This is a genomic window from Aureispira sp. CCB-QB1, assembly GCF_000724545.1.
Classification (GTDB): domain Bacteria; phylum Bacteroidota; class Bacteroidia; order Chitinophagales; family Saprospiraceae; genus Aureispira.
Window position 1 is genome coordinate 1 of record NZ_JHBV01000037.1, and the last position, 80,797, is coordinate 80,797.

General features: G+C 35.6%; 57 protein-coding genes, 2 pseudogenes and 1 riboswitch. Of the genes and pseudogenes, 47 read left to right on the forward strand and 12 right to left on the reverse strand.

Annotated elements, in window-relative coordinates:
- The first annotated feature begins 102 nt into the window (after window positions 1–102).
- Both CG11_RS18885 and CG11_RS18890 read left to right on the forward strand, forming a co-directional pair.
- A complete protein-coding gene (locus CG11_RS18885; RefSeq protein WP_197043886.1) occupies window positions 103–1,140 on the forward strand; it encodes an RHS repeat-associated core domain-containing protein in 1,038 nt (345 codons plus the stop codon).
- A gap of 2 nt (window positions 1,141–1,142) precedes the next feature.
- Window positions 1,143–1,493: a hypothetical protein gene (locus CG11_RS18890; RefSeq protein ID WP_052598402.1), complete on the forward strand. Its 351-nt coding sequence runs from the start codon at window positions 1,143–1,145 to the stop codon at window positions 1,491–1,493.
- A gap of 611 nt (window positions 1,494–2,104) precedes the next feature.
- Here CG11_RS18890 and CG11_RS18895 read toward each other — a convergent pair.
- Window positions 2,105–2,434 (reverse strand): helix-turn-helix domain-containing protein, encoded by a 330-nt coding sequence (locus CG11_RS18895; protein ID WP_052598403.1) that lies wholly within the window; start codon window positions 2,432–2,434, stop codon window positions 2,105–2,107.
- Between the two features lie 190 nt (window positions 2,435–2,624).
- Between CG11_RS18895 and CG11_RS29755 the strand changes: the two genes are divergently transcribed.
- From CG11_RS29755 to CG11_RS18920, 6 genes and pseudogenes are all read left to right on the forward strand, one after another.
- On the forward strand, window positions 2,625–5,201 hold the full coding sequence (locus CG11_RS29755) for a CHC2 zinc finger domain-containing protein (protein WP_052598404.1): 2,577 nt from the start codon (window positions 2,625–2,627) through the stop codon (window positions 5,199–5,201).
- Window positions 5,202–5,306: 105 nt separating this feature from the next.
- Window positions 5,307–6,197: a tyrosine-type recombinase/integrase gene (locus tag CG11_RS18905; protein ID WP_052598405.1), complete on the forward strand. Its 891-nt coding sequence runs from the start codon at window positions 5,307–5,309 to the stop codon at window positions 6,195–6,197.
- Window positions 6,194–7,039 carry a tyrosine-type recombinase/integrase gene (locus tag CG11_RS18910; RefSeq protein ID WP_052598406.1) on the forward strand — a complete coding sequence of 282 codons (846 nt, stop codon included), beginning with the start codon at window positions 6,194–6,196 and terminating at the stop codon, window positions 7,037–7,039. Before CG11_RS18905 ends, CG11_RS18910 begins: the two co-directional genes overlap by 4 nt.
- A gap of 625 nt (window positions 7,040–7,664) precedes the next feature.
- Window positions 7,665–7,784 (forward strand): annotated as a pseudogene (locus CG11_RS31065) (hypothetical protein); the annotation flags it as partial.
- A gap of 153 nt (window positions 7,785–7,937) precedes the next feature.
- Entirely contained in the window at window positions 7,938–8,537 is a 600-nt protein-coding gene (locus CG11_RS30835) for a hypothetical protein (protein ID WP_052598407.1), read from the forward strand.
- A gap of 1 nt (window position 8,538) precedes the next feature.
- Complete coding sequence (locus tag CG11_RS18920; RefSeq protein ID WP_052598408.1) at window positions 8,539–8,898, forward strand: hypothetical protein; 360 nt, start codon at window positions 8,539–8,541, stop codon at window positions 8,896–8,898.
- A 496-nt stretch (window positions 8,899–9,394) separates the two neighbouring features.
- Here the strand turns inward: CG11_RS18920 and CG11_RS18925 are convergent, their stop codons facing one another.
- Window positions 9,395–9,724, reverse strand: a complete 330-nt coding sequence (locus CG11_RS18925; RefSeq protein WP_052598403.1) for a helix-turn-helix domain-containing protein — start codon at window positions 9,722–9,724, stop codon at window positions 9,395–9,397.
- A gap of 190 nt (window positions 9,725–9,914) precedes the next feature.
- Here CG11_RS18925 and CG11_RS29765 point away from each other — a divergent pair, with 190 nt between their 5' ends.
- The 7 genes and pseudogenes from CG11_RS29765 (at window position 9,915) to CG11_RS18955 (ending at window position 17,848) form a co-directional block, all read left to right on the forward strand.
- On the forward strand, window positions 9,915–12,491 hold the full coding sequence (locus CG11_RS29765) for a CHC2 zinc finger domain-containing protein (RefSeq protein ID WP_052598404.1): 2,577 nt from the start codon (window positions 9,915–9,917) through the stop codon (window positions 12,489–12,491).
- Between the two features lie 105 nt (window positions 12,492–12,596).
- Entirely contained in the window at window positions 12,597–13,487 is an 891-nt protein-coding gene (locus CG11_RS18935) for a tyrosine-type recombinase/integrase (protein ID WP_052598405.1), read from the forward strand.
- On the forward strand, window positions 13,484–14,329 hold the full coding sequence (locus CG11_RS18940; RefSeq protein ID WP_052598406.1) for a tyrosine-type recombinase/integrase: 846 nt from the start codon (window positions 13,484–13,486) through the stop codon (window positions 14,327–14,329). Before CG11_RS18935 ends, CG11_RS18940 begins: the two co-directional genes overlap by 4 nt.
- Before the next feature lie 625 nt (window positions 14,330–14,954).
- A pseudogene (locus CG11_RS31070) lies at window positions 14,955–15,077 on the forward strand (RHS repeat-associated core domain-containing protein); the annotation flags it as partial.
- A gap of 114 nt (window positions 15,078–15,191) precedes the next feature.
- The gene (locus CG11_RS18945; RefSeq protein ID WP_052598409.1) at window positions 15,192–15,917 is read left to right on the forward strand and encodes a hypothetical protein; all 726 of its coding nucleotides are present in this window, start codon (window positions 15,192–15,194) and stop codon (window positions 15,915–15,917) included.
- Complete coding sequence (locus CG11_RS18950) at window positions 15,914–16,630, forward strand: toxin-antitoxin system YwqK family antitoxin (protein ID WP_052598410.1); 717 nt, start codon at window positions 15,914–15,916, stop codon at window positions 16,628–16,630. Before CG11_RS18945 ends, CG11_RS18950 begins: the two co-directional genes overlap by 4 nt.
- 264 nt (window positions 16,631–16,894) lie before the next feature.
- Window positions 16,895–17,848: a hypothetical protein gene (locus tag CG11_RS18955; protein WP_052598411.1), complete on the forward strand. Its 954-nt coding sequence runs from the start codon at window positions 16,895–16,897 to the stop codon at window positions 17,846–17,848.
- A 285-nt stretch (window positions 17,849–18,133) separates the two neighbouring features.
- Here the strand turns inward: CG11_RS18955 and CG11_RS31075 are convergent, their stop codons facing one another.
- On the reverse strand, window positions 18,134–18,328 hold the full coding sequence (locus CG11_RS31075; protein WP_052598412.1) for a cysteine-rich CWC family protein: 195 nt from the start codon (window positions 18,326–18,328) through the stop codon (window positions 18,134–18,136).
- Between the two features lie 119 nt (window positions 18,329–18,447).
- Window positions 18,448–20,073 (reverse strand): leucine-rich repeat domain-containing protein, encoded by a 1,626-nt coding sequence (locus CG11_RS18965; protein ID WP_052598413.1) that lies wholly within the window; start codon window positions 20,071–20,073, stop codon window positions 18,448–18,450.
- 648 nt (window positions 20,074–20,721) lie between these two features.
- On the opposite strand from CG11_RS18965, the gene tsaB reads away from it, so the two are divergent.
- The 12 genes from tsaB (at window position 20,722) to CG11_RS19025 (ending at window position 37,702) form a co-directional block, all read left to right on the forward strand.
- The gene (gene tsaB, locus CG11_RS18970; protein ID WP_052598414.1) at window positions 20,722–21,420 is read left to right on the forward strand and encodes a tRNA (adenosine(37)-N6)-threonylcarbamoyltransferase complex dimerization subunit type 1 TsaB; all 699 of its coding nucleotides are present in this window, start codon (window positions 20,722–20,724) and stop codon (window positions 21,418–21,420) included.
- A 2-nt stretch (window positions 21,421–21,422) separates the two neighbouring features.
- Window positions 21,423–22,523 (forward strand): LptF/LptG family permease, encoded by a 1,101-nt coding sequence (locus CG11_RS18975; RefSeq protein ID WP_231512816.1) that lies wholly within the window; start codon window positions 21,423–21,425, stop codon window positions 22,521–22,523.
- 184 nt (window positions 22,524–22,707) lie between these two features.
- A complete protein-coding gene (locus tag CG11_RS18980) occupies window positions 22,708–23,610 on the forward strand; it encodes an NAD(P)/FAD-dependent oxidoreductase (RefSeq protein ID WP_052598416.1) in 903 nt (300 codons plus the stop codon).
- A gap of 229 nt (window positions 23,611–23,839) precedes the next feature.
- The gene (gene typA / locus CG11_RS18985; RefSeq protein ID WP_052598417.1) at window positions 23,840–25,648 is read left to right on the forward strand and encodes a translational GTPase TypA; all 1,809 of its coding nucleotides are present in this window, start codon (window positions 23,840–23,842) and stop codon (window positions 25,646–25,648) included.
- A gap of 238 nt (window positions 25,649–25,886) precedes the next feature.
- Window positions 25,887–26,282, forward strand: coding sequence for a 30S ribosomal protein S6 (gene rpsF, locus CG11_RS18990; protein ID WP_052598418.1), 396 nt, complete (start codon window positions 25,887–25,889; stop codon window positions 26,280–26,282).
- Window positions 26,283–26,381: 99 nt separating this feature from the next.
- On the forward strand, window positions 26,382–26,651 hold the full coding sequence (gene rpsR / locus CG11_RS18995) for a 30S ribosomal protein S18 (RefSeq protein ID WP_368667162.1): 270 nt from the start codon (window positions 26,382–26,384) through the stop codon (window positions 26,649–26,651).
- 58 nt (window positions 26,652–26,709) lie between these two features.
- On the forward strand, window positions 26,710–27,171 hold the full coding sequence (gene rplI, locus CG11_RS19000) for a 50S ribosomal protein L9 (RefSeq protein ID WP_052598420.1): 462 nt from the start codon (window positions 26,710–26,712) through the stop codon (window positions 27,169–27,171).
- Window positions 27,172–27,985: 814 nt separating this feature from the next.
- Window positions 27,986–31,105, forward strand: a complete 3,120-nt coding sequence (locus CG11_RS19005; protein ID WP_052598421.1) for a tetratricopeptide repeat protein — start codon at window positions 27,986–27,988, stop codon at window positions 31,103–31,105.
- Window positions 31,106–31,240: 135 nt separating this feature from the next.
- Entirely contained in the window at window positions 31,241–32,956 is a 1,716-nt protein-coding gene (locus CG11_RS19010; protein WP_052598422.1) for a hypothetical protein, read from the forward strand.
- 147 nt (window positions 32,957–33,103) lie between these two features.
- Entirely contained in the window at window positions 33,104–33,736 is a 633-nt protein-coding gene (locus CG11_RS19015) for a hypothetical protein (protein WP_052598423.1), read from the forward strand.
- 291 nt (window positions 33,737–34,027) lie between these two features.
- Window positions 34,028–36,499 (forward strand): metallophosphoesterase, encoded by a 2,472-nt coding sequence (locus CG11_RS19020; protein WP_052598424.1) that lies wholly within the window; start codon window positions 34,028–34,030, stop codon window positions 36,497–36,499.
- Between the two features lie 324 nt (window positions 36,500–36,823).
- Window positions 36,824–37,702, forward strand: coding sequence for a hypothetical protein (locus CG11_RS19025; RefSeq protein WP_052598425.1), 879 nt, complete (start codon window positions 36,824–36,826; stop codon window positions 37,700–37,702).
- 137 nt (window positions 37,703–37,839) lie between these two features.
- Here CG11_RS19025 and trxA read toward each other — a convergent pair whose 3' ends face one another.
- From trxA to CG11_RS19040, 3 genes are all read right to left on the reverse strand, one after another.
- On the reverse strand, window positions 37,840–38,157 hold the full coding sequence (gene trxA / locus CG11_RS19030) for a thioredoxin (protein ID WP_052598426.1): 318 nt from the start codon (window positions 38,155–38,157) through the stop codon (window positions 37,840–37,842).
- A gap of 175 nt (window positions 38,158–38,332) precedes the next feature.
- Entirely contained in the window at window positions 38,333–38,881 is a 549-nt protein-coding gene (locus CG11_RS19035; protein WP_052598427.1) for a carboxymuconolactone decarboxylase family protein, read from the reverse strand.
- A 262-nt stretch (window positions 38,882–39,143) separates the two neighbouring features.
- The gene (locus CG11_RS19040) at window positions 39,144–39,992 is read right to left on the reverse strand and encodes an AraC family transcriptional regulator (RefSeq protein ID WP_052598428.1); all 849 of its coding nucleotides are present in this window, start codon (window positions 39,990–39,992) and stop codon (window positions 39,144–39,146) included.
- 315 nt (window positions 39,993–40,307) lie between these two features.
- Here CG11_RS19040 and CG11_RS19045 point away from each other — a divergent pair, with 315 nt between their 5' ends.
- The gene (locus CG11_RS19045; protein ID WP_052598429.1) at window positions 40,308–41,747 is read left to right on the forward strand and encodes a sugar transferase; all 1,440 of its coding nucleotides are present in this window, start codon (window positions 40,308–40,310) and stop codon (window positions 41,745–41,747) included.
- A 153-nt stretch (window positions 41,748–41,900) separates the two neighbouring features.
- Window positions 41,901–43,205: a polyamine aminopropyltransferase gene (gene speE, locus CG11_RS19050; RefSeq protein ID WP_052598430.1), complete on the forward strand. Its 1,305-nt coding sequence runs from the start codon at window positions 41,901–41,903 to the stop codon at window positions 43,203–43,205.
- 100 nt (window positions 43,206–43,305) lie between these two features.
- Here the strand turns inward: speE and yidC are convergent, their stop codons facing one another.
- A complete protein-coding gene (gene yidC / locus CG11_RS19055) occupies window positions 43,306–45,270 on the reverse strand; it encodes a membrane protein insertase YidC (protein ID WP_052598431.1) in 1,965 nt (654 codons plus the stop codon).
- Between the two features lie 274 nt (window positions 45,271–45,544).
- Here yidC and CG11_RS19060 point away from each other — a divergent pair, with 274 nt between their 5' ends.
- Both CG11_RS19060 and CG11_RS30855 read left to right on the forward strand, forming a co-directional pair.
- Window positions 45,545–46,732 carry a HAMP domain-containing sensor histidine kinase gene (locus tag CG11_RS19060; protein ID WP_052598432.1) on the forward strand — a complete coding sequence of 396 codons (1,188 nt, stop codon included), beginning with the start codon at window positions 45,545–45,547 and terminating at the stop codon, window positions 46,730–46,732.
- 377 nt (window positions 46,733–47,109) lie between these two features.
- The gene (locus CG11_RS30855) at window positions 47,110–49,608 is read left to right on the forward strand and encodes a TonB-dependent siderophore receptor (protein ID WP_052598433.1); all 2,499 of its coding nucleotides are present in this window, start codon (window positions 47,110–47,112) and stop codon (window positions 49,606–49,608) included.
- Window positions 49,609–49,722: 114 nt separating this feature from the next.
- Here the strand turns inward: CG11_RS30855 and CG11_RS19070 are convergent, their stop codons facing one another.
- A complete protein-coding gene (locus CG11_RS19070; protein WP_052598434.1) occupies window positions 49,723–50,250 on the reverse strand; it encodes a hypothetical protein in 528 nt (175 codons plus the stop codon).
- 431 nt (window positions 50,251–50,681) lie between these two features.
- Here CG11_RS19070 and CG11_RS19075 point away from each other — a divergent pair, with 431 nt between their 5' ends.
- The 8 genes from CG11_RS19075 (at window position 50,682) to fdhD (ending at window position 60,403) form a co-directional block, all read left to right on the forward strand.
- Window positions 50,682–50,993 carry a hypothetical protein gene (locus CG11_RS19075; RefSeq protein ID WP_052598435.1) on the forward strand — a complete coding sequence of 104 codons (312 nt, stop codon included), beginning with the start codon at window positions 50,682–50,684 and terminating at the stop codon, window positions 50,991–50,993.
- A gap of 5 nt (window positions 50,994–50,998) precedes the next feature.
- A complete protein-coding gene (locus CG11_RS19080) occupies window positions 50,999–51,493 on the forward strand; it encodes a hypothetical protein (protein ID WP_156039833.1) in 495 nt (164 codons plus the stop codon).
- Window positions 51,494–51,693: 200 nt separating this feature from the next.
- Window positions 51,694–53,286 (forward strand): zinc-dependent metalloprotease, encoded by a 1,593-nt coding sequence (locus tag CG11_RS19085; RefSeq protein ID WP_052598437.1) that lies wholly within the window; start codon window positions 51,694–51,696, stop codon window positions 53,284–53,286.
- Between the two features lie 419 nt (window positions 53,287–53,705).
- On the forward strand, window positions 53,706–55,265 hold the full coding sequence (locus tag CG11_RS19090; RefSeq protein WP_052598438.1) for a T9SS type A sorting domain-containing protein: 1,560 nt from the start codon (window positions 53,706–53,708) through the stop codon (window positions 55,263–55,265).
- Between the two features lie 583 nt (window positions 55,266–55,848).
- Complete coding sequence (locus CG11_RS19095; RefSeq protein WP_052598439.1) at window positions 55,849–56,313, forward strand: hypothetical protein; 465 nt, start codon at window positions 55,849–55,851, stop codon at window positions 56,311–56,313.
- A gap of 85 nt (window positions 56,314–56,398) precedes the next feature.
- Window positions 56,399–56,593: riboswitch (cobalamin riboswitch) on the forward strand.
- Window positions 56,594–56,719: 126 nt separating this feature from the next.
- Window positions 56,720–58,033, forward strand: coding sequence for a T9SS type A sorting domain-containing protein (locus tag CG11_RS19100; RefSeq protein ID WP_052598440.1), 1,314 nt, complete (start codon window positions 56,720–56,722; stop codon window positions 58,031–58,033).
- A gap of 269 nt (window positions 58,034–58,302) precedes the next feature.
- Window positions 58,303–59,544: a T9SS type A sorting domain-containing protein gene (locus tag CG11_RS19105; protein ID WP_052598441.1), complete on the forward strand. Its 1,242-nt coding sequence runs from the start codon at window positions 58,303–58,305 to the stop codon at window positions 59,542–59,544.
- A gap of 58 nt (window positions 59,545–59,602) precedes the next feature.
- The gene (fdhD, locus tag CG11_RS19110; protein WP_052598442.1) at window positions 59,603–60,403 is read left to right on the forward strand and encodes a formate dehydrogenase accessory sulfurtransferase FdhD; all 801 of its coding nucleotides are present in this window, start codon (window positions 59,603–59,605) and stop codon (window positions 60,401–60,403) included.
- Between the two features lie 156 nt (window positions 60,404–60,559).
- Here fdhD and CG11_RS19115 read toward each other — a convergent pair whose 3' ends face one another.
- Together CG11_RS19115 and CG11_RS19120 are read right to left on the reverse strand one after the other, a co-directional pair.
- Window positions 60,560–63,379, reverse strand: a complete 2,820-nt coding sequence (locus CG11_RS19115; RefSeq protein WP_052598443.1) for a T9SS type A sorting domain-containing protein — start codon at window positions 63,377–63,379, stop codon at window positions 60,560–60,562.
- A 617-nt stretch (window positions 63,380–63,996) separates the two neighbouring features.
- The gene (locus CG11_RS19120; RefSeq protein ID WP_052598444.1) at window positions 63,997–66,294 is read right to left on the reverse strand and encodes an FdhF/YdeP family oxidoreductase; all 2,298 of its coding nucleotides are present in this window, start codon (window positions 66,292–66,294) and stop codon (window positions 63,997–63,999) included.
- Between the two features lie 539 nt (window positions 66,295–66,833).
- Here CG11_RS19120 and CG11_RS19125 point away from each other — a divergent pair.
- The 3 genes from CG11_RS19125 (at window position 66,834) to CG11_RS19135 (ending at window position 70,786) form a co-directional block, all read left to right on the forward strand.
- Window positions 66,834–68,519, forward strand: a complete 1,686-nt coding sequence (locus CG11_RS19125; protein WP_052598445.1) for a formate--tetrahydrofolate ligase — start codon at window positions 66,834–66,836, stop codon at window positions 68,517–68,519.
- A 347-nt stretch (window positions 68,520–68,866) separates the two neighbouring features.
- Complete coding sequence (locus CG11_RS19130) at window positions 68,867–69,880, forward strand: DNA cytosine methyltransferase (RefSeq protein WP_052598446.1); 1,014 nt, start codon at window positions 68,867–68,869, stop codon at window positions 69,878–69,880.
- A 57-nt stretch (window positions 69,881–69,937) separates the two neighbouring features.
- Window positions 69,938–70,786, forward strand: a complete 849-nt coding sequence (locus CG11_RS19135) for an NgoPII family restriction endonuclease (protein ID WP_072011007.1) — start codon at window positions 69,938–69,940, stop codon at window positions 70,784–70,786.
- A 10-nt stretch (window positions 70,787–70,796) separates the two neighbouring features.
- Here CG11_RS19135 and CG11_RS19140 read toward each other — a convergent pair whose 3' ends face one another.
- Window positions 70,797–71,516, reverse strand: coding sequence for a tetratricopeptide repeat protein (locus CG11_RS19140; RefSeq protein WP_052598447.1), 720 nt, complete (start codon window positions 71,514–71,516; stop codon window positions 70,797–70,799).
- A gap of 596 nt (window positions 71,517–72,112) precedes the next feature.
- On the opposite strand from CG11_RS19140, the gene folP reads away from it, so the two are divergent.
- The 5 genes from folP to uvrC all read left to right on the forward strand — a co-directional run bounded on the left by folP (window position 72,113) and on the right by uvrC (window position 80,710).
- Complete coding sequence (folP, locus tag CG11_RS19145) at window positions 72,113–72,943, forward strand: dihydropteroate synthase (protein WP_052598448.1); 831 nt, start codon at window positions 72,113–72,115, stop codon at window positions 72,941–72,943.
- A gap of 71 nt (window positions 72,944–73,014) precedes the next feature.
- Window positions 73,015–73,623, forward strand: coding sequence for a tRNA-(ms[2]io[6]A)-hydroxylase (locus CG11_RS19150; protein ID WP_052598449.1), 609 nt, complete (start codon window positions 73,015–73,017; stop codon window positions 73,621–73,623).
- Window positions 73,624–73,859: 236 nt separating this feature from the next.
- The gene (locus CG11_RS19155) at window positions 73,860–76,883 is read left to right on the forward strand and encodes a hypothetical protein (protein ID WP_052598450.1); all 3,024 of its coding nucleotides are present in this window, start codon (window positions 73,860–73,862) and stop codon (window positions 76,881–76,883) included.
- A 325-nt stretch (window positions 76,884–77,208) separates the two neighbouring features.
- A complete protein-coding gene (locus CG11_RS19160; protein WP_052598451.1) occupies window positions 77,209–77,952 on the forward strand; it encodes a hypothetical protein in 744 nt (247 codons plus the stop codon).
- 904 nt (window positions 77,953–78,856) lie between these two features.
- Complete coding sequence (gene uvrC / locus CG11_RS19165) at window positions 78,857–80,710, forward strand: excinuclease ABC subunit UvrC (protein WP_052598452.1); 1,854 nt, start codon at window positions 78,857–78,859, stop codon at window positions 80,708–80,710.
- Window positions 80,711–80,797 lie beyond the last annotated feature (87 nt).

Consider the following 80,797-nt stretch of genomic DNA (forward strand, 5'->3'; position numbering starts at 1 on the left):
AGTCCTATATTTAAAGAAGTTATACAGCAGATCACAAGGATTTGTAAAAGGTTGAAAAAATAGTATGTAGAGGCGTACGATCTCACAGACCACTTGGGGAATGTGACGACGCAAGTGAGTGATAGAAAAGCGGGTACACTACTAACCAATGACATTAAAGCCAATGTGCTCAGTTATCAGCAATATTATCCCTTTGGTTGGGAAATGCCTGGGAGAAAGTACAACTCGGGCAATTATCGTTTTGGATTTAATGGGATGGAGAAAGATAAGGAAATCTCTAACGGAAATTATACCACTCACTTTAGAGCTTTAGATACAAGGATAGGACGTTGGTGGTCGGTTGACCCTGTTACGCATGCACATCTTTCGCCTTACAACTCTATGGATGATAATCCTATACTTGGAGTTGATCCTGTTGGAGGGAATACAGAATCTACGCATATTGATAAATTGGGAAATGTTATACACGAATATGATGATGGTGATAATGGTGTGTATGTTCACGAAAACGGTACAACAAGGGCTGATATTGATTTACAAAGAAATGGGGGACTTAATCCAGGAGGTGATGGGAATTACATAGGACAATTAGGTGGTTCACTTGATTTAGGTAAATATGGTATATATCAAAATAAATTAGTAGAAAGTGCCAATATAGCTTTGTCAGAAAATTTCTCTACCGAACAATGGATTACAAACGTTAAAGGTGATGGTATTTGGGATTTAAAGGCTAACTGTTCGACTATATGGGGTGTTGCTTGGGCATATGATGAAAACGATTGGAGTGGAACAGGCAAGAAAACGCAGTTTGTTACTCCAAAATTAACGTTCGAGGATGCATCAGATTTTGGTAATTATCATGCAGGATTTACAGGTTCTATGACAGGTATTCCTACTTCAATACAAACAATAGGAGCAGGGTTAATTGAGCAGTACAAAGATTTGAAAGCAGGAGAAATTATGCAAATGATTGACCAGTATACTCAAAATTGGAATTTCTACCTAGGAGAACCTCCTGCTTTTATGGATGAGGTAGATGATCATTATTGGAATACACAAGGTATGTCAGATGCGTTATTTCTTAAAGAAAAATTAAAATTGAGTTCTACTAATCCTCTTGGGGTTATAAAAAAAGAATAGATATGAAGTATAACTGGATGACGATTTTATTCGCTATGTTGTTTTCTTTTATTGCATGCAACTCAGAAGATATTACAGGATATAAACAATTAAGCAATATAAAGTTATCAGATAGCTTATTTGTTGAAAGATACTCTAAAAGTTATGGTGCTGTAGGAGGAGGAGTTACAAAGTATTTTTTAACCAATTATTCAGACTATCGGCTAATGATTGGGCAATGTGATGAAAAAGAATTTTATAAGATAAGTATTAAGGATAATCAAATTCTAATAATAAAACATTCACGAAGAAATAAAAAGAACGGAGTTACAAAAATAATAGGAACACAAACAATGGAATTACCCCCAAGCTAGTCCAAGTTTGTAGCAAAAGGGGCTAAGGTATTCCACCAAGAGAGTAGTGATCTAGTATTGCGCCAGTAGCTGAAAAAGCTACCAGTCACTAGCCGTTCTTTCTGTCACAGTCCTAGGCTTCACTATTCGGTGTCATGGCGGGTTCTCATGCTTATAGCCTCGGCGTAGCATCCTTGTCAGGTTCACTCCACCATATAGCCACTGGCTATATGCCCTTTGGGTACGTTCGTTCATGTTATAAGCACTACACCGCCCTAGTATGCGTCCCTTCGTGGAGCCGCCTAGCTGCGTAGATTTAGTTTTTATTTTCAAATGAAATATAAGGTATCTACTTGCATAAAATGCCCCTTCAGATTTTTTCTGAAGGGGCGTTCATGTATCAGCCTATCGCTCTACTTTGTAGGACTTTCCTAGTCTTTACTAGTCGCTCCATACGCTATCGGGAACGCCAGCCACAAGGGCGTTTTGTCCTCTCTTATACATTACGCTTGTCGCTGCATGGGGCAATATTTTTATTACGCTATGCTCCATAAAAATAAACCTCAATTATCATTGTACGCTGCCATCGCTGCAAAGCAGCCACGCATACAATAATAATTGAGGTCAGAAAATTAACTGTAAGCTTGACGAGCTTTAGCATCTCTTAAATATGTATTAATTATATTGAAAAGAATAGATTGAGTATCCTTGTCAAGAGTTTGAATCTCTTTCATTTTTTGCACAACTTCTTGGTTAAAATCTTCTTCGTCATTACCTCCCAGAACTTCAAGACTAACCTCTAAAGCATCTGCAATTTTTTTTGCTACGTCAAAAGATGGAATCGCATCGCCACGTTCATACTTGCCAATCATTACTTGAGAAACGTCTGTTTTTTTTGCAAGTTCAGATTGAGACCAACCTTTATCTTTACGCAAGTTCATTATTATTTTACCTATTTCCATAACTAAAGGATAGTTTTTGTAATTAAAATCATGGTTTTTTGTAAAAATACAGAATTATAAGAAATAAATAAAATATATAGTTCTTGTGTGTTTTAGAATAAAAAGATATATTTGTGTCTAATAGTTTTATTTTTTCAAAAGAAAATTTTTTTTAGACGTCTAAGGGAATTTGCAAACCCTACAAAGATTAATGACCATCGAACAAATCAAAGAAAGTCTAAGCATCCAAGATGTATTAGCACATTACGGCTATGCAATAAACAGAAATAAGCATATCAACTGCCCTTTTCATGAGGACAAAAATCCAAGTATGAAAGTCTATGAAGAGACGAACACAGTTTATTGCTTTAGTGGGAATTGCTCCACGCATGGGAAAAGCTTAGATGTAATTGAATTTATCATGAAGCATGAGAGTTGCACGAGACATCAAGCGATTATGAAATGCAAATCCTTATTAAATTACCAAAACCCAAATCAAAAGAAAATGAATCTAATCCCTCAGCTGTGGCAAGAGTTTACGAATTGTTTTACAAAGTCAAAGAAAGCCAAGAGCTACGCTCAAAGCAGAGGGATAGAAAATTTAGAGCTTGGCTATAATCAAGGCAGATGGCATAATAAAAAAGAGCGGACAGAGGATGAAATTAAAGCAGCTCAAAACATGGGTTATTTATTGCCATCCATGAGCAACAAGGGGCATAAGGTCTGGGCAAAAGAATGTTTAATCTTTGCCCTGCGAAATGCAAAAAATGAAGTCGTAAGCTTTTATGGTAGAAGCATTAATCAAAGCGGACACTTTTATATAAAAAACCGACAAGGCTTATATCCATCTTATCCAAAAGCAACGACTAAAAAACTAATCCTAACAGAAAGCATCATAGATGCAGCAAGTCTATTACAAATCGCTTCTATAGTAGAAAGTTACAGCGTTTTAGCCTTGTACGGCACAAATGGACTGACCGAAGAACATCGAGCAGCAATCTCAAATCTAAAGAACTTAGAAGAGATAATTATCATGCTCGATGGAGACGAAGCAGGCAGCCAAGCGAGTGAAAAACTAGCAAAATTTTTAATAGACCAGTTGGGACATTCCGCACGAAGCTGCGGAAATCCAAATCTTAGTATCAAAATAGCTCATCTTGCTAAAGATATGGACGTGAATGAGCTTTGGGCAAATCATCTAAGCGAAGGATTATTTTTAGAATTATTGAGCGAAGCCCAAGAACTAAAACCAAGCTCCAACACAGCACTAAAAATTATCAATGCAAATTATTACATCTATAAAACTCAAAAGCTAAACATTGAAGTTCTAGGTGGCATAAATATAGAGCAAATGGATAAGATGGCTTGTACATTAAGGCTAACAAGAATCCCCAAAAGAAATGCTTTAGACAAGCTTCGCCAAAACTTAAATTTATACCATAGCGGACAGGTCAAAAGCTTAATAAAACGAGTAGCCGAAGAGTTCGAGCTACCTATGCAAGAGCTTCGTTTAGTCTTTGCCAATCTGATAGAATCCCTAGAAGAAGTTCGTAGTCAAGAGCAAGATGCAGCTTTAGAAAATCAGCTTAGTAAACGAAGTTTAAGCAAAGAGCAGAAACAAAAAGCCCTGGCGTTTTTAGAAGATGAAAAGTTGATGGAAAGAACCTGGGAGGACTTGGGCAAAATCGGGATAGTTGGAGAGCGAATAAGTGCGATGATAATGTACTTGTGCTTTAGCTCTAGGAAATTAGAAAAGCCTTTGCATGTCATTAGCTTGGGCAGTAGTGGAAGTTTAAAAACGCATCTACAAGAATCCATAGCAGAGCTAATCCCAGAGCATGAAGTAATCAACATCACAAGTTTATCCGATAACGCTTTGTACTATTATCCCAAAGGCTCATTAGAACATAGCTTGTTTGTAGTTGAAGATATGGACGGCATGAGCGAAGATGCTCAATATGCAGTAAGAGAGCTAAAAAGTAAAGGTTACTTGAAAAAAGATGTCGTTCTAAAAGACGTAAAAGGGAAACCCAGAACGGTATCTGTTTTTGTGAAAGGTCCAATCTGCTTTGCAGGAAGCACCACAAAAGAAAAAGTTTACGAAGACAATGCAAACCGTTGTTTATTGCTTTATAGAAATGAGAGCAAAGCTCATAAAGAAGCTGTAATGAAACAACAACGCAAAGCATCTGCAGGACGAGTAAATGAGTTAGAACAAAGAGGAATCAAAGAGCTTTTTAAAGATGTTCAAATGATGCTCCAACCGATAAAAGTAGTGAATCCTTATGCTGAAAAATTAGTATTACCGAATCAAGTTTTTAAGCCATTAAGAACGAATGCACACTACTTGAAATTTATAGAAGTTATCACCTTTTACCATCAACATCAACGCACCATCAAGACAAGCCAATCAGGCACAAGATATATTGAAACAACGATAGAAGATATTGAATGGGCAAACAAGTTGATGAAAGATGTACTCTTATCAAAAAGTGATGAATTAAGTTGGGGAGTTCGTCAGTTCTTGGAGCGACTAAAAAGATGGTTGGAAAAGAATAAAGTTGAAAGCTTTAGAATGAAAGAAGTAAGAGAAGCTTTGCGTATAAACCCTGCAAATATGAAATATTATGTACAGCAATTATTACGCTATAATCAACTAAAAATCTTAGGTGGTAGCCGTTACAGAGGCTTTGAATATGAATTAGTTAAGCAAAATGATTATCAAGAGTTGAAAAGTCATATTGATAGTGTATTAGATACTGTTTTAGAGCAAATAAAGAGTAGATAATACTAGATAATAGGTAGATAATTGATAGAATTATCCACTCAAAGAGAAGAAAATCAATGAGTTACAAGAGTGGATAATGTAGATAGCCAAAAGTGCAAGATAGGGATGAAAAAATTAGAGTTAAAAACAAAGCAGTATGAGCAGTTGGAAAAGTCTTTTAAAAGTTGGTTAGAAGTACAAAATTATAGTGAAAGTACTTGTTACAATCTGCCCTTACGCATACGAGAATTTTTGCACTATCAAGAAGGGAAAAAGAAAGACTTAGCTGCTTGGCAAGGAAGTGATTTTGAAAGCTTTATGAGCTATTACAAAAATAGAAAGAATCAACGCAAGGCAGGAGCTTTGAGCACAGCACACATTAACAAAACAGCTCATGCCCTTTGCTTGTTGCAAAAGTATTTAGGAAAGCTCAATCAACTAGACTTTTACTACAAAATAGAACGCTTAAAGCGAGAAGAAAAGGAAATAAAAGTCTTTAGTCAAGAGCAAATAAAGCAGTTGTACGAAGCTTGTGACTCTGGAGCTTTTGGATATAGAAATAAAGTAATCTTGGGCTTGTGTTATGGCTGTGGACTAAGAAAAAGCGAAGCTGTAAACTTAGAACTTAGTGATTTATGGTACGACAAAGCTTTGCTTCAAGTAAGAAAATCAAAGACAAAAACGAGTAGATTAGTTCCCTTAACAGCCAAGCTAATCGAGGACTTTAAAGATTATCAAAGCTTAATAAGACCTTTGTTTTTGAAGCAAGAAAAATGCAGTAGTTTTTTATTAAGCAATCGAGGAACAGCGATAACAAGACAAGTCATTTATCTAAGCTTTACCAAGCTACTAGAAGAGGCAGAAATGCCCAAAACAGGACTACACACATTAAGACATAGCATTGCTTCACATCTAGCTCAATCAGGTATGTCAAGTGAGCAAATAGGACAATTTTTAGGGCATAAAACGCTAGACTCCACACAAATATATGTTCATTACAAAACTAAAGAATTATGATAAAAGAGTACTTGGAAACACGGCATAAAATGAAGACGGCAAGTTCTTATTATAGAGAGTGGAAGGACTTTGAATCTTATCTTTATCAAAAGAATTGTTCAATACAAAATGTGACTTATCCTTTAATCTTAAATTATGTAGAATCATTGCAAAAGCGAAGCTTAAAAGCCAAGAGCATCAATAGAAAGCTAATGATAATTGAGAAAATTTATAAGCATCTTTTGCCAAACAAGAACAATCCCATCAAAGGCTTGCGAGTAAAAACAGAAGGACGAAGTCCATTATCTGAACCCATAGCAATAGAAGATTTATCAAAACTCTTAAAGGACTTGCCAAGGGAAACAGCCTATCAAAAACGAAATGTTCTGATGTTAAGTCTTATCCATCATCAAGCCTTACGAGTTGGAGAAATCAAAGCGTTAAAACTGCAAGATATAGACTTAGAAAAAGCTCGAATCTACGTTCCAAAGAGCAATAGAAGCAAGAGCAGAAGCCTAGAATTAACAGCTTTGCAAGTCATCGAGCTACAAGATTATATAAAAACAACTCGTCCAGAGCTTTTGCAATACAAAACCAATCAACTTTTTATTACAGGAGGAAGCTCTAAGAGTTTACAAAATAGCTTTTTGAAATTAAAGAAGAAGCTGCAAAAACGCCTACCCAAATTAAAGAATCTAGAACATTGGCGAAGCAGCATCATAGTACATTGGTTAGAGCATAGTCCTTTGTTGGAAGTTCAACAGAAGTTAGGACATTGCTACGCCAGTAGTACAGAAAGATACAAAGTATATGCTGTAAAAAATCTACAAAAAGCCTTAAGCGTTCATCATCCATTAAGATGATTTTTTTAATATTTGACATGCTAGCCGATAGGCGACGTATGGCAAATATTAAAACTTATAGCCGACAAGGCTATAAAAAAAGAGCGTACAAAGTGGGCTTGTCCCCAGCGTACCGATAGCGTAAGGAGCGACCAGTGCAGTATAGGAAAGCTATGTTAAGAGCGATAGACTGCTATATGATACTTCATACAAATCTATGATCCCGTATGAAACGAAGTGTAACTAAGGGGCGTAGTGCAGCTAGGCGGCTCCTAGCGGGTACGCACACTAAGCTAGTGAAGTGCTTGTACTATATATATTATAGTATAAGGACGAGAACTAAGCATGATGAGGAACATGTAAGCCCAGAGCTATGACAGAATGAATGACAAATGAATGCTATATTATTATACTGGCGAAGCTCTGGAAGGCAACTCCTGACGAAGAATACCAATCTCCCCCGTTATGAAATAACGTTTGTATAACTTTTTTTTCAATAGAAAATTAAGTCTTCTGTTGAAAAAAGAAGTATCTTTAAAAAGTGGAAGAGGATGAGAAAAAAGCTGTTTGAAAAAGTTGAAGGAATTATTACCCCTTCGGATGGAACCAACCTGGGCGCTCGCTCAATGGGGATAAAAGTCGATTCACATTTAATGGAAAAGAATTTGACTCAGAGTGGAAAATACAAGATTTTGGAGGGAGACTATATGAGAATAGAATAGGTCGCTTTATTTCTAGAGATCCTAAGTTTAGGAAATTTCCTTGGGCTAGCCCTTATAATTTTGCAGCTAATAGTCCTGTAACGAATATAGACCTTGATGGTCATAGTCCTATAAAAGCTTTAATTACTATTGCAAAAGCAGCTAGAAAAGCTGCTAAAGCGAAGAAAAGGGGCAAGAAATTTAACGTAAAGGAATTTTTGACAGAAGAATTAGAAGGCATAGTAGACAATGTGCATACGATATTTATAGATCCTACTGCCTCTAATACAGAAATAGTTATGGCTGCAATTGAGTTAGCAACAGGGGCAGACATAGGGCCAGGTAAAAAATCTAAAAAGCAACTAAGATTAGAAGGAAAAGCTATCACTGATGCTGCTAAGTCAGATGGTTTTATCAATGATGTTGTAACTGAAAAAGCTTTGCGAGAAAGTGGTACATTTTGGGGATGGATTAAGGGCTTATTTAGCAAGAAAAAAAGAAAAAGAGCACCTAATGCTAAGAAACCTGGGGAGGGTTTGAATTTTGAACATAACAAAAAACATGGTAATGAGCAAAAAGGAAATAGAGGGAAAGCACCAACTAATCCCCAAAAATCTTTAGAAAATTCATATGAATTACCTGGTAATACAACAAGAAGAGTAGGAGTAGACAAGGAGACTGGTGAGTTTAATGTATTTGATGAACATACTAAAGGTAATTTCCACGGACATGTAAGAACATGGAAAGAATTGAGTCAAGATATGAAGAACACATTGATTAAAAATAAAGTAGCTAATAGAAAAGGTAAAATATTATAATATGAAATATGAAAATTTCACTAAAAGGTCTAAAAGTGAGATAGTTTCTTTATTATCTTCAAAAGATGATAATCAAATTATAGAAGGATTGATTAGTATTATAGATTTAAATGAGAATTGGAAATGGAAACAGGATCAAATATTAAGATTTATTCATCATCATAATTTTTGGATTGCTAAGAATGCAATAACTGGTTTGGGTGACTTGGCAAGAATTCATGGCACTCTAGAGAAATTAAAGGTAACGAATGAATTAACATTAATCAATAATCCTGAACTTAAGGGTATTATTGATGCAACAGTTGACGATTTTAATATTTTTTTAAGCAAAGGTGTTCCTCCTCAGAAGCCAACAGACTAGAATCACGCCAGTAGTTATAAAAAACTACCATTACGCTAGTCGCTATATTCTGTCACGCTTCTAGGATTGGCATGTTTGTCGTCACGGCGGTTCTCATGCTTATAGCCTCGGCACAGCCTATGTTACAAGCACTACACCGCCCTAGTGTGTGTACCTTGTAGGAGCTGTCAGGCTGCGTATTTTTGTTTTCATTTGAAAATAAAATTATTGTAAATACTTGCATAGAAAAGCCCCTTCAGAATAGTTCTGAGGGGGCTTTTTATGTAGCTATCTATCGTAGCTAAACGCTACTTTCCTATATAGCACCTTACACTCCATACGCTATCGGGAACGCCAGCCACAAGGGCGTTTTGTCCTCTCTTATACATTACGCTTGTCGCTGCATGGGGCAATATTTTTATTACGCTATGCTCCATAAAAATAAACCTCAATTATCATTGTACGCTGCCATCGCTGCAAAGCAGCCACGCATACAATAATAATTGAGGTCAGAAAATTAACTGTAAGCTTGACGAGCTTTAGCATCTCTTAAATATGTATTAATTATATTGAAAAGAATAGATTGAGTATCCTTGTCAAGAGTTTGAATCTCTTTCATTTTTTGCACAACTTCTTGGTTAAAATCTTCTTCGTCATTACCTCCCAGAACTTCAAGACTAACCTCTAAAGCATCTGCAATTTTTTTTGCTACGTCAAAAGATGGAATCGCATCGCCACGTTCATACTTGCCAATCATTACTTGAGAAACGTCTGTTTTTTTTGCAAGTTCAGATTGAGACCAACCTTTATCTTTACGCAAGTTCATTATTATTTTACCTATTTCCATAACTAAAGGATAGTTTTTGTAATTAAAATCATGGTTTTTTGTAAAAATACAGAATTATAAGAAATAAATAAAATATATAGTTCTTGTGTGTTTTAGAATAAAAAGATATATTTGTGTCTAATAGTTTTATTTTTTCAAAAGAAAATTTTTTTTAGACGTCTAAGGGAATTTGCAAACCCTACAAAGATTAATGACCATCGAACAAATCAAAGAAAGTCTAAGCATCCAAGATGTATTAGCACATTACGGCTATGCAATAAACAGAAATAAGCATATCAACTGCCCTTTTCATGAGGACAAAAATCCAAGTATGAAAGTCTATGAAGAGACGAACACAGTTTATTGCTTTAGTGGGAATTGCTCCACGCATGGGAAAAGCTTAGATGTAATTGAATTTATCATGAAGCATGAGAGTTGCACGAGACATCAAGCGATTATGAAATGCAAATCCTTATTAAATTACCAAAACCCAAATCAAAAGAAAATGAATCTAATCCCTCAGCTGTGGCAAGAGTTTACGAATTGTTTTACAAAGTCAAAGAAAGCCAAGAGCTACGCTCAAAGCAGAGGGATAGAAAATTTAGAGCTTGGCTATAATCAAGGCAGATGGCATAATAAAAAAGAGCGGACAGAGGATGAAATTAAAGCAGCTCAAAACATGGGTTATTTATTGCCATCCATGAGCAACAAGGGGCATAAGGTCTGGGCAAAAGAATGTTTAATCTTTGCCCTGCGAAATGCAAAAAATGAAGTCGTAAGCTTTTATGGTAGAAGCATTAATCAAAGCGGACACTTTTATATAAAAAACCGACAAGGCTTATATCCATCTTATCCAAAAGCAACGACTAAAAAACTAATCCTAACAGAAAGCATCATAGATGCAGCAAGTCTATTACAAATCGCTTCTATAGTAGAAAGTTACAGCGTTTTAGCCTTGTACGGCACAAATGGACTGACCGAAGAACATCGAGCAGCAATCTCAAATCTAAAGAACTTAGAAGAGATAATTATCATGCTCGATGGAGACGAAGCAGGCAGCCAAGCGAGTGAAAAACTAGCAAAATTTTTAATAGACCAGTTGGGACATTCCGCACGAAGCTGCGGAAATCCAAATCTTAGTATCAAAATAGCTCATCTTGCTAAAGATATGGACGTGAATGAGCTTTGGGCAAATCATCTAAGCGAAGGATTATTTTTAGAATTATTGAGCGAAGCCCAAGAACTAAAACCAAGCTCCAACACAGCACTAAAAATTATCAATGCAAATTATTACATCTATAAAACTCAAAAGCTAAACATTGAAGTTCTAGGTGGCATAAATATAGAGCAAATGGATAAGATGGCTTGTACATTAAGGCTAACAAGAATCCCCAAAAGAAATGCTTTAGACAAGCTTCGCCAAAACTTAAATTTATACCATAGCGGACAGGTCAAAAGCTTAATAAAACGAGTAGCCGAAGAGTTCGAGCTACCTATGCAAGAGCTTCGTTTAGTCTTTGCCAATCTGATAGAATCCCTAGAAGAAGTTCGTAGTCAAGAGCAAGATGCAGCTTTAGAAAATCAGCTTAGTAAACGAAGTTTAAGCAAAGAGCAGAAACAAAAAGCCCTGGCGTTTTTAGAAGATGAAAAGTTGATGGAAAGAACCTGGGAGGACTTGGGCAAAATCGGGATAGTTGGAGAGCGAATAAGTGCGATGATAATGTACTTGTGCTTTAGCTCTAGGAAATTAGAAAAGCCTTTGCATGTCATTAGCTTGGGCAGTAGTGGAAGTTTAAAAACGCATCTACAAGAATCCATAGCAGAGCTAATCCCAGAGCATGAAGTAATCAACATCACAAGTTTATCCGATAACGCTTTGTACTATTATCCCAAAGGCTCATTAGAACATAGCTTGTTTGTAGTTGAAGATATGGACGGCATGAGCGAAGATGCTCAATATGCAGTAAGAGAGCTAAAAAGTAAAGGTTACTTGAAAAAAGATGTCGTTCTAAAAGACGTAAAAGGGAAACCCAGAACGGTATCTGTTTTTGTGAAAGGTCCAATCTGCTTTGCAGGAAGCACCACAAAAGAAAAAGTTTACGAAGACAATGCAAACCGTTGTTTATTGCTTTATAGAAATGAGAGCAAAGCTCATAAAGAAGCTGTAATGAAACAACAACGCAAAGCATCTGCAGGACGAGTAAATGAGTTAGAACAAAGAGGAATCAAAGAGCTTTTTAAAGATGTTCAAATGATGCTCCAACCGATAAAAGTAGTGAATCCTTATGCTGAAAAATTAGTATTACCGAATCAAGTTTTTAAGCCATTAAGAACGAATGCACACTACTTGAAATTTATAGAAGTTATCACCTTTTACCATCAACATCAACGCACCATCAAGACAAGCCAATCAGGCACAAGATATATTGAAACAACGATAGAAGATATTGAATGGGCAAACAAGTTGATGAAAGATGTACTCTTATCAAAAAGTGATGAATTAAGTTGGGGAGTTCGTCAGTTCTTGGAGCGACTAAAAAGATGGTTGGAAAAGAATAAAGTTGAAAGCTTTAGAATGAAAGAAGTAAGAGAAGCTTTGCGTATAAACCCTGCAAATATGAAATATTATGTACAGCAATTATTACGCTATAATCAACTAAAAATCTTAGGTGGTAGCCGTTACAGAGGCTTTGAATATGAATTAGTTAAGCAAAATGATTATCAAGAGTTGAAAAGTCATATTGATAGTGTATTAGATACTGTTTTAGAGCAAATAAAGAGTAGATAATACTAGATAATAGGTAGATAATTGATAGAATTATCCACTCAAAGAGAAGAAAATCAATGAGTTACAAGAGTGGATAATGTAGATAGCCAAAAGTGCAAGATAGGGATGAAAAAATTAGAGTTAAAAACAAAGCAGTATGAGCAGTTGGAAAAGTCTTTTAAAAGTTGGTTAGAAGTACAAAATTATAGTGAAAGTACTTGTTACAATCTGCCCTTACGCATACGAGAATTTTTGCACTATCAAGAAGGGAAAAAGAAAGACTTAGCTGCTTGGCAAGGAAGTGATTTTGAAAGCTTTATGAGCTATTACAAAAATAGAAAGAATCAACGCAAGGCAGGAGCTTTGAGCACAGCACACATTAACAAAACAGCTCATGCCCTTTGCTTGTTGCAAAAGTATTTAGGAAAGCTCAATCAACTAGACTTTTACTACAAAATAGAACGCTTAAAGCGAGAAGAAAAGGAAATAAAAGTCTTTAGTCAAGAGCAAATAAAGCAGTTGTACGAAGCTTGTGACTCTGGAGCTTTTGGATATAGAAATAAAGTAATCTTGGGCTTGTGTTATGGCTGTGGACTAAGAAAAAGCGAAGCTGTAAACTTAGAACTTAGTGATTTATGGTACGACAAAGCTTTGCTTCAAGTAAGAAAATCAAAGACAAAAACGAGTAGATTAGTTCCCTTAACAGCCAAGCTAATCGAGGACTTTAAAGATTATCAAAGCTTAATAAGACCTTTGTTTTTGAAGCAAGAAAAATGCAGTAGTTTTTTATTAAGCAATCGAGGAACAGCGATAACAAGACAAGTCATTTATCTAAGCTTTACCAAGCTACTAGAAGAGGCAGAAATGCCCAAAACAGGACTACACACATTAAGACATAGCATTGCTTCACATCTAGCTCAATCAGGTATGTCAAGTGAGCAAATAGGACAATTTTTAGGGCATAAAACGCTAGACTCCACACAAATATATGTTCATTACAAAACTAAAGAATTATGATAAAAGAGTACTTGGAAACACGGCATAAAATGAAGACGGCAAGTTCTTATTATAGAGAGTGGAAGGACTTTGAATCTTATCTTTATCAAAAGAATTGTTCAATACAAAATGTGACTTATCCTTTAATCTTAAATTATGTAGAATCATTGCAAAAGCGAAGCTTAAAAGCCAAGAGCATCAATAGAAAGCTAATGATAATTGAGAAAATTTATAAGCATCTTTTGCCAAACAAGAACAATCCCATCAAAGGCTTGCGAGTAAAAACAGAAGGACGAAGTCCATTATCTGAACCCATAGCAATAGAAGATTTATCAAAACTCTTAAAGGACTTGCCAAGGGAAACAGCCTATCAAAAACGAAATGTTCTGATGTTAAGTCTTATCCATCATCAAGCCTTACGAGTTGGAGAAATCAAAGCGTTAAAACTGCAAGATATAGACTTAGAAAAAGCTCGAATCTACGTTCCAAAGAGCAATAGAAGCAAGAGCAGAAGCCTAGAATTAACAGCTTTGCAAGTCATCGAGCTACAAGATTATATAAAAACAACTCGTCCAGAGCTTTTGCAATACAAAACCAATCAACTTTTTATTACAGGAGGAAGCTCTAAGAGTTTACAAAATAGCTTTTTGAAATTAAAGAAGAAGCTGCAAAAACGCCTACCCAAATTAAAGAATCTAGAACATTGGCGAAGCAGCATCATAGTACATTGGTTAGAGCATAGTCCTTTGTTGGAAGTTCAACAGAAGTTAGGACATTGCTACGCCAGTAGTACAGAAAGATACAAAGTATATGCTGTAAAAAATCTACAAAAAGCCTTAAGCGTTCATCATCCATTAAGATGATTTTTTTAATATTTGACATGCTAGCCGATAGGCGACGTATGGCAAATATTAAAACTTATAGCCGACAAGGCTATAAAAAAAGAGCGTACAAAGTGGGCTTGTCCCCAGCGTACCGATAGCGTAAGGAGCGACCAGTGCAGTATAGGAAAGCTATGTTAAGAGCGATAGACTGCTATATGATACTTCATACAAATCTATGATCCCGTATGAAACGAAGTGTAACTAAGGGGCGTAGTGCAGCTAGGCGGCTCCTAGCGGGTACGCACACTAAGCTAGTGAAGTGCTTGTACTATATATATTATAGTATAAGGACGAGAACTAAGCATGATGAGGAACATGTAAGCCCAGAGCTATGACAGAATGAATGACAAATGAATGCTATATTATTATACTGGCGAAGCTCTGGAAGGCAACTCCTGACGAAGAATACCAATCTCCCCCGTTATGAAATAACGTTTGTATAACTTTTTTTTCAATAGAAAATTAAGTCTTCTGTTGAAAAAAGAAGTATCTTTAAAAAGTGGAAGAGGATGAGAAAAAAGCTGTTTGAAAAAGTTGAAGGAATTATTACCCCTTTGGTTGGAACCAACCTGGGCGCTCGCTCAATGCTGATAGAAGTCGATTTACGTTTTTTAATGGAAAAGAGTTTGACCCAGAATGGAATATTCAAGATTATGGGTTTAGACTCTATGATAACCGTTTAGGTAAATTTCTTTCCTTCGATCCTCTTTCAGATAAATACCCAGATTTAACACCATATCAATTTGCTAGTAATACACCGATTCAGTCTATTGACTTAGATGGTTTAGAACGATTTGATGTACAGTTTAACAGAGAAGATGGAGATGCTCATTTGTCATTGGTGGATGCTACAGGACCATTACGTTTCTTTATTCATGGTAATGGGTTATATATATCTGAAGATTCTAAACGAGGAATAGCTTTAAGAAAGGCATGGAATACCTTGTCAGATATACATGGAATAACTACAGCTAGAATTAATGGTTATGACATAATTGCCCAAAGTGTTCCTTCTAATACGGTAGCTAGAGATCCTCGGTCAATTTTCTATCCTTCCGATCCCAAAGTAAGAGATAATGTATTAAAACCTGTAGGAACACCCAATGGAGAATTTGGAGAAGGAATAATAGGACTAAAGATTAAAAGTATACCAGATGGATCTATGTTCAAACAATTGGATCCATTAAATCCTGATGAATTAGAAATAGAAGAACCAGAACCAGATTTATATATTATAGAAATAACTAGAGAACAATATATAGATGAAAACTTTACAATGGTTTTAACGCCTAAAGTTTTACATGGACCAACCCCCGCAGATAAGAGAAATTATAAGAAATCTATTAAAACTGCTAAAAACATGGCAAAAACTCCCAATCGGGTTATCAAAATAAATGGGACGCCAAAACAGCAAAAACAGTTTAGAAAAGACTTGATAAAAGCAGGCGTTGATCCTAAAAAAATTCGAAATGATTTACCTAGCAATAAAACAAATTCTTCTTTTGGTATACAAGTAGGTGAAGTAAAAACAAGAATTATAGAGACAACTAGAAAATTGAATAAATGAGAGTAATAATAGCTTATATTTTTATATTTGGTCTTGTAAACTTCCTATATGGTCAAAGTACACAAGAGAAAGTGAACGAGGTAAGTAGAATATTGCCAGATTCTACGATAATCAAGTTTGAATTTTATTATATAGAGGATTACTTATATAAGATATACATATACGAAAGTGATGTTCTAAAATCAGTAGGGTTTACGAAAGATAAAGATAAAATAGAGAACATTCATTATGTAGGCTTTTTTCAAAGTTTCCATAAAAATGGAAAAGTTCGTTTGGAAGGAGAATATAATTATAGTCATCTTCATGAAGGAGAGTGGAAAGAATATTATGAATCTGGTCAATTACTTTCCATCAAAGTTTGTAAGAATGGTTTATTGAGTGGTAAATATATTTGTTATTATGAATCAGGAGGACTAAAAGAGAAAGGTGAATTTGGCACAAAAGAATATAGGATAGACAATAAACTTCATATTATGGATTCTAAAATAGGTTTTTGGACTGCGTATCATCCAAATGGCACAAAGGAGTGTGAAGGCAATTACTGGTTTGGAGCTATTATAGAATTCACGAATGATGAATACAAAGAACAAGAACAGAAATATGGTGTCACTTTTTATCCTCAATATAGACAAGATATGAGGCATGGATATTGGAGCTATTGGAATGATAAAGGTTTATTGGAAAAAAAGAAGAGTACTACAAAGGTATTTTAATTCAGGAATTGAAAATAGAAGAACAAGGTAATTCCACCAAGAGAGTAGCGATCTAGTACTGCGCCAGTAGCAAAAGGCTACTGTTCTCTAGTCGTTCACTCTGTAACAGTAAAACCATATAGTGAGAATAAAAATACAGTATCATCTTTAGCTAGAAAGAGTAGTGTTAGTAATAAAAATTTTCAAGCACTAAACAGGAAAAATCTTACCAAAAAGGGAGACTTAATTATTGGTAAAAAAGTAAAAATACTTAAAAAGTAGATTATGCTTCAAATAAGAAATATTTTATCTCTATTCATTATTATATTTGGAAATATCAGCTCTATTTCTCAGATAAATACCTCTTTAGAAAGTTCCTTTTCAAAAAAAGGAGATTTTAGTATAAATTCAATAGGTATAAATAAAGATAATATATTAATTGCAAGCTTTTGCAATAAAAAAAAATCATTATATATTTTTTACGAAAATGGTAAGTTGAAAAATAATATATACTTAGGGTATAGTAATATTGATGAAATTGAATTTGTTCCAAAAACAAATCAAGTAATTCTTTTACAAGATGCAAAAAATAGAATAACAATAGTTGATTATGAAGATGAATCTATTCAATTAAAAAATATACTAATTAGAGATCAATGGTATTCAATGTATTCTGCTGGTTATCAGGATCTATATGAGGCAGACATGTATTATTTATTACCAAAATATATCAATAAGCATCAACTTGATATTCAAAGTTCAATATTAAGCGCTCAAAGTGATTGTTTGATTAATGCAAAAGATTTGAAAGATTCTATATACTGTGAAAGAGGGAATGATTTATATAAACTTAATTTTTGGGAAAACCAAGATGATTTTTATTTTTCTTCATTTCATGTTTTGTATAAAAAAGATAATACTTATACACCAGAACGAGGAGGAATAGATACTTTATGGTATATTGGAAATGATTTTTTCCCTGATTCAAAAGTTATTTACTTTGAACCTGATAAAGGTGATTTATTATACACTAAATATCAAGGATATAATCATGTATTATCATACAGGAATATAATTCAGAATAAGAAAGAGGATTTAAACTATTTAGAAAAAAATAATGAAAGAAAGATTGGGGGAAATTATTATTATAGATATATTTTAAATGGAAATATTCTTTGCCTTGCCTTTGTGAGGAAAGGAGAACTTTTCTTTAAAAAAATAAAGATAAAATTTGATTAGGAGCAAGGTATTCAACTTAAAAAGTAACGTTCTAGTACTACGCTAGTAGCTTGGAATAGCTAGCAGTCATTAGTCATACCTTCTATCGTAGTACTTGACATACACGACTTCATAATGGTTCATCTGCTTACCCCCTTCAGTTGTAATCGCTGCGTTCTTGTGTTCAGAGTATTTGAATAAAAATGTATACTCTTGCATAACTACATAACCTAAAGACCTCCGTTTGGACGGAAAAGAGGCTGGGGGAAAATCCTTTTCCAAGAACCTCTTTCTTGTTGATATTAGCTATTTATAAATTTGCTTTTTCTCCAAATTAGCAGAAAGCACTTTTAAGCAATCCGCACACAAACAATCTTGATAATTAACTTGCAATCTAGCAATTAGTTCTGGTGTTAATGAAACATTTGAGCAATGGCAGTTTTTAATATCTGTAGCATTGCACACAAATTTATTTTGGCACTTGGCGCAAGTTTTTTCCATGGTGTAGAATATTTAAGAGGAAACCCAACCATCCATAAAATTAATAGTCTGCTAAGAACCTTGAAATTAATTGAGGCTAGCAGACTATCAACTTTGGAATAATTACAGGGTGTTTAATCCTATTGAGTAATAATTTTAGTAGTAGGCAATGCTTTTTTTAGTGGTACCAAAACTTGTTGATCAAATTCGGCATTGGTAAGAACAATTTTTTTTGCGCGTATCATAGGAATTTCGTTAGGAAAATTAACCAATTTAGAAGCAGTTAAATTTAACTCTTCTAATTGCAAGGGCGCAATATTGACCAATGTGGTTCCTATATCCAAAGTTGGAATTTTAGCCAAAGAAAGTACCTCTAATTGTGTCAAGTTTTTGATAGCGTCAGGAATATACTGAACAGCAGTTCCATTTAAACTAAGTGTTTTTAGCTGGGAAATATCTTTGATAGACTCTGGTAAAACGTCTAAACTATCATTATTTTCTAAATATAGATGCTCTAAGTTTTTTAGTGCCGACAGATCTTCGGGAAGATTTTTTAATGCCGTTTGGTTTAGCTTGAGTGTTTTTAGCGCAGGCAATTTTGCAAGGGTTGCCCAAAACTCATTTTGATACAATTGCTGCATACCTGATAAATCCAAAAACTCTACCTTTGTTAGAGTGGAGAGGTTCGTTGTTTTTACGTCTTCAATATTGGCACTTAAATCTAGGTAGCGCAAGGTTCTTAAATTACCAACATTAAAACCTAGTTTTGTCAACTCACTTCCACCAACATCGAGCACTTCTAAATATTTTAATTTGCGCAAATTTTCAGGAAGGCTAGCCAATGGATTATTGTGTACTTCTAGAACCTGCAATTCCGCAATTGCATTAATCCCGCTAGGCAGTGCTGTCAACTGGTTGTTATTCATCTTCCAAACTTGCAGCCCTTCTAATAATGAAAAGGCTTCGGAGACCTTGGTAATCGCATTGTTTTCTGCATTTAGCGTTTTCATACGAATGAGTTGAGTCATTCGGTCAGGTAGTTCTGTGATTTTGTTATTGGAGACATTCAACGTAGAGATGTAACGACAATCCATGACTTCTTTGGGAATTTCAGTCAATTCATTATTAGAAATATCAATACTACGAAGGGTCTTGATTAGAGCAATATTTTCAAAAGATTCTCTAAATTCTAACGAAGGGTTTTGGGATAGACCGATGTATTGAAGTGCTAGCATTTTGGAAATATTCTTGGGGAGGTGAACTAGTGCGTTGTTCCCCAATTCCAAGTATTTAAGAGCTTTGAGTGATTTGATATTATTAGGCAAACTAGATATATCATTATTTTTTAATTCTAATTTTGCAAGTTTAGGGTTTTTGATAAACAATCCAAAAGCTGTGTTAATACTATTAGACTTAATGGCATTGTTGAGATAGACCTCTTCAATAGACTTTAAATCTTTGAATGTTTTAGGCAAAGATTCTAATGGATTATTATCCAAAACAAGCACTTTTAGTTTTTTTAAAGAGCCCAATTCATCAGGCAAACTCTCTAATTGATTGTTAGCTAGATTTAACTTTTCAATATTAATACATTGAGTGAGTTGAGGGGGTAATTCCGTTAATTTCTGATTGCTAAGATCAAGATGAATGACATTCTCAAATTCTAGGGTACCACTCGTATCAGAGATAAAGGTATAGATTGTATCTTTTTGAGCATGAGACACAATACTGGTGAGTAGTAGTCCAATAAATGTAAATAGTCGCATTTAATAATTGATTTTTGTGTTAAAATTAATGGTTTTAATGCAAGTTGGAAGACAAAGTTAATGAATAACCGACAGGGTACCTTTTGTTTGTGGATTTTCCTTCAAAAAGTCTCAGTTTAACTTTTATTCCAGGTTTACAATTTAGTTTTTGGGGAGCAAACAACAACAATTGTAAACAATGCTACTTGGGGCTTGTAAATCAAAAAACTAACCAAATTTAGTAATTAGAGAAAGGAGTCTGAAAAATTGATAAGTAAAAGACATCTTTTAAAGTCCTGGTTGTTAAGTTACATTATTTTTGACAGACTCTTTTTAGTGAAATTTAATGATTTTACAATTTGATGTTAGTTGTTTGTGCCGAATTATAACAGTAACACAAATAAAGACCTAAAGAAGTTCACCTAAAAGCCTTTAAGCAAATTGAATATTTACTTTATAAGAAATGGGGATAGAACTTCCTACAAAATTATTTTATCAAATTCATAACAAGACTTAACGTTCTTTTTTGACAATAGCATTTTAAAAGTTCTTTGAATAAGCTATCTTTGGGAGAAGAACATAGAAAATAACCAATATTAAAAGAAAAGCGCAAAAAGTAACGCAGCAGTAAGGGGATTTTAGGAGTAAATCATTTTCAATATAACAATAGTGGCAACAAAAATATTAACAATAGAAACTGCAACTCGAAGTTGTTCTGTTTGTTTGACAAAAGACGGACAGCCATGGATTATTCGAGAGACGAATAGTCAAGCTGGACATGCAGAAAAGTTGACTTTATTTATAGAAGAAGTTATGCAAACGGCAAATGTAACATTGAAAGATTTGGATGCAATTGCTGTGAGTCAAGGTCCTGGTTCTTATACTGGGTTGAGAATTGGAATTTCTACTGCCAAAGGTTTATGTTATGCTTTAGATAAGCCGATGCTTGCTATTGATACTTTACAAGCGTTGGCTTTTGGTGCCATTCAGCAATATAATAATCCCAAAGCAGCTTATGTGGCTTTGATGGATGCTCGAAGAATGGATGCTTATGTTGGCGTGTATGATGTGAATTGCAAGTGTATAAAAACGCCTTATTTTGCTACTTTAGAACCCAATAGTTTTGATGAATTATTAGAATACTCAGAGATAGACGAAGTTGTTTTGGTAGGGGATGCAGTGGCAAAATATCAAGAAAACTGTCAAACCAATCCTTTGAAAATTAGCACCGTTCAATTGCCTTCTTCCAAATATCTAGCGCAGTTGGCTTATGAGGCTTACCAACAACAAAAAACAGTAGACGTTGCTTATTTCGAGCCATTCTACCTCAAAAAACCGAATATTACCAAACCAAAGCCCAAGTTTTAATCTTGAAAATATTAGATCGATACATACTAAAACGATACTTGGGAAGCTTTTTCTTTATTGTATTACTTTCCTCCATGCTTTCTGTAGTGGTTGATGCTGCAGAAAAAATCAATGATTTTTTAGAAGAAGGTGGTCCTACTTTTTATCAAGTTGTTTTTGAATATTATTTGAATTTTATTCCATTCTTAAACAGTTTGATTTTTCCTTTGTACAACCTTATCGCTGTTGTTTTTTTTACGTCTCGATTAGCAGCTAACTCAGAGTTTATTGCCATGGTAGGCAATGGCGTAAACCACTATCGCTTGTTGGTTCCTTATCTAATGGGAGCCTCTATTATTGCAGGTTTGCATTATTATGGAAATCATAATCTAATTCCACGATCTAATACGACCCGAACAGCTTTTGAGAATACATATATCTACAAGCATAATTATGTTGGTAATACGGGCAATTTTCATGCTGCCGCAAGCCCTTATGAAGAGTTTTATTTGCAAGGATTTAATCGATATGATAGCACTGGAAGCCAATTTGCATGGATCAAGCACGATAGCTCTCGATTGCGTCGAACATCTGTTTTGACAGCGACTAAAATTCGTTTGTTAAAAGCCCCTAACCGTTGGCGCTTATCTGGAATACGAAAGCGAGAAAAAGTGTCAGCTTATAGAGACAATGTGGTTAAATTGCCTCCCCAAGAGTTTATGGATACGACGATTGGTTTTTATATCACAGATTTAATCAAACGAGATAATCATAAAGATAATATGACAACCAATGAATTGATAGAGTATATCAACAAACAGAAAGCAAAGGGGGTTGGGGGGACACTAGTTTTTGAGGTAGAACGTTATCGAAGAAGTGCCGATCCTTTTTCTATTTTTATTTTAACATTAATTGGTTTTTCGATTGCCTCACGAAAAATGCGTGGGGGGATGGCTTGGCATTTGGTAATTGGATTTGGGCTATCAGCAATTTATATCTTTATGACAAAATTCTCAACAACTTTCTCTATCAATGGAGGATTGTCCCCTTTATTGGGAGTTTGGGTGCCCAATATTTTCTTTTTGGGAGTAGCTTTTTGGATGTTGTTCCGTGCTCAGAAGTAAATGAGGATAGTTTGGGATTGCAGTTTGGACCGTCTAAGCTGCTATTTTTTTATGCATTTTGTTAATGCAACAGCGTTGCATTAGTGTTTTTTTTCTTATCTTTAACAAAAGAGCTGTGTAGGAGTGAAATGAGCTACTATACAACATCAATTGAAATACAATTTATTATAAAAAGATGCGTACTATGAATCAGCAAATTTATGACGTTATAATAATAGGTGGAAGCTATGCAGGATTGGCAGCTGCAATGGCTTTGGGGCGTTCTTTGAGAAAGGTATTGGTGATAGATGCAGGCAAACCCTGTAATCGGCAGACTCCACATTCTCATAATTTTATTACTCAAGACGGGAAAGCACCTTTGGAAATTTTAAAGGAAGCAAGAGTTCAGGTAGAACAGTATAAGACAGTCCATTTTCATGCTGGGCTTGCTATTAACAGCCAAAAGACAACAACAGGTTTTGAAGTTGGTACAGAAAAAGGAGTTGTTTTTAAAGCTAAGAAATTAATTTTGGCAACAGGAATAAAGGACATATTACCTGATATCAACGGATTTAAAGCGTGTTGGGGGATTTCTGTATTGCATTGTCCTTATTGTCATGGTTACGAAGTCCGCCACCGACCAACGGGAATTATTGCCAATGGTGCAGCGGCTATGCATTATGCTCAATTGATTTCCAATTGGACAAATGATTTGACGCTCTTTACCAACGGTGCTTCTTTGTTAACAGAAGAAGAGACTAAGAAATTGGGAGCACATAATATTACAATAGTAGAAACAGCGATTAAAACATTGTACCACGAAAAGGGGCAAATACAGTCTATTGAGTTAGAAAATGGTCGTTTGTTGCCTTTAGAAGCAGCATATGCTATGGTCAACTTTGTTCAAACTTCAAATTTAGTGGAGCAATTAGGATGTAAGTTGACAGAAGGGGGGCTTATAGAGGTGGACGAATCGCAAGAAACGACGGTTAAAGATGTTTTTGCTTGTGGTGATAATTCTTCAAAACGGGCACTTGCCTTTGCCGTTGCTAGTGGAACCTTGGCTGGCGTAATGGTTAATTTTCAATTAATTGAAGCTACTTTTTGATAAAATAGTTTAAGGAGTAGTTTATTAGAAGATTGTCTAGATGTTATTTTTTGATAAAAAAAATGGTTTTTAAACAAGTGTACAGGCTTTTTTTATTAAATATAGTTTAAAGAATATCAATGAAATACTAAAAAGTTGGTCAATAACAAATAAAAGTTGTACTTTTGCAGCGCTTTTAAGCAGCTAAAGAAAACAGCTGTATTTTTAATTAGAATAATGAATATAAAAAATGGCCAATCAACCATTGCGTAATATCGCTATCATAGCGCACGTAGACCATGGAAAAACTACTTTGGTAGACAAAATTTTGCACCAATGTCAATTATTTAGAGAAAATGAAGAGGCTGGTGAATTAATTTTGGATAACAATGACCAAGAACGTGAGCGAGGTATCACGATTTTAGCCAAAAATGTATCGGTACAATATAAAGGTACTAAAATCAATATCATTGATACACCGGGTCACGCCGATTTTGGTGGTGAAGTAGAACGTGTATTAAACATGGCAGATGGTGTGTTATTGTTGGTTGATGCTTTTGAAGGAGCAATGCCTCAAACACGTTATGTACTATCCAAAGCTTTGGCATTGGGAAAAACAGTAATCGTTGTTGTTAACAAAGTTGATAAAGACAATTGCCGTCCTGATGAAGTGCAAGAGGAAGTATTTGAGTTGATGTTTAACTTGGACGCAACAGAGGAACAGCTAGAGTTTAAAACGGTATATGGTTCAGCAAAAATGGGCTGGATGGGACCTGATTGGAAAAACCCTACGGATGATGTTACGCACTTGTTGGATGTTGTATTGGAAGAAGTTCCTGCTCCTGAAGTGGTAGAGGGAACGGTTCAATTGCAAATTACGAACATTGACTACTCTAAATATATTGGACGTATGGCAATGGGACGTATTACTCGTGGACACCTAAAGGTGAATCAGCCTATTTCTTTGGTTCGCAGAGATGGTTCTATTGACAAGACACGTGTTAAGACATTGTATGTTTTTGATGGATTGGGCAAAAAGGAAACCAACCAGGTTGAATGTGGTGATTTGTGTACTGTAGCTGGAATGGATCAATTTGACATTGGAGATACCATTGCAGATGCTGAAAACCCAGAAGGCTTAGAGCCAATGTCTATTGACGAGCCAACTATGAGTATGTTGTTTACAATCAACGATTCTCCATTCTTTGGAAAAGAAGGTAAATATGTTACTTCTCGTCATATTAGAGAGCGTTTGTTCAAAGAAACGGAGAAGAATTTGGCTTTGAAAATTGAAGAAACAGAATCTCCAGATGCTTATATGGTTTATGGACGTGGTGTAATGCACTTGTCTGTATTGATAGAAACTATGCGTCGTGAAGGGTACGAACTACAAGTTGGTAAGCCGCGTGTTATTATCAAAGAAATAGATGGTAAAAAACACGAACCTGTAGAGTTGCTATCTATTGATGTGCCTGAGACTTATTCTGGAAAAGTAATTGAATTGGTTTCTCAACGAAAAGGAGACATGACAATTATGGAACCTAAAGGTGATTTGATGCACTTGGAATTTAACATTCCTTCTCGTGGTATCATTGGTTTGAGAACGAATATTTTGAATGGAACAGCAGGTGAAGCTGTTATGACACACCGTTTCTTGCAGTATGAGCCTTGGAAAGGTGAGATTGAGGGGCGTAGCAAGGGGGCATTTATTGCCATGGAAAATGGTACGTCTATCCCTTATTCTATGGATAAATTGCAAGATCGTGGTAAATTCTTTATTCCTACAGGAGTAGATATTTATGAAGGTCAAGTGATTGGTGAGCATAGCCGTGATAATGATTTGGTTATCAATGTTACCAAAACTAAGAAATTGACCAATATGCGTTCTTCTGGAGCAGACGATAAAGTAAAATTACCACCTCCAGTAGTTTTCTCTTTGGAGCAAGCAATGGAATACATCGGTGAAGATGAGTATGTAGAGGTAACTCCGTTGAATATTCGTATGCGTAAAATTCTTTTGAAAGAACACGATCGCAAGCGTAGTGCTAAAAAAGATTAGTCTAAGCAATTTTAGATCAAATAATAACTGCAAAGTCACTTCTAATGCTTAGAAGTGGCTTTTTTTGATAAAAAAGGAAAATAAAAGCAGTATATATTTTAATATCCAAAATTTAATTCTATTTTTGCACCCGCTTAGGTTTTATCCATTAAAAGGTTGTGACAGTTTTTGAGCATAACTTTTGGAAGAATTTAAGTTTTATTAATTGTAAACCATACATATAAATTATTAAATCGTAATGAGACAATACGAAACAACGTTCATCATCAATCCCGCACTGTCAGGTGATGAAATCAAGCAGACAGCTCAAATGTATGTCGACTTCCTAAAAGGGGAAGGTGCAGAGATTATACATCTTGAAGAAATGGGTGTTCTACAATTAGCTTATCCTATCAAAAAACGTTCTTCTGGAGCTTATTTTTGGTTAGAGTATAAAGCGCCAAATGGAGCTATTATCGACAAAATGGAATTGGCTTTCCGTCGTGATGACAATGTATTACGTTATTTGACTATCAAAGTAGACAAGCATAGAGCACAGTACAATGTGGACAAACGTGCTGGTAAGTTTGAGAAAACAAATGAAGGTGTTGAAGCAGCTGAATCTGCTGATACTAAAGCGTCTGTAGATGCTTAATCTTGTCTTTTAAGACTGAGATGATGCAAATGCAAAGTCATTTAAAAATTATTAAAAAATAGTTCTCCAAATCTGATTTGGAAATCATAAAAGCTATAAATTATGGCAACTAGAGAAGATATCAAGTTTTTGAGCAATCCTAAGATCGGTCAAAAACGTAAAAAATACTGTCGTTTCCGTCGTTACGGAATTAAGTCAATCGATTATAGAGATGTTGACTTTTTGATGAACTTTATCAATGAGCAAGGAAAAATTCTTCCTCGTCGTATCACTGGTAACTCATTGAAATACCAAAGAAAAGTGGCTACTGCTGTTAAACGTGCTCGTCACTTAAGTTTACTACCTTATGTAGTAGATAACTTGAAATAAATAACAGCTTAAACGCTAGTTTATTCTTTTTTGAATCTTGATAATCTGACTATAAATCATGGAAATTATATTATTAAAAGATGTAGAGCACATCGGTTTGGCCAAAGCATTGGTTACTGTAAAAGCTGGTTATGCTCGCAATTATTTGATCCCTCAAGGATTGGCAATCGTTGCTAACAAAGCAAACAAAAATAGCTTGAAACAAGAGATTCTTCAACAAGAAGAAAGAGCTCAAAAAATCTTAGACGAGGCTAAAGAATTGGCTACTACATTGGCTAGCCAAACGCTTAAAATTGCTGCCAAAGCAGGTACAAGCGGCAAAATCTTTGGTTCTGTTTCTAACGTTCAGTTGGTGAATGCTCTTAAAGATACATTTGGAGTTGAAATCGACAAGAAAAAAATCAAGCTTCCTGAAGAAGTTAAGATGCTAGGAACTTACACGGCTGTAGTAGCACTTCACAAAGAAGTATCTGCTTCTGTTAAGTTTGAGGTATACGACGATAAAGATGAAGTAGCTTAGTAGTTGCTGAGTTCAGTCATTAAAAATTATACAATCCTACTCATATTTTTTGAGTAGGATTTTTTTGTTAGAAATTGTTTTGATATTTCTTTAACAATTTGATGAATAAGAAAAATTCACGCTCTACGTTAAAGTGTTAAGTGATAGGGCTTATTGAAAACGGAACACCTCTTGATCCTTTGATCGTTATTGTTGTCCTAAAATTGTAGCCAGAACAAAAAATCAATAAAAATAACAACTTTCACTATGCTGACTTGTTTTTATTGTCATGCAATTGATATTTAGGAAGGCTTTATATAAGTAATTTAAAGAATAGTTTTTTTTGACAATTTTTTGTACAATTGCTTCTTCAATACTTGATCTTGATAGGATGGTATGACAATATCAGATCTTTGGATAGGCGCTTCGATACTAAGCCAGTAGAACGTTCTCCAACTTCATGATATATTATTATATTTGCCTAGCTTGGTAATTATATTTTAGACTATTAATCAGTAGTTTTTTAACACAATACTAGCTACGCTGCTATAAACAATAACCTTAACAAGCTACGCTGTTAAAACTATATTAAGAACACCAAACGGAGTCATTGGTGCGTATGTAGGTAACCAAGAAGAGAGGGAAGGAAGCACAGTAGGTAGGCAAAAAATTATCAACTAAAAAATCAGCTTACTTTTGTGTGGATACAAAATAAAAAAGTGTAGGTTTAGTAAGCAAACAATTATATTGAGTTGTGCTGTGTCAAGATCTAATTTTGTCGACTATTAGAAGTTACATACTCCATTTAATCTAAGAAACAAATAAATCCATTGGAATGAGTATTAAAAAATCTTTTATTGCCCTTATTTTTTTGAGTATAAGTAATCTGCTTATTGCTCAAGAATCCGCTATTTATAGAGATTATCAGGAAACTTATAAACGTGGGATGCACTTTTATAACCAACGTCTCTATGGACAAGCTTTGGAAGAATTTGATAAAGTTGTTCAAGCAGAACAGCTCTTTCAAGACACGGATGTACCAATGTATATCCTTCAGTCAGAATTGCATTCAGGTTTGTCTGCTTTGTATCTTGGTCAACCTGATGCAGAGAAACGCTTGTTGTATTTTATGGAAAAAAATGAGCCTAGTGCCGTAGCGACTAGAGCACGTTTGGCTTTGGGGAATTATTATTATGATCAAAGAGATTATAATATGGCTATTAAATACCTAAGTGAGGTTTCTTCACTCGAATTGACCAATGAAGAAATCATTGAAAAAAAATTCAAATTAGGGTATGCTTATTTTGTAAAGAAAAAATTTGATAAGGCAAATGCTTTGTTTACACAAATCAAAGAAGCAAAGACACAATATTATTATCCTTCTAATTATTATTACGGTATCACTGAATTCTTTGACAAGGATTATGATAAAGCTTTGGAAGCGTTTAATCGAGCTAACCAATCGAGCCGTTATGAGAATATTGTTCCTTCTTATATCATTCAAATATATTTTGCCAAAAAGGAGTATAAAGAAGTTATCAAGTTTGGAAAGCCTTTAGTCAATAAAAAAGAGCTTCGGGAACGGGAACAAGTTGCTCAATTGGTTGGTCAATCGTACTTTGAACTTGGGCAGTATCGAAAAGCTTTGCCTCTATTGGAGCAATACGTAGAAAAAACACCTAAAGTAACTAAGGAAGCCTTGTATCAATTGGGATATACGCAATACAAAACAGGAAAGTATAAGGAGGCGATTAAGAACTTTGAACAGTTGAACAGCGAAAAAAATCCTTTGGGACAAAATGCGTTGTACAATATGGCAGATTGCTTATTAAAAACCAATGATAAATCTGCTGCCCGCCAAGCATTTCAAAAAGCTAGTAAGATGAACTTTAATCCTGCTTTGCAGGAAGATGCTTTGATTAATTATGCCAAACTATCGTATGAACTAGGATTCGATAGTGAAGCTATATCTGCATTGCAAGATATTCCTATTGCATCGGATTATGGCAATGAAGCACAAAACTTAATGGCAGAAGTGTTTTTGAATACTAGAGATTATGACAAAGCTCTAGAGACGTTGCGCAAAATGGACAAAAACAAGAAAACGGCCAAAATCAAAGAAACACATCAGAAAGTGGCTTACTTTCGAGGAGTACAGTTGTACAATGATGGAAAGTATAATCAAGCTATCAAATTGTTTGATGAATCCTTGGCTCAAGGAATCAATATGGAAACTAAGGCACTGGCTTATTTTTGGAAAGCAGAAGCGTTTTTCAAACAGGAAAAATTTGATGCTAGTATTGATGAGTATGGTAAGTTTTTGTTGATAGAAAAAACCTTAAAACGGTTGCCCGATAATTCATCTTTAGGAGTTGCTTATTATGGAATGGGTTATGCTTATATCAAGAAAGATGATTATGCCAATGCTTCTAAGTATTTTAATAATTCGGTGAATGTGATCGAGAAAAAGTTAAGAAGTTATAATGATAAGTATGTCACCAACTTTGTTTATCCAGACGCCTTATTGCGTGCTGGTGATTGTTTGTTGTACTTGAGAAACTATTCAGGAGCTCAAGGGCATTACAATACCATCATCCGAAACAATTACCCCAATAAAGATTATGCAATGTATCAGTTAAGTTTGATTCATAATCTAGAAAACAATACGACTAGTCAGTTGGCTTTGTTGGATAAAATTATCCGTGATTACCCTAGCTCTCGTTATGCAGATGATGCTTACTATGACAAAGGGAATACCTTATTTAATATGAACCGCAAGGATTTGGCAATTGCAGCTTACGAGCAGTTGTTGCAAGATTATCCTAATAGTGATATGAAAAACAAAGCTCTGTTAAAACTAGGTTTAATTGCTTATTCTGTAGGACGAAATGAAGAGGCTTTGAATTATTACAAAGGAGTCTTTAGAACAGATCCGCAAAGTGAGGAAGCTAAGGATGCCTTGGCGGCGATCAAAGAAATTTATATAGAGGATGGCAATCCAGATGGGTACTTTAATTTTGTGAATACGGTTCAAGGGTACAATGTAGGAGAGTTTGAGCGAGATTCTTTAATGTTTATTGCGGCACAAATTAAATTTAACAATGCGGATTGGGAAGGAGCTGTAGCTAGTTACACTAGTTATTTAGATCGCTTTCCAAATGGATTGAATAGTATCCAAGCACATTTTAATAGGGGAGAAGCTTTATTTGATTTGAAACGCTACAACGAAGCGATTCAAGATTATGCTTATATTTCGGATCAAGGAAGCTCAATTTTTGCAGAAACTGCCAACCATCGAGCAGCAAATATTGCTTATTACAGCACACAAAATTTCCGTGAAGCTCAGAAATACTATGGGCGTTTGGAACAAACAGCAACAACAGAAGAATTGCTTTTCGAGGCACAACAGTTTGGGATGCGTAGTGCTTTTTATGCTTCAGATTTTCAAAATTTGCCTTTGATTGCAGAGCGTTTAATAAAGAATTCTCGTGCGACGACACAAGATCATGCCGAAGCGTATTACTTTATTGGAAAGGCGTATCTTGCACAGAAGGATTACGATCAAGCACTGGCGGCTTTTAGCAAGAATATACAATTGTCAGGAGACGATGTGCACTCGGCAGAAGCGCGTTACTGGAGAGCTTATATTACCTACAAAAAACGCGATTTGGATAAAGCAATGGATTTATGTTTTAAAAATAATAAAGAGATACCAGGACATCCTTATTGGTTGGTTAAGAGCTTTATTCTTTTGGCAGATATTTATGCAGAACAAGACAACCTATTTCAAGCAAAGGCAACCTTGCAATCTATCGTTGATAACTACGATGGCGATCAAGAATTGTTGAATGAAGCAAAACGTAAGTTGCAACGTGTAATTGATGCTGAGAAAAGTAAGAGCAAAATCAAACCATCTAATTTGAATGGTGATTTGGAAATGCTTGAGGAAAATTAAATTGAAATTGATAACCATCAAGTTTCTTTTTCTCGTTTGCTTGTGAAGTTGTTTTTGGAAAATGCGCAGCATATGCCCAAACAGCTTTATAGATAAAAATAAAAGTCTAATCTTTTGAGCTTTAAAATTAGAATAATGAATAATATAAATAGAGTAATTTTATGGTGCTTATTGTTGGCATTTTGTCAAATCGGGACAGCACAGATTATAGATGACACTCAGACAGAATTTCTGAAACCATTTCGTGCAAAATTGGCAAAAAGCAAAAAGTTTGAGGCAGCTCCTTTATTGCCCAAACTGGATACTAATGCCAATAAAAAATTGAATTATGTTGTCCCGACACATTTGTCAACATTAGCTTATCCTGCGCCTGTCATTCGCCCTTTGGCAATGCCTAAAGCTAAGGATGCACCAGTGTATAGTTTTTATGCAAAAGCTGGATTTGGTTATCCTTTGTCTCCTTTGGTAGAATTATCTTATTATAATAAAGATATCAACAACTTGAAGTTTGGCTTGAATGCTCGACACCATTCTGTTATTCAAGGATATTTGCCCAATCAAAGTTTTACTAAGACGCATTTTGATGCGAATGCGACCTATTTTACTCAAAAAAATCTAGCTGTTGGAGCTCGTTTTGAGTTTAATTTTAACACCAATCGCTTTTATGGATTTACAGATTCAATAGAGACAATTACGATTAGTGAGGATAGTATGCGTCAGCGTTTTGTAGATGTAAAAGGAAATATTAATTTATTTAATAGCACAATTAATAAGGCAAATTTCAATTATCGTGGAGATATTGATTTTTATAGCTATAGCGATGCTTTTGGTTCTAGCGAGTTTAGTTTGACTCCTAATATAATGATAGAGAAGTGGTTTGGAAAAAGTAAAAATAGGCATCCTTTGCGTTTGAATGTCGGTCTCAATTATTTGTCCTTTGATGATGTTCCTATTACAATTGACAGCACAACAACAACAGCTACAAAAAGTATTTTCTTATTTTATTTTCATCCAACCTTTACCGTTAATGCTGGAGACTTCAAAGCTCGTTTAGGGGTGAATTTAGGTGTTAATGAAGGTAATTTCTTTATTCATCCAGATGTTGAATTGTCTTATTCTATTGCAGAAGGTGCTTTTATTCCTTACGCAGGCGCAGTCGGACAAGTACGCCAAAACAGCTTCCGTTCTTTGACTTACTACAATCGATTTTTGGTTTCCAATCCAGAATTGCATCACACCAATTATTTGGAATTGTTTGGTGGTTTAAAAGGTTCTATCAAAAAGATAGGTTACGATGTTAAAGCAGGTTATGCGATTACTCAAAACTTGCCTTATTTCTTGAACGATACTTCTGATAGCTTGGCTCAGTTTTCTAGATTCCGACCAGTATACGATACCACAGGAATCGTCTTTGTGAGAGGAACACTGGATTTCAGACTATTAAAAGATTTGGTTGTTGGAGGAACAATAGGTTATAATATTTATAATACAAAAAATTACGAAAAAGCATTTCATTTGCCTACATTCGAGAGTAATTTCTTTATTACTTATAATATGTATTTTAATGGAAAAAAATCAAAACCGAAAAAGGGTGGACGTAGAGATAGTAACTACTTGTCACTCAAAGCGGAGTTGTTTGTAAATGCAGGAGTACCTTATTTGGATGAGACCAATACCGTAAAAGTACTACAAGGCTTGTACGATTTTAGTTTTAACATTCGTTATCAAGTTTCTCCTAATTTTGCGCTTTTTGCAGATTTAAATAATATTATACACAATCAAAATCAACGCTGGTACTTGTATCGACAATTAGGATTTAATGGTATGGTTGGCTTAGAACTGAAGTTCTAATTAAAAAGCAAACGCCCTCTACTAAAAATACAAACGCATGTAAGTCCTAAGATTTGCATGCGTTTTTTTCGGAATACCGCCTATTAACAATAGTTAGCAGCGTAGCTAACTACTATATTAATAGATTATCACACAAGGAATAAAATAATGAAGCAAACCATTTATTTCCTGACTTTCTTTTTTTTAATAATGCACACCGCATTGGAGAGCACAGCACAAGAATGGAAAAAAACAGAATTCAGCAAGGGAGATACTTTAGTGCATATAGAGCTTTATGTAGACGAAAAAGGAAAACCTATCGCTGATTCTTTAGGAACCCATAAAATCGTTTCGGAGTATAAGAATTATTATTTGTTAAAATCAGAGCGATTTGGTTTAGATGGTGCCCGAACGGAAGATCATCGAGGAGTCCACCAGCAGGTTATTTTTTTGAAAAAGTTTTTCAAGTTTTATGATAAAGAAGGCAATCCATTGCAATGGGTAAAAGAACCTTATGCTTATGAGCAAAGCAATGCGACTTATTGTATTTTTAAATACAATAAACACAGCGATTTATTGGAAGTCTGTTTTTATAAAGATGATGTGCTAGAAAAAGGAACGGCAGGGGTATATGTTCGGAAGCGAACGGATGCGGTAGAATCCTACAAAGGCATGATTCATAAATATCAATACAAATATTCTCGCAATCGCAATACAATTAGAGAATATACCTACAACATACGAGGCGACTTTGTTGAGATGAGGATTCTAAAACGAAAACGAACTAAGAAAAAAGGGTAATCAACGACCACGAAGTAGCAGCATAGCTAACTACTAGTAGTTAATAAGATGGTATAAAATATTGGGGATTGATGTTACTTTATTTGTCATTTGTCCGTTTTAGAGGAAAAACGTCCGTTTTGGATGTTTTTAAGAAAGAAGCATTCACAAAATATCCTCAATGTCCGTTTTTGAACCAAATCTGTCCGTTTTATATACAAAAAATAAGAGTTATTTGGATCAATAGTTAGCTGCGCTGCTAACTACTATTGGATAATAATATATTTTTTATCACACGAATAAATAACTCAAATGAAAAACCTACCGATTTTTACCGTTAGAAATCCAGAACTTTCCCGTTGGCAATCTTTTGTAGAGAAAGCCCTAAAAGAGAAGCACCCTAATTTATCTCTGGGTGAGATTCGAAATTTACCAGAGTTGCAAGGTTGTTGGTTGCATGTAAAACAAGCTATGGAAGGGAGCACCCCAAAAGCTATTGATGGAGATTTTGATACGAACAACATCGAACATCATGCTTATGCTTCGGCTTTCTTTTTTAACGCTGCCAAGGAAGCTAGTAAAGCTAAAAACACCACTAATCTTAGTACAAGTATAGATACTTGGCCTTATAGTACGGCTGAATGGTGGCAGTGGTTGGGGCAGTCGATTTACTCAGGCTATTTGTCTTGGGATTATCTAACAGGCAACTGGATGTATCGAGATTACGAAAAAGAAGGAAATGGAAATATTAATTATAGTGTGATTGACTGGAAGTTGCCATCTGACTCCAAAGTTGCATTGATTGGAGATTGGGGAACTGGTAATACCGATGCGCATGAATTTTTAAGAGCACTACTTGCCAAGGAAGAAATAGACTGTATCATTCACTTAGGAGATATTTACTATACAGGAACAGAGGATGAATGCACCAATTATTTTTTAAATGTTATTCGTCAAGAAATTGGGAGCCAAGTGCCTGTCTTTACGATTCCTGGCAATCACGAGTATTATTCTTTTGGGCATGGATTCTATGGTCTTATTGATACCATTAACAATGGGATTCCCATTAGTAATACTAGACAAGCAGCGAGTTATTTTTGTTTGAGAACAGATAATGACGAGTATCAATTTCTGGGATTGGATACAGGATATAATGATCACAGCGCTTGGGATACTAATTTTACACCACCAGCACCAGCACTCAAAAGTAGCAACGATTATAAATGGGCAATCGATAAAATCAAAAACTTTCGAGGTAAGACGATTTTATTGTCCCATCATCAGCTATTTTCGCGTACTGGAGATATGAATTCGGATCAATATGGCGATAGTTATGCGAATCCACACTTATACAAGCATTTTTCCCCTTTCTTTCACAATAAAATTGCCACTTGGTTTTGGGGGCATGAGCATAGTTTTGCTTTGTTTAAAAATGGCGCTTTTGGGTTGAACCAAGGCCGCTTAGTTGGGAGCAGTTCTTATGAAGAAGCGACTACGGACAATCCTTATGCTAACAATTATCCAATGGTTCCTTATAGCGATGCCAATACATTTTTAGCAACAAATCCTGCTTATAATAATGACCATGATGCTAATTATTATTACCCACACGTAGGAGCAATTATTACAATGAGAACCAATAACAACCCTAAGGTAGACTATTATCGTTATCCTTCTTGGGAAAATGGTCATGCGCCTAGCAATCCTCAACTCACCTTAATTACTTCTGAAATTATTCAAAACCCTACCAAAAGCCCTACTGGAGGATGGAGTGGCAACCACCAAATAAAATCAAGCAATGCTCAGTCAAATAAGGCACCTGCTTTGGCTACGATAGGAGAGGACTTATATATGGTGTATAAGAATACCAACGACCATAAAAACTTATGGTGGGATCAACCTTCCTACGATACTTTATCGGGGAAGATAATAAGCAATCCCTCTATCTTACCAGTGGATATTTCAACAACAGGAAGCGATAAGACTCCAACCACAGACAAACATCCAGCAATGGTTTATTTTGAAGGACAGTTGCATCTTGTATACAAAGACAGTGACAATAGTAATTTGAAATGGTGTGTCTACAATCCTGATACTCACCAATGGACAAAAAATGGAAATCCTAATAGCAGTATGGTCTCTAATAATGGTCCTTCTTTGGCGGTCTTTAATGGGGTGTTGTATTGTTTCTTTTTGAGTACTAGTGACGATGCTACTATTAAATATGCAACATGTAATGGTAGTTCATGGACGTATGAAGGAAGTTTTAAAAAGAATGGTACTGCTGTGGTTTCTCACCATACGGTTTGTCCTGCTGTTGTGGGCAATGCAAGTAATTTGTTTTTAGTGTACGCCCCAAGTAGTTCTTCGTATAATTTAGCCGTGGTTAGAATGGACACCTCAGGAACTGTTTATGATATGGGCAATGTAACCAATAACAATACCTTAAATGACTTTGTTCCACAGACGAGCACGAGCATTTCAGTTTGTGGCGACGACAAATTCTTGCGACTGCTGTATCGAGCACACGACAATGACCATAAAATTAGTTGGGCTACCTTGGACTTAGGCTATTATGATGATTATGATCAATTTATAGCTTATGATTTGAATACCCAAACGCCTACTTGGTCAGGAGGACTGCCTATTGTTTGTCTTAACAATGGAGATATTCCTCAAACATCGGATTTTCCTGGTTATTGCATGAATGATAACTATTCATTTATGGCTTACCCTGGCAATAGTAGTGATCAACTTTGGTCTGCCATTCAAAAAAATTGGTAAGGGACTTCGGATTGGTTATAGAATGTTATCTCTAATTTAGAGCAAGGTCTGTCTACGGTAGTAGATGGACTTTTTATATTTTTTTTGTAAAAAAAATGATAATTACCCAACCTTTTACCCCATTATTCCCATCTTATAAGATAGACGTTTCCCAATTTGCACGTTATAAGATTAAATAACTGTTAGTAATGATCAATAGTTAGCTTCGCTGCTACTAAATGATAACGTAAATAGAATATTAAACTTTTATAAACTACGTCTAAATCGCTTTATCCTTTGCATATACCAAGTAAAAGGATATTTTTGCAAAAAACAAACAACTATATGATTAAGTTTTATCAAGTTTTGGGATTGATGATAGCCCTCTTTTTGGGAGGCTGTATTGAAGATAATAATCCCTCACGTCCTGCTTATGTTTATATTGAAGATATTTTCTTTGAAGCAGACACATCCTTAGGACAAGGTTCTTCGTCTTCTAATATTACGGATGTTTGGGTTAGTGTTGATGGGCAATTATTAGGAACCAACAACTTGCCTGCCTTATTTCCTGTTATTTTGGATGATAATTTTCAGGTAAATAGTGTTCGAATTTCTGCGGGAATTAAAGACAATGGTATTACAAATACGAGAGCGATATATCCTTTTTATGATCCTAATGTAACAACGGTTGATTTAGAATCAGGAAAGATTGATACCTTCCGCCCAACTTTGTATTATCCTTCTAATGCAAATGTTATTATTGTTGAGGACTTTGAAGATCCTAATCAACCTATTTTTACAGATGATTTGGATGGAAACCCCAATACAGAAATGATTACTCAGATGGATGAAGTATTTGAAGGAAATTATTCTGGAGCACTTGTGCTGGATAGTGCCAACTTGGACTGTACGGTAGCTACATCTACGCATTATTATAACCTAAATAACATTTCTGCAACGGCTGTTTATTTAGAAATGAACTTTAAAACCAACACCCCATTTCAAGTAGGATTGGTAGCTCATTATGGTTCTAATGACACAGAAGTATTGTACAAAGGTGGAGTGAATGCAACAACTACTTGGAAGAAAATTTATTTTAACTTGACAGAAGAAGCCTATGGTGCTAATGCGGCAGAATATTCTGTTATTGTTAGAGCCTTGAAAACAGCGGATATCGATCAGCCCCAAATTTATGTGGACAACATAAAATTGTTACACTTCTAGTTGGTTGACATTTGTATGGTCTATTTTACGACCAATTTTAAGGTTTTACCCAAAAGCGGAAATAAAAAAGGTGCCCAGTCATAGCAATGACTTACAAGCACCTTTTACGCTGTATTTAGTCGATAAAAACTTTTAATCTATTTACTATAAGTTGCGAATCTTGATTGTAGAGCAGCTTCTGATTGGAACCCAACAAGTTTTTCTTTCACTACCTTGTTTTGAATAAAGAACAAGGCAGGAATACTGCGTACATTTAATTTGCTCGCTAAAGCATTGTGTTGATCGATATTGACCTTTGCAACTTCTATTTTGCCATCGTATTGATTGGCTAATTTTTCAACTGTTGGTAATAATGCTTGACAAGGGCCACACCAATCGGCATAGAAGTCCAGTAAAACAGGTTTGTCTTGTTCCATCAAGCGGTTAAAATCTTGAACACTTTTTATTTCTTTCATGATAATATGATTTTTGTTTTGAACAGGTCGTTTATGAATGGGGATAACTGTTTATACAACAAAGATAAGGGAGTAACGATGGACTTTGTTAGGCTATTTTTCCCCACTACTTGGCTAAAAGTCCTTTTCTTGTTAAATCAAGCACTGACAAGTCTTCAATCAATGAATTAACTCCTTAAGCTTTAACAGAATCTAATTCTGGAGCTAGAGGGAAATCAATTGCAAAATCGGCTAAGTTGTGAATGTAATTACTAATGGTTTTGTCGCCAATAACAATAACGGTATCAATCAAATTAGCCTCTGTATAGCCTGCTTCAAAGAATGCTTTTTTTGCGTTTTCATCTGCTTTACCTCTATTGACTACGGTAGATTTTGCAAACTTTACCAAAGCATCTAATTTGGCATCAAAACTGGCACTACCGCCACGAATTTCTATGATTTGAGCTTCAGAGAATCCATGCATTTTGCCTAAAACGGTATGAGCAGACTGGCAATAACGACAGCCATTCACTTGGCTAACAACCAAATTGATAATTTCCCTTTCTTTTGCTTTTAAAGTAGATTTTCGATTTTGTAAAGCTAAGTAATCAGGAAGTGCGGTTTCGCTCTTAGCATAATAAGCATACAAGTTAGGAACGAAACCCAAACTTTTTTGTAGTTGATCAAAAATTGCTTGATTGTTAGCAGATACATCTTCTCTTGTTGGAACTGTGAAGTTTGACATTGTCTTTAAATTTTTTTATGAGATAGAAAGTAGCAAGAAAACTACTGCTTTCCGTTAATTAATTTGATAAGACAAAGATGAGGGAAAAGAAGATGGGATAGTTAGGCTAGTTTTCCTTAGAATTTATCAATTTATCCCTAATGTTGTTTTTATTAATAAAAGCCATGCATCACAATAGTTAGTTGCATGCGATTTTGTGATTGTTGAGAAGAGATTATAGACAATTTAAGATGCTTTTAAGTGAGCTACTGCTTTCTAAAAATTAAAGACTAGGTTTGTTTTCACTAAGGTGCATTTCTCTAAATTCGGAAGGAGAGGAGCCTTCATTCTTCTTGAAAAACCTGCTAAAGGATTGAATATCGTTAAACCCAATCTGGTAACCAATTTCAGAAATAGGCTCATTAGTGTAACTAAGCAATCGTCTAGCTTCTAGCATACGGCGGTTTTTGATTAATTCTAGTGGCGTTCGATGGCTTATTTTTTTGAATAAGTTAGCCAGTGTTTTGGGCGATTTGTTTAGTAATTTAGCATATTCACTAACAGTATGTTTTTCTCTAAAATGCTGCTCAACCAAGAAATTAAACGCTCGTACAACGGTATCGTTGTTGTGTTCGAGTTGGTCAAAATTTTCTTGTGACTTGTAAACTCTAGTGCAAAGAATTAAAATTCTTTTGAGCATCATCTGCAACATTTCTAATTGCAAATTGTCTCTAGATTCCATTTCTATACCCAACATTTTCCAAGCAGTCTCTAATATATCAGCATCTTTATTGGTTAAATTAATAATGGGCAAATTTGAAGAGCCAAAGTAAAGAATTCCCTTACAACCAACTTCGCTATCGTGATTGCTAATGCAATAGAAAGGACGATTGAACCGCAAGAGCTGCAAGCCTTGAATTTGCACAGGCTTGATATTATGAAATTCAGTAGTACAAATAATTTGATTTTTGTTGAATGTATACTGAACGGCATCAATAACTAAAACATTGTTATCAGTATTAAACCATAAAAGGGAAAGCCGTTCGTTGCCTACTTCTTTTAAAAGATAGCAATTTTCTTTTGAAATAGTTACGACTTCAAAATATTCATTGGTACTGCCTATATACTTCATTGCTGATGGTGTTGCTGTCAATTTTTGAAAAACATTGGATGAAAACGGATTAGAGAAAGTAAATTATTAATATTAGATGAATTTTAATTGTTTTTTCTGTAAAAGGAAGGTAAATTTCTAACCATTGGGTTCGATTTATAAAGAAACAAATTTTTAATAGAAAAGAATTTCAGTTTGTTGCAAGCGTCTAGGAATTGTGTAGAATAATACGCTATATTTGAAGAGAGAGGACTTAGAGACTCATTGTTTCGAAAATCGCAATTAATTTTATTACCTTTGTCACGAAAAAAACTATCTGCACAACTTAATTTGGGAATGAAATCTTGGCGACTCCCGCAAGGGGTTTTATTTTATGCTTTTTGTGATTACCTAACTGCCGCATTATCGTGGTTTGTTTTTGTAATCTTTAGAAGAATCATCATAGAAGGTCGACCATTTTCGACCTCGATTTTTCAAGATGATAACTTCTTGTATAGTATGTTGGTTGTGCCAGGGATTTGGTTGATGGTATACATTATTTTTGATAGTTATAGAAATGTATACCGCATGTCTAGATTAACCGAATTTGCAAGAACAATTTTTGCCAGTTTAGCGGGCGGCTTGCTTTTGTTTTTTACCATACTTTTGGATGATTTGGTAAATTATTTAGGAGGATACCATGCATATTATCTTGCTTTTGGTGGTTTGTTGACCATTCACTTCTCTTTGACGGTATTTTCAAGAATGCTTTTGCTAAGTATTGCCAACCAACGGATTCGATCAGGAAAGGTGGCTTTTAATACAATCATAGTAGGACGGCATCCCAAAATAGAGGGCATCTACTCCGAAATTATCAATCGAGAACACCGATTAGGCTACGACATTATTGGTTATGTCTTAACAAAGAAGAAAAAAAATTTATTGCATCCTCTAGCCGAAAAACTACCTGAATTAGGAAATGTAGATAACTTAAATGAACTGGTTTTAAAACATCAAGTAGAAGAGGTGATTTTGGCATTGGAAAAATCAGAACATACCAAGCTCAAAAAAATTATAGGAATTTTGGACCGGCATAGTCATACTGTGCTGGTACGAGCGATACCGCAAATGCGTGAAGTTCTACTTGGTAAAGTAAATATGCCGAATGTACGAGGGGTGGGGCTACTAGAAATCAAAACCCACTTTATTCCTCTTTGGTTGCGTGTTGTCAAACGGTCAATGGATGTAATTGCATCGTTCTTGGTCTTATTGCTTTGTAGCCCTTTGTATCTTTTTGTCGCTATTCGGGTACGGTTGTCTTCCGAAGGACCTATTTTTTACAAACAGGAACGCATCGGACGATATGGAAAACCATTTATGATTTACAAATTTCGTTCTATGTATTTGGATGCGGAAAAGGGAGGTCCTCAACTATCTTCAGATACAGACGATCGTTGTACACCTTGGGGACGTGTCATGCGCAAATACCGTTTGGATGAAATTCCTCAATTTTGGAATGTGCTCAAAGGAGATATGTCCTTGGTTGGACCTCGTCCAGAACGGCAATTTTTTATTGATCAAATCGCTCAAAAAGATCCTAGAGTACACAAACTACACAAAGTACGCCCTGGTATTACCTCTTGGGGACAAGTACAATATGGCTATGCTTCTAATGTAGAAGAAATGATTGAACGCCTAAAATTAGATTTAATATACATAGAAAACTTAACGCTAAGTTTGGATATTAAGATTATGATCCATACCGTTTTAGTTATCCTAAAGGGAAGCGGGAAGTAAAGACTAAAAGATAGACCAAAGTAAGTCTTAAAAAAATAGCCATAAGCATAAAAATTATTAATCTCTAGTGTATATTTGTTGGCTAATTAATTCCTTGGAACTAATTGAGTAATTTTCATAAATTAAATTATTAAATTAAGCTCTTATAAAAGTATGAGTAATGCACTAGGACGACATATTTTAGTCGAATTTTTTGGTTGTTCTTCAACTATTTTGAACGACGTTATTATAATAGAAAAAGCAATGGTAGATGCGGCTAAAGCTGCTGAAGCGACCGTGATTAACTCTACCTTTCATCATTTTTCACCTTATGGTGTTTCTGGTGTTGTTGTTATCCAGGAAAGCCATTTAGCCATTCATGCTTGGCCAGAATATCAGTACGCAGCCGTAGACATTTTTACTTGTGGGGAAGAAGTTGACCCTTGGATTGCCTATGATTTTCTAAAAAAAGCTTTTGAAGCCGATCATGGTTCTTCTATGGAGCTTAATCGAGGGCAAAAGCAACTGTTGAAGCGTATCAATGTTGATTATTTGAGCAAAGATAGAGAGTTAGCAGAAGAGGAATTAAATCCTTTGTTTAAGAGGGATGTATGGTTTACCGATAAGGATGAGAATATAGCCCTTTCTTTACGTCATACTGGAAATTTGTTGTACAACGAAGTTTCTCCTTACCAACGTGTTCGTGTTTTGGAAAGTTATGCTTATGGCAAGACGCTATTGATTGATGATATGGTGATGGCGACAGAGAAAGATGAATTTGTTTATCACGAAATGATTGCGCATGTTCCTGCCTTTATTCACGGCAATCCTAAGAGGGTATTGGTTATAGGTGGCGGAGATGGAGGAACTGTTAGAGAGTTGTTTAAGCATGAGAGTGTAGAGGAAATTGTCATGGTTGAAATTGATGAGAAGGTGGTAGAAGCTTCTAAGTTGCATTTGCCTCAGTTGTCTTGTGAATTTGACAACCCTAAGTTAGATTTGCGTATTCAAGATGGTATCCAATATTTGAAAGAATGCGATGAAGCTCGTTTTGATTTAATTGTAATTGATGGTAGTGACCCAGAGGGACCCGCAGAAGGGTTGTTTAGCCCTGCATTCTACAAAGATGTTTATCGTGCCTTGAAACCAGAAGGTGTTTTAAATTTACAAAGTGAAGGTCCTTTGTTTAATACCGAAGCTTTCTTGGATTTGAATCAGTGTATTGGAGACATTTTTGGAAGAAGCTCTATGGCTTGTTATCTAGCGTATATTTCTACTTATCCGACAGGTATGTGGAGTTTTACCGTAGCACAAAAAGGAAAAGAGTTGGAGTACACCAACTTCAATTTGGCTGATGCAGCTATTTTCTCAGAGCAGCAAAAATTACAATATTATACACCAGAAATACATTATGCTGCTTTTGCTTTGCCTCCATTTGTTCGCACTATGATTGAGGAGCGTAACGCTATTAAGGCTTAAAGTAATAATTTGTACAATTAATACATTTATCGTTATAAACGATAAAAATAAAGGCGAATTGCAATCTGCAATTCGCCTTCTTTATAAAGTACTTATTTATTTATTTCTTGCCTTTTTTCTTTTGGCGTTCCATTTCTTTTTGTTGTTCTGCTAACAACTCCTGATACTTCGCCATGAAGCCTTTTTTGCCACCAGGTTGTTCTTTATAGTTGCGTTTTTTCTCTAGCAACTCTTCTCTAAGCTTATCTTTATTAATCAAAACATTTTTGGTAATAAAGGTTTGTGCAATGTTTAATAAGTTACTGAATAACATATAAGCGGTCAAACCTGCTGCCCAGCTATTCAATGCAAAGAAGAATAAAACAGGGAAGGCAAATTGCATGTATTTCATCATTTTCATATTCGCACCGCCACCTGCTGCTGCGGACATATCCATTTGTTTGCTATTGTACCACAAAAATGCAAACATAGAAAGCATCCACAATAAGGTAAATAAACTAACATGATCGCCATAAATGTCATATATAAATGGAATGTATCCAAAATCCAGAATAGAGTCGTAACTAACCAAATCATCTGCCCATAAGAAACTTTCTTGACGGAAAGAAATAGAAGAAGGGAAGAAACGATACAAAGCAATCCAAATAGGCATGGTCAATAACATTGGCAAACAACCACCTAGAGGATTTAAGCCATATTCTTGGTACATTTTCATTTGAGCCGCTTGCATTCCTGCTGGGTCATCTTTGTACTTAGCGCGCATGGCTTCCATTTCAGGTTTCATAACCCCCATTTTAACCCCATTTAAAATCATCTTATATTGTAGAGGGAACAATGCTAGACGAATTAAAAGTGTTAACAATAGAATAATAATGCCATAATTGGAAATGAACAAGGCAAAGAAATTGAATAATGGGCGAATAACAGAGCGGCTAATAAAGCCAAAAATACTCCATCCAAAAGGTATGATTCGCTCAAATTCATTGCCCATCGTCACCAACTCATTGTAATCGTTAGGACCAATATAAAATTGCATGTCATAAGCCGCAGATTTTTGATCTCTAGTAGCAATCTCAATTTTTGAATCTAAGATTTTAAGAAATTCTTCTTTATCGTCTACTACATAAGCACCCACATTGGCAGATTTGAAGGTTGTTCCTTCTTGTGCAAACAAACTAGCATTAAAGAACTGTTGAGATTGAGAAACCCATTGTACAGGAGCATCTAATTGCTCTTCGTTGGTAGTTCTACAGTCGCAATAATCAAAGCCATCTTCTTTATTTTTGTAATAAACTGTTGTCATGGTCTTTTCGTAATGCGGATTTTTTTCAATCTTACGAACATAAGTGTACCAATCTAACACAATATTTTTATTACGAGGCATTGAGGTATTGATGCCTTCCAAGTTTAATTGATAATCCAACACATAATTATCATTAATGGTATATTTTTGCTCAATGTATTGGCTCTTGTCGTCGGCATAGGCGCGCATTTTCAGTGTATTGCCTTCCAAAATAGGCTCAAAATACAAGTCTCCTGTCGAAATATCTCCTTTAGATGCGCCAGTTAAAGGAATGTAGTAAGAAAATCTATTGTTGGGGTTGTCCATCAAGACAAGAGGCTCCTTGTCGTAAGGATCTTCGGTAGTGTGGTCGTACTGCAAAAAGCCTTTTACCTCCACTTTGGCAATAGAACCACCTTTGGTATTAAAAGTGATTTTTAACTTTTCGTTTTCCAAGGTAGCTTGTTCTTCAGAACCGATTGCTGCTGAGGTGAAAATACCATATTGGTTACCGAGCAAATCTTTTTGTAATTGTTGCTGCACACTATCTTTTTGTTCATCTGTTAGTGTGGTGTCTTTTTGAATTTGTTGAACTTTTAGCTCTGCTTGTTGCTGTTCAGCCTTTGTTAAACTGTCTAAGTATTCTTGTTGGCGAATCGCTTCTGCTTGCTCTTGTTGCTGCTGTTCGATTTCTTCTTTGGTAGGACCTGTTAAGATACTGTATGTTAACCATAAGAGTACCAATAACATAATACCTGTAAACGTAGAATTGTTTGATTTCATTTTAAGTAATGCGTTCTAACCGTTTATTTTATTATAAAATATCATCTTTCATTTGAGAGTGCAAAGATAAGTAAAAAACAAAGTTATTCAAACGATTGTAAGAATTGTACTTTCCCTATCAACCTTTTATTCGTAGGCATAGTTCCACTTTAATTTTTTCCTAGTCGATAATAATCTTACCTTTGTCTGAATTAGTGGGCGTTGTGTGTATTAAATTTAGGGGTATAATAAAATATAGTCCACTTATCCATCATTCATTTTTTATATACAATCAATGAAGAAACCTAAACTATACGAACGTACTAGATGGCGATTTGCCTTAATCATTATAGCTTTAATAGTGGTCGCCACTTCTATTTTGTATACCAATACGGTTGTGTATCAACTGAAATTGGATGAAGAAAAGCGTGTGAAATTGTGGTTTGATGCTCAAAAGGCTATGTTTGATGTAACAACACAAGAAGACGAATTTTGTGATTTTAGTCTTAATTTGAGTATTATAGAAAGTAATTCTGATATTCCGATTATTCTGACCGATGAGCATTACAGAATTATGGATGTGATGAATTATGAGGATAAAGATGCAATAAAAGATACGGCTTATTTTAATAAGGAGATTGCTTACTTAAAAAAGCATCAAAAACCTTTGGTTATAGAAGATGACGTGATCAAAAACTATTTGTTTTATAGGCAATCTACTTTAATTACTAGTCTAGAATGGTTTCCTTATTTTCAATTTGCTTTGTTGGGAGTGTTGTTAATGCTTTCTTATTTTACCTTTAGTTTCAATCGACAAGCCGAACAAGAGCGGGTATGGGTTGGTATGGCAAAAGAGACCGCTCATCAATTGGGAACGCCTCTAACTTCTTTAATGGGGTGGATTCAGAATATTAATATGATGTATCCAGATGATGAAGACCTATTGATGATCGCTGAAGAAATGAATACAGATGTAGAGTTGTTAAAACTGGTTGCTGATCGTTTTTCCAAGATTGGTGCCGTTCCTAAACTAGAACCTATCAATGTTTATGATAATTTGAACAAACATCTTCAATATGTCCAGCAGCGAGCTTCTAGAAAAATCACCTTTGATTTTCCTGATCCGACCAAGCACGCCGCTTTAATGGTTAATATTAACCCTTTGCTATTTGATTGGGTGGTAGAAAACTTATTAAAAAATGCCTTAGATGCTTTGGAAGGCAAAGGTCAAATAGAAGCAAGGGTAATTGATGGCGAATATTTTGTACACATTGATATTTCAGATACAGGAAAAGGAATTCCCAAACGCAGCTTTAAATCAGTTTTTCAGCCAGGCTATTCTACCAAAAAGCGAGGCTGGGGCTTAGGTTTGTCTTTATGCAAAAGAATTGTTGAGAAATACCATAATGGTAAAATTTTTGTGCTGAAATCTACCGAAGGAAAAGGAACGACTTTTCGAATTCAATTACCTCAAATAAAATAGCCTTTATTACAAAAAAAATCTTAATAAAATCTGTACAAAAAACTCAAATAACAAAAAAAAATAGTGTCCTTTGGTAGTTTGTTGAAACCACGCAGTAGCAGCGCAGCTAATATGAATGTACTTTTTTATCTTTTGAGTAAAAAGTAAACAACTAAGCGATAGCGATCTCCTAAAATAATCAACAATCAATGTCATAACAGTGTAGTTAACTACAATTAATAAATTAGATCAAATGTTCATGGTGTGAAAACTGTGGTTGTTACAGTACTAGATTACTTACTAGGTTAATGAGTATGGCTCTTTGTTCATCATTCCCCCAATTAAATATTCAATAACACTTTGCAGAAATTGAGTTATCAAACGTTATTAAAACTATTATGCTGAAATTTTTTACGTTCTTTTTTACACTTTTTGTTCTACAAACATCTCTTAAAGCCCAATATACAGATACCATTCGTGTGATTGATGAAGATGGATTTCCTGTTATTAATGCCTCTGTTTTTATTGTTGATAAGATTGATAATGTCTATGAAATTGATTCTGCAAGCCAACAATTAACGGACATTGATGGGAAGGCAATTTTTAGAGATATAGGGTATGATAATCGTGTTCATATTGCCAGCATACAACATCGAGAAACTACTTTGAGTATTCACGATATTCGTGCAAATAATTTGGAGGTTGTTCTTGAATCAGGGTATCTGACTATGATTCAGGTAATCGGGAAAGGGACAACGAATGAGAAAATTCCGCTTTCTGAAATTCCGAATAAAGTGACTGTAATTGACCGTAAAGATATAGAATTGTACAATCCGCAAACTTCTGCCGACGCTCTAGCGCAAAGTGGGGATGTATTTGTACAAAAAAGCCAAATGGGAGGAGGAAGCCCAATTATTAGAGGCTTTGAAGCAAACAAAGTTTTATTGGTAATTGATGGGGTGAGAATGAATAATGCTATTTATAGAAGTGGTCACTTGCAAAATGCAATTACAATAGATAATGCAGCAATTGAGCGAGTAGAAGTGCATCATGGTCCTGGCTCTGTGATGTATGGAAGTGATGCCTTGGGTGGGGTAATGCATTTTTATACCAAAACGCCCCGTTTGCGTTCTAAGGATTTAAAGCCAATGGATGCCAATGTGTATACTCGTTTTTCCACAGCTAATTATGAAGCAACGGTACACGCCGATGTAAATGTGGGCAGCGAAAAAATAGCTTCTTATACTAGTGTGACGTATTCTGCTTTCCAAGATTTACGAGCAGGACGTTTGAAGAGTAGCCCTAATATGACACTGAACTGGAACCGCTATTTTTATGCAACTAGAAACGACAGTGCAGATATTGTGGAAGTCAATGAGAATCCTAATGTACAGGTTGGAACTCGCTATTCGCAATTAGACGCTATTCAAAAAATTCGTTTTAAACCCAAGCAAGGACTAGAGTTTTTGTTCAATTTGCAGTATTCTACCAGTAGTAATATTCCTCGTTATGACCAATTGACGGAAGGAGATGTGACAATTGCCAATGGTCAAATTACAGAACAAACATTTAAATATTCAGAATGGTTTTATGGTCCTCAACAGCGTTTGTTTGGAGCATTAACAGCCAAGATTGACAACGACAATATTGCTTTGTTTAGCCAAGCGAATATTACAGCAGCGTACCAGAAAATTGACGAAGATAGAATCACTAGAAAATTTGATGATCCATTGAGAAGGATACAACAAGAGGATGTTCATGTTTTGACGTTAAATGCAGATTTTATCAAAAAAATTGGCAAAAAAAATAAGCCCAAATCTAAACTATTGTATGGTGTAGAAGCAACGCATAATATTGTTCAGTCTAGAATTAAAACACAAAATATTTTGACGGGAGAATTGTCTAATAGAGGTATAGGAACTCGTTATCCAGATGGAGGAAGTTTTATGACAACAGCAGGGCTTTATGCAAGTTATAAGTTAAAACTAGGAGAAAAAGCCAATGTTATAGGAGGGGTAAGGTATGTGTTTTCTTATACTTCGGCTAATTTTTTAGATACCGTTTTGTATAGTTTGCCTTATAGCACCATTGTTGCTTCGAACCATGCCGTGACAGGGAGTTTGGCTTTGGCTTGGGATATGGGAAAGCAATTTCAGTTTAATACTGCATTTTCTTCCTCTTTTAGAACTCCTAATATTGATGATAATGGAAAAATTCGAGCGAAAGGAGATAATATAACCATTCCTAATCCATCCATAAAACCAGAGCAAGCACTGAACTTTGAGGCAACACTTGGCAAGCAGTTTAAACAGAAAGCTTGGTTAGGGGCAACGTTTTTTTATACGCATATTTTTGATGCTATTTTGCAAGAACCTTATAGTTTGAATGGTGTAGATTCTATGTATTATGATGGCTCTTTTAGAAGTATTTATTCTAATATTAATGCAGGGCAAGCAACCATATGGGGACTTAGTGCTAATTTGAAAGTAGAGTTTACGGAGAATATTTTTATGAAAATGGGCGTAAATTATACAGAAGGAAGAGAATTAGAAACGGGGATAGAGCCTCAACCTTTAGCACATATACCACCTTTGTATGGGCAATTTGAGTTGGGCTACAAGCGCAAAATATTCCAGACGCGTTTCAACATTCGATTTAATGGAGCTAAGGAACTAAAAGATTATTCTAATGATAGTTCTGAAAACTTGGATAAAGCATTGCCAGAAGGAACACCTGCTTGGTTTACCGTAAATATTTATGCAAGTTTCCGTTTGCACAAATTCTTCTCGATCAATTTGGGGCTAGAAAATTTGTTAGACTGGCATTATCGCCCTTATGGTTCTGGTGTTTCTGCGCCTGGTATGAATGTTATTGTAACTTTAAGAGGGCATTTTTAGAAATTATATCGCTTCGTGTTTTCTGTGCTAAGTTTGTGTTTTCACGATCCGCAGAAATCACCAATGATCTATTGGTTGTTAACTGAGCAGCACTCACAAAGTAATTATCTTATGTTAAACATACTTGGATGGATAAGCTTTGAGTAGGGCTATAAATGAAAACATTGTAAAATACATGCCACTAATGCCGTAACCTAGTAGGTAGGTGTCAACACCATAATAAGCATCGTCTGTACAATTGGATAGATTGCAGTCTGCATCAGGGAGACATTGTATTTTCAAAGTAGCATAGGCCAATAAAAATAAACCAAGACTCAAAGCAAAGCCTATTTTTGAGAAAAGTCTAACAGATGGCAGTTGGTAAACCGTGTAATTGGTATCGACCAAAGTACTGTCTAACAATTTATCATTGGATGTTGTTTTTTGGATACTAGAAAGCTCAGAAAACTTAAATAAAAATAAGGTGCAAAACAATAAGAAGAAAATTGAGAAGCCCAAACTGATGACGATATAAGCGTCGTGATTTAAAATAGAATAACTGCATTCACACCCCCAATTATAACAGTCTTGATAGCTTAAACACCATGTTGTGGCAAATAGTATGATGACTGCTCCCAAACCTAAAAAAGATAAAGCTTTCATAGCCTTTAGTTTACATGTTTTATAGAGAATTTTTTATCAATAGTTTGTTGAAACTAGATCGTAGCAGCATCGTTAATTACTACCTATAACTTACAATAGTTCGTTGAAACCACGCAGTAGCAGCGAAGCTAAACTTTATTGGGTTGATAATTAGTAAGTTGTGTCTTTGTTGTGTTTTGTGTTAAAATTTTGATTATCAACTGCGCAGCACTCATGAAGTACCACGAAGTAGCAGCGAAGCTAACTAAAAGCGCAGCGCTCACGAAGTAAACTAATATAAATGTGCTTTTTTATCTTTTGGGTAAAAAAGTAAAAAACTAAGCTTGCGCCCTCATGAGCGTAGCGAACTAATCAACGACCACGAAGTAGCAGCGTAGCTAACTACTAAACTTAGTATCAATACACTTTTATCAAAATAGAACAAAAACGGGATGTTGCAAAAAATACTTTTAATACTTTTTTCTGCTTTAGCTTTGACAGGAGTGGGGCAGGTAGCAAAAGCACTTCCAAATGGGCATGCGCACAATGATTATGAAAAAAAATGGCCTGCTTTTAAAACGGCACTGTCAAAAGGGTTTGTAAGTTTAGAAATAGATGTATTCCCTTATAAAAATCAACTAAAAGTGGCACACATAGATTTTTTCTTAAATGTAGCTCCTGAATTAGAAGCATTGTATTTTAAGCCATTGGAGGAGTGGTTGTCAAAAAAGGAAAATTGTTTGAGGATAGTACACAACGGTTAATATTTATGATTGATATAAAACGATCATCTTCCAAAAGTTATGCCTTATTAAGAACATTATGTATGCGATACAAACATTTGATAACCCATTACTATCCCGACAAAGATTCTGTTTCCTATGGAGTTTTAGACATATTATTGTCAGGAAATAAACCCTATGAGCAGGTCTTAAGGGACTCGGTACGATATATGTTGATTGATGGAGGGTTAGAGGATATTAACGATTCTATCCGAACGGCAGCCATTGCCCCTCGTGTCAGTGGGCGTTATGCCAGTGTGTTTTCTTGGCGAGGAAAAGGGGAGATGCCCCCCAAAGAATTGACGCGTTTGCGAAAGATTGTAGCAACAGCACATGCCGATAATCGAAAAGTTCGTTTTTGGGGAATGCCCAATAAGCCTGTTGTCTGGAAACTATTATTGGATGAAGGGGTAGATTGGATGAATGTAGATGCTTTGGAAGCTTATCGTTTGTTTTATCAAGAGTATCAACAAAAAGAATAATTTAATCCTCATCTCTAGAGAATACTTTTCTTTGGTCTTTTTTGTTTTTTTACCAATTTATAACACGTTTTGAAAAAAAAAAAGAAACATTATGAGGATGAACTGGTTATAATCTTTAATTTTGAGCGTACAAAAATAATTACAACTAAGTGTTTACTTGCAAAAAAAGCACTTTACTATTCAACAAAACAAAGTCAAATATGAACTTGAAAAAATTAGCACTGTTTGTTACCCTGTTTATTCCATTTTTAATGAATGCCCAATCCCCCAGCACTTCTTCTAATGATGGTTTTAAATGTGGTATCAGCGAACAATCAGCCGCTTTGATCAAGCAGCGTTTAATGGCCAACCGTCAGTTGTTTACTAGACAAGAGGTCGAAGATTTAGTCACTAAACGCACAACGACTTATATTCCAGTAACCATACATAATGTAGCGGGGAATTCAAGTGGTCTGGGTAAAACTAGTGAGCAAACTATTTTAGCTTTTTTATGTGGTTTGAATGCCATCTATGCAAGCCAAAATGTCCAATTTTTTATGCATGGACCTATTCGCAATAGAATAAGTAATAATATTTATAACAATGCAGGAACCTCTACTTCTCGTTTTCAAATGTTGAGTTATAGAGTTCCGAATACCTTAAACTTAATTATAGGTGCGTCTATCAATAATCCTAGAGCAAGTTGGTATGATACACAAGGTGATTTTGTCTTTTTGTTACAACAAATGTTGACTAGTGCTGCCAAAACAGAGGCGCATGAAATTGGACATTTCTTTACTTTACCACACACTTTCTATGGTTGGGAAAATAGCACGGTTACAAGTATATATCCTTCTGGAACACTACCATCTTGTACTGTTAATCCAAGTGGTTTTTATTCTTTTGCTCCTGAACGTGTAGCTCGTACAGGACCAAGAGCCAATTGTCAAACAGCAGGAGATGGCTTTTGTGATACGCCAGCAGATTATTTTTCAGATCGGTTAAATTGCCCTTTCCCAGCATTCAATGATTGTGATACAGTTCCATTGAATCCAGACGAAAGCAATATTATGTCTTATGCTTATGATGCTTGTGTGAATAGCTTTTCAGCAGAACAAGAAGCTGCCATTGCAATGGATATAGCTGCTCGTACATGGGTAACAAATACGCCACCAACAACTACCGATGTAACGACATCGACAACTCCTGTGTCTCCTTTGGATGGAGCGCAATTAGGGGATATCAATGACCCAACAGTATTGTTAGAATGGAATCCTGTGCCAGGAGCAACAATGTATTATGTAGAAGTATATGGAACACAATTTCCTGGTCTTTGGTTGCCTAATACAAATGATCCTATATACAAAGGGATTGTTAATTCTGCCACACCACAGTTGAATTTGCCAACAACTAATTTGACAGCAGGAAGTCGTTATGCTTGGCGTGTAAAAGGGTTTAATTCTCTTTCTACTTGTGGACCTATGTCTGCATATGCTGACTTTGAAGCAACAACAGGAGTAACTACATCTATCAAGGATTTGCCAATTGGGAAGCAAATGTCATTTACAGTTAACTCCAATCCAATTACAACTTCGTCTATTGCTTTGTCAATTTATTCAGCGGAAGATGTTGTTGGGTCTATCAAAATCTATAGCGTCGATGGTAGAGAAGCCTTGACTTGGAACAAACAAGATATTAGCAAAGGTTCTAGCATTATTCAATTGCCTGCTGATGGTTTGGAAAATGGACTATATGTTGCTGTTTTAATTACTGAAAGAGGACAATTGCAACAAAAAATTATCATACAACGATAATTAATAGTCAATTATTTTGATAAAAAGAGGAAAGATTTCAAGAGAGGTCTTTCCTTTTTTCGTTAGAAAAACTTACTTTTAAGTAATAACCACTACTTCACTTCACAATTATTCATACCAATTCACTTATTTTAAAGAAGGACAAATTTCTTCCGCACTCAAATACTAGGAAGGATAATAACTCCATGTCTTGTATTTCATTACTCCGTTGAAAAATCGTATTAGTTTGATTATCAATGAGATATGCTTTTATTAGTCTTTGCGCTAAAAGACTGATAATCAAACTAATGCAAGATGCTTTTTTACGTTTTTCGTAGGAAAACTAAAAAATCAACGGAGTATTAGTATTTATTAATCTAATACAATTTAGTCGCGCTATTACTGCGTGGTTTAAGCGAATTAATGTAAATAATAACAGTATGAAAAAAACAATCTCACTTTGGATGCTTACTTTATTAAGTATAGTATCTCTACAAGCGCAACAGTTTAATTGTGGAGTAGATGCAGCAGCAGCAGCAATTATTAAGCAACGTATGTTAGCCAATCGCCAGTTGTTTACCAAGCAGCAAATAAATAGCTTGATGACTTCAAGAGCCATCACATATATTCCTATAACAATTCATAATGTACGGAATACTAGTGGGGAAGGAGCCATTTCGGAAGATCGTATACTAGGCTTTTTATGTGGTTTAAATGCCATTTATGCGGATCAAGACATACAGTTTTTTATTCATGGTCAGATTAATAATTTGACCAATGACTTTATTGATGCCAATTCCAATACCTTTCAAGCAAAGCTAGCGATGTTCCAAAATAAGGTAGCGAATACCTTGAATATTTATATTGGACGGTCTACCTTTTATCCAGCAACAGGATATACGAGTTATTATGAACCCAATTATGATTATGTCTTTTTGCAAGAGCCAATGGTATCTTCTGCGGCGAAAACAGAAGCACATGAAATAGGGCATTTCTTTACTTTACCACATACTTTTAATGGATGGGAAGGAACTGATGCAGAGATAGATTATAATGGTGTTAATGCACCAACTCATGTGCCATTGACAGGAGCATTGGTAGAAAAGGTAGCTAGAGGAGCTGGAGGAAATTGCGCAACAGCAGCCGATGGTTTTTGTGATACAGAAGCCGATTACCACTCTACGGCACTCATTCAAAGTTGCAATTTTACCCCTTCAACATTAGATCCTACAGGAGTTACCTTAAATCCAGACGAAAGTAATTATATGTCTTATTATAATGATAATTGTCAAAATAACTTTTCTACAGAGCAGAAAGGGGCGATTGCCATGTCTGTAGCTAATAGAACATGGGTAACCAATACGCCTCCTAATACAACTACTGTAACAGGAGTACCGACACTTGTATCCCCTGCTAATAATACTCCCGCTTCTATTGCGAACTCAACGGTTCGCTTGGATTGGGATAATGTTACGGGGGCAACTTGGTACTATTTGGAAGTATATGGCACGCAGTTTCCTGGAATTTGGCTTCCGAATACCAACGATGTTAAATTTAAAGGAATTGTTACAACAGGGAATAGCCATTATGACTTATCAACAACAGGCTTGACAGTAGGAGAGCGGTACGCTTGGCGCGTGAAAGCAATTAACCAATATTCAACTTGTGCTGGTTTTGCAAGTTATAATAAATTTGAAGCAACTGCCGCTACAAGTATCAAAGATTTGTCAATAGAGAAACAGATGACGCTAAAAGTAAGCAATAATCCAATTACATCGAACGACGTAGCTTTATCTATTTATACCGCAGAGGAAGTTGTTGGGTCTATCCAAATCTATGGAATGGATGGAAGAGTTATGGTTACTTTAGCTAAAGAAACAATTGCTAAAGGGGATAATTTGGTTCAGATCCCTGCTGCTAATTTAACGAATGGAATGTATTTAGTAGTTGTGGCAACAGACAGAGGTTTTTTGCAACAGAAATTTGTCATACAACGATAATAAATACATAAATGCGTTATTGTTGAGTAACGACTAGTATTGAACAGGAATTTTGCTGCTAATAAGCAAGATTCCTATTTTTATTCGAAGAAAAGGACCTTGCTTTGGTTTTTGTTATCAAGGACTAGTTTGGTAACCTTCTATTTTAACATGACTTTGTTATTAACAATAGTTAGCTGCGCTGCTACTACGTGGTCGTTGAAAAATTTTATTGGTTTACTTCGTGAGTGCTGCGCAGTTGATAATCAGAAAGTTGTATCTTTATTGCGTTTTGTGTTAAAATTTTGATTATCAGTAAGATGTGTTTTTGTTGACTTTTGTGCTAAAAGACTGATAATTAAACTAGTGCAAGATGCTTTTTTACGTTTTTACTTCGTGAGCCTACGGGTTCGTAGGAAAACTAAAAAACTAAGCTTGCGCCCTCATGACCAGAGGGAATAATCAACGGAGTATTAATATTAAATAGCACCTTTTTTTTTACTGGGGAACAACTTTGTGTGGATTCGTGTTACTATTGTATAATCGGTTACTTATATTATTACTTTAATTGGACAGAAAGCCCCAACAAAAATAGCCTAAATATATGTTTGGAAGAGTTAAGAAATGGTTTGGAATAGAGGGAACAAAGATAAGACTGCATGTATTACCTTCTTATCCTAGAAATGTTAAAACAATTAACGGAGAAATAGAAATTTACTCCAAGCGTCCCGAAAGAGTTTTGGCAATTAAACTAAAGTTTATAGAAGTTTATACTCGTGGAAGAGGAGAAGACAAACGTATAGATGAATTCTTACTGGGAACTTGGGAGTATAACAAACCAATAGAGGTCAGCGATGGCAACCCACATATGTTGTTCTTTAAATTGGAATTTAACCCTGTAGAATCAGCGATGGATAAGCGGGCAGGCAAAGGACCTTTGTTGAGAGGAGTCGTTAATATGATGAAATCTATGAAGGGCGTTCAATCTGACTACAGAATTGAAGCAGAGGCAATTGTTGAAGACAATACTTGGAACCCTTTGGCTAAGGCAAGAATTTTATTTGATTAGTTTAAGAATAAAAAAATGTATTTCAGAATACTACAAAAAAAAACCTTTTGATGTGTAAATCATCAAAAGGTTTTTTACATTTGCGGCATCTTTTAGAGATGTAGGTTTTTCATTTTATGTATTTGAAAATTAAAAGGGAATCGAGTGTAAATCTTGAACTGTCCCGCAACTGTAAATAGCATTTTGTTTTTGTAAAAAAAAATCCACTGTTCAATTTAGAATGGGAAGGAATATAAAAACGCTATAAGTCAGGAGACCTGCCTATATCCTTTTGGTTAATGCTTTCGTGGATTGAAGCAACCAGTCTAGGAGCCTTTTTAGCCTTCCTATATTGGGCTAGTTCTACTTGGACTAGCTTCTATTCTGTTAGCATAGTAAAATTTTTTTTCATTTAAATTTTAAAGCTATGCAAGCCTTAGTAAAATTTACACTTTTAACCTTCCTATTGGTCGGAACAATGGGCAATCTTTTTGCTCAAAATGAATCTATTATTGTTGTCAATGGTGGTATTTATGGCGTAACAAATGCCAATACAACGATTGAAGCTCTAAATTCTGGAGTAGCTACCAATATGGGAACCATTGGAACCTCTTCTATTCAAGATGTGCTCGTTGATAGCCAATATGTATATGTAGCAGCGCAAGATAGTATTGTGAAGTACAATTGGATGACAAAAAACAGAGTTGCTGCCAACGCTTTTGGTGGAGAGAGTACCTTAAGTTTGGCACTTCACAACAACCATTTGTTAGTAGGAAACTGGTATGGACCTTGGGGGGCTACTGGACCTTACAATCGTCATTTTTTGATTTATGATGCGAATGATTTATCGTTGATTGATAGTATCCCACAAGTAACAAAACCAGCAGATGATTTTGTGGTGATTGGAGATTACGCTTATATCGCTCAAAACAACGATAAAACAGTTGGTTTTGGAGACACATTAGGATATTTGGCTGTAGTAGATTTGACAACAATGACTTTGGTTCGCAACGATACATTATCAACTACAGGAGAAGAAATAGGTCGATTGGTGGTAGAAGGTGATATGATTTATGCAATCAATGGCGCAAGCAACACGATTTCTAGTTACAACACAGTGACTTTAGCAAAATCAACACAACCAGCTGCTAATGGATTGGATTTGAAACCAGCTGCATATGGACCAACAGCATTCACAAAAGGTGCTGGTGTTTGGTATTTTCCTTATGATAGTGGAATTGGTAGCTATGATTTGGCTAATAATGCTGTTATAGCTGCGAACATGGTTAACATTGCAGGAAGTTTTGCTTTTGTGTTGGATACATTCAACAATACCTTCTGTGTGAGCCATATCAATTATTCTGATCAGCTTCAAAACAAAGGAAGAATTTATGATATGAATGGAGATAGTGTGGGAATGTTCCAAGTAGAATATTCTCCTGAAGCATTGGCGATTGTTTCTGATATTTTGGTGAGTTCTACTCTCCAAGTAGCTAAATCGAACGAATTGATGTATTCTATAAGTCCTAATCCTGCCACAACTACTTTGGCTGTAAATTTTGAAAAAGCAGAAGCTGTAACCTTAGTTGTTTTGAACCAAGTTGGACAAAATGTATTAACAAAACAATCAACAGATACTGCTGTTGTATTGGATGTTGCAGAATTAACTGCTGGCGTTTATTTCTTGGCTGTTGTTAGTGAAGATGGCATTATGAGAACTCAACGTTTTGTAAAGCAATAAATTATTGGGAGTAGTGTTTCTAGTAAATTATTCATGAAATGAATATGTGATTTTATGACCATGAATTACTTCGAACAATCTGCTTATAAAAAAGTCTGTATATCCTCGGATGTATGGGCTTTTTTCTTTTTAAAGAGGGTATTTATATCTGATAAACAGGGAAAAATGTTCTTGCAGATACGATCTGATTTTTGGATTTTAGAGTTGCTACAAGATTATGGCATATAGCATTTTTTATAATTCAAAAGAAATTCTAAATACATCAAAAAATGAAACAAATTGTACTTTTTCTATTTTTTATTGCGATGAATCTTCATATGCAAGCACAAGACACAACAAGGGTCTTATTTATTGGAAATAGCATTACCTATTTTAATAATATGCCACAAACCTTTGAAGCTATTGCAAATTCTCATGGCGATACAACTGCCGTTACGGTGTATGCACCAGGAGGGACAGGGTTTGTTAACCATGTTTCGAATCCCAATGTATTCGCACAGTTTAGACAGGGAAATTGGGATTATGTTGTCTTGCAACCCGGTTCTAATGAATCACCAGGTTATTCCTATCCAATCAGCGAAACATTGAGTAGAGGTCGAATATTACAAGATTCTATTTACAAATACAATCCATGTGCAAAGGTTTTATTTTATGAAATATCTTATGGCGTATGGGGCAATTCTGCAAGTAATTTAGCTACCTATAACAATACCATGACCGCAATTCGAAACAATTTAACTTATTTGTCTGATTCTACAGAGACATTTTTTGCACCTGTAGGAGAAGCATTTAGAACCGCATGGAATCAAGACCAGAATAGCCTGTTGTGGGGAGGTTACGGAGACATACATCCTAATGCAAAAGGTTCTTATATTGCTGCTTGTGTTTTTTATGCGACTATTTTTCAAAAACCATCTAGAGGGTCTACAGTTGTAACTTCGTTGTCTGCTGCGGATGCAGATTTTTATCAAGAGTTGGCAGATACAACGGTTTTGAATTATTTATCAAATTGGAGAATCAATACCTTTGCTCCAACGATCGATTTTAATTACACCACTAATGGAAATACCATTAGTTTTACCAATCTTTCTACAAATATAGATAGTTCCTTTTGGGATTTTGGAGATGGGACGACATCAACGGTTTTCGATCCGATGGTGACGTATGGAGGAACAGGAAATTATAATGTGACGTTGACTACGTACAAAAATGGCTGCGCAAAATCAATGGAACAAACAGTTGCGATTGGAGTACTTGGAGTGGAAAATGTAAAAACGTGGTCGGGAAGTTTCATATATCCCAATCCAACTAAAGATTATTTAAATATAGAACTAGAGCAAGACCATTCTAAGTATCATTTTGAGGTTTATAATCATTTGGGAGAATTGATTGTCAAGACCAATAAACGGTCTATTCAAATAGCACATTTGCCCAATGGAATTTACTATATAAATGTTGTAAATACGGAAACATTAGAGAGTCAAATACACAAATGGAAAAAGTATTCGTAACTTTGTTTTTGATAAGTAGGAGAGCAGAAAAATATAGCTAAAAAAATAGACTTACTATATGGCTACATCAGAGTATCAAGGACAAAAGTATTTAAAGAAGCAACAAAAGCTTGTACAAGATGTGTTGACAGTCGAAGAAGCGTTGCAAATTACTATTAACAATTTTCCATTTACAGTAACCATGCGAACGCCAGGCAACGATCGAGCATTGGTTCGCGGCTTATTGTTTTCTGAAGATATTTACAGAGGAGACAATGCCGCTTTAACCATCGACTATCGACAGAAAAATGCGATTACCAGAATTGCCAATGTGAGCCTAGATAAATCGCTTTTGGGAGCAGGAATAAAAAGCACTAGAAATTTACTATCTGTTTCTTCTTGCGGTATTTGTGGACGACAAGACTTGGATGAGCAATCTACATTTAAAGATTGCCTGACCAAAAAAGTAACCATAGATATAGAGAAGTTGTACCAATCTTTTGAGTTGATGCGTACTCAGCAAGATAATTTCTTGCGCTCTGGTGGATCACATGCCGCAGCAGCTTTTTCTAAGAACGGAGAAATGCTAAGTTTAATGGAAGATATTGGGAGACATAATGCAGTAGACAAAGTAATTGGAGATTTGATTTGGAAGGAAGCATTAGGAAAAGCTAGTTATTTGTTGGTGAGTGGTAGAATTTCTTATGAAATTGTTTCCAAAGCTTTTTGTGCCCAGATTCCTATTTTAGCTGCTGTTTCTGCACCATCTTCGCTGGCCGTAGAATATGCCAAACAATTTGGACTGACCTTATTGGGCTTTTGTCGAGAAGAACGTGCTACTTGTTATGCAAATGATTGGAGATTAGCCATTAAGGGATAAAAAAAGCCAATTTGAAAATAATCCTATTTTCAAATTGGCTTAAAAAAACTAAGTAAGTGGGCATAAAAAATTATAGGTAAAAAATAAGGTTGTTTAGCTGCGCTGCTACTTCGTGGTTTATAGAATTTTTTCTGAACGATTACTTATGAAGTGGTTTTATTGTTTTATCGCTTTTTTTAACGTTCTAAAACCTTCTTTTTCATTTTTCAGTTCAATGTAATAAATACCTGAAGCAAACTCATTCAAAGGAATTTCAATGGTATTATGACCTTGCAAAACCTGATGAGTACCCATGTTGATTAACGTACGTCCCAGCACATCTGTAATTTTTAACTCAACATTGTTAGGCTGTTGTGCGTGGAAACGAAGTAAGGTATTTCCTTTTGTTGGATTGGGTTGTAGATGGATGTCATTGACAAATTTTCCACTCATTTGCACATGGCTGATATCACAAATAAATTCAGGGCTATAAGAAATATCTACCTGTTTCAGCCTATAATAATAATCAAGCCCATTGGCGACATGAACATCTTTGTAGGAATAATGTTGAGAAACATTTGTCGTACCAGCACCATCGACCCAAGCAATTTCTTCAAACAAGATCCCATCAGTACTTCGTTCAATAGAGAAACCAAGGTTGTCCTCTTCTCCTAAAGTAGTCCATTGTAGTTGGATGGCATTTTCCTGCTGCATGGCTGTGAAATTTTCACATTTAACAGGCAGTAGAATACAACCAATTCGAATGTTGCGTTGTGTGGCACAAATACCATCATCAGCAGTACAGGTATAAGTCGTTGTTAAAAGTGGAGACGCCGAAGTATTGGCAGAGTTGGTCGAACTAAGCCCAGAGCTAGGAGACCAAGCATAGGTATAGTTAGAAACAAAACTACCTGGTATAGGACAAAAAGTAATTCCTTCATTTGTTGCCGTCCAAGCTGATGAATTTCTTCCCGCTACCGTAACGGCATTATTACCACCTGCATCTTCTATACCCATGGTATGTCCTCCAGAACCATCTGGTTGTGTTGTTGTGTGGATTTCAATACAACCTGTTGCTTCTATTAAGTGCACTTGAGTAGTGATATTATTACCAGAAGGATAATGATCTACATTAAAAAACTCCATCACTAAGGTGCGATTTGGAGCAACCCCTACTGTCTGATAACGAATAACATTGGCTGTTGGTTGTCCGCCATTACCTGGATCTAAATCATCCCAAGAAAAGGCAATTAAATTGTTTGGAGTAGTGGTAGAAGGGAGAGTTTGACCAGCACAACATCCATTGGGAGAGCCTGCCGTAAACGTCATGAAGCCATTGGAGCTAATATAAAAGTCGGTATAGTTGATACCCCAAAAATTAAAAGGAAAACCAATTGGCAAAGCACCACTTAGCGCATCATCGCCTAGAGATACTGTTGTGCCGCCTGGGATAGCAATGGGAGCAAAAGCTGTCGTACCTGTATTGTACCCTGCTGCAACGGGAATAGGAACATCGCCATTTAAAGCAGCAACTAAGTTAACAGGGGCATCTCCTGCACAATATTGTAATTGGCTGGTATCTGGCGTAAAAGCCAAATTCATAGCATGGTCGGTTACCGTTAGAGAATTGGTGGCTGTACATCCTAAGGGATCTGTGTAAGTAACTGAAAAAGTAGCAGGAGTTGTTGGTATGGTTGCGATAGGATTAGCTATATTCGGATCGGATAGGTTTGCTGCGGGACTCCAAGAATAAGTGCCACTGCCAGCTAAGGCTTGTAATTGTTTGGTTGTTTCATTTGGGCATTTAACAGTGTCTTGAGCAGGAAAACTAACTCCTACAGGCTTAATAATAAAGCCCAAGGTTTGTTGACCAGCTACAGGACAAGCTCCATCATTAAAATTAATCGTAAAGGTTTGGTTGGCAATAGTATTAACAAACCAACTAACATTGATTGTAGCAGGGTTGCCATTAACAACAGTAACAATGGCTCCTGTTAGATTAGCAGCGATGTTATTGGCAATTGTAACAACATCTGTTGCGTCAGGGTCTGGGCAACTAATATCAAATGATAGTGTGTTGCCGACACAAGTTTCAAAAGCGCTATTGTTAAGAGCACCTCCACTAATATTACTAACAGGATCAGGAACAGGGGTATTGTTGGTACAAGAAATAACCACAATTTCCATATCTCTCATAGTTGTACCAATTAAAACACCATTTCTATATTCTTCAACCAAAATAGCAACAACGCCAATTTGTGTTGCGTCGGGCGTAAAATTCATTTGCCCTGTTGCGGGATCGAAACCATACGTTCCTGTGGTAGAAAGTGGTTGAGTTGCACTAAATCCAGCATTGTGGGTGATGTCTAAAGTGGCACTTTCTTTAGGATTAATTAATGAAAATACCAATGAGTCGCCATCGGGGTCTATCGTACCGTGATTGTAGCCAAAAGGTTGATTGGCACAAATATAGGGGATAGGGGGCGTTGAGAAAGTTGGAGAATTGTTGCAAGGTGCTGCTACATTATTAATTAACGTTTCGACATAAATAGAACCTGTACTAGAGTTGGTAATAGCACTATTACGACAACAATCGGAGAAAGACGCAATCCAATCGGTACAAGGTCCTGATAAAGTGACAGAAGCAGTATAGGTATAGACTTCAACTCCTTGTAAAGTTCCGCCATTACAAGTACTATTAGGAAGTTGTGCAGGACAAAGAGGAGAAGCTTCTGCAACGGATTGTTGAGTCATTGAGACAGATTGGCTAGTGCCACAACCAGAGGCAGAATTTAAATTGAGCGTTACTGTAGTTGGAGCGGCAATTCCAGCACAGTCTCGATAAAATGCTAATGTGAAAGTATAGTTATTGCCCCCTGTGCAGACATAGGACAAATCGGCTCCCATATTATGAGAGGCATAACTAGGTGATGCTAGGGAATAGCAAAGCAGGACAAAAGCAATCCTTAATAGGTTGCTGGTGTAAAATTGGTTCATTTAAAAGAAGTTTAATTGAAAAAAATGATTGCAATTATTATGTGTGTGTAAATTAATTGGCAACTCAATTTTTTAATTAAGTACTCCTATCCTTACCGATGTAAGTTTAAAATTTAGGGCAGTTTACTACAATGAATTAATATGGGGTATTAAGTCATGGAAAAACTATCAATTGCTCAGAAAGGGGGGGATAGGGGATTTCAAAGCAATTACTACATCAATGTATTATTACAATAGAGGATACAAGGGATATTAATTAAAAAGGTTATTTTGTTTTGTGATATAAAATTTTAAATAAGTGTCATAAATTTAAAAGGATATTTTATTAAAACAAATTAATGAGGTATTTTATTTTGCATGGAAGTGTATTTATATACAAATTGTCTGTAAAGTTACCTTTTGATGACGTAATTGTTGCTTAATGAGCAGATTATCAAGTAGATTGGTTGCTTTGTAGAAAGGTAAGTAATAGTAACAAAACGTGTAAAAAATATAAGTTATTGAAGAGGTAAAGAATAAGCCGTATATCATAATAGAAGATATACGGCTTACGTTTTGAAAAAATGTACTTCAACGGTAATAGAAACCTTTAAAAGGATGTGGCGTCACAATAGTCTTTAAACATCTGCTTTGATAATTTCTACTTCTATAAATTTAGAGGCAGGAGTGTTGCTTTTTTTTGCAACATTATCAATATGTACCAAGGCATTAGTTTCTGGAAAATACGTGCCAATGCATCCTTGTGCAATATCATATCCTACCACTTTAAAGTTATTGGCAGCCCTTTGTTCTCCTTTAAAATAGCTTCTAAAGTGAATAATGTCTTTGTCTTTTAAACCAAGATTTTGCATATCTTTTTTGTTCATCAATGCAATGCGACGTTCATTGAGAATACCACGATAACGATCATCTAAACCATAAATAGTGGTATTGTATTGATCGTGTGTGCGAATTGTCATCATAATAAAACGCCCTTCGGATACTTTTCGTTTGGGGATAGGATTGATGGTTAATTGTGCTTTTTGAGAAGTAGTGTTAAAGGTACGGTTGCGAGCACAATTCGGAAGGTAAAAACCAGCAGGTTTTCGAACTCGTTCGTTATAATTATCAAAACCAGCGACAACAGCCTCTATATGGTTTCGAATAACATCATAATTATCAACCATGGCAGTCCAATTGATAGAGGTGTCTTTTCCAAAAGTTGCTTCAGCGATTCCTTGGACGATAGCAGGCTCACTTTTTAAATGCTTAGAAGCGGGCTCAAAATTACCTTCACTAAGATGTACTACTCCCATAGAATTTTCGACCGTAACAAATTGTCGACCAGAAGATTGGAAGTCTTTTTCAGCTCTAGAAAGGCAAGGCAATATAAGTGCTTCTTTTCCTGTCACTAAGTGCGAACGATTGAGTTTAGTTGATATTTGAACGGTTAGAGCACAGTTTTGAACCGCTTCTCCTGTTAGTTGACTGTCAGGCGTCGCAGAAATAAAGTTGCCTCCCATAGCTACAAAAACTTTAACCAACCCTTTTTTCATCGCATGGATACTATGAACAACATCATAACCGTGCGGACGAGGGGCTCTGATGTTAAATTCTTGGTCTAGATTTGCCAAAAAAGTTTCGGGTGGAGCCTCCCATATACCAACAGTTCGATCGCCCTGTACATTGCTATGACCACGAACGGGGCAAGTGCCAGCCCCTTCTTTGCCAATAGCGCCTTTAAGTAGTAAAATATTGACGATTTCACGAATGTTTTGCACGCCATTTTCATGTTGCGTAATGCCCATTGCCCAACAGATAATGATTTTTTTATTGTCGATGAGCAATTGTGCAAAAGCACGAATTTCTGCTTCTGATACACCACTTTCTTCCACTGCTTCTTGAAAATCACTTTGCTCTAAATCGGCAATTAAAGCCTCATAACCTTCACAATGTTCTTGAATAAAAGGAAGGTCAAAGACAGTACCAGGTTGCTTTTTTTCTGCTTCAAGCATGAGTATCATAGCTGCTTTGAGTAGAGCTACATCTCCATTGATGCGAACTTGGAGGTATTGATCTGTAATTTTGGTTCCTCCTTTGACAACTTCTACAGGGCTTTGAGGATTAACAAAGCGTTCTAAACCTGCTTCAGGAATCGGATTGATACTAACTACTTTGCCACCATTTTTTTTGCAATGGCTTAGTGCTGTTAACATACGAGGATGATTGGTTCCTGGATTTTGTCCCATGACGACAATTACCTCCGCTTGGTGCAAATCTTCAAGTGTTACCGACCCCTTGCCAATTCCCAGAGTTTCGCCAAGCCCTTTGCCACTCGATTCATGACACATATTAGAACAATCAGGAAGATTATTAGTGCCTAACTGGCGAGCCAATAGTTGATACATAAAGGCAGCTTCATTGCTGGTGCGCCCCGAAGTATAAAAAACAGCTTCATTGGGATCATTAAGTTGTGTTAAATGTTTGGCAATTAACTTGAATGCATCTTCCCAAGAAATAGGTTGGTAGTTAGAACTATTGGCAGGCAAATACATAGGTTCTGTAATTCGTCCCGATTTGCCAATTTTGTAATCAGACCATTGGCTCATTGTTTCAACGCTATATTGAGCAAAGAAATCAGGCGTAACTTTTCGAGTCGTAGACTCTTCTGCTAATGCTTTGACACCATTTTCGCAGTATTCGCCCAATGAAGAACGTTTGCCATCAGGGTCAGGCCATGCGCATCCAGGGCAATCAAAGCCTCCTTTTTGATTCATTTTGTTCAAGCGTTTGATCCCTTCCCAAACACCCATTTCTTTGTTTAGGTGTTGTAAAGAAGCCACCAAGGCAGGAATTCCTGCTGCTTTTCGCTTGCGTTCAGTGAGTTTTAAATTTTCAAAATTTTCGGGGGGCACGATTTGAACATTTCTTTTCATAGTGGAGGTATATCTAAGTAATAATTTGGCGTCTCAATAACTATTGTTTCGTAGAGTATGTTAGTAGGATCATAGTCTTTGCTTTTTTACTTTAAAAAGTAAACAACTAAGCGATAGCGATCTCACGCAGTAGCAGCGAACCGAGCTCACGACCGAAGGGAGTAACAAAGCTAACTAAAAGCGCAGCGCCCACGAAGTACCACGCAGTAGCAGCGAAGCTAATCTACGAACTAACTACTAAACTTATTGTACATGAAAAAAATATTGGGTGGCTGTTTTAGCAGTCATTTTGGCTTAAACGAAACAGTTATAATTGGATACAAGCCTTTCCAAAGATTTTTATTCGATGTTAGTTGATAATCTCATTCAAGGTACTAAATTCTACTAGAATTAACAAAAAACCACTTAGTCTTTAAATTGTAGTAAAACAAGTTTATATTGTATAAAACTTATCTACTTTACTTTGCGGGGGAGTTGTATTAATTTGATTATTAATAGAATGTGATTTTATTGGTCAATTCTCCAAAAAACTACTCAAAATGGAAGAAACAAAATTCCTTACGGATATTGAAATTGCACAGAACAACGAAATGAGTCACATCAAACAGGTGGCAGAGAAATTGAACATTCAAGAGGATGATTTAGAATATTATGGAAAATATAAGGCAAAGCTTCCTTTGTCTCTAATTGATGATGCTAAAGTTGCCAATGGCAATTTAATTTTGGTAACAGCTATGACGCCAACTCCTGCGGGAGAAGGAAAAACCACGACATCCATTGGTTTGACAGAGGGGCTAAATAAGATAGGGAAGACGACGACAGTTGTTTTGAGAGAACCTTCTTTAGGACCTGTTTTTGGAATTAAAGGTGGTGCTGCTGGTGGTGGTTATGCACAGGTGGTGCCCATGGAAGATATTAACCTACATTTTACAGGTGACTTTGCTGCTGTAGAAAAAGCAAATAATTTGTTGTCTGCATTGATTGATAATAATATTCAGAGCAAGACTAGAAATTTGGGCATTGATCCTAGAACAATCGTTTGGAAACGAGTCATGGATATGAATGATCGAGCTTTGCGCCAAATTACAATAGGGCTAGGAGGCACTGGAAATGGTATCCCTAGAGAAGATGGTTTTAATATAACTCCTGCTTCAGAGGTCATGGCCATTCTTTGTATGGCAAGAGATATGGAAGATTTGAAAGAAAAACTAGGCAATATTTTTATAGGTTTTACTTTTGATAAAAAACCTGTTTATGCTAGAGATTTGAAAGCACAAGATGCTATGGCTATTTTGTTAAAAGATGCTATCAAACCAAATTTGGTGCAAACACTAGAGGAAAATCCCGCCATTATTCACGGAGGACCATTTGCCAACATTGCACAAGGAACCAATACTATTATTGCCACAAAAATGGGACTATCTTTATCGGATTATGTAGTAACAGAGGCAGGATTTGGAGCAGATTTAGGAGCTGAAAAATTCTTAAATATCAAGTGCGTTGCGGGTGGATTAAAACCGAAGGCAGTTGTTTTGGTAGCAACAATTCGTGCGTTGAGACACCACGGGGGGGCATCAAAAGAGGAGTACAATACGGCAAGTGTAGAACGGGTAGGAAAAGGATTTGAAAACCTTGAGAAACATATTGAAAATTGTCAAAAATTTGGATTGAATCCTGTCGTTGCTATTAATGCATTTCCTAGTGATACCGATGCTGAAATAGAATTAATTCAAGCTGAATGTAAAAAATTAGGCGTGCAAGCGATTGTTGCGAACGGTTGGGCTGATGGTGGTGATGGAATGACTAATTTGGCTCAAGCAGTTGTAGATGAGGTAGAATCAAATCGCAATAACTTTAGTGCTTTGTATGATTGGAATTTGCCTGTTAAAGAAAAAATTGAGACCATTGCTAAGGAAATTTATGGGGCAGATGGTGTTACTTATTCTAAGAAAGCAGAATTGGATTTGAGAAGAATTGCTCGGCTTGGTTTAGAGCAGTTGCCTGTGTGTATGGCAAAAACGCAGAAGTCTTTTTCTGATAACGATAAATTACTGGGACGTCCAACTAATTTTACAGTAGAGGTTCGAGAGTTTGAATATGCCGTAGGAGCAGGATTTATTATTCCTATTTTAGGAAAAATGATGCGGATGCCTGGTTTGCCTGCGGTGCCATCTTCGGAAGGAATGACGATTGATAATAATGGTAAAATCTCAGGATTATCATAATAAATGAATTTTAAGCACTCATGCAATACGACGTAGTTAGCTGCGCTGCTACTGCATGGTTTCAACGGAGTAATGATTCGTTGAGTAGGCGTTTTCTTTTGAAGTAAATTTTGTGGATAGAGAAAATCATAAGAACAATTTTTTGAAAATCACGTTTTACTGCCAATGGTGTAAGACGTGATTTTTTATCTAAAAGGGCAAGCAATTATAAGATAATAAAAAACAAATTGTTTGATTTTTTAGGGATAAACTAATACCTTTGTAGGTGCCTATGGGCAAAAAATACCCCAAGCAAAAGGGACATGATTGGTTTAAAGTAGGCTACTCTGAGAAAAATAAATAATATGATGAAAATAGCTTCGTTTTTTGCAGGTGCAGGAGGCTTAGATTTAGGATTTGAAAAAGCTGGATTTGAGGTTGTTTGGGCAAATGAATACGATAAAGATATTTGGGAAACTTATGAGAAAAATCATCTAAACACCACCTTAGATCGAAGAAGTATTACAAAAGTAGAAGCTAATGAAGTGCCCGACTGTGATGGTATTATTGGGGGACCTCCTTGCCAAAGTTGGAGCGAGGCAGGGGCTTTGAGAGGTATTGATGACAAAAGAGGACAGTTGTTTTTTGATTTTATTAGAATCTTAGAAGCAAAGCAACCTAAGTTCTTTTTGGCTGAAAATGTAAGTGGTATGTTATTGCCTAGACATAGTCAAGCTTTGGAGAATATAAAAAAGATGTTTAAAGGAGCTGGTTATGAATTGTCTTTTAAATTGCTAAATGCCTCCAATTACAATGTTCCACAAGATAGAAAACGAGTTTTTTTTATCGGAATAAGAAACGATTTGAAGTTTGAATTTAAGTTTCCTGAAATCACTTTCCCAAAAATCAATCTTAGAGAGGCAATTGGTGACTTACAACATACTGTTATGCCTGCTTTAGAAGGAAATAAAACCAATGGAGAACGTTGCAAAGTCCCTAACCACGAGTATATGATAGGTGGCTTTTCATCCATGTTTATGTCTAGAAATCGGGTTAGAACGTGGGAAGAACAGTCTTTTACCATTCAAGCAGGGGGACGGCATGCCCCAATTCATCCGCAAGCACCTAAAATGCAATTGGTAGAACAAAACAAGCGCATCTTTGTTCCTGGAAAAGAAGAGCTGTATAGACGATTGAGTATTCGAGAATGTGCAAGAATTCAAACATTTCCAGATGATTTTATTTTTCATTATACCAAAGTAGCAGCAGGTTATAAAATGATAGGAAATGCAGTGCCTGTTAATTTAGCTAAGTTCTTAGCACAAAGTATCAAGCAGCAATTAGAAGAAAATGCCCTTCACAAAATTTCATTAAGTCAGTAACAAATTGTTCCTTAGAGTACGATTTGTAGTCCAGCAATTTCTTAATTACAACCAAATATGACCAATATCCTAGAGGCAATTAGTAATATAGTCGCATACCAAAAATTTGAACTTAAAACTACATACGGTGGCAAAAATAGGATGAATAATATAGGGGAGGCTTTAGAACAATATATTAAAGATGCTTTTGCCAATACTTTGAGCGAAGCATCTGAACTAAAGAAAATGGAAGTTTTTAACCAGAAATTTTCTTGGCTGGGCAATCAAAATCATCCACCAGATATTATGATAAAAGGTGGAGATGCTATTGAGGTGAAAAAAATACAGAGTGCCAATAGCTCTTTGGCATTAAATAGCTCCTATCCCAAAGCGAATATCCATGCTTCTAGTCCTATGATTACCAATGATTGTAGAAATTGCGAAGTGTGGACAGAAAAAGATCTTATTTATTGTATTGGTCATGTTACTAAGGAGCGTTTGCAATCTATTTGGATGGTATATGGGCATTTGTATGCTGCACAACATGCTACTTATCAAAGGATAAAAGAAACCATATCAACTGGTATTAAAACAATTCCCAACGTAGAGTTTTCTGAAACCAAAGAGTTGGGAAGGGTTAACCGTGTGGATCCTCTTGGAATTACAAATTTGAGAATTAGAGGGATGTGGCAAATAGAGAACCCTCGAAAAGTGTACCATTATCTACATCAAAAAACAACAGCAGCTTTTGAGTTGGTTGCAATTGTTCCTTTAGAAAAATATCAATCGTTTGAAAAGGAAAGCAGAACAAGGATAGAACAATTAGAGTCTTCTGTATTTAGCATAACAGCGGCAAACGTTAAAGACCCTAATAATCCTGCCAAATTGATTCCTTGTCAATTAATCAAATTTATATTACCTCAGTAGAGGAATTATTTTACTGCCCTTCACAATATTTATCGTATTGTCTGAGTGCTAAGGGATGTCCTAAGTTGGCTGCTTTTTTTATATCCGCACAAGCTTTATCGTGCAGCAAGACTTGAAGGTAGATTAGTCCTCGATAGTAATATGGAGTGGCAAATTTAGGATTAAACTCTATGGCTTTGGTATAATCTTCAATAGCACCTTTTAAATCATTTTCTTGCTGTTTTAGAAAAGCTAATTTGACATAAATATCTGCATTCCCACCATCCATAACCAATGTAGATTGAAAATCTTTTTTGGCTTCTTCGTATTGACCAAGTTGAAAGTAGGCTAAACCACGGTGATAAATATATTTTGACTTTTGTGGGTTTAGCTGAATTGCTTTGGTGTAATCAGGAATAGCGGATTCGTATTGTTTGACTTTTACCTTTGAAACAGCCCTATAAAAGTGTAAAATAGGAGCTAATTGAGGAAACTCATTAATTTTAAGTGCTTCGTCCAATATCTCAATACTTTTTTGGTAACGCCCTCCGTCAAAATGGACGATTGCTTCTTTCATAAGCGTTTCGGCATTTTCCTCTGGTTCTGGGGGAGGAAGCTGTGCAAAGTATTTCGCATTATTACCCTGATTGGCACTACTATCTATCGTAGATGTAGAGGTGCTGTCTTGGGCAAACAAAATACTATTACCAATTAGTAATAAGAAAAGTCCTATTGACTTTAATGGTCTCATACTGTATAAGTTTTGATGCTAAAATAAGAGTAAAGATAATGTTGAAATATTGAATAGAATAATTTTTAATGTCCAATTCTCAAATTCAACCTTTTGAGTGGTTTTATACAAAAGCTATACCGTCTCTGTATGAAAGTATTTTTAGAGACCGTTTCAGAAGTATTTTTTTCTTGAAAATATCGTCTCAAAAGCATAAAATAGATGCACAAATTTGGATAAGAAATTTTATATTTGTAATCTGTTTTAAGAAAATTGTAACACTTTCACTTTCTAAGTATTCTATCAGTACTTGGCAACCGCAAACAATAAGTATGAATTGTTTGTATACTCGCAAGGGTACCTAATTAAAAATGAATAAAGCCTGCCCCTAAATAGGCTTAGTATACTTATAAATTGGTGTGCAAAATGGGGTATTATATAGGGAAGCCAAGTAAAATATTCGTTGAAACCCTGTCGTAGCATCGTTGGTAAATCCTCATGAAAAGAAGTTCATGAAATCAATGCCACGCAGTAGCAGCATAGCCAATCAACGACTGCAAAGTAGCAGCACAGCTAATTACTAATGCAATGCTTAGTGGAATATTAGTATCAAATATATGACTATAAACTGTCGAGGAACACTATTAGATTTGTCCACTCCAATTGTAATGGGGATATTGAATATAACGCCTGATTCGTTTTTTGAGGGAAGCCGAATGAAAACAGAGCACGAAGTTCGGGGACAAGTTGAACAAATGCTAGAAGAAGGAGCTCGTATTATAGATATTGGAGGTGTATCTTCAAGACCTGGGGCTGATTTTGTACCTGTCAAGGAGGAACTAAATCGTGTTATTCCAATTATTGACTTATTAGTGAAGCATTATCCAGAAGCATTGCTATCAATTGATACGTATAGGGCAGAGGTAGCTAAAGAATCTATTCAGTCAGGGATACATCTTATTAATGATATTTCTGCATCTAGTATAGATGATGCGTTGTTGGATGTCGTCGCAAAAAATGAAGTTCCTTATGTGTTGATGCACATGCAAGGAACACCTGAAACGATGCAACAAAAACCTCATTATAAATCGGTCGTAGTCGATGTCTTGGATTTTTTGATTGAGAAAATAGCTTTGTTAAAAAAGAAAGGAATTGAAGATATTATTATTGACCCAGGATTTGGATTTGGAAAAACGATTGCTCATAATTATCAATTGCTTAATCACTTAGCTGTCTACAAAACATTGCAAATGCCAATTCTTGCAGGTATATCACGCAAATCTATGATATGGAAGGTATTGGGCAATACGCCTGAAAAAGCATTAAATGGAACAACAGCTTTACATGTAATTGCGTTACAAAATGGGGCAAGCATTTTGCGTGTTCATGATGTTAAACCAGCGATGGAAGCGATTCAATTGATGGAAATATTGGATAAGCATCAATAGCTATTTTAAACGAAAATAAACAGAAGACTATTATTACTTGACAAAGTAACTAGGATATAGAATAAATAAATATGGAAAATAAAAACAGTGGTAAGCGTGTATTGGGGATTCAATTGCCTACAGATCCTCGATGGGTAGATATGGCAGAAATGAGTCTTCAAGATATCTTAACCGATCATGCTTATTGTGAACAGAAGGCAACAACGAGTTGTATTAGTTTGATTCAACGTTATTCAGACAAAGAATTATTAGTTGAAAAAGTAACTCCTGTTGTGTCGGAGGAGTGGAGTCATTTTAGATTGGTGCTCAAAGAGCTAGAGAAGAGAGGGTTGAAGCTAGGGCGTCAAAGGAAAGATGAGTATGTCAATGGGCTGTTAAAATTTGTCCGAAAAGGAGTAACGCCTGATGAGCTGTTCTTAGATAGAATTTTGGTCTGTGCTATGATTGAGGCTCGGAGTTGTGAACGTTTTCGTTTGCTTTCTTTGAATATTAAAGAAGAAGCTTTGCGCAATTTTTACCATAAATTTATGGTATCTGAGGCAGGACATTACCGAATGTTTTTGGATTTAGCAGAGCATTATTTAGGCAAAGAACTGACACAAGAACGTTGGAAAGCTTGTTTGGAGTTTGAAGCCGATTTGGTCAAAGGATTAAAACCTAGAGCTGATAGAATGCATTGAATTATAAATAGTTAAGTTTTTTTTGCAACTATTTTATAAACTTATTGTCATTAGTATGAGCCACTAATATTTGTCATAGAGTCCCCCAGTTAATTGTTTTGAGTTTTTATGGTTGTAAGAGCTTGATTTAGAGTTTCTAAATGGGGTTCGTGCAACAAAGAGTTTACGAATTCAAAAATAATTTTACCATGCTCTTTCTTTAGTTGTCAATTTTCGTTACCGCAAAAAATCAAATTATGAAACAATTTTTTAACCTATTTATTTTCGTTCTTTTAGGAAATGTTGCTTTGGGGCAATGTAGCAACATATTTTCTAAAAATATTAAGCATGGAAATATGCATAGCTTAATGACGAATTCCCAAATTTTAGTTGCTCGAATAGATTTTGACTACAGTATAAAGTTTGAAAATTCTGAAGAGGGAATTACGGCTATTATTACCACAACAGGGCACAATTCAACTTTAATCAAGCCGTTGGAAAAAGACGATAAACTCATGTTTATTTCTTCTACGGGTGCCAAACGCCCCTACAATTTTATTTATGATAGTGAAAAAACAACTATCAGGAATAGAGCTGCTTATGTAAATACACTACAGTTGGATTTAAAAGCATTGGAGTGGATTGCAGAAAACACCATTTCGCAAATACGCTTGGTGAATATGGTAGAAATGAAAATGTATCCTTATTCTTTGGATGCTGCTCGACAAGCACAGCTTCAACAAGCTGCAATGTGTTTTTTGAAGGAATTGGATCCTTCTAAGGTCAAGGATAAAGAGGTGACTGCAAGTATGGGAGAGCTTGCTAACAGCAACAAATCGACTGCGAATAAGTCTGCTGCTGCTGCAATTGCTAGAACTTCTGGCTCTCCATGCGATCAATTGACAGATGAAGAGGAAAAGGAATTGAAAAGAGAACTGGCTTTGCGCAAAGATGCTTTGAGAAATGAAATTGCTGAAATTAAGGCTCAAAATGATAAAATCAAAGCTCGTTTGGCTAAGGATATCGCACTTTCAAAAGAAAATGCTGCCAAAACACAATCAGAGATTGCGCAGCAAGTATTGGATGCAAGAAAAAAGGCAAATATTGAAATTGAGAAGGCAAGAGAAGAAGTGGCAGAAGCAATTGCCGAAGCTCAAAAAACAGCTAAAACAATTGTTGAAAAAGCTCAATTAGAAGCATTACAAACCAAAGAAAAATCCAACCAAAAAATTCAAGAAATACAGGCTGAAGAAGCTGCCAAAGTTGCGGATGCTCGAAAAGTTGCTGCGGAACGAATCGCTGAAGCCAATCAACAATATAAAACAGCTAAAGAACAGTATACGGTAGAAATTCAAACTATTAAAGAAACGGTTGAAGATGAATTAAAGGAAATTCAACAAGAGGTGGCGCAAAAGATTGCTGATGCCAAAAAACGAGCTGAAGAAGAAAGAAACTTGACAGCAAAGGATGTTTCTAATGCAAAACAATCTGCTGCTGCTGAAATTCAAGCCGTGCGTGAAAAAGTGGCGGTTGATATTGGTGATGCTAAAAAGAAGGCGGCTGAAGAAAAACAAAAAGTGCAATTGGATCTTGCTGAGTCAAAAAGAAAAGCTTCAGAGGAGGTTGCTAAAATAAAAGAAAAAGCGGCTGCTTCGATTGCCGAAACGTTGGATAAAGCAGCAGAAGAGCGCGAAAAAATTGCCAAACAGATTGAAACCGAACGTGGCTTGGCAGCAGAGGAAATTGCTAGAATCAAGGCTAGTGTTATTGATGCGAAGAAGAATGCTGCTAATGAAAATACCAAAACAGCAGAAGAAATTGCTGCTGCTAAAGAAAAAGCAGCTGCTGAAATTGCTAAAACAAAAGAACTGACTTCAGAAGCTGTGATTAAGTCACGTGAAGAAGCGGAGGCTAAGAAAAAGGAAATTGCTAGTGAGGTGATTGTTGCTAAGGAAAAGGCAGCGGAAGAAATTGCTAAAATTGCAGCGGAAGTCAAAAAGAAAATTGAGGCTGCCAAAGAAAATGAAGCAAAAATCAAGGAAGAGTCTGCTCTTCAGGTTGCAGAAGCAAAAACTAAGGCTGCTGCTGAAATTCAAAAAGCTCAAGACGAGGCTATTTCTAGAATTGAATCGGCCAACTTAGAGGCAAAAGATGCTAAAATTAAGTATGTAGAGGATGTCAAAACTTCTCAAGAGGTAGCTGCTAAACGCATGCAGGAAATCAAAGAAGAAACTACTAGACAAATTCAGGCAGCCAAAGAAAATGCAGCTAAACTTAAAACAGCTACTATTGAAGATATTGCAGAGGCAAAGGCAAAAGCGGCAGAGGAAATGCTAGCAACGCAAGAAGCTACGTTGAATAGAATTGCTGCTTTAAAGGAGCAAGAGGCCAATACGAAGCAGGAAACTATAGAATCCATTGCTAAAATGCAACAAGAGGCAGCTGAAGAACGTGCTAAAATAAAAGAAAATTTAGCTAATGGAGTTGCTTCTGATAAAGAAAGAGCAGCTCTTGAACGCCAAAAAGCAGTCAATGAAATTGCTGCGTCTAGGGAAAAAGCAGCTAGAGAGATTGCTAAGGCAAAATCAGATGCTGCTTCAACAATTGAGGATATTAGAGCCAATACAGTAGCAGCTGAAAAAGAAGAAACGTTGCGTTTGTTAAAAACGAGAGAAGAAGTAGCAGAGCAAATTGCGTTGACTAAAGAAAAAGGTGCTATGGAAGTGGCAGAGGCAAAAGCAGCTGCAGAAGATAAAAAAATTAGCATTAAAAAAGAATTGGATGAGACAGTTGCCAAAGCTCAAAAGGATATGGCTGAGGCGAAAGAAAATGCGGCTAATGAAATTGCTGCAACCAAAGAAAAAGCAGCTTCTGAAATTGCTGATGCTAAAGCAAAGGCAACCGCAGAAATTCAGCGCATTCAAAAAGAAAATATGGATGCTAAAGCAAAATTAGATGCTAACTTAAAAGCAGCACAAGAAGAAAATGCCACTGCTATTGCTACTGCCAAAGAAAAGGCAGCGGCAGAGATTGCTAAAACAAATGAAAAAGCAGCAGAAGAAATTGCTAAAAGTAAAGCTAAAGTAAAAGAAGAACAAGATAAAGCAACTGCTGCTGTAGCTGCTGCTAAAGAAAAGTCAACCGCAGAAATTGCTACTCTTGATGCTGCAATCAAAGCAAAACAAGAGGAAATTGATGCTCAGGAGAAAAAACTTAAAATTTTGACAGAACGGGTTGCCGAAATGCGCAAAGAGGTTAAAGAAGGTGGAAAAAGTAACTAGAAATTCTTGATGAAAAATATTTAGAAGGCTATTTGGCAGCATTGCTAAGTAGCCTTTTTTGTTGGGAAATAGTTTGATGTGGTCGATACCGCATTTTATAATCTAAAGCTGGGCAGATGAATGTACTAGTTTTTATTTCAAGAGACATTATTAGAGGAAATAAGTTCTAAAATAAAATTATATGTAAAATATTTATTGAGAAAGAAAGCCCTAATTAAGGTAACAAGGTATTTAAAAAGGACATTTATTTATGTACGAACATTTCTTTAGATAAACAATATAATTCCCCCCTGAATTATATTTGAAATTAAATAACAACACCACAATGACAAAGATGAAGTCCCTAATTACCCTATCCCTATCTTTTATTTTTTTTATTACCCCATTTTTTGTTTCTGCTCAAAGTTTTGATTGGCAAGGTCGCTGGGAGGCTATCGTTAGTAGAAAAACGTTCTGTAACATTCATATCGTAACAGACCTAATCGATGGTCAAAGCAAGCCAACGGCTATTTTAGAAGGTTTAATTAATGAAAAACCTTTTCGAATTACCTGCGATATCAAGGAAATCCCTCAGCGAAATTCTATTGTGCTGCACAAAGCTGCTGATGTGGAAGGTCATTCAGAATACAAAACAACAGAGCCTTTGCTTATCTTGGCCTTAAATAAGGTGGGTAATCAGTATATAGTGAATCCTGTTTGGGTGCAACTAGACCTTACAAAAGGTTATGCCAATAAAAGCTGTGTGGTACGAAAGGTCTCGAATCCTCGTTATAGAGGAACCTACACACTTAGCGAAGAAGGAGTTAAAACCGCACTAACAATTAGTAAAGTTAAAAGAGATGGTTTTCAGGCGACTGTAGAAACTTCTGAAAATGGTATTACTTGCGATTGTCGGTTTCAAGCAAAACACTTGGCAGTTTGTTACCCCAATGATGAAAGAGGGGTTTTTTACTTAGATTTTAATGAATATGGAGTTAAGATGGTTCAGAATTATGATCATAATATCTATAGCAGCGAATCTGTAAAAGGAAATGGTCCTCTTGTGCTTAATACAACCCTAACGAAATAGATGTATATAGGGTATATATACGATCACCTTTGAAAAAATATAGGCAACCCTCAACATAATAGCACGTAGCTAAATGTCTGTATTTTATACAGCTCTTCGTCTTGAAAATATATCTTATTCTACTGATATATTGTTAATAACAATTCTATTCGCTCCTCGATCTATACGAATATTTACTATAGGTAAGAGCTCAAAAACAATTCTATTTTCTCACGTAATTCCTGATGTCTATTAAACAAAGCGTATTAATAGACTAATTGTTATGTCCTAATTGGAGCTTCCTTTTGATAAGTAATAAACTTACCCACAATTACAATAAATAACCCACCTCTTAAAATGATGAACTAGAAGAAAGGGACTGTCTTATAATGTCTTATCACATGATTTTTTGCCTGTTGCTCTCGTGCTAAAAGTATTATTTTTCATGCAAAGTATATAAAAAGTAAACAGTATGAAAAATAATATTTCTTTATAAGTAAAATAGGTTTGTTTGTAATTAGTTTATTTTGAGTTGTTTATAGTTTTATTTTCCACGAAGAGATAAGTAAAAATATGATTTGGCAAAAATGAGTCATAGGATGGCTAGAATTTTCTATTCTATTAAGGACAAAAGATAGATCTTTGCTTTATAACAATTGAAATCGTTTTACTCCTACTAATTTAAAACAAAAAATAGACGAGTAATTAGTATTGAGTTTTGAATAAAAAAGGTGTTTGCTTAGTCCCTGAGGAACACCTTAAAATATAAAAGTGTAGTGTAAATTTAGTTTTGTGATAAATGCCAACGTGTGTGAGTTGGCATTTTTTTTTGCAACCATTTGTAGTTTTGTATAGCAACAAAAATGATTATTGGCTGTTTTATTTTGATAAATAGTTGTATATTTTGCCACACTACTAAATTATTATGACAAAAGACGATTACAAAAAAATAGCGCCTAATTTTCCTACTCAACCAGGAGTATATCGTTTTATAGACAAAGACGATGTAATTCTTTATATAGGAAAAGCGAAGCACCTAAAAAAGAGAGTTTCTTCTTATTTTGGGAATCGAAAAGACATGCGTAATAAGACGCGGATTATGGTGCGAAAGTCGGTTAGAATAGAATATACAATTGTAGATACAGAACAAGATGCTTTGTTATTGGAGGCTACATTGATTCAAAAGCACCAACCACGATTTAACGTGATGCTAAAGTCTGGAAAGCCTTATCCTTATATTTGCATCAAAAAAGAGCGTTTCCCAAGAGTCTTTATTACTCGACAAGTTTACAAGGATGGTTCTAAATACTTTGGTCCTTATGTCTCTAAGCGTAGAATGTACGCTATTTTAGAGTTAATTAAAAATTTGTTTCAATTACGTACTTGTAGTCTAAATTTGTCCGAAAAAAATATCTTAGAAGGAAAGTTCAAGCCTTGTTTGGAATACCATATCAAGAATTGTTTGGCGCCATGTGTAGGTTTTGAAACAGAGGAGGAGTACAACGAAAAAGTAGACCAAGTTGCTAATATTCTGAAAGGGCATTTTGCATCAGTTAAACGATATTTAAAAGATGAGATGCAGAAGCATGCTGAAAAATTACAGTTTGAGCGTGCTCAAGAGATAAAAGTACAATATGATGCGCTAGAAAATTATCAAGGCAAATCGACGGTTGTTAATCCTAGTATCAGGGATGTTGATGTATTTAGTTTGGAGCAGGATGATGAAATAGCTTACTTCAATTATTTAAAAGTAGTTGATGGAGCTATTATTAATACCTTTACCATGGAGTTGGACAAAAACTTAGATGATGATCAAGAGGATCTATTAGTTTTTGCGATACAGACGTTGAGGGAAAAATATCAGAGTATTGCTCCCGAAGTGATTGTGCCGATTGACATTCCGTCTGTTTGGGAGGGAACAACGATTACCATTCCTAAGATAGGAGATAAGAAAAAACTGCTAGAATTATCGGAGAAAAACTTAGCTTATTATGTTTTGCAAAAGCGTAAGCAAGCTGCCTCTAGAGCCAACAAACAATCAACTGCTGAAAAAGTGATGGAGATTATGAAAAAAGACCTTCAAATGTCTGTCCTTCCATTACACATTGAATGTTTTGATAATTCGAATCTACAAGGAACCAATCCTGTTGCGGCTATGGTCTGTTTTCGACATGGAAAACCTTCTAAGCGAGATTACAGGCATTATCATGTTAAGACAGTCGAAGGTCCCGATGATTTTGCTTCTATGGAAGAAATTGTATACCGACGATACAAGCGTCTTTTGGAGAGCAATAAAACATTGCCCCAATTGATTATTATAGATGGAGGGAAGGGGCAATTGAGTGCTGCTGTCAAGAGTTTGAAGGCGTTGAGTATTTATAAGCGTGTTACAATTATAGGAATTGCCAAACGGTTAGAAGAAATTTATTTTCCAGAGGACAGCGTACCCTTGTTATTGAGTAAAAAATCACCTACACTTAAAGTTATTCAACAAGCTCGAAATGAAGCGCATCGCTTTGCTATAGAATTTCACCGGTTGATACGCTCCAAGAAATATGTTTCTACGCAATTAACAGAAATCCCAGGTATTGGGAAAAAAACAGCCGAAAAATTACTACAGGAATTTGCTTCCGTTGAAAAAATAAAAACGGCTGAACAAGAAGCGCTAGAAGCTTCTGTTGGTAAAGCAGCGACCAAGAAAATTTTTGCTCATTATGGTTTAACTTATAAAGAGACCGAAAAAAAGAAAGACAAACAAGAGAAGAAAAAAAATAAATAGGTATTAGACATTATCGTACATTAAAACTGTAAACAAAAAAGTGAAAAAAAAGTATAAATACAAGAAAGTAGTGTGAAAAAGGTAGAA

Coding starts and splice junctions, on each gene's coding strand:
- CG11_RS18890 (WP_052598402.1), top strand. CDS start 1,143: ATGAAGTATAACTGGATGACGATTTTATTCGCTATGTTGTTTTCTTTT.
- CG11_RS18895 (WP_052598403.1), bottom strand. CDS start 2,434: ATGGAAATAGGTAAAATAATAATGAACTTGCGTAAAGATAAAGGTTGG.
- CG11_RS29755 (WP_052598404.1), top strand. CDS start 2,625: ATGACCATCGAACAAATCAAAGAAAGTCTAAGCATCCAAGATGTATTA.
- CG11_RS18905 (WP_052598405.1), top strand. CDS start 5,307: ATGAAAAAATTAGAGTTAAAAACAAAGCAGTATGAGCAGTTGGAAAAG.
- CG11_RS18910 (WP_052598406.1), top strand. CDS start 6,194: ATGATAAAAGAGTACTTGGAAACACGGCATAAAATGAAGACGGCAAGT.
- CG11_RS18920 (WP_052598408.1), top strand. CDS start 8,539: ATGAAATATGAAAATTTCACTAAAAGGTCTAAAAGTGAGATAGTTTCT.
- CG11_RS18925 (WP_052598403.1), bottom strand. CDS start 9,724: ATGGAAATAGGTAAAATAATAATGAACTTGCGTAAAGATAAAGGTTGG.
- CG11_RS29765 (WP_052598404.1), top strand. CDS start 9,915: ATGACCATCGAACAAATCAAAGAAAGTCTAAGCATCCAAGATGTATTA.
- CG11_RS18935 (WP_052598405.1), top strand. CDS start 12,597: ATGAAAAAATTAGAGTTAAAAACAAAGCAGTATGAGCAGTTGGAAAAG.
- CG11_RS18940 (WP_052598406.1), top strand. CDS start 13,484: ATGATAAAAGAGTACTTGGAAACACGGCATAAAATGAAGACGGCAAGT.
- CG11_RS18950 (WP_052598410.1), top strand. CDS start 15,914: ATGAGAGTAATAATAGCTTATATTTTTATATTTGGTCTTGTAAACTTC.
- CG11_RS18955 (WP_052598411.1), top strand. CDS start 16,895: ATGCTTCAAATAAGAAATATTTTATCTCTATTCATTATTATATTTGGA.
- CG11_RS31075 (WP_052598412.1), bottom strand. CDS start 18,328: ATGGAAAAAACTTGCGCCAAGTGCCAAAATAAATTTGTGTGCAATGCT.
- CG11_RS18965 (WP_052598413.1), bottom strand. CDS start 20,073: ATGCGACTATTTACATTTATTGGACTACTACTCACCAGTATTGTGTCT.
- CG11_RS18980 (WP_052598416.1), top strand. CDS start 22,708: ATGAATCAGCAAATTTATGACGTTATAATAATAGGTGGAAGCTATGCA.
- typA (WP_052598417.1), top strand. CDS start 23,840: ATGGCCAATCAACCATTGCGTAATATCGCTATCATAGCGCACGTAGAC.
- rpsF (WP_052598418.1), top strand. CDS start 25,887: ATGAGACAATACGAAACAACGTTCATCATCAATCCCGCACTGTCAGGT.
- rplI (WP_052598420.1), top strand. CDS start 26,710: ATGGAAATTATATTATTAAAAGATGTAGAGCACATCGGTTTGGCCAAA.
- CG11_RS19005 (WP_052598421.1), top strand. CDS start 27,986: ATGAGTATTAAAAAATCTTTTATTGCCCTTATTTTTTTGAGTATAAGT.
- CG11_RS19010 (WP_052598422.1), top strand. CDS start 31,241: ATGAATAATATAAATAGAGTAATTTTATGGTGCTTATTGTTGGCATTT.
- CG11_RS19015 (WP_052598423.1), top strand. CDS start 33,104: ATGAAGCAAACCATTTATTTCCTGACTTTCTTTTTTTTAATAATGCAC.
- CG11_RS19020 (WP_052598424.1), top strand. CDS start 34,028: ATGAAAAACCTACCGATTTTTACCGTTAGAAATCCAGAACTTTCCCGT.
- CG11_RS19025 (WP_052598425.1), top strand. CDS start 36,824: ATGATTAAGTTTTATCAAGTTTTGGGATTGATGATAGCCCTCTTTTTG.
- trxA (WP_052598426.1), bottom strand. CDS start 38,157: ATGAAAGAAATAAAAAGTGTTCAAGATTTTAACCGCTTGATGGAACAA.
- CG11_RS19035 (WP_052598427.1), bottom strand. CDS start 38,881: ATGTCAAACTTCACAGTTCCAACAAGAGAAGATGTATCTGCTAACAAT.
- CG11_RS19040 (WP_052598428.1), bottom strand. CDS start 39,992: ATGAAGTATATAGGCAGTACCAATGAATATTTTGAAGTCGTAACTATT.
- CG11_RS19045 (WP_052598429.1), top strand. CDS start 40,308: ATGAAATCTTGGCGACTCCCGCAAGGGGTTTTATTTTATGCTTTTTGT.
- speE (WP_052598430.1), top strand. CDS start 41,901: ATGAGTAATGCACTAGGACGACATATTTTAGTCGAATTTTTTGGTTGT.
- yidC (WP_052598431.1), bottom strand. CDS start 45,270: ATGAAATCAAACAATTCTACGTTTACAGGTATTATGTTATTGGTACTC.
- CG11_RS19060 (WP_052598432.1), top strand. CDS start 45,545: ATGAAGAAACCTAAACTATACGAACGTACTAGATGGCGATTTGCCTTA.
- CG11_RS30855 (WP_052598433.1), top strand. CDS start 47,110: ATGCTGAAATTTTTTACGTTCTTTTTTACACTTTTTGTTCTACAAACA.
- CG11_RS19070 (WP_052598434.1), bottom strand. CDS start 50,250: ATGAAAGCTTTATCTTTTTTAGGTTTGGGAGCAGTCATCATACTATTT.
- CG11_RS19075 (WP_052598435.1), top strand. CDS start 50,682: ATGTTGCAAAAAATACTTTTAATACTTTTTTCTGCTTTAGCTTTGACA.
- CG11_RS19080 (WP_156039833.1), top strand. CDS start 50,999: ATGATTGATATAAAACGATCATCTTCCAAAAGTTATGCCTTATTAAGA.
- CG11_RS19085 (WP_052598437.1), top strand. CDS start 51,694: ATGAACTTGAAAAAATTAGCACTGTTTGTTACCCTGTTTATTCCATTT.
- CG11_RS19090 (WP_052598438.1), top strand. CDS start 53,706: ATGAAAAAAACAATCTCACTTTGGATGCTTACTTTATTAAGTATAGTA.
- CG11_RS19095 (WP_052598439.1), top strand. CDS start 55,849: ATGTTTGGAAGAGTTAAGAAATGGTTTGGAATAGAGGGAACAAAGATA.
- CG11_RS19100 (WP_052598440.1), top strand. CDS start 56,720: ATGCAAGCCTTAGTAAAATTTACACTTTTAACCTTCCTATTGGTCGGA.
- CG11_RS19105 (WP_052598441.1), top strand. CDS start 58,303: ATGAAACAAATTGTACTTTTTCTATTTTTTATTGCGATGAATCTTCAT.
- fdhD (WP_052598442.1), top strand. CDS start 59,603: ATGGCTACATCAGAGTATCAAGGACAAAAGTATTTAAAGAAGCAACAA.
- CG11_RS19115 (WP_052598443.1), bottom strand. CDS start 63,379: ATGAACCAATTTTACACCAGCAACCTATTAAGGATTGCTTTTGTCCTG.
- CG11_RS19120 (WP_052598444.1), bottom strand. CDS start 66,294: ATGAAAAGAAATGTTCAAATCGTGCCCCCCGAAAATTTTGAAAATTTA.
- CG11_RS19125 (WP_052598445.1), top strand. CDS start 66,834: ATGGAAGAAACAAAATTCCTTACGGATATTGAAATTGCACAGAACAAC.
- CG11_RS19130 (WP_052598446.1), top strand. CDS start 68,867: ATGAAAATAGCTTCGTTTTTTGCAGGTGCAGGAGGCTTAGATTTAGGA.
- CG11_RS19135 (WP_072011007.1), top strand. CDS start 69,938: ATGACCAATATCCTAGAGGCAATTAGTAATATAGTCGCATACCAAAAA.
- CG11_RS19140 (WP_052598447.1), bottom strand. CDS start 71,516: ATGAGACCATTAAAGTCAATAGGACTTTTCTTATTACTAATTGGTAAT.
- folP (WP_052598448.1), top strand. CDS start 72,113: ATGACTATAAACTGTCGAGGAACACTATTAGATTTGTCCACTCCAATT.
- CG11_RS19150 (WP_052598449.1), top strand. CDS start 73,015: ATGGAAAATAAAAACAGTGGTAAGCGTGTATTGGGGATTCAATTGCCT.
- CG11_RS19155 (WP_052598450.1), top strand. CDS start 73,860: ATGAAACAATTTTTTAACCTATTTATTTTCGTTCTTTTAGGAAATGTT.
- CG11_RS19160 (WP_052598451.1), top strand. CDS start 77,209: ATGACAAAGATGAAGTCCCTAATTACCCTATCCCTATCTTTTATTTTT.
- uvrC (WP_052598452.1), top strand. CDS start 78,857: ATGACAAAAGACGATTACAAAAAAATAGCGCCTAATTTTCCTACTCAA.